Source organism: Agromyces sp. CCNWLW203 (assembly GCF_036576125.1).
Classification (GTDB): Bacteria; Actinomycetota; Actinomycetes; order Actinomycetales; family Microbacteriaceae; genus Agromyces.
This window is the reverse complement of the sequence record NZ_JAZHYX010000002.1, coordinates 53,694-166,710: the sequence shown is the minus strand read 5'-3', so window position 1 is coordinate 166,710 and position 113,017 is coordinate 53,694. Positions and strand designations below refer to the sequence as shown.

At 69.3% G+C, this 113,017-nt stretch carries 116 protein-coding genes (2 of these 116 only partly in view); 22 read left to right on the top strand and 94 right to left on the bottom strand.

The genetic code is table 11. The annotated features are described in order from the left end of the window. Positions 1–292, top strand: the 3' portion of a protein-coding gene (locus VPH61_RS06490) for a prealbumin-like fold domain-containing protein (RefSeq protein WP_332062690.1). 1,679 nt of this gene lie to the left of the window's left edge; the window shows 292 of its 1,971 coding nt (coding positions 1,680–1,971); its start codon lies beyond the left edge, outside the window; the stop codon is at positions 290–292. Between the two features lie 93 nt (positions 293–385). Here the strand turns inward: VPH61_RS06490 and sucD are convergent, their stop codons facing one another. Further along, the gene (gene sucD / locus VPH61_RS06485) at positions 386–1,288 is read right to left on the bottom strand and encodes a succinate--CoA ligase subunit alpha (protein ID WP_332062689.1); all 903 of its coding nucleotides are present in this window, start codon (positions 1,286–1,288) and stop codon (positions 386–388) included. A 15-nt stretch (positions 1,289–1,303) separates the two neighbouring features. Next, on the bottom strand, positions 1,304–2,470 hold the full coding sequence (sucC, locus tag VPH61_RS06480; protein WP_332062688.1) for an ADP-forming succinate--CoA ligase subunit beta: 1,167 nt from the start codon (positions 2,468–2,470) through the stop codon (positions 1,304–1,306). A 218-nt stretch (positions 2,471–2,688) separates the two neighbouring features. Between sucC and VPH61_RS06475 the strand changes: the two genes are divergently transcribed. Further along, positions 2,689–3,519 carry a DUF72 domain-containing protein gene (locus VPH61_RS06475; RefSeq protein WP_332062687.1) on the top strand — a complete coding sequence of 277 codons (831 nt, stop codon included), beginning with the start codon at positions 2,689–2,691 and terminating at the stop codon, positions 3,517–3,519. Positions 3,520–3,567: 48 nt separating this feature from the next. On the opposite strand, the gene VPH61_RS06470 is transcribed toward VPH61_RS06475, so the two are convergent. Genes VPH61_RS06470 through VPH61_RS06455 form a run of 4 tightly spaced genes read right to left on the bottom strand, consistent with a single transcriptional unit; the run spans position 3,568 to position 8,792 of the window. Further along, positions 3,568–4,110, bottom strand: coding sequence for an NUDIX hydrolase (locus VPH61_RS06470; protein WP_332062686.1), 543 nt, complete (start codon positions 4,108–4,110; stop codon positions 3,568–3,570). Beyond that, a complete protein-coding gene (locus VPH61_RS06465) occupies positions 4,107–5,222 on the bottom strand; it encodes an FUSC family protein (RefSeq protein WP_332062685.1) in 1,116 nt (371 codons plus the stop codon). Before VPH61_RS06465 ends, VPH61_RS06470 begins: the two co-directional genes overlap by 4 nt. After that, positions 5,222–7,705: an ATP-dependent helicase gene (locus tag VPH61_RS06460; RefSeq protein WP_332062684.1), complete on the bottom strand. Its 2,484-nt coding sequence runs from the start codon at positions 7,703–7,705 to the stop codon at positions 5,222–5,224. Before VPH61_RS06460 ends, VPH61_RS06465 begins: the two co-directional genes overlap by 1 nt. Before the next feature lie 40 nt (positions 7,706–7,745). Further along, entirely contained in the window at positions 7,746–8,792 is a 1,047-nt protein-coding gene (locus VPH61_RS06455) for a glycerophosphodiester phosphodiesterase family protein (RefSeq protein ID WP_332062683.1), read from the bottom strand. A 155-nt stretch (positions 8,793–8,947) separates the two neighbouring features. Here VPH61_RS06455 and VPH61_RS06450 point away from each other — a divergent pair, with 155 nt between their 5' ends. Further along, positions 8,948–9,757, top strand: coding sequence for a Bax inhibitor-1/YccA family protein (locus VPH61_RS06450; RefSeq protein WP_332062682.1), 810 nt, complete (start codon positions 8,948–8,950; stop codon positions 9,755–9,757). A gap of 73 nt (positions 9,758–9,830) precedes the next feature. Here VPH61_RS06450 and VPH61_RS06445 read toward each other — a convergent pair whose 3' ends face one another. The 10 genes from VPH61_RS06445 to VPH61_RS06400 form a co-directional block, all read right to left on the bottom strand. Further along, positions 9,831–10,775 carry an L-lactate dehydrogenase gene (locus tag VPH61_RS06445; protein WP_332062681.1) on the bottom strand — a complete coding sequence of 315 codons (945 nt, stop codon included), beginning with the start codon at positions 10,773–10,775 and terminating at the stop codon, positions 9,831–9,833. 141 nt (positions 10,776–10,916) lie between these two features. Further along, on the bottom strand, positions 10,917–12,500 hold the full coding sequence (gene guaA, locus VPH61_RS06440; protein ID WP_332062680.1) for a glutamine-hydrolyzing GMP synthase: 1,584 nt from the start codon (positions 12,498–12,500) through the stop codon (positions 10,917–10,919). Beyond that, the gene (locus tag VPH61_RS06435; protein ID WP_332062679.1) at positions 12,497–12,988 is read right to left on the bottom strand and encodes a DUF3817 domain-containing protein; all 492 of its coding nucleotides are present in this window, start codon (positions 12,986–12,988) and stop codon (positions 12,497–12,499) included. The genes guaA and VPH61_RS06435 overlap by 4 nt, the downstream gene beginning before the upstream one ends. A gap of 34 nt (positions 12,989–13,022) precedes the next feature. Continuing rightward, positions 13,023–13,823, bottom strand: a complete 801-nt coding sequence (locus VPH61_RS06430; protein WP_332062678.1) for an SURF1 family cytochrome oxidase biogenesis protein — start codon at positions 13,821–13,823, stop codon at positions 13,023–13,025. A gap of 161 nt (positions 13,824–13,984) precedes the next feature. Next, positions 13,985–15,328 carry a hypothetical protein gene (locus tag VPH61_RS06425; protein WP_332062677.1) on the bottom strand — a complete coding sequence of 448 codons (1,344 nt, stop codon included), beginning with the start codon at positions 15,326–15,328 and terminating at the stop codon, positions 13,985–13,987. 133 nt (positions 15,329–15,461) lie between these two features. After that, entirely contained in the window at positions 15,462–17,207 is a 1,746-nt protein-coding gene (locus VPH61_RS06420) for a glycerol-3-phosphate dehydrogenase/oxidase (RefSeq protein WP_332062676.1), read from the bottom strand. A gap of 166 nt (positions 17,208–17,373) precedes the next feature. Next, the gene (locus tag VPH61_RS06415) at positions 17,374–18,498 is read right to left on the bottom strand and encodes a GuaB3 family IMP dehydrogenase-related protein (RefSeq protein ID WP_332062675.1); all 1,125 of its coding nucleotides are present in this window, start codon (positions 18,496–18,498) and stop codon (positions 17,374–17,376) included. Between the two features lie 91 nt (positions 18,499–18,589). Continuing rightward, complete coding sequence (locus VPH61_RS06410; protein ID WP_332062674.1) at positions 18,590–19,183, bottom strand: hypothetical protein; 594 nt, start codon at positions 19,181–19,183, stop codon at positions 18,590–18,592. After that, positions 19,180–19,635 carry a DUF6463 family protein gene (locus VPH61_RS06405; RefSeq protein WP_332062673.1) on the bottom strand — a complete coding sequence of 152 codons (456 nt, stop codon included), beginning with the start codon at positions 19,633–19,635 and terminating at the stop codon, positions 19,180–19,182. Before VPH61_RS06405 ends, VPH61_RS06410 begins: the two co-directional genes overlap by 4 nt. A gap of 86 nt (positions 19,636–19,721) precedes the next feature. Next, complete coding sequence (locus tag VPH61_RS06400) at positions 19,722–21,422, bottom strand: ABC-F family ATP-binding cassette domain-containing protein (RefSeq protein WP_332062672.1); 1,701 nt, start codon at positions 21,420–21,422, stop codon at positions 19,722–19,724. 127 nt (positions 21,423–21,549) lie between these two features. Between VPH61_RS06400 and VPH61_RS06395 the strand changes: the two genes are divergently transcribed. Both VPH61_RS06395 and VPH61_RS06390 read left to right on the top strand, forming a co-directional pair. Beyond that, a complete protein-coding gene (locus tag VPH61_RS06395; protein WP_332062671.1) occupies positions 21,550–22,701 on the top strand; it encodes a MalY/PatB family protein in 1,152 nt (383 codons plus the stop codon). 43 nt (positions 22,702–22,744) lie between these two features. After that, a complete protein-coding gene (locus VPH61_RS06390; protein WP_332062670.1) occupies positions 22,745–23,227 on the top strand; it encodes a GNAT family N-acetyltransferase in 483 nt (160 codons plus the stop codon). Here VPH61_RS06390 and guaB read toward each other — a convergent pair. After that, positions 23,224–24,726 (bottom strand): IMP dehydrogenase, encoded by a 1,503-nt coding sequence (gene guaB, locus VPH61_RS06385; protein ID WP_332062669.1) that lies wholly within the window; start codon positions 24,724–24,726, stop codon positions 23,224–23,226. The genes VPH61_RS06390 and guaB overlap by 4 nt on opposite strands. Positions 24,727–25,065: 339 nt before the next feature. Here guaB and VPH61_RS06380 point away from each other — a divergent pair, with 339 nt between their 5' ends. The 4 genes from VPH61_RS06380 to VPH61_RS06365 are packed head-to-tail and all read left to right on the top strand — an operon-like array spanning position 25,066 to position 28,934. After that, the gene (locus VPH61_RS06380) at positions 25,066–26,280 is read left to right on the top strand and encodes an ABC transporter permease subunit (RefSeq protein WP_332062668.1); all 1,215 of its coding nucleotides are present in this window, start codon (positions 25,066–25,068) and stop codon (positions 26,278–26,280) included. Positions 26,281–26,295: 15 nt separating this feature from the next. After that, a complete protein-coding gene (locus VPH61_RS06375; RefSeq protein WP_332062998.1) occupies positions 26,296–27,276 on the top strand; it encodes a branched-chain amino acid ABC transporter permease in 981 nt (326 codons plus the stop codon). Continuing rightward, the gene (locus VPH61_RS06370; protein WP_332062667.1) at positions 27,266–28,180 is read left to right on the top strand and encodes an ABC transporter ATP-binding protein; all 915 of its coding nucleotides are present in this window, start codon (positions 27,266–27,268) and stop codon (positions 28,178–28,180) included. The genes VPH61_RS06375 and VPH61_RS06370 overlap by 11 nt, the downstream gene beginning before the upstream one ends. Then, on the top strand, positions 28,167–28,934 hold the full coding sequence (locus VPH61_RS06365; RefSeq protein ID WP_332062666.1) for an ABC transporter ATP-binding protein: 768 nt from the start codon (positions 28,167–28,169) through the stop codon (positions 28,932–28,934). Before VPH61_RS06370 ends, VPH61_RS06365 begins: the two co-directional genes overlap by 14 nt. 504 nt (positions 28,935–29,438) lie before the next feature. Here the strand turns inward: VPH61_RS06365 and VPH61_RS06360 are convergent. From VPH61_RS06360 to groES, 3 genes are all read right to left on the bottom strand, one after another. Beyond that, positions 29,439–30,734, bottom strand: coding sequence for an ABC transporter substrate-binding protein (locus VPH61_RS06360; protein WP_332062665.1), 1,296 nt, complete (start codon positions 30,732–30,734; stop codon positions 29,439–29,441). A gap of 267 nt (positions 30,735–31,001) precedes the next feature. Next, positions 31,002–31,958: an EamA family transporter RarD gene (gene rarD, locus VPH61_RS06355; RefSeq protein ID WP_332062664.1), complete on the bottom strand. Its 957-nt coding sequence runs from the start codon at positions 31,956–31,958 to the stop codon at positions 31,002–31,004. Between the two features lie 131 nt (positions 31,959–32,089). After that, a complete protein-coding gene (gene groES, locus VPH61_RS06350) occupies positions 32,090–32,386 on the bottom strand; it encodes a co-chaperone GroES (RefSeq protein ID WP_056010764.1) in 297 nt (98 codons plus the stop codon). 182 nt (positions 32,387–32,568) lie between these two features. Here groES and VPH61_RS06345 point away from each other — a divergent pair, with 182 nt between their 5' ends. Further along, complete coding sequence (locus VPH61_RS06345) at positions 32,569–33,756, top strand: class I SAM-dependent methyltransferase (protein ID WP_332062663.1); 1,188 nt, start codon at positions 32,569–32,571, stop codon at positions 33,754–33,756. Between the two features lie 10 nt (positions 33,757–33,766). Here VPH61_RS06345 and VPH61_RS06340 read toward each other — a convergent pair whose 3' ends face one another. From VPH61_RS06340 to glmS, 10 genes are all read right to left on the bottom strand, one after another. Further along, the gene (locus VPH61_RS06340) at positions 33,767–34,345 is read right to left on the bottom strand and encodes a DUF4190 domain-containing protein (protein ID WP_332062662.1); all 579 of its coding nucleotides are present in this window, start codon (positions 34,343–34,345) and stop codon (positions 33,767–33,769) included. Positions 34,346–34,355: 10 nt separating this feature from the next. Continuing rightward, a complete protein-coding gene (locus VPH61_RS06335) occupies positions 34,356–35,051 on the bottom strand; it encodes a DUF4190 domain-containing protein (protein ID WP_332062661.1) in 696 nt (231 codons plus the stop codon). A gap of 48 nt (positions 35,052–35,099) precedes the next feature. After that, positions 35,100–35,600 (bottom strand): DUF4190 domain-containing protein, encoded by a 501-nt coding sequence (locus VPH61_RS06330; RefSeq protein ID WP_332062660.1) that lies wholly within the window; start codon positions 35,598–35,600, stop codon positions 35,100–35,102. Positions 35,601–35,744: 144 nt separating this feature from the next. Continuing rightward, entirely contained in the window at positions 35,745–36,806 is a 1,062-nt protein-coding gene (tsaD, locus tag VPH61_RS06325; RefSeq protein WP_332062659.1) for a tRNA (adenosine(37)-N6)-threonylcarbamoyltransferase complex transferase subunit TsaD, read from the bottom strand. Next, on the bottom strand, positions 36,803–37,330 hold the full coding sequence (gene rimI / locus VPH61_RS06320) for a ribosomal protein S18-alanine N-acetyltransferase (RefSeq protein WP_332062658.1): 528 nt from the start codon (positions 37,328–37,330) through the stop codon (positions 36,803–36,805). The genes tsaD and rimI overlap by 4 nt, the downstream gene beginning before the upstream one ends. Continuing rightward, a complete protein-coding gene (gene tsaB, locus VPH61_RS06315) occupies positions 37,327–37,962 on the bottom strand; it encodes a tRNA (adenosine(37)-N6)-threonylcarbamoyltransferase complex dimerization subunit type 1 TsaB (RefSeq protein ID WP_332062657.1) in 636 nt (211 codons plus the stop codon). Before tsaB ends, rimI begins: the two co-directional genes overlap by 4 nt. A gap of 10 nt (positions 37,963–37,972) precedes the next feature. Then, a complete protein-coding gene (tsaE, locus tag VPH61_RS06310; protein ID WP_332062656.1) occupies positions 37,973–38,524 on the bottom strand; it encodes a tRNA (adenosine(37)-N6)-threonylcarbamoyltransferase complex ATPase subunit type 1 TsaE in 552 nt (183 codons plus the stop codon). Continuing rightward, entirely contained in the window at positions 38,521–39,693 is a 1,173-nt protein-coding gene (gene alr / locus VPH61_RS06305; RefSeq protein WP_332062655.1) for an alanine racemase, read from the bottom strand. Before alr ends, tsaE begins: the two co-directional genes overlap by 4 nt. Further along, positions 39,690–40,058, bottom strand: a complete 369-nt coding sequence (locus VPH61_RS06300; protein ID WP_332062654.1) for a holo-ACP synthase — start codon at positions 40,056–40,058, stop codon at positions 39,690–39,692. Before VPH61_RS06300 ends, alr begins: the two co-directional genes overlap by 4 nt. Before the next feature lie 25 nt (positions 40,059–40,083). Continuing rightward, the gene (gene glmS, locus VPH61_RS06295; RefSeq protein ID WP_332062653.1) at positions 40,084–41,934 is read right to left on the bottom strand and encodes a glutamine--fructose-6-phosphate transaminase (isomerizing); all 1,851 of its coding nucleotides are present in this window, start codon (positions 41,932–41,934) and stop codon (positions 40,084–40,086) included. A gap of 89 nt (positions 41,935–42,023) precedes the next feature. On the opposite strand from glmS, the gene coaA reads away from it, so the two are divergent. Further along, complete coding sequence (coaA, locus tag VPH61_RS06290) at positions 42,024–42,980, top strand: type I pantothenate kinase (RefSeq protein ID WP_332062652.1); 957 nt, start codon at positions 42,024–42,026, stop codon at positions 42,978–42,980. 70 nt (positions 42,981–43,050) lie between these two features. On the opposite strand, the gene glmM is transcribed toward coaA, so the two are convergent. The 36 genes from glmM to rpsJ all read right to left on the bottom strand — a co-directional run bounded on the left by glmM (position 43,051) and on the right by rpsJ (position 66,735). Further along, on the bottom strand, positions 43,051–44,415 hold the full coding sequence (gene glmM, locus VPH61_RS06285) for a phosphoglucosamine mutase (protein WP_332062651.1): 1,365 nt from the start codon (positions 44,413–44,415) through the stop codon (positions 43,051–43,053). 23 nt (positions 44,416–44,438) lie between these two features. Then, positions 44,439–44,924 carry a 30S ribosomal protein S9 gene (gene rpsI, locus VPH61_RS06280; protein WP_332062650.1) on the bottom strand — a complete coding sequence of 162 codons (486 nt, stop codon included), beginning with the start codon at positions 44,922–44,924 and terminating at the stop codon, positions 44,439–44,441. A 43-nt stretch (positions 44,925–44,967) separates the two neighbouring features. Then, positions 44,968–45,414, bottom strand: coding sequence for a 50S ribosomal protein L13 (gene rplM / locus VPH61_RS06275; RefSeq protein ID WP_056010815.1), 447 nt, complete (start codon positions 45,412–45,414; stop codon positions 44,968–44,970). 174 nt (positions 45,415–45,588) lie between these two features. Continuing rightward, a complete protein-coding gene (locus tag VPH61_RS06270) occupies positions 45,589–46,599 on the bottom strand; it encodes a tRNA pseudouridine synthase A (protein ID WP_332062649.1) in 1,011 nt (336 codons plus the stop codon). A gap of 10 nt (positions 46,600–46,609) precedes the next feature. After that, positions 46,610–47,914 (bottom strand): acyltransferase family protein, encoded by a 1,305-nt coding sequence (locus VPH61_RS06265; RefSeq protein ID WP_332062648.1) that lies wholly within the window; start codon positions 47,912–47,914, stop codon positions 46,610–46,612. Positions 47,915–48,049: 135 nt separating this feature from the next. Further along, positions 48,050–49,087, bottom strand: coding sequence for a GNAT family N-acetyltransferase (locus tag VPH61_RS06260; protein WP_332062647.1), 1,038 nt, complete (start codon positions 49,085–49,087; stop codon positions 48,050–48,052). Between the two features lie 88 nt (positions 49,088–49,175). Continuing rightward, positions 49,176–49,703 carry a 50S ribosomal protein L17 gene (gene rplQ / locus VPH61_RS06255; RefSeq protein ID WP_056010823.1) on the bottom strand — a complete coding sequence of 176 codons (528 nt, stop codon included), beginning with the start codon at positions 49,701–49,703 and terminating at the stop codon, positions 49,176–49,178. Between the two features lie 50 nt (positions 49,704–49,753). Continuing rightward, positions 49,754–50,740, bottom strand: a complete 987-nt coding sequence (locus tag VPH61_RS06250) for a DNA-directed RNA polymerase subunit alpha (protein WP_022893850.1) — start codon at positions 50,738–50,740, stop codon at positions 49,754–49,756. Between the two features lie 138 nt (positions 50,741–50,878). Beyond that, positions 50,879–51,277, bottom strand: coding sequence for a 30S ribosomal protein S11 (rpsK, locus tag VPH61_RS06245; RefSeq protein ID WP_022889749.1), 399 nt, complete (start codon positions 51,275–51,277; stop codon positions 50,879–50,881). A gap of 32 nt (positions 51,278–51,309) precedes the next feature. Beyond that, a complete protein-coding gene (gene rpsM / locus VPH61_RS06240; protein ID WP_074260121.1) occupies positions 51,310–51,690 on the bottom strand; it encodes a 30S ribosomal protein S13 in 381 nt (126 codons plus the stop codon). Positions 51,691–51,850: 160 nt separating this feature from the next. Further along, positions 51,851–51,967 (bottom strand): 50S ribosomal protein L36, encoded by a 117-nt coding sequence (gene rpmJ, locus VPH61_RS06235; RefSeq protein WP_005050492.1) that lies wholly within the window; start codon positions 51,965–51,967, stop codon positions 51,851–51,853. A 70-nt stretch (positions 51,968–52,037) separates the two neighbouring features. Next, positions 52,038–52,259 carry a translation initiation factor IF-1 gene (gene infA / locus VPH61_RS06230; RefSeq protein WP_021759551.1) on the bottom strand — a complete coding sequence of 74 codons (222 nt, stop codon included), beginning with the start codon at positions 52,257–52,259 and terminating at the stop codon, positions 52,038–52,040. Between the two features lie 187 nt (positions 52,260–52,446). Then, positions 52,447–54,129 carry a phosphoenolpyruvate--protein phosphotransferase gene (ptsP, locus tag VPH61_RS06225; protein ID WP_332062646.1) on the bottom strand — a complete coding sequence of 561 codons (1,683 nt, stop codon included), beginning with the start codon at positions 54,127–54,129 and terminating at the stop codon, positions 52,447–52,449. 64 nt (positions 54,130–54,193) lie between these two features. Beyond that, positions 54,194–55,021 (bottom strand): type I methionyl aminopeptidase, encoded by an 828-nt coding sequence (gene map, locus VPH61_RS06220; protein WP_332062645.1) that lies wholly within the window; start codon positions 55,019–55,021, stop codon positions 54,194–54,196. 7 nt (positions 55,022–55,028) lie between these two features. Beyond that, positions 55,029–55,646: an adenylate kinase gene (locus VPH61_RS06215; RefSeq protein ID WP_332062644.1), complete on the bottom strand. Its 618-nt coding sequence runs from the start codon at positions 55,644–55,646 to the stop codon at positions 55,029–55,031. Next, positions 55,643–56,965, bottom strand: a complete 1,323-nt coding sequence (gene secY / locus VPH61_RS06210) for a preprotein translocase subunit SecY (protein WP_332062643.1) — start codon at positions 56,963–56,965, stop codon at positions 55,643–55,645. The genes VPH61_RS06215 and secY overlap by 4 nt, the downstream gene beginning before the upstream one ends. Before the next feature lie 115 nt (positions 56,966–57,080). Further along, the gene (rplO, locus tag VPH61_RS06205) at positions 57,081–57,764 is read right to left on the bottom strand and encodes a 50S ribosomal protein L15 (protein WP_332062642.1); all 684 of its coding nucleotides are present in this window, start codon (positions 57,762–57,764) and stop codon (positions 57,081–57,083) included. Next, complete coding sequence (gene rpmD / locus VPH61_RS06200; RefSeq protein ID WP_022893865.1) at positions 57,764–57,949, bottom strand: 50S ribosomal protein L30; 186 nt, start codon at positions 57,947–57,949, stop codon at positions 57,764–57,766. Before rpmD ends, rplO begins: the two co-directional genes overlap by 1 nt. Further along, complete coding sequence (rpsE, locus tag VPH61_RS06195) at positions 57,949–58,650, bottom strand: 30S ribosomal protein S5 (protein WP_056010842.1); 702 nt, start codon at positions 58,648–58,650, stop codon at positions 57,949–57,951. Before rpsE ends, rpmD begins: the two co-directional genes overlap by 1 nt. Continuing rightward, complete coding sequence (gene rplR / locus VPH61_RS06190) at positions 58,647–59,006, bottom strand: 50S ribosomal protein L18 (protein WP_056010846.1); 360 nt, start codon at positions 59,004–59,006, stop codon at positions 58,647–58,649. Before rplR ends, rpsE begins: the two co-directional genes overlap by 4 nt. A 2-nt stretch (positions 59,007–59,008) precedes the next feature. Beyond that, on the bottom strand, positions 59,009–59,545 hold the full coding sequence (gene rplF, locus VPH61_RS06185; protein WP_332062641.1) for a 50S ribosomal protein L6: 537 nt from the start codon (positions 59,543–59,545) through the stop codon (positions 59,009–59,011). Between the two features lie 4 nt (positions 59,546–59,549). Continuing rightward, on the bottom strand, positions 59,550–59,948 hold the full coding sequence (gene rpsH / locus VPH61_RS06180; RefSeq protein WP_056010852.1) for a 30S ribosomal protein S8: 399 nt from the start codon (positions 59,946–59,948) through the stop codon (positions 59,550–59,552). 129 nt (positions 59,949–60,077) lie between these two features. Continuing rightward, the gene (rplE, locus tag VPH61_RS06175; RefSeq protein ID WP_056010855.1) at positions 60,078–60,665 is read right to left on the bottom strand and encodes a 50S ribosomal protein L5; all 588 of its coding nucleotides are present in this window, start codon (positions 60,663–60,665) and stop codon (positions 60,078–60,080) included. Further along, positions 60,665–61,024 (bottom strand): 50S ribosomal protein L24, encoded by a 360-nt coding sequence (rplX, locus tag VPH61_RS06170; RefSeq protein WP_056010858.1) that lies wholly within the window; start codon positions 61,022–61,024, stop codon positions 60,665–60,667. The genes rplE and rplX overlap by 1 nt, the downstream gene beginning before the upstream one ends. A 2-nt stretch (positions 61,025–61,026) precedes the next feature. After that, positions 61,027–61,395: a 50S ribosomal protein L14 gene (rplN, locus tag VPH61_RS06165; protein WP_056010861.1), complete on the bottom strand. Its 369-nt coding sequence runs from the start codon at positions 61,393–61,395 to the stop codon at positions 61,027–61,029. A gap of 33 nt (positions 61,396–61,428) precedes the next feature. Further along, on the bottom strand, positions 61,429–61,749 hold the full coding sequence (rpsQ, locus tag VPH61_RS06160) for a 30S ribosomal protein S17 (RefSeq protein ID WP_332062640.1): 321 nt from the start codon (positions 61,747–61,749) through the stop codon (positions 61,429–61,431). A 2-nt stretch (positions 61,750–61,751) separates the two neighbouring features. Next, positions 61,752–62,081, bottom strand: coding sequence for a 50S ribosomal protein L29 (rpmC, locus tag VPH61_RS06155; RefSeq protein WP_332062639.1), 330 nt, complete (start codon positions 62,079–62,081; stop codon positions 61,752–61,754). Then, entirely contained in the window at positions 62,081–62,500 is a 420-nt protein-coding gene (gene rplP / locus VPH61_RS06150; protein WP_056010870.1) for a 50S ribosomal protein L16, read from the bottom strand. The genes rpmC and rplP overlap by 1 nt, the downstream gene beginning before the upstream one ends. Before the next feature lie 2 nt (positions 62,501–62,502). Beyond that, positions 62,503–63,255 carry a 30S ribosomal protein S3 gene (gene rpsC, locus VPH61_RS06145; RefSeq protein ID WP_056010873.1) on the bottom strand — a complete coding sequence of 251 codons (753 nt, stop codon included), beginning with the start codon at positions 63,253–63,255 and terminating at the stop codon, positions 62,503–62,505. Beyond that, positions 63,255–63,620 (bottom strand): 50S ribosomal protein L22, encoded by a 366-nt coding sequence (gene rplV / locus VPH61_RS06140; RefSeq protein WP_056010876.1) that lies wholly within the window; start codon positions 63,618–63,620, stop codon positions 63,255–63,257. Before rplV ends, rpsC begins: the two co-directional genes overlap by 1 nt. 25 nt (positions 63,621–63,645) lie before the next feature. Beyond that, positions 63,646–63,927 (bottom strand): 30S ribosomal protein S19, encoded by a 282-nt coding sequence (gene rpsS, locus VPH61_RS06135; RefSeq protein ID WP_056010880.1) that lies wholly within the window; start codon positions 63,925–63,927, stop codon positions 63,646–63,648. A 12-nt stretch (positions 63,928–63,939) separates the two neighbouring features. Further along, positions 63,940–64,779, bottom strand: a complete 840-nt coding sequence (gene rplB / locus VPH61_RS06130; protein WP_056010883.1) for a 50S ribosomal protein L2 — start codon at positions 64,777–64,779, stop codon at positions 63,940–63,942. Positions 64,780–64,796: 17 nt separating this feature from the next. Then, positions 64,797–65,102 carry a 50S ribosomal protein L23 gene (gene rplW, locus VPH61_RS06125; RefSeq protein WP_332062638.1) on the bottom strand — a complete coding sequence of 102 codons (306 nt, stop codon included), beginning with the start codon at positions 65,100–65,102 and terminating at the stop codon, positions 64,797–64,799. After that, positions 65,099–65,758, bottom strand: a complete 660-nt coding sequence (rplD, locus tag VPH61_RS06120; RefSeq protein ID WP_332062637.1) for a 50S ribosomal protein L4 — start codon at positions 65,756–65,758, stop codon at positions 65,099–65,101. The genes rplW and rplD overlap by 4 nt, the downstream gene beginning before the upstream one ends. Before the next feature lie 3 nt (positions 65,759–65,761). Continuing rightward, complete coding sequence (gene rplC, locus VPH61_RS06115; RefSeq protein WP_332062636.1) at positions 65,762–66,418, bottom strand: 50S ribosomal protein L3; 657 nt, start codon at positions 66,416–66,418, stop codon at positions 65,762–65,764. Positions 66,419–66,426: 8 nt separating this feature from the next. After that, entirely contained in the window at positions 66,427–66,735 is a 309-nt protein-coding gene (gene rpsJ, locus VPH61_RS06110; protein ID WP_017201594.1) for a 30S ribosomal protein S10, read from the bottom strand. 502 nt (positions 66,736–67,237) lie between these two features. On the opposite strand from rpsJ, the gene VPH61_RS06105 reads away from it, so the two are divergent. Next, positions 67,238–67,687, top strand: coding sequence for an OsmC family protein (locus tag VPH61_RS06105; protein WP_332062635.1), 450 nt, complete (start codon positions 67,238–67,240; stop codon positions 67,685–67,687). 15 nt (positions 67,688–67,702) lie between these two features. On the opposite strand, the gene VPH61_RS06100 is transcribed toward VPH61_RS06105, so the two are convergent. The 15 genes from VPH61_RS06100 to VPH61_RS06030 form a co-directional block, all read right to left on the bottom strand. Then, positions 67,703–68,917 (bottom strand): acyltransferase family protein, encoded by a 1,215-nt coding sequence (locus tag VPH61_RS06100; RefSeq protein WP_332062634.1) that lies wholly within the window; start codon positions 68,915–68,917, stop codon positions 67,703–67,705. Positions 68,918–69,082: 165 nt separating this feature from the next. Then, on the bottom strand, positions 69,083–70,273 hold the full coding sequence (gene tuf / locus VPH61_RS06095; protein WP_332062633.1) for an elongation factor Tu: 1,191 nt from the start codon (positions 70,271–70,273) through the stop codon (positions 69,083–69,085). Positions 70,274–70,385: 112 nt separating this feature from the next. After that, entirely contained in the window at positions 70,386–72,500 is a 2,115-nt protein-coding gene (fusA, locus tag VPH61_RS06090; RefSeq protein WP_332062632.1) for an elongation factor G, read from the bottom strand. Positions 72,501–72,584: 84 nt separating this feature from the next. After that, a complete protein-coding gene (rpsG, locus tag VPH61_RS06085; RefSeq protein ID WP_056010907.1) occupies positions 72,585–73,055 on the bottom strand; it encodes a 30S ribosomal protein S7 in 471 nt (156 codons plus the stop codon). Then, positions 73,055–73,429, bottom strand: coding sequence for a 30S ribosomal protein S12 (gene rpsL, locus VPH61_RS06080; protein WP_022893888.1), 375 nt, complete (start codon positions 73,427–73,429; stop codon positions 73,055–73,057). Before rpsL ends, rpsG begins: the two co-directional genes overlap by 1 nt. Before the next feature lie 273 nt (positions 73,430–73,702). Then, positions 73,703–74,350, bottom strand: a complete 648-nt coding sequence (locus tag VPH61_RS06075) for a hypothetical protein (RefSeq protein ID WP_056013135.1) — start codon at positions 74,348–74,350, stop codon at positions 73,703–73,705. Positions 74,351–74,441: 91 nt separating this feature from the next. Beyond that, positions 74,442–74,927, bottom strand: coding sequence for a DUF6121 family protein (locus VPH61_RS06070; RefSeq protein ID WP_332062631.1), 486 nt, complete (start codon positions 74,925–74,927; stop codon positions 74,442–74,444). A gap of 29 nt (positions 74,928–74,956) precedes the next feature. Further along, the gene (locus tag VPH61_RS06065) at positions 74,957–75,313 is read right to left on the bottom strand and encodes a hypothetical protein (protein ID WP_332062630.1); all 357 of its coding nucleotides are present in this window, start codon (positions 75,311–75,313) and stop codon (positions 74,957–74,959) included. Then, positions 75,313–76,182, bottom strand: a complete 870-nt coding sequence (locus VPH61_RS06060) for a T6SS immunity protein Tdi1 domain-containing protein (protein ID WP_332062629.1) — start codon at positions 76,180–76,182, stop codon at positions 75,313–75,315. Before VPH61_RS06060 ends, VPH61_RS06065 begins: the two co-directional genes overlap by 1 nt. Positions 76,183–76,314: 132 nt before the next feature. After that, complete coding sequence (locus tag VPH61_RS06055; RefSeq protein ID WP_332062628.1) at positions 76,315–76,677, bottom strand: hypothetical protein; 363 nt, start codon at positions 76,675–76,677, stop codon at positions 76,315–76,317. A 72-nt stretch (positions 76,678–76,749) separates the two neighbouring features. After that, positions 76,750–77,034: a hypothetical protein gene (locus VPH61_RS06050; RefSeq protein WP_332062627.1), complete on the bottom strand. Its 285-nt coding sequence runs from the start codon at positions 77,032–77,034 to the stop codon at positions 76,750–76,752. A gap of 4 nt (positions 77,035–77,038) precedes the next feature. Continuing rightward, positions 77,039–82,798, bottom strand: coding sequence for a toxin glutamine deamidase domain-containing protein (locus VPH61_RS06045; RefSeq protein ID WP_332062626.1), 5,760 nt, complete (start codon positions 82,796–82,798; stop codon positions 77,039–77,041). A 64-nt stretch (positions 82,799–82,862) separates the two neighbouring features. Continuing rightward, entirely contained in the window at positions 82,863–83,174 is a 312-nt protein-coding gene (locus VPH61_RS06040; protein WP_332062625.1) for a hypothetical protein, read from the bottom strand. Then, positions 83,167–83,826 carry a WXG100 family type VII secretion target gene (locus tag VPH61_RS06035; protein ID WP_332062624.1) on the bottom strand — a complete coding sequence of 220 codons (660 nt, stop codon included), beginning with the start codon at positions 83,824–83,826 and terminating at the stop codon, positions 83,167–83,169. The genes VPH61_RS06040 and VPH61_RS06035 overlap by 8 nt, the downstream gene beginning before the upstream one ends. A gap of 67 nt (positions 83,827–83,893) precedes the next feature. After that, complete coding sequence (locus tag VPH61_RS06030) at positions 83,894–84,187, bottom strand: WXG100 family type VII secretion target (protein WP_332062623.1); 294 nt, start codon at positions 84,185–84,187, stop codon at positions 83,894–83,896. 304 nt (positions 84,188–84,491) lie between these two features. Here VPH61_RS06030 and VPH61_RS06025 point away from each other — a divergent pair, with 304 nt between their 5' ends. Beyond that, entirely contained in the window at positions 84,492–85,148 is a 657-nt protein-coding gene (locus VPH61_RS06025; RefSeq protein ID WP_332062622.1) for a hypothetical protein, read from the top strand. Continuing rightward, positions 85,145–85,783 (top strand): hypothetical protein, encoded by a 639-nt coding sequence (locus tag VPH61_RS06020; RefSeq protein WP_332062621.1) that lies wholly within the window; start codon positions 85,145–85,147, stop codon positions 85,781–85,783. Before VPH61_RS06025 ends, VPH61_RS06020 begins: the two co-directional genes overlap by 4 nt. A gap of 54 nt (positions 85,784–85,837) precedes the next feature. Here VPH61_RS06020 and VPH61_RS06015 read toward each other — a convergent pair whose 3' ends face one another. The 3 genes from VPH61_RS06015 to VPH61_RS06005 all read right to left on the bottom strand — a co-directional run bounded on the left by VPH61_RS06015 (position 85,838) and on the right by VPH61_RS06005 (position 92,005). Then, complete coding sequence (locus VPH61_RS06015) at positions 85,838–86,407, bottom strand: FHA domain-containing protein (RefSeq protein WP_332062620.1); 570 nt, start codon at positions 86,405–86,407, stop codon at positions 85,838–85,840. Positions 86,408–86,525: 118 nt separating this feature from the next. Then, entirely contained in the window at positions 86,526–90,857 is a 4,332-nt protein-coding gene (locus VPH61_RS06010) for an FtsK/SpoIIIE domain-containing protein (protein WP_332062619.1), read from the bottom strand. A 47-nt stretch (positions 90,858–90,904) separates the two neighbouring features. Beyond that, positions 90,905–92,005 (bottom strand): hypothetical protein, encoded by a 1,101-nt coding sequence (locus VPH61_RS06005; protein WP_332062618.1) that lies wholly within the window; start codon positions 92,003–92,005, stop codon positions 90,905–90,907. A 168-nt stretch (positions 92,006–92,173) separates the two neighbouring features. Here VPH61_RS06005 and VPH61_RS06000 point away from each other — a divergent pair, with 168 nt between their 5' ends. After that, positions 92,174–92,728: a hypothetical protein gene (locus VPH61_RS06000; protein ID WP_332062617.1), complete on the top strand. Its 555-nt coding sequence runs from the start codon at positions 92,174–92,176 to the stop codon at positions 92,726–92,728. Between the two features lie 2 nt (positions 92,729–92,730). Further along, a complete protein-coding gene (locus tag VPH61_RS05995) occupies positions 92,731–93,522 on the top strand; it encodes a hypothetical protein (protein WP_332062616.1) in 792 nt (263 codons plus the stop codon). 7 nt (positions 93,523–93,529) lie between these two features. On the opposite strand, the gene VPH61_RS05990 is transcribed toward VPH61_RS05995, so the two are convergent. From VPH61_RS05990 to rpoB, 4 genes are all read right to left on the bottom strand, one after another. Beyond that, positions 93,530–94,570, bottom strand: coding sequence for a hypothetical protein (locus tag VPH61_RS05990; RefSeq protein WP_332062615.1), 1,041 nt, complete (start codon positions 94,568–94,570; stop codon positions 93,530–93,532). A gap of 93 nt (positions 94,571–94,663) precedes the next feature. Further along, positions 94,664–95,386, bottom strand: a complete 723-nt coding sequence (locus VPH61_RS05985; RefSeq protein ID WP_332062614.1) for a hypothetical protein — start codon at positions 95,384–95,386, stop codon at positions 94,664–94,666. 152 nt (positions 95,387–95,538) lie between these two features. Continuing rightward, positions 95,539–99,435 carry a DNA-directed RNA polymerase subunit beta' gene (rpoC, locus tag VPH61_RS05980; protein WP_332062613.1) on the bottom strand — a complete coding sequence of 1,299 codons (3,897 nt, stop codon included), beginning with the start codon at positions 99,433–99,435 and terminating at the stop codon, positions 95,539–95,541. A 43-nt stretch (positions 99,436–99,478) separates the two neighbouring features. After that, positions 99,479–102,970, bottom strand: coding sequence for a DNA-directed RNA polymerase subunit beta (gene rpoB / locus VPH61_RS05975; RefSeq protein WP_332062612.1), 3,492 nt, complete (start codon positions 102,968–102,970; stop codon positions 99,479–99,481). 303 nt (positions 102,971–103,273) lie between these two features. Here rpoB and VPH61_RS05970 point away from each other — a divergent pair, with 303 nt between their 5' ends. Both VPH61_RS05970 and VPH61_RS05965 read left to right on the top strand, forming a co-directional pair. Continuing rightward, positions 103,274–104,038, top strand: coding sequence for a spermidine synthase (locus VPH61_RS05970; protein ID WP_332062611.1), 765 nt, complete (start codon positions 103,274–103,276; stop codon positions 104,036–104,038). Positions 104,039–104,098: 60 nt separating this feature from the next. Next, on the top strand, positions 104,099–104,953 hold the full coding sequence (locus tag VPH61_RS05965) for a spermidine synthase (RefSeq protein ID WP_332062610.1): 855 nt from the start codon (positions 104,099–104,101) through the stop codon (positions 104,951–104,953). A 27-nt stretch (positions 104,954–104,980) separates the two neighbouring features. Here VPH61_RS05965 and VPH61_RS05960 read toward each other — a convergent pair whose 3' ends face one another. The 4 genes from VPH61_RS05960 to VPH61_RS05945 form a co-directional block, all read right to left on the bottom strand. Further along, positions 104,981–106,033 carry an NAD(P)-dependent alcohol dehydrogenase gene (locus VPH61_RS05960; RefSeq protein WP_332062609.1) on the bottom strand — a complete coding sequence of 351 codons (1,053 nt, stop codon included), beginning with the start codon at positions 106,031–106,033 and terminating at the stop codon, positions 104,981–104,983. Between the two features lie 73 nt (positions 106,034–106,106). After that, positions 106,107–106,967, bottom strand: coding sequence for a biotin-dependent carboxyltransferase family protein (locus VPH61_RS05955; protein ID WP_332062608.1), 861 nt, complete (start codon positions 106,965–106,967; stop codon positions 106,107–106,109). Next, positions 106,964–107,596, bottom strand: a complete 633-nt coding sequence (locus VPH61_RS05950; RefSeq protein WP_332062607.1) for a 5-oxoprolinase subunit B family protein — start codon at positions 107,594–107,596, stop codon at positions 106,964–106,966. The genes VPH61_RS05955 and VPH61_RS05950 overlap by 4 nt, the downstream gene beginning before the upstream one ends. Continuing rightward, entirely contained in the window at positions 107,593–108,369 is a 777-nt protein-coding gene (locus VPH61_RS05945) for a LamB/YcsF family protein (protein ID WP_332062606.1), read from the bottom strand. Before VPH61_RS05945 ends, VPH61_RS05950 begins: the two co-directional genes overlap by 4 nt. A gap of 49 nt (positions 108,370–108,418) precedes the next feature. Between VPH61_RS05945 and VPH61_RS05940 the strand changes: the two genes are divergently transcribed. The 3 genes from VPH61_RS05940 (at position 108,419) to VPH61_RS05930 (ending at position 110,887) form a co-directional block, all read left to right on the top strand. Beyond that, positions 108,419–109,624, top strand: coding sequence for a PQQ-dependent sugar dehydrogenase (locus VPH61_RS05940; RefSeq protein WP_332062605.1), 1,206 nt, complete (start codon positions 108,419–108,421; stop codon positions 109,622–109,624). Between the two features lie 74 nt (positions 109,625–109,698). Further along, complete coding sequence (locus VPH61_RS05935; protein WP_332062604.1) at positions 109,699–110,193, top strand: SprT-like domain-containing protein; 495 nt, start codon at positions 109,699–109,701, stop codon at positions 110,191–110,193. A gap of 82 nt (positions 110,194–110,275) precedes the next feature. Beyond that, complete coding sequence (locus VPH61_RS05930) at positions 110,276–110,887, top strand: CGNR zinc finger domain-containing protein (RefSeq protein WP_332062603.1); 612 nt, start codon at positions 110,276–110,278, stop codon at positions 110,885–110,887. A gap of 22 nt (positions 110,888–110,909) precedes the next feature. Here VPH61_RS05930 and VPH61_RS05925 read toward each other — a convergent pair whose 3' ends face one another. Together VPH61_RS05925 and VPH61_RS05920 are read right to left on the bottom strand one after the other, a co-directional pair. Further along, on the bottom strand, positions 110,910–111,485 hold the full coding sequence (locus VPH61_RS05925) for a hypothetical protein (protein ID WP_332062602.1): 576 nt from the start codon (positions 111,483–111,485) through the stop codon (positions 110,910–110,912). Between the two features lie 50 nt (positions 111,486–111,535). Then, positions 111,536–112,789 carry a hypothetical protein gene (locus tag VPH61_RS05920; RefSeq protein WP_332062601.1) on the bottom strand — a complete coding sequence of 418 codons (1,254 nt, stop codon included), beginning with the start codon at positions 112,787–112,789 and terminating at the stop codon, positions 111,536–111,538. Between the two features lie 100 nt (positions 112,790–112,889). Between VPH61_RS05920 and VPH61_RS05915 the strand changes: the two genes are divergently transcribed. Then, positions 112,890–113,017: the 5' end (the start) of a hypothetical protein gene (locus VPH61_RS05915; RefSeq protein WP_332062600.1), read on the top strand. The gene runs 412 nt beyond the window's last position; only the first 128 of its 540 coding nucleotides appear in the window; it begins with the start codon at positions 112,890–112,892; the stop codon falls past the right edge of the window.

Below are 113,017 nucleotides of genomic sequence, written 5' to 3'. Positions count from 1 at the left end.
GGCGGGCTACCATCTGATCGGCGCGAACGGCAAGACGGCGACGGTCGTCGAGAGCGAGGGCGATTGCGATCCGATCACTCCCGCCGCGACCGTGTCGTTCCAGAACATGCCGTTGACGAACCTGACGGTCTCGGTCGACTCGCAGATCGACGGCGGCACGGCGTCGACGATCGACTGCGTCCCCGGCCTCCCGGATCCGGACGAGTCGACCGATCCGAACGGAGACGGTTCCCTCACGCTCGAGAACCTCGAACCGCAGATCGTGACGTGCACGATCGTGATCGACCCCTGACCTGAAAGCGAGTGAACGACGAAACCGCCCCGCCGGTGTTCCCGGCGGGGCGGTTCCATGCGAGCAGCGGATGTCGCGGCATCCGCTCGATCGCTACAGCGCGGCGTAGACCTCGCGAAGCAGCTGCGCGGTCTCGGACGGCGTCTTGCCGACCTTGACGCCGGCGGCCTCGAGGGCCTCCTTCTTCGCCTGCGCGGTGCCCGCGGAGCCCGAGACGATGGCGCCGGCGTGGCCCATGGTCTTGCCCTCGGGAGCCGTGAAGCCGGCGACGTAGCCGACGACCGGCTTCGTGACGTTGGCCTTGATGAAGTCGGCCGCGCGCTCTTCGGCGTCGCCGCCGATCTCGCCGATCATCACGATCGCCTTGGTCTCGGGGTCGGCCTCGAACGCGGCGAGCGCGTCGATGTGCGTCGTGCCGATGATGGGGTCGCCGCCGATGCCGATCGCGGTCGAGAAGCCGAGGTCGCGCAGCTCGTACATCATCTGGTACGTGAGCGTGCCCGACTTCGAGACGAGGCCGATGGGGCCCTTGCCGGTGATGTTCGCCGGCGTGATGCCGACGAGCGCCTCACCGGGGCTGATGATGCCGGGGCAGTTCGGGCCGATGATGCGCGTCGCGTCGCCCTTCTCCTGGGCGTAGGCCCAGAACTCGGCGGAGTCCTGCACGGGCACGCCCTCGGTGATGATGACGAGGAGCGGGATCGAGGCGTCGATGGCCTCGATCACGGCGTCCTTCGTGAAGGCCGGCGGCACGAAGGCGATGGAGACATCCGCCCCCGTCTTCTCCATCGCCTCGGCGACCGACGCGAACACCGGCAGCTCGACGGGGTTGCCGGCAGCGTCGTTGTGCAGCACGGTGGTGCCGGCCTTGCGCGCGTTCACGCCGCCGACCACCTGGGTGCCCGCCGCGAGCATGCGCGACGTGTGCTTGGAGCCCTCGCCGCCGGTGATGCCCTGGACGATGACCTTGGAGTCCTTGTTGAGGAAGATCGTCATGTCTGAATCCCTTACTTACGCGGCGTTCGCCAGCTCGGCGGCCTTGTCGGCGCCCTGGTCCATGTTCTCGGCGAGGGTCACGAGCGGGTGCGCGGCCTCCGCGAGGATGCGACGGCCCTCTTCGACGTTGTTGCCGTCGAGGCGCACGACGAGGGGCTTGTTCGCGGCCGAGCCGAGCTCGGCGAGCGCGCCCACGATGCCCTTGGCGACCTGGTCGCACGCCGTGATGCCGCCGAAGACGTTCACGAACACGCTCTTGACCTGCGGGTCGCCGAGGATGATGCCGAGGCCGTTGGCCATGACCTCTGCCGAGGCTCCGCCGCCGATGTCGAGGAAGTTGGCGGGCTTGACGCCGCCGTGGTTCTCGCCGGCGTAGGCGACCACGTCGAGCGTCGACATGACGAGGCCCGCGCCGTTGCCGATGATGCCGACCTGGCCGTCGAGCTTGACGTAGTTGAGGTCGAGCTCCTTGGCTGCGGCCTCGAGCGGGTCTGCCGCGGCCTTGTCTTCGAGGAGGGCGTGGTTCGCGTGACGGAACTCGGCGTTCTCGTCGAGGGTGACCTTGCCGTCGAGCGCGACGACGTTGCCGTCTTCGTCGAGGATCAGGGGGTTGACCTCGACGAGCGTCGCGTCTTCGCCCTTGTAGACCTCGTAGAGCTTCACGAACACGTCGGCGACCTTGTCGACCAGCTCGGCCGGGAAGTTCGCGGCGACCGCGATCTCACGGGCCTTGGCGGCGTCGATGCCGGCGATCGGGTCGACCTCGATGCGCGCGAGCGCCTCGGGCTTCTCGACGGCGAGCACCTCGATCTCCATGCCGCCCTCGACGCTCGTGAGCGAGAGGTAGGAGCGGTTGGCCCGGTCGAGCAGCACCGAGAAGTAGAACTCCTGCGCGATGCGTGCGCCGCCGGCCACCATGACGCGCTTGACGACGTGGCCCTTGATGTCGAGCCCGAGGATCGCCTTCGCGGCCTCGTACGCCTCGTCGGGGTTCTTCGCGACCTTGACGCCGCCGGCCTTGCCGCGGCCGCCCGTCTTCACCTGGGCCTTGACGACCACGACGCCGCCGAGCTTCTCGGCGGCCGCGCGCACCTCATCGGCGGTGTCGGCGACGATGCCCGGAAGCACGGGAACGCCGTACTGCTCGAACAGGTCTCTGGCCTGGTACTCGTAAAGATCCACGCTCTACTTCCAATCGATCCGCACGCGCGAGAGCGCACAGGGGCTGGTGGGTGTCGGCCCGGTCCCGCCGAAGAATCTCGACGTCAAGATAAGTTGGGCCGTCTTCCATGCTACTCCTCCCGTTCCGCGCGACCGAACCGGGATCCGGGCGACGGCGTTCGGGCGACGGCGATGGGTCGCGGGTCGCGGTCCCGGCGCATCCGTTGCAGACTGGCCGCATGACGCGCTCGGCGAGCGCCCGCATCGGAATGTCGGGCTGGGTGTACCGGCCGTGGCGCGGGAAGTTCTATCCGAAGGGCCTGCGCCAGGCCGACGAGCTCGCCTACGCGGCCGAACGCGTGAGCTCGCTCGAGGTGAACGGCTCGTTCTATTCTCTGCAGCGGCCGGCCTCCTGGGTGCGCTGGCGGGACGCCACGCCGCCGGGCTTCGTCTTCGCCGTGAAGGGACCGCGCTTCATCACCCACGTCAAGCGGCTCGGCGATGTGCAGGCTCCGCTCGCGAACTTCTTCGCCTCCGGGGTGCTCTCGCTCGGCGAGAAGCTCGGACCGGTGCTGTGGCAACTGCCGCCCACCCTGGCATTCGACGCGTCGCGACTCGACGACTTCCTCTCCGCCCTCCCCCGCACGCACGGCGAGGCCGCTGCACTCGCGCGCCATCGGGATCGGCGGATGTCGGGGCGCACGGCCTACGCGCTCGCGGCCTCGCCCGAGCGCGCCCTCAGGCATGCGGTCGAGGTGCGCCATCCGAGCTTCGAGTGCGCGGAGTGGCGCGCGCTGCTCGAGCGTCACCACGTGGCATCCGTCACCGCGGACACCGCCGGAAAATGGCCGCGCCTCGATTGGGTGACCGTGGACTTCGTCTACGCGAGGCTCCACGGCGAGACCGAGCTCTACACCTCCGGCTACGACGACGCGGCGCTCGATCGCTGGGAAGCGTGGGTGCGCCGGCACCGCTCGGCCGGCCGCGACGCGTACGTCTACTTCGACAATGACGTGAAGGTGCGCGCCCCGTTCGACGCCATCAGCCTCATCGATCGCCTCGAGGACTGAACAGGTCGCAGCGCATGGCGCACGGCCCCGCACTGCCCTGGCCGTACGTCAGCCGACGCGGCCGAGCGCCGCCGCCGCGTAGAGGATCGCGGCGATCGTCTCACCGTCGGTGATCTCCCCGGCGGCGATCATGCGCACGACGTCGGCGAAGGGCACCGCCCGCACGACGCTGATGCCCTCCTCGGCCTGCGACTCGGCGACGGATGCCGCGTGGCGCAGGCCGGTGGCGAGGTACACGACCTCCGCGGCGCGGCAGATGCCGTTGAGCGCCGTCATGCGCCCGATCTCGCGCCACTCGGCCGCCTCGTACCCGGTCTCCTCGAGCAGCTCGCGCTGGGCGGCGACGAGTGGAAGCTCGCCATCGGTGCCGCCCGCCGGCACCTCGATCGATGAGCCCACCGTGTGCCGATCGATCGTGACGAGCAGCACTTCGTCGTCGTCGGTCATCGCGACGACGAAGACGGCGTCGTTGCGAACCTCGACGACGCCGTAGATGCCCTCGGTGCCGTCGGGTCGCACGACGTCGTCTTCGGTGACGGTGATCCAGCGGTTCTCGTACACGGTGCGCCGTGCGCGCGTGGGCCAGGTCATGGGTGCTCCTCGGGACTGATGCTCGGAGTCGACACGGTCGGCGGCGGCATCGGCACGTGCTCGACGAACCGGCGGGCGGCGAGCACCGCCGCGACGGCGAGCGCCGCGCCGACCACGGTCTCGACGAGGCGGTCGCCGAGCAGCACGGGCAGCGGCGTCGGGGACGCGAGGTGGGCGACGGCGAGCGCGAGCGGCGTGACGAAGACGAGCGCGGCGCCGTAGTGACGGCCGACGAGGATCTCGGCCGCGAACTGGCAGATGCCGATGACGACGACGAGCACCCAGACGGGCGGCTCGGGCCAGAGCACGAGCCCGGCGATGCCGACGCCGACCGCCGTGCCGACGACCCGGTGCCACGCCCGCTGCAGCGTGTGCGCTGCGCGAGCGGGCGGAATCACGGCGACGGCGCTCACGACGGCCCAGTACGGGTGGCCGATGCCGAGAAGCAGCGCCGCTCCCCCGGCGGCGAGCGCCGCGACCACGTTCTGCACGACGTTCAGCCAGACGCGCGGGTCGGCGTAGGCCCGCGCCCGCACGGGCGCCTGCCGGGGCAGCGACTTGAAGATCGCCTGCTCGCGGGTGCGCGCGGCTCTGCGCAGCAGCCAGCCCGACATCGCGAGCAGCCACGCGAATGCCGCGGCAGCGGCGGCCACGCCGAAGCGGAGCCATCCGCTGCCGTCATCGACGGGCTGGGCGGCGCAGACCAGCACCGCGAAGACGGCGAACAACGGGCCCGACGGCGTGACGCCGAGCGTGTTGAAGCCGACGATCACGAGCGTGATCACCGCGGCGAGCACGGCGGCCTCGACCGCGATCGGAGCCTGCAGCACCGAGAGCAGGATACCGGCGCCGATGGCGACGAGCTGCGCAGCGCCGGCGGCGGTGACCGTGCGAAGTCGCGTGCGGTACGGCTCGCTGCGGCCGAAGATCGCCGTCATACCGCCGAACGCCGCGTACGCCGCGAGGTCGACTCGATCGAGCACGACGAGCACCGCGAGCGGCACGACCGCGGCGAGCGCGGCCCGCAGCCCCACTTCGAGATCGAGCGCGCGCAGGGAGCGGAGCCGCGCGATGAGCCCCGCCGGCCGCGGGGCGCCCTGCGGGTCGGCCATCAGAGCTTCTCGATGGGCGCGATCTTGATGAGGAGCTTCTTCTGGCCCGCGGTGTCGAAGCTGACATGGGCGATGCGCTTGGTGCCCTCGCCCGTGACCTGGGTGACCTTGCCCTCGCCGAAGTCGGTGTGCCGGATTCGGTCGCCCGCCGCGAGCGTGAGGTCGCCGTTGTCGCGCACCGTGCCGGTGACCCGATTGGCCCACTCGGTCTTGGGCTTGTCTGAACGGGTGACGCTGAACCGCTCGAGGTCGCGGTCGCGCGTGCCCCAGGCGCCGCCCGGCGCACCGCGACGGGCGTTGAGGGCGCGCGGCTGCGTGCCGCCGCGAGAGGTCGCCATGCCCGGCGACTGGCGCCAGTCGATGAGCCCCTCTGGAATCTCCTGCAGGTACCGCGACGGCATCGCGACGGCCACTTCGCCGAACTGCGCCCGGCTCATCGCGAGCGAGAGGTAGAGGCGCTTGCGGGCGCGCGTGATGCCGACATAGAAGAGTCGTCGCTCCTCGGCCGGGCCACCGGGCTCCGACGCCGACATCTGGTGCGGCAGCAGCCCCTCTTCGATGCCCGTCAGGAACACCGCGTGGTACTCGAGGCCCTTCGCCGTGTGCAGCGTCATGAGCGAGACGGTGCCGGATGCGTCGTCGAGCTCGTCGGCCGCAGCCACGAGCGAGACCTGGGTGAGGAAGTCGACGAGCGTCGCGCCGGGGTTCTCGCGATCGAAGTCGCGGGTCTGCGCCACGAGCTCTTCGACGTTCTCGGCGCGGGTCTCGTCTTGCGGGTCGCGGCTGTTGCGGAGCGCGTCGAGCAGGCCCGACTTCTCGACGAGGAACACGAGCACGTCGGAGACCTTCGCAGCGCCGACGTTGGTGCCCGCCGCGAGCCCCTCGGCCGAGGGCACGAGCATCGCCGCTGCCTCGTCGAGCACGTTCGCGAGTGACGAGATCGCCCCCGTCGCCTTGGGCCCGAGGCCGAGGCCGTCGGCCGCGCGCATCGCCTGCCGGAAGGTGAGGTCGTTCTGCTCGGCGAAGGAGGCGAGCGCCGTCTCGGTCGCCGGGCCGATGCCGCGCTTCGGGGTGTTCAGGATGCGGCGGAGCGCGAGCTCGTCGACGGGGTTCGCGACCGCGATGAGGTAGGCCATCGCGTCTTTGATCTCGGCACGCTCGTAGAACTTCGTGCCGCCGACGACCCGGTAGGGCAGCGCCGAGCGCACGAAGATCTCCTCCAGCGCGCGGGTCTGCGCGTTGGTGCGGTAGAACACGGCGATGTCGCGATAGGCGACGCCCTCGCGGTGCAGCGACTCGATCTCGTCGGCGATGAACTGCGCCTCGTCGTGCGCGGTGTACCCCGTGTAGCCCGTGATCTTGTCGCCATCTCCGTCGGCCGTCCAGAGTTTCTTCTCTTTACGGTCGAAGTTGTTCGAGATGACGGCGTTCGCTGCCGAGAGGATGTTCTGCGTCGAGCGGTAGTTCTGCTCGAGGAGCACGACCTTGGCGCCCGGGAAGTCGCGCTCGAACTCGGAGATGTTGCGGATGTCGGCGCCGCGGAACGCGTAGATCGACTGGTCGGAGTCGCCGACGACCGTGAGGCTCGCGCCCGGGATCGCCCCCGAGGCATCCGTCAGCCCGCGCACGAGGATGCCGTGCTCGTCGAGCTCGGCGACGACGTCGCGCGGCACGGCCCTGGTCAGCTCGTGGATGAGCGAGTACTGGGCGTGGTTCGTGTCTTGGTACTCGTCGACGAGGATGTGCCGGAAGCGTCGCTGGTAGAGCGCCGCGACCTTCGGGAAGGCCCGGAACAGGTAGACCGTCTCGGCGATGAGGTCGTCGAAGTCGAGCGCGCTCGCCGCACGCAGCCGCCGCGTGTACTGACGGAAGATCTCGACGAACATGGCCTCTTGCGGGTCGTTCATGTTCGCGTTGCGCGCGTGCGTGTCGGCGTCGGCGAGCTCGTTCTTGAGCTTGGAGATCTTGGCCTGGGCGCTCGCGGGCGTGAAGCCCATGGTGTCGGCCGAGAGTTCTTTGATGATGCGCTTCAGGATCGTTCGCTGGTCGGCGGAGTCGTAGATCGTGAACGTCGACGACATGCCGATCGACTCGGCCTCGCGACGGAGGATGCGAACGCACGCCGAGTGGAAGGTCGAGATCCACATGCCGGAGGCGCTCTCGCCGAGCAGTGCCTGGACGCGCTCGCGCATCTCGGCGGCGGCCTTGTTCGTGAACGTGATCGCGAGGATCTGGCTCGGCCACGCCTCACGGCTCTCGATGAGGCTCGCGATGCGGTGCGTGAGCACGCGCGTCTTGCCCGAGCCCGCGCCCGCGACGATCAGCAGCGCTGGGCCGCGGTACTCGACCGCCTCCCGCTGCTCGGGGTTCAGGCCATCGGTCAGCCGAGAGCCGCCGGTGCCGGCATCGGTGTTGCCCGCAGCAACGGCGGGGGGCGCCTCGCGCCAGCCGGCCGGGTCGTCGGGGTCGAGGATCAGCGTCATGTCACTTCAAGTGTAGGCGCGGCCGCCGACAGTCCCCCCGTCAGCCGGCACTGCCGCGGCGCGCCTCCACCCCGAGGTCGGGATGGTCGAGGAAGACCCCGTCGACGCCCATGTCGATGATCTCGGCGAACTCTCCCGCCCAGTCGCCGAAGGCCGCTCGCACGGTGCCGCGCCGGAACGGGTCGGCGAGGAACCTGTTCTCCGGACGGAGGGTCCACGTGTAGACCTCGAGGTCGGCCGCATGGGCCGCGTCGACGAGCTCGGCGCCCGAGAGCGGCGCGCCCGCGGCATCCGCTCGCCTCGCCTTGGTGCCGCCGACGAGCCGCGCCTTGCCGACGCTCACGCCGTCGAAACGGCCGGCGAGCCGGAGCAGCCCCTGCTCGGTGACGAAGGAGTCGTACGTCGGCGCGCTCCTGCCCTGGTCGAGCACGAGATCCCACGGAGCGCCCGAGCCTTCGATGAGGAATACCCGCGTGCCCCGGATGCCGCGCGCCCCGAGCCGATCGAGCAGGGTCGGCTCGAACGCCTCCATGATGAGCCGATCATCGCCCCGACCCCACCCGGCGGCGTCGAGTTCGGCCTGGAACAGCTCGTCGAGCGGCAGCCCGAGCGCGTCGAAGTGCGCCGCGTGCTTGAACTCGGCCACCATGCGGAGCATCCGGCGCTGCTCGTCGGCCGCGACGTCGATGATCTCGAAGAGATCGCGGAGCCTGATGATCGGGAACCGCCCGTCGAAGCTCGCGCTCGACTGGCGGAGCGCGCCGAGCCGCTCACGAGCCCGCAGCGTCGCGAGCTCGGCCCACGTGAAGTCCTCGGTGAACCAGCCGGTGAGGGGCGCGCCATCGATCTCCCGCGTCGTACGGCGACCGGCGAATTCCGGGCGGTCGGCGACATCCGTCGTGCCCGAGATCTCGTTCTCGTGACGCAGCACGAGCACGCCGTCGCGCGTCGCGACGATGTCGGGCTCGACCGCGTCGGCCCCGAGCGCGAACGCGAGCTCGTAGGCCGAGCGCGTGTGCTCGGGCCGATAGCCGGGTGCACCACGGTGCCCGATCACGAGGGGGCGCGGGGCATCGTGGTGCTGCATGCGCCCAGCGTAGTCAGCGCCCGGCATGCCGAGCGGGGAATGCCGCGAGAATTCACGGCGTTGTCACTGGCAACTCGGGTAAGTTGGTACTGAAGCGGATGCCGCATGCGGCCGCCGCCCGACCCCCCGAACACAGCCGAAAGCAGAGGAAACCCATGGCTCTCGACAACCCCGCATTCTCGCGGAACTCCGCGTTCTCCGCGCAGGGGGGCGTGGCCGCAGCACAAGACATCTCGGCCCAGCAGCTGCAGGAGATGTACAACCAGCCCGCGACGCCGCCCGCCGGCGAGACCATGGCGATCGAGACGACCATCCAGAAGTCGGCCGCCGCCTTCGGCCTGCTCGTCGTCGGCGCCGCGCTCGGGTGGGTCACGACCGAGTCGATGCCGTTCCTCTGGATCGGCGCCGGCATCGTCGGCTTCGTGCTGGCGCTCGTCAACATCTTCAAGAAGCAGCCGTCGCCCGCGCTCGTGCTCGCGTACGCAGGTGTGCAGGGCATCTTCGTCGGCGGCATCTCCGCCTGGTACGAGGCGATCAACCCCGGCATCGTGGCGCAGGCCGTCATCGCGACGCTCGTCGTCGTCGGCGTGACCCTCGCGCTCTTCGCCTCGGGCAAGATCCGCGCCTCGAAGAAGGCGACGAAGATCTTCCTCATCGCGATGATCGGCTACGCCGTGTTCTCGCTCGTGAACTTCGGGCTCATGATCTTCGGTGTCACCGACAACGCCTTCGGCCTGCGGTCGACGGAGATCTTCGGCATCCCGCTCGGCCTGATCCTCGGCGTGCTCGTCGTCATCATGGCGGCGTACTCGCTCGTGCTCGACTTCGACTTCATCCAGCAGGGCGTGCGCAACCGCGCCCCGAAGAAGTACGAGTGGTCGGGCGTCTTCGGCATCATGGTCACCGTCATCTGGCTGTACCTCGAGATCCTGCGCATGCTCGCGATCGTGCAGTCGAGCGACTGACCTCGAATCGCGTGAGACGCCGAACGGCCGCCCTCGGGCGGCCGTTCGTGTTTCCGCTGCGGCGTCGCGGTCGTCAGATGCCGAGCGTCGCGACGGAGGCGGCGATCGCATCGGCCGAGGCCCGGAGCAGCAGCTCTTCCTCGGTCGAGAACGGCGTCTCAGCGACCGGCACTGCGCCGTCGCCGCCGACGACGCTCGGCAGCGACAGCGCGACGCCGTCGAGGCCCCGGATGCCGCTGAGCACCGTCGAGACCGGCAGCACCGCCCGCTCGTCCTGCAGCACGGCTTCGACGATGCGCGCCCCGGCGAGGCCGATGGCGTAGTTCGTGGCGCCCTTGCCGCGGATGACCGTGTATGCCGAGTCGCGCACCTCGCGCGCGATGTCGTCGAGCTCCGCAGCCGAGAACGGTTCGGCGCCGCGCCACTCGAGGATCGGCACGGGGCCGATGCGGGCGTTCGACCAGAGCGGGAACTCGGTGTCGCCGTGCTCACCCACGATGTCGGCGTGCACGCTCGACGTGGTGACCCCGGCCCGGCGGGCGAGCAGCCAGCGCAGGCGCGAGGTGTCGAGCACGGTGCCCGAGCCGAAGATGCGGTGCGGCGGCAGCCCGGTGATGCGCTGTGCAGCCACCGTCAGCACGTCGACCGGATTCGTGACGAGCACGATGACCGCGTCTGGGGCGCGTGCGAGCAGCGCCGGCAGTAGGTTCTCGAGAATCTGCACGTTGGTGCCCGCGAGCTCGAGCCGCGACTGGCCTGGCTGCTGCTTCGCCCCGGCGGTCACGACGATGACGTGCGATCCCTCGACGACCGCGAGATCGGCCCCGCCGGTCACCGACGATCCCGTGAACTGCGTACCGTGCGCGAGGTCGAGCACCTCGGCCTCGACCTTCTCGCGCGCGATGTCGTACAGCGCGACCTCGCTCGCACTCCCACGGATCAGCGCCGAGTACGCGAGGCTCGTGCCCACGCTCCCCGCTCCGACGACGGTCAGCTTCGAGTTCTCGACGACGCCCATGCTGTCAGTCTGGCAGGCGCGCTGAGTCGCAGGAAGATCTCACCGACACGCCGTACTACGCCGGCGCGTCGCACCGATCGTCCTGCGACTCAGCGAACACCAGTCGAGGAGCACCCCTCGCGGACGCGCCTCAGCGAGCGATCACTCCCACTCGATGGTGCCCGGCGGCTTCGACGTGACGTCGAGCACCACTCGGTTGACCTCGGGCACCTCGTTCGTGATGCGGTTCGAGATCTTCGCCAGCACGTCGTAGGGCAGCCGCGTCCAGTCGGCCGTCATCGCGTCTTCCGACGAGACGGGGCGCAGCACGATCGGGTGGCCGTAGGTGCGGCCGTCGCCCTGCACGCCCACCGAGCGCACGTCGGCGAGCAGCACGACGGGGCACTGCCAGATCTCCTGGTCGAGGCCCGCGGCGCTCAGTTCTTCACGGGCGATCGCGTCGGCCTCGCGGAGCAGATCGAGACGATCACGGGTGACCTCGCCCACGATACGGATGCCGAGGCCAGGCCCCGGAAACGGCTGGCGGCCGACGATCGCCTCGGGCAGCCCGAGCTCGCGGCCGATCGCGCGCACCTCGTCTTTGAAGAGCGTGCGCAGCGGCTCGACGAGCTCGAACTGCAGGTCTTCGGGAAGCCCGCCCACGTTGTGGTGGCTCTTGATGTTCGCCGTGCCCGTGCCGCCGCCCGACTCGACGACGTCGGGGTAGAGCGTGCCCTGCACGAGGAACTTGATCGGCTCGCCCGCGGCCGCGGCCTCGGCGATGAGGTCGCGCTCGGCCTGCTCGAACGCGCGGATGAACTCGCGACCGATGATCTTGCGCTTCTGCTCGGGGTCGCTGACGCCCGCGAGCGCGTCGAGGAACGTGTCTTCGGCGTCGATCGTGATGAGGCGCACGCCCGTCGCGGCGACGTAGTCCTGCTGCACCTGCTCTCGCTCGCCCTTGCGGAGCAGACCGTGATCGACGAACACGGCGGTGAGCTGGTCGCCGACGGCCTCCTGCACGAGCGCGGTGGACACCGCCGAGTCGACGCCCCCAGACAGCGCCGAGATCACGCGAGCGGAGCCGACCTGCTCGCGGATGCGGGCGACCTGCTCGGCGATGACGTTGCCCGAGTTCCAGTCGGCGGGGATGCCGGCGGCGCGGTGCAGGAAGTTCTCGATGATGCGCTGGCCGAACTCCGAGTGCTTGACCTCGGGGTGCCACTGCACGCCGTAGAACTTCTTCTCGTCGTTCGCGAAGGCGGCGACGGGCGTCGACGCCGTCGAGGCGAGCACCTCGAAGCCCTCGGGTGCACGCGACACCGAGTCGCCGTGGCTCATCCACACGGTCTGATCGGCGGGCTGGCCCTCGAGCAGCGCGTTGCCCGAGGCATCCGTCACCGTCGCTGCGGTCGCGCCGTACTCGCGGAGGCCGGTGTGCGCGACCTCGCCGCCGAGCTGGGTGGCCATCACCTGGAAGCCGTAGCAGATGCCGAGCGTCGGCACGCCCAGCTGCAGGATGCCCTCGTCGAGCGCCGGAGCTCCCTCCTCGTAGACCGAGGACGGCCCGCCCGAGAGCACGATGCCGATCGGGTTCTTCGCCGCGACCTCGGCCGCGGTGATCGTGTGCGGCACGATCTCGGAGTAGACGGATGCCTCGCGCACGCGCCGGGCGATGAGCTGCGCGTACTGGGCGCCGAAGTCGACGACGAGTACCGGGCGCTGCTCGGTGGGCTGATCGGTCACTGCTGGGCCTCCACGGTGTCGGAAGAGTCGGTGGTTACGGATGACACGGCTTCCGCGCCCTCGCGCCGGTCGAGGTACTCCCGCACCTCGCGGCCGATGCGCGCCTCGAGGAAGAACGAGAGGAACGGCACGATGCCGCCGAGCGCGATGACGATGAACCGGGTGAACGGCCAGCGCATCAGGCTCCAGAGCCGGAAGTCGCTGAAGAGGTAGACGACGTAGAACCAGCCATGGGCGATGAGGATGCCGGTCGAGAGGTTCATGCCGGTGCCGGTCGACTCGAGGCCGGTCGCGGTCTCGAGCACCGGAGTGAAGGCGAGCACGCCCTGGTCGCCGAACGCGTAGAGCTCGAGGTGGAACGCGTACTTCAGGATCATCTCGGCGCAGAGCAGCAGCAGCATGACGCCCGTGATCACCGAAGCGACCTGGTAGAACTTCAGCGCCCCGCGAATGCGCGGCAGATCGGCGGATTTCGGCTCGAGGGGCATGGCACCAGTCTACGCGGCGTCGAGCGCGCGGTCGTCAGTGGTCGTCGGGCGTCCCGGCAGCGGCGGCCAGGGCAGCGGATGCCTCGGCCTCCTCCTGCTCTTCGCGCTCGCGCTCGACGGCGTCGCGCACCAGCCGGTACCAGAGGTAGATCGCGAAGCCGGCGAAGACCGCCCACTCGATCGCGTAGAAGATGTTCAGCCAGTCGAGCTGCTGCTCCTGCTCTGGCGGCGGGGAGAGGATCGCGTCGAGCCCTGCGGGCGCTTCGGCCGCGGTGACGTAGCCGAAGTAGACCGGCCGGTCGTCGTAGTCGGCCCAGACGTTGATGAGCTGCGCGACGGCCACGGTCTGCATCGCGAACGGGTCGCCGTCTTCGTCGGGGGCGATCGGAGCCTCGCTCGGCAGGAAGCGGCCGACGATCGTGATCGGTTCGCCGGCGTCGATCGATCGCTCGAACGCATCGGCCGCGCCGCGTGCCGTCTCCTCGTCGGCCGCCCAGCCGAGCGCGACGGGCAGGCCAGCCGGGGTGCCATCCGTGACCTCGAGGTGCACGACGGGCCAATAGCCTGCGACGCCGTCGTTCAGACGGCCCTCGACGATGACCGTGTCGCCGGTCACCACGGTGCCCGTGACCTCGACGAGCTGGGCCGTCGCCGCCTGTGTCGTCGGCCGGTCGGGTTCGGCGACGCCCGCGAACGGCCGCACCTCTTCGGTCGGGCGTTCGACGACGACCGCGGATTCGACGGCGCGTTCCAGCTGCCACTGGCCGAGCAGCGCGAATGCTGCGGCGATGCCGAGGGCGAGGAGCAGCGCGGCCACCCACCGGGGGCGGAGCATCATCTTGAGCATCAGTCGCCGGTTCTCGCGTGGGGCGTGATTCCGGGGCTGACGAGCATGCCCTCCAGTTTAGGCGCTGGGCCCGGCCCCACGATCCATGCCCGGCGCGCCGAAGGGCTCCGCGCTGTCGCGCGGAGCCCTTGGCTGTTCTGATTCGCGGGTCAGCGATCGCCGAGCACTGCGCGTCGGCGCACGAGGCGGAAGGCGACGAGGCCGAACCCGAGCGCCAGCAGCGCACCGGCGGCGCCGATCGCGACCGAGGTCTCGGCGCCGGTCGCGGCGAGCGCGGGCTTGGCCGGAGTGACCGGCGTGACCGCAGCGGCGGGCACGAAGTTGTAGCGCACGCCGTTGAACGCCACCGTGGCGACGACGGTCGGGGTCACCTCTTGGGCGAGCACGCCGAACGCGAGCACGTTCACGGTGCCGTTCGCCTCGATCGCCTCGATGAGGTCGCCGAGCAGCACCGGGGTGTTCGCGGCGATCGCCGCGGTCGTGGCGGTTGCCGGGATCTCCCGGCTCGAGACCCACTGGTCGCCGAGGGCGAACGTCGTCGTTCCGGGCCCTGCACCGAACGCCGGACGCAGCGTCGTGAACGTCGCAGCCTCGCCGAACGTGATCGGCACCTGGTAGAACGCCTCGCCGCTGACGACCTCGACATCGGCCGAGGTGATGAGCTGGGCGAGGTCGGCGTCGGCGAGCGGTGCCGCGAGGCCGTTGATGATCTGCGAGTTGGCGCCGTTGCCGAAGCTCAGCCCCTCGGGAGCGATGCCGAAGGCGGGCGTCGCGTTCGCGTAGCCCTCGTGCCAGCCCGTGTAGGTCGACTCGTCGGGCCGGATCTCGGCGGCCGTGACATCGACCGTCGAGGTGACCGGAATCGCCGTCACGTCGCGCGTGAAGAGGTAGGTGTCGTCGCCCCAGGTGATCGACTCGACGCCGCCGGGATTCGCGGCCTCGGCGAGGACGCCGAACCCGGAGTACCGCAGGTCGCCATCTTCCTCGAGGCTCGTCAGCAGTGCCGAGAGTTCGACGGGCGCGTTGGCCGTGACATCGCCGATCGTGCGGCTCGAGGTCCAGAGGTCGGTGAGTGCCGCGCTGTGCGGGCCAGTCTCGAAGCCGGCGACCGGTCGGAGCGTACCCCATCCGGCGGCGGTCGAGACGGCGACCTGGGAGAAGACGATGCCCTGGGTCACGCCGATCTCAGAACCGTCGATGAGGGCGCCGAGCTCAGCGGAGGTGGTCGGCAGGCCCGGCGCACCAGAGTCGACGAGCCCGTTCAGGATCTGCGAGTTCGCACCGTTTCCGAAGAAGAGGCCGTTCCAGTGCAGGGAGAAGGCGGGGGTCGCGTTCGCGTACCCCTCGTGCCAGCCGAGGTAGGTCGACTCGTCGGGCGCGATGCTCGTCACATGCGTCGTCGCCGCTGATGCGGGTGCTGCGACGGCGAGAGCCGCCCCGGTGAACACGAGAGCGAGAGCTGTAGCTCCCGCGACGCTGCTGGCTGGACGCATTTCTGGCACTCCTCGAGGCGCTCCGGACCGCACCCAGCCCTGGGCGCATACCGTGGAGTATAGACATAACCGGACGGGTGCGTCCGATTCGTTACCGAAACGAGTCCCGCGATGTCGGGACGGGCGCGCCGGCTCAGTCCACCTTCACGATGTCGGGAGCCTCGAGCCGCACGCGGTCGGCCGATTCGTCGTCGGGCTGCTCCTGCGAAGCACGCTCGGCGGCGACCCGCTCGAGGTAGCGCTCGATCTCGAGGGTCTGGCGAGCAGCATCCCAGCCGAGTGCCCCGGCCATGAGCTTCGCTGCGACGGGCGCTGCGGAGACACCGCGGTCCCATGCCTCGATCGAGATGCGCGTGCGTCGGGCGAGCACATCGTCGAGGTGCAGTGCCCCTTCGTGCGTGGCGGCGTAGACGACCTCCGCGCCGAGGTAGTCGTCGGCGCCCGGCAGCGGCTCGCCGAGCGAGGGATCGTCGCGGATCAGGTCGAGCAGTTCGTCGGTCATCGTGCCGTAGCGGTTCAGCAGGTGCTCGATGCGCACCTCGTGCACGCCGAAGGCCCGGGCGATCTTGCCCCGCTTGTTCCACGCCGCCTGGTAGCCCTCGGCCCCGAGCAGTGGGATGTCCTGCGTCGTCGACTTCGGCACCTTGCCGTCGAGGGCGTCGGCCGCCGCGTCGATGGCGTCCTTCGCCATGACCCGGTACGTCGTCCACTTGCCACCGGCGATCACGACGAGACCCGGCACGGTGTGGGCCACGAGGTGCTCTCGCGAGAGCTTCGAGGTCTGGTCGCTCTCGCCGGCGAGCAGGGGGCGGAGCCCGGCGAAGACGCCCTCGACGTCTTCGCGGCTGAGCGGGATGCCGAGCACGGCGTTGACGTGCTCGAGCAGGTAGTCGATGTCGGCCGCGGTCGCCGCCGGATGCGCCTTGTCGAGGTTCCAGTCCGTGTCGGTCGTGCCGATCAGCCAGTGCCGCCCCCACGGGATGACGAACAGCACGCTCTTCTCGGTGCGGAAGATCATGCCCATCGCCGACTGGATGCGGTCGCGGGGCACGACGAGGTGCACGCCCTTCGAGGCGCGCACCTTGAACGTGCCGCGTTCGCCGACCATGCGCTGCGTGTCATCCGTCCACACACCGGTGGCGTTCACGACCTGCTTCGCGCGGATCTCGAAGCGCTCGTCGGTCTCGAGGTCGTGCGCCTTCACGCCGACGACGCGCTCGCCGACCTTGACGAAGCCCTCGACCTTGACCCGGCTCGCGACATGGGCCCCGTAGAACGAGGCCGTTCGGGCGAGCGAGGCCACGTACCGGGCGTCGTCGACCTGCGCGTCGTAGTAGGTGAGGCCGCCGACGAGGGCGTCCTTCGACAGCGACGGGATGGCGCGCATCACCTGTCGCTTCGAGAGGTGACGGTGGTGGGGAACTCCCGGCGGCCGCCCGCCCGTGTAGCTGAAGATGTCGTAGAGCATCATGCCCGCGCCCACGTAGAAGCGCTCGAAGAGACGGGTCTTCAGGGGGTAGAGGAACCGCACGGGCTTCACGAGGTGCGGCGCGATGCGCTGCAGCAGCAGGCCCCGCTCGATGAGCGCCTCGCGCACGAGGCGGAAGTCGAGCTGTTCGAGATAGCGGATGCCGCCGTGCACGAGCTTCGACGAACGGCTCGAGGTGCCCGACGCCCAGTCACGGGCCTCGAGGAGTCCGGTCGAGAGACCTCGCGTCACCGCGTCGAGCGCGGCTCCGGTGCCGACGATGCCACCGCCGACGACGAGGATGTCGAGCTCTTTCTCCTTCAGCCGCGCGATCGCGGCCTTCCGTTCTTCAGGTCCGAGCTTGGTCGAACGCGTCACCGACTTGAGCCTCGCCGATTTCTGAGTCGCCATCGTGCCACCCCATCCCCGCGGCCTCACGGCGAGGCCGCGCGATCCGTTTCCACGCTACCCGAAGCGGCGCTGGTTGAGGAGGGCGCGCAGCGACCGTCTCGAAACCGCAAGACGAATGTCGAGCGGGTTGAGGAGGGAGCGCAGCGACCGTCTCGAAACCCGACCCCTACGACGACTGGTACGGCGCAACGACCACGTCGACGCGCTGGAACTCCTTGAGGTCGGAGTAACCGGTGGTCGCCATCGAGCGCTTCAAGGCTCCGATGAGGTTCGTGACGCCGTCGGCCGACGGCGCGGGCCCGTAGAGCACCTCTTCGAGCGGGGCGACCTGGCCGACGTGCACGCGCTGACCGCGCGGCAGCTTCGGGTGGTGCGCCTCGGCGCCCCAGTGGTAGCCGCCGCCCGGAGCATCCGTCGCCCGAGCGAGTGCCGCGCCCAGCATGACCGCGTCGGCGCCGCACGCGATCGCCTTGACGATGTCGCCCGACTTGCCGACGCCGCCGTCGGCGATGACGTGCACGTAGCGGCCGCCGGACTCGTCGAGGTAGTCGCGGCGCGCGCCCGCGACATCCGCCACCGCCGTGGCCATGGGAGCGTGGATGCCGAGGGTCGCCCGCGTCGTCGACGCCGCTCCCCCGCCGAAGCCGACGAGCACGCCCGCGGCGCCCGTGCGCATGAGGTGGAGCGCCGCCGTGTAGGTCGCCGCGCCGCCGACGATCACCGGCACGTCGAGCTCGTAGATGAACTTCTTGAGGTTCAGGGGTTCCTGGTTCTTCGAGACGTGCTCGGCCGACACCGTGGTGCCGCGGATCACGAACAGGTCGACGCCCGCCGCGACGACGGTCTCGTAGAGCTCCTGCGTGCGCTGCGGGGAGAGCGCGCCGGCGACGGTGACGCCCGCCGCTCGGATCTCGGCGAGACGAGCCGTGACGAGCTCGGGCTTGATCGGCTCGGAGTAGAGCTGCTGCATGCGGGCCGTGGCGTTCGCGGGAGCGAGCCCGCGGATCTCGGCGAGCACGGGCTCGGGGTCTTCATACCGGGTCCAGAGGCCCTCGAGGTCGAGCACGCCGAGGCCGCCGAGCTGGCCCATCATGATCGCCGTCTGCGGCGAGACGACGGAGTCCATGGGCGCCGCGAGGAACGGGATGTCGAACTGGTAGGCGTCGATGGTCCAGCCCACCGAGACGTCTTCGGGGTCGCGCGTGCGCCGGCTGGGCACGATCGCGATGTCATCGAATGCGTAGACGCGCTGGCCCCGCTTGGAGCGGCCGATCTCGATCTCCTGGGTCACCACTCAACCCTACCCGGCCGATACTCCGCCGGTTGAGACGAGCGGCCGGCGTCCACCCGGACTCACTCCATCTGCCGCTGCAGCGCGACGCCTAGAGCGGCGGCATGACGCCGAGGGCGACCAGCAGCGCCGGCACGAGCACCAGGATGCCGGCGAGGAGCATCGGTGCACCGAGGACTCCGGCCACGATCGGAAGCGGCCGCCAGCGGGTGCGCCGAGAGTACGAGATCGCCACGACGCCGAAGCAGCTCGCGAAGAACGTCATGCCCAGCAGGTAGCCGACGCCGGCCGCATCGATGTCGCTGGGGTTTCCGGCGATCCCGGTCGCCATGACGATGGCCTCGCCGATAGTGCCGAGCGCGTAGATGGCGAAGGTGCCGAAGGCCCCCCACAGGAGCAGCGTCATCGTGTTCGGTGCGAACGCCGTCGCCCGCTCGCTCACCGAGACCATCACGACGACGGCCCCGACCAGCTTGAGGCCCACCACCAGCCAGTTCAGGATGCTCAGGCCGGCGGCGTAGTCCGCGTGGGGCCCGTCGGCGAAGTGGTTCGTTCCCTCGAACGCCAGGTTCACCGCCGCGAACGCGACGAGCCCCAGTGCACCGAGCACTGCCGCCACCCGCGCGCTCATCGATGCGGCGGTCGAGCCGGCGCCCACGGCACCGGCGGACTGCACCGCACTCATACCCTGCTGCTCCCCGATCGCGACGAGTGCTCGAGAACCGTGCCCGCCGGAGCTTCACCCTCACCCGGGTCAGCTGTTGCACGCTGATGGCCCTGACGCACCGACTGCACCACCGCGATCACCGCCGCCACGAGCACGAACAGGAAGCCGGACACCGGCGCTGCGGCCACCCCGATCAGCGCGATCACGAGCAGCGCGATGCTGACCGGCCACGAGAGTCGCCCGGCGTGCTCGAGTGCGGTCATGCCGAGGCCGGCGACCACGCCGAAGAATCCGGTCATCAAGAACCAGAGCGCCACTTCGAGGTCGATCGTCATCGCTCCGTACCAGCCTCCGGCCAAGGCCTCACCCAGCGCCGGTGCGGATGCGAGTACTCCGACCGCGGTGTGCAAGGTGCACACGATGATGAGCACCGGCCCTGCGATCGCCCGTTGCGTTCTCTGTCTCGTCATGCCGATCAGTCTGGGCGCCGGCACCCCCGCTGCGCCTCACCCCATCGGGTGACCCGCTCCATGCCACCGCTCGCGCGGTCGGTACCTCAGCGGGCGCGCACCACCCGGGACTCGTCCCACACCGGGGCATCCGACTCGTAGACATCGCCGTCGCTGCCGAAGACCAGGAAGCGGTCGAAGCCGCGGGTGAACCAGCGGTCGTGGGTCACCGCGAGCACGGTGCCGTCGAACCGCGACAGCCCCTCTTCGAGCGCCTCGGCCGACACGAGGTCGAGGTTGTCGGTCGGCTCGTCGAGCAGCAGCAGCGTCGCGCCCGAGAGTTCGAGCAGCAGGATCTGGAGTCGCGCCTGCTGGCCGCCCGAGAGCTGCTCGAAGTGCTGCAGCGCCGCGCCCGCGAGCCCGTAGCGGTCGAGGGCCGAGCTCGCGGCCTCGCGCGCCATGCCGTCGCGGTTCGCGTCACCGCGGTGCAGGATGTCGAGGAGCGTGCGGCCGCGGTACTCGGGGTGCTCGTGGTTCTGCGCGAACCATCCGGGCACGACGCGCGCGCCGAGCACCGCTCGCCCGGTGTGCGGCACCCGTGCGAGCGACTCCCCCACCGTCGTGATGTGCCCGAGCGTGCGATCCGGCTCGGTGCCGCCGCCCGCGAGCAGCCGCAGGAAGTGCGACTTGCCCGAACCGTTCGATCCGAGCACGGCGACGCGATCGCCGTACCAGACCTCGAGGTCGAAGGGCTTCATCAGCCCCGAGAGCTCGAGCCGCTCGCCGACGACGGCGCGCTTGCCCGTGCGGGAGCCGCGGAGCCGCATCGACACGGCCTGCGCCGGCGGCCGCTCCTCGGGCGGCCCCGCCTCCTCGAACTTGCGCAACCGCGTCATGGCCGCCTGGTAGCGCGAGGCCATGCCGTCGTTGTACGTCGCCTTGACCTTGAGCGTGGCGACGAGGGTCCTCAGTGCGGCATGCTGCTCGTCCCAGCGACGGCGCAGCTCGTCGAGGCGCTCGAAGCGCTCGTCCCGCGCCCGGTGGTACCCCTCGAAGCTGCCGCCGTGCACCCACGCCGTGTTGCCCGCCGCCCCGACCTCGAGCGTGACGATGCGGTCCGCGGCGCGGGCGAGCAGCTCGCGGTCGTGCGAGACGAGCAGCACCGTCTTCGGAGTCGCCCGCAGCTGCGACTCGAGCCAGCGCTTGCCGGGCACGTCGAGCGAGTTGTCGGGCTCGTCGAGCAGCAGCACCTGCTCGGGGCCGCGGAACAGCGCCTCGAGCGCGAGCCGCTTCTGCTCACCGCCCGAGAGCGTCGAGAGCTCCCGCCACTTCGCCCGTTCGAACGGGATCCCGAGCGCCGCAATCGTGCAGTGGTCCCACACGACCTCCTGGTCGTAGCCGCCCGCCTCCGCGTACTCGGCGAGCGCGGTGGCGTACCGCATCTGCGCCGCGGTGTCGTCGCGTTCGATGAGCGCGGTCTCGGATGCCTCGAGCTCGATGGCCGCCGCACGGATACGGGTCGGCGCGACCGAGACGAGCAGGCCGTGCACCGTGGCATCCGTGCCCTCGATCGTCGCGCCGGTGCCGACGAACTGGTCCATGACGCCGAGGCCGCCGTCGACCTGCACGCTGCCCTCGTCGGGGCGGAGCTCGCCGCGGATGATGCGCAGCAGCGTCGACTTGCCCGCGCCGTTCGCGCCGATGAGGGCGGTGGTCGCGCCATCCGTCACCCGGAAGGCGAGGTCGGCGAGGAGCGGGCGCCCGTCGGCGAGCGAGAAGGAGACGCCGTTGACGTCGATGAAACCCATGAGAGATCCGTTCGGTCCGCGGCCGGGCCACCTCGCCCGGTTCCGCACCGCCCGATGGGCAGCCGACCAGACTAGCGTGCCGCGATTGCCACTGCCACCCGCAGCCGTTCTGGGGCAAGCTGGAATCATGCAACGCACCGCAGCAGAGCCTCTCGACGTCCTCCGCACGCGAACGAGCGCGAAGTGGCGCCTGTACGACGCCGACGTGCTGCCGCTGCCCGTCGCCGAGATGGACTACCCGCTCGCCGACCCGATCAAGGCGGCACTGCACGCGGCCGTCGACCGCTCGGACACGGGCTACACGGCGGGGAGCCTGCCGGTCGCCGAAGCGTTCCAGGGCTTCGCCGCCACTCGCCTCGGGTGGCAGGTCGACCCGACGCGCGTGACCTGCACCGCCGATGTCAGCATGGGCATCGTCGAGGTGCTGCGCCGGGTCACCGAACCAGGCGACGGGGTCGTCATCACCCCGCCGATCTACCCGCCGTTCTTCGACCTCGTGGCCGAGGCCTCCGGCCGGGTCGTCGAAGTGCCGATGCTCGGCGGCATCGACGAGGGCTGGGCGCTCGACCTCGACGGCATCGACGCGGCGTTCGCGGCGGGCGCGCGGGCGATGGTGCTCTGCAACCCGCACAACCCGATCGGCCTCGTGCCGTCGGCGTCGCAGCTCACCGCGCTCGCCGACATCGCGGCCCGCCACGGCGTCACGATCGTCTCCGACGAGGTGCACGGGCCGCTCGTGCAGCCCGGCGTCGACTACACGCCGTTCCTGACGGCGTCAGACGCTGCCCGCGAGCACGGCGTCACCGTCACCGCCGCCACGAAGGCGTTCAACATCGCCGGGCTGAAGGCGGCGCTCATCGTGACCGCGAGCGAGCGCGGCGACCAGGTGCGCAAGGCCCTCCCCTACGAGGTCGAGTGGCGCATGAGCCAGTTCGGTTCGATCGCCTCCATCGCGGCATTCCGGCACGGCGGGCCTTGGCTCGACGGCGTCCTCGCGAGCCTCGACGACAATCGTCGCCTCCTCGCCGAGCTCCTCGCCGACGAACTCCCGGGCGTGCGCTACCGCATGCCCGATGCGACGTACCTCGCCTGGCTCGACCTGTCGGCCCTCGGCTGGGGCGATGACCCCGCCGCGTACGCCCTCGAGCACGCCAGGGTCGCCCTCGGCATCGGGCCGACGTTCGGCGCGAGCGTCGGCCGAGGGCACGCACGGCTGAACTTCGCGTGCACGCCCGAGGTGCTGAGCGAAGCGATCACGCGGCTCGCCGACGCTCGCTGAACGAAACCGGCGCCCGCTCCCACTGAACGAAGGGATGGAAGCCATGACGCCCGAACAGGACCCTGTGCTCGGGATCAGATTCGCGGTGCCCGACGACGCCCCCACTGCCGCCCGACTGCAGGTCGAGTTCGCGGTCGAGTTCGACTCGCCCACGCCGAGCCGCGAAGTGCTGACGCCGCGCTTCCGCGAGCTCATCGCCGACGATTCGGCGTTCGTGCTGTTCGCGGGCGCACCGCCCGAGCCGCAGGGTTACGCCGTCGTCACGCTGCGCCCCACCGTGTATTGCGACGGACCCCTCGCCGTGCTCGACGAGCTCTACGTCGTGCCCGAGCTGCGCGGTGCCGGCATCGGCACCGCCCTGCTCCAGCACGCGATCGCCGAGGTGCTCCGCCGCGGCGGCGGCGAGATGCACATCAACGTCGACGAGATCGATGTCGATGCCCGGCGGTTCTACGAACGCCATGGGTTCGTGAACATCGAGCCGGGCACCGACTACCGCATGCTCTGCTACATCCGCGAGCTCTAGCGCGTGTAGTTCGGCGCCTCCACGACGATCTGCACGTCGTGCGGGTGCGACTCCTTGAGCCCAGCGGGCGTGATGCGCACGAACCGGCCCTTGCTCTTCAGCTCGGCGATCGTGCGCGCCCCGACGTAGAACATCGACTGGCGGAGGCCGCCGATGAGCTGGTACGCGACGGCCGACAGCGGGCCGCGGTAGGGCACCTGGCCCTCGATGCCCTCGGGGATCAGCTTGTCGTCCGACGGGACATCCGCCTGGAAGTAGCGGTCCTTCGAGTACGAGGTCTTCTGGCCACGGGTCTGCAGCGCGCCGAGCGAGCCCATGCCGCGGTAGGCCTTGAACTGCTTGCCGTTCTGGAAGACGAGTTCGCCGGGGCTCTCGGCGGTGCCCGCGAGCAGCGAGCCGAGCATGACCGTGTCGGCGCCCGCGACGAGAGCCTTCGCAATGTCGCCGGAGTACTGCAGGCCGCCGTCGGCGATGAGCGGCACGCCCGCCGGCTTCGTGGCCTTGGACGCCTCGTACACCGCGGTGATCTGGGGAACACCGACACCCGCGACGACGCGCGTGGTGCAGATCGAGCCGGGGCCCACGCCGACCTTCACGGCGTCGGCGCCCGCGTCGACGAGCGCCTGCGCGCCCTCACGGGTCGCGACGTTGCCGCCGATGACGTCGATGTGGGCGAACGTGGGGTCGGTCTTCAGCCGGCGGATGATGTCGAGCACGCCGGCCGATTCGCCGTTCGCCGTGTCGACGACGAGCACGTCGACGCCCGCGTCGCGGAGCGCCTCTGCGCGCTCCCACGCGTCGCCGAAGAAGCCCATCGCCGCCCCGACCCGGAGGCGGCCCTCGCTGTCCTTCGTGGCGTTCGGGTACTGCTCGGACTTGTCGAAGTCCTTGACGGTGATGAGGCCCGTGAGGTGGCCCTCATCGTCGATGAGCGGCAGCTTCTCGACCTTGTGCTTGGCGAAGATCGCGAGCGCCTCATCGGGGTTCATGCCCACGCGGCCGGTGATGAGCGGCATCTTCGTCATGACCTCGGCCACCGTCGTGGTCGGCTTCTCGAAGTCGGCGACGAAGCGCATGTCGCGGTTCGAGATGATGCCGACGAGCTTGCCGTCGGTGTCGATGACCGGCAGGCCGCTGACCCGGTACGTCGCGCAGAGGGCGTCGACATCGGCGACGGATGCCTCGGGGCTCGTCGTCACCGGGTTCGAGACCATGCCCGACTCGCTGCGCTTGACCCGGTCGACCATGTCGGCCTGGTCGGCGATCGAGAGGTTGCGGTGCAAGATGCCGATGCCGCCCTGCCGGGCCATGGCGACCGCCATGCGGGCCTCGGTCACCGTGTCCATCGCGGCCGACAGGAGCGGCGTCGCGACGTTGATGCGGCGGGTCAGGCGCGAGGTCGTGTCGGCCTCGCTCGGGATCACATCGGTGTGACCAGGCAGCAGGAGGACGTCGTCGTAAGTGAGTCCTGTGAGTCCGAACGGGTCGGCCTGGTCCATGTCGCTCCTTGTGTCGAGTTCTGCCCGAATTGCCGCGCGCCGGTGGTCTGGCCCGCAGTATCAATGTTAAGCGAGTTTGCATCCCGGGCATTCCCGGATAACAATCGAACGCCGTTTGCCTCGTGAGCGAAACACATGAGACATAATCGGCACGTACTGTCGACGACGTTGTCGACAGGTAAGGACCGAACCCGGAAGGCCACCAGCCCGAAGGGTGCCCTTGGAGGTGCAGTGAAACCCACACGAACGCTCGCCCATCGGTCTCCAGGGAGGTGGCTCGTTCTCCTCGGAATCCTCGTGTCCGCACTCACTCTGTCCGGCATCGCAGCGTCCCCTGCGATGGCGGAGGATGGGAGTACGGCCCAGGAATCCGAAGAATTCGAGTACTTCTTCACGGGGAACGTGCAACATGATCGCGAGCCGCTCGAAGGCGTCAAGATCACGGTCGAAGGCGGCGGCTTCGATGCCGACACAGAGACCGACGCCGAAGGAAAATGGCGCATCGGCGTGCCCGAGAAAGGCGAATACGAGATCACCCTCGATGAGGACACCCTCCCCGAGGGTGTCGTCGTCGCCGAAGGCAGTGCCACGATCACCGCGGAGTTCGGCCTCACGAAGCTGAAGGCCGTGAACTTCTTCCTCGGCGAGGGTGAACGCACGACCACGTCCTTCGGGGCGCAATTGCTCGAGCGCACGATCAACGGCCTGAACTTCGGCCTGCTCCTCGCGCTCGCCGCCATCGGGCTCTCGCTCATCTTCGGCACGACGGGGCTCTCGAACTTCGCCCACGCCGAGATGGTGACCTTCGGCGCCCTGATGGTGCTGAGCTTCGGCGTCGACCTCGCCTGGCCGATCTGGCTGGCGATCGCGATCGCGATCGTGCTCAGCGCCGGGCTCGGATGGACGCTCGACGCCGTGATCTGGAAACCGCTCCGCAAACGCGGCGTGGGGCTCATCCCGCTCATGATCGTGAGCATCGGCCTCTCGCTCGCGATCCGCTATACGTACCAGTTCTTCTACGGCGGCGCGACCCGGCAGCTGCCGGGCGCCACCGCCCCGAAGGAGCTCTCGTTCGGCGGTGTCCAGCTCTCCTGGGTCGACGTGGGCAGCATGATCGTCTCGGTCGTCGTCCTCGTCGCCGTCGCGTACTTCCTCGTGCGCACCCGCATCGGCAAGGCCACTCGCGCCGTCGCCGACAACGCGAGCCTGGCCTCGGCGAGCGGCATCGACGTCGACCGCGTCATCCGCATCGTCTGGGTGCTCGGCGCGGCGCTCGCCGGCCTCAGCGGCATCCTCTGGGCTTACTTCCGCCCCGGCGTCAGCTGGGACATGGGCTTCCAGATCCTGCTGCTGATCTTCGCCGCGGTCACCCTCGGCGGGCTCGGCACGGCCTTCGGCGCCCTCGTCGGCTCCCTCATCGTCGGTCTCTTCATCGAGATCTCGACGCTGTGGCTGCCGAGCGACCTGAAGTACGTGGGCGCGCTCGTCGTGCTGATCCTCGTGCTGTTGTTCCGACCGCAGGGCATCCTCGGTCGCCGCGAGAGAATCGGCTAAGGAGGACCGACCATGATCGACTGGACTCAGATCTTCTCCAACGCGGCGCAGGAGCTCATCAGCCCTGTCACCGCGGCGTACGCACTGGCGGCCCTCGGCCTCGCGGTGCACTTCGGGTACACGGGCCTGCTGAACTTCGGCCAGGCCGGGTTCATGGCGCTCGGCGCCTACGGCTACGCCATCTCGGTGCTCTCCTTCAACCTGCCCGTCTGGGCCGCGGTGCTCGTCGGAATCGGCGCGTCCATCGTGTTCGCCCTGATCCTCGGCATCCCGACCCTGCGGCTCAGGGCCGACTACCTCGCGATCGTGACGATCGCGGCGGCGGAGATCCTACGGCTCGTCTTCACGACGAACACGTTCGACGCCCTCACGGGATCCGCGAGCGGCCTGCAGGGCTACAAGGGCGGCTTCGCCGATCTCAATCCGATCCCCGAAGGCACCTACGGCTTCGGACCCTTCGTCTACAACGAGTACGACTGGTGGATCCGCATCGTCGGGTGGTCGCTCGTCGTCATCATCGCCCTCCTCACCTGGCTCATCATGCGCAGCCCATGGGGCCGGGTCATCAAGGGCATCCGTGAGGATGAAGACGCCGTTCGCGCCCTGGGCAAGAACGTCTACTCGTACAAGATGCAGAGCCTCATCCTCGGTGGTGTCTACGGCACCCTCGCCGGCATGATCTTCGTCCTGCCGCGAGCCGTCGTTCCGGCGAACTACCAGACGTCGCTCACCTTCTTCGTCTACGCGATCCTGCTCCTCGGCGGGGCCGCCACGATCCTCGGGCCCATCATCGGCTCGATGATCTTCTGGGTGCTGCTCTCCTTCTTCTCGGGCTTCATCTCCCGAGCGGTCGAGGCGGGCTGGCTCCCGTTCATGACGCAGGTGCAGGCCGGACAGCTCCGGTTCATCCTCGTCGGCATCGCGATCATGTTGATCGTGATCTTCAGGCCCCAGGGCATCTTCGGAAACAAGAAGGAGCTGGCCTTTGTCAAGTGATGTCACTCCCACGTCCAAGCCGGTGAAGACCACCGGCCTCCACGTCGGCGACGCAGAACCGGGATGCCGCAAGGTCGACCCGATCCTCATCGCCGACGGGGTCACCCGCACGTTCGGTGGCCTCAAAGCGGTCGACGTCGACCACGTCGAGATCCCCCGTGGCGCGATCACCGCCCTCATCGGCCCGAACGGCGCCGGCAAGACCACGTTCTTCAACCTGCTGACGGGCTTCGACAAGCCCGACACCGGCAAGTGGGAGTTCGAGGGGCGCTCGCTCGCGCACGTACCGGCCTACCGGGTGGCGCGCATGGGGCTCATCCGCACCTTCCAGTTGACGAAGGCGCTGGGCCTGCTCACCGTGCTCGACAACATGAAACTCGGAGCGAAGGGTCAGAGCGGTGAGAACCTCTTCCGCTCGGTGCTGCCGTTCCTCTGGCGCAAGCAGGAGGAGGAGATCGAGGCGAAGGCGGTCGAGCTGCTCACCCGCTTCAAGCTCGACGCCAAGCAGACCGACTACGCCGCGAGCCTCTCGGGCGGGCAGCGCAAGCTGCTCGAGATGGCCCGGGCGCTCATGAGCGACCCCACGCTCGTGATGCTCGACGAGCCGATGGCCGGGGTGAACCCGGCACTGACGCAGTCGCTGCTCGACCACATCCTCGACCTGAAGTCGCAGGGCATGACGGTGCTGTTCGTCGAGCACGACATGCACATGGTGCGCCACATCGCCGACTGGGTCGTCGTCATGGCCGAGGGTCGCATCGTCGCCGAAGGCGACCCGCACACCGTCATGGAGAACCCCGCCGTGATCGACGCGTACCTCGGCGCGCACCACGACACCGACCTGGGTGTCACCGACACCGAGAACGTCGAGGCCATCAAGGAGCTCATCGATGACGAACAGTGAATCCACCGCGAGCGCAGTGCTCGAGCCGGTCGGCGACGAGGTCGTCGCCGTCGACAACGTCACCGCGGGCTACCTGCCCGGGGTGAACATCCTGAACTCGTGCTCGCTGGTCGCGCGACAGGGTGAGCTCATCGGCATCATCGGTCCGAACGGCGCCGGCAAGTCGACCCTGCTCAAGTCCATCTTCGGACTCGTGAAGGTGCGCGAGGGCCAGATCCGCCTGAACGGCGAGGAGATCACGAACCTGAAGGCGAACAAGCTCGTCGCCAAGGGCGTGGGCTTCGTGCCGCAGACGAACAACGTGTTCCCATCGCTCACCATTCAGGAGAACCTCGAGATGGGCCTCTTCCAGAAGCCCAAGGGGCTGAAGGAGCGACTCGAGTTCGTCACCGAGATCTTCCCCGAGCTCGGCAAGCGACTCGGCCAGCGCGCCGGATCCCTGTCGGGTGGTGAACGGCAGATGGTCGCCATGTCGCGCGCACTCATGATGGGCCCGCACGTGCTCCTCCTCGACGAGCCGAGCGCAGGCCTCTCGCCTGTGCGTCAAGACGAGGCGTTCCTGCGGGTGAAGGAGATCAACCGCGCCGGCGTCACGACCATCATGGTCGAGCAGAACGCCCGACGCTGCCTGCAGATCTGCGACCGCGGCTACGTGCTCGACCAGGGCCGTGACGCCTACACGGGCACCGGTCGCGACCTGCTGAACGATCCGAAGGTCATCGGCCTCTACTTGGGCACGCTCGGCCAGGACTGACCGACGCGCCTTCAGCGCGAACGAAGAGGGGCGGATGCTGCGGCATCCGCCCCTCTTCGTTGCCTGCCGGTTGTGGGGCCGCCGCACCGGTCCGTGTGCCGACGCGGGACGCGGACGTCTGCGCCGCCCCTGCCTGCGGCTGACTGCGGCCGGCTGCGGCGTCTGCGGCCGTCATCGGCTTGCTGCGGATCTCCCGGGCCTGATCCGCTGCCCGGGCCCTAAGCGGCGCTGCAGCCACCCTGAGGCGCTGAGGCGCCGCGGCACTGCGCCCTTCCCCCTGCTCCCCCTGAGCCCTGCAACCCACGGCTGCGCGGCTGAACACTGAGTCGCAGGATCATCCGAGCGGCACGCCGCCAGTGCATCGGTGTGTCGCCCGCATGATCCTGCGACTCAGCGTCGGCAGCGACGCGGGCGAACGAATCCGCGCCCGAGCGATGACGCGACACCCGGGCGCACGAAAGCGGGCCCCGGCCGAAGCCGGGACCCGCTCATCGACGACCCGTACTAGTTGATGCGGGTGTAGGTGTTGTCGTCGCCGTACTCGTAGACGCCGATGGTCGCCTCGGTCGGGTCACCGTGCTCGTCGAGCGTGATGGGACCGGAAGCACCGTCGAAGTCGATCTGCTTGCCCTCGGCGAGCAGCGCAGCGCCGTCGGCGAAGGTCGTGACCTTCTCGCCGTCGCCGGAGCCGCCCGACACCTGACGCAGGTACTTGGCGATGTCGGCACCTTCGGTGCTGTTCGCCGCGTACGCCGCGAGGGCGATGAGGATCGTCGAGTCGTACGACTCGGGGCCGTAGCTGAAGTCGGCGAGCTCGGGGTCGATTGCGAGCAGTCGATCGCGGAAGTCGTCTTCGAGCTTCGGGCCGGGCAGCGTGCCCTTGGAGCCGGCGATGAGGCCGGGCGCGAAGTCCGCGCTGTAGTCGGACAGGTTGCCGTCGACGAAGTAGAGCTGGTCGCCGGGGTAACCCGAGCCGACGAGCGCAGGCACGACGACCTTCGCCTCGTCGAACGTGATAACTGCGACGGCGTCGGGGTTCGAGGCCGAGATGGCCGAGAGCTGCGCGTCGAAGTTCGAGTCACCCGTGTTGAAGAGCTCTTCTGCGACGACTTCGCCGCCTGCTGCTTCGAACGACTCCGTCAGCGCGGCCGCGAGGCCGGTGCCGTAGGGGTCGTTCAGCACGAGCAGGCCGAGCGTCGAGTTGCCGTCGTCGGCGATCTGCGTGCCGAGCACCTCGCCCTGCAGGAGGTCGGAGGGTGCCGTGCGGAAGTACAGACCGGCGTCTTCGTACTCGGTGAAGTCGGGCGAGGTGTTCGCCGGGGAGAACTGCACGACTCCCGCCGAGGTGATCTGGTCGATCACGGTGAAGGAGACGCCCGACGATGCGGCACCGACGATCGCCGAGACGTCCTGCGAGAGCAGGTCGGTCACGGAGACGGTGGCGATGTCGGTCGTGGTGTCACCCGAGTCGCGGTAGACGACCTCGAGGTTCAGGCCTGCTGCGGCCTCGTTGACCTCTTCGGCGCCGAGTGCGACGCCGGCCTCCTCGGGCGGGCCGAGGAACGCGAGCGTGCCGCTCTGGGGAAGGATCGTGCCGATCTTGAGATCCAGCGCACGTTCACCGGCCTCGATGGGCAGGGCGTCGCCGGCGGTGTCTTCGCCCGGCTCTTCCGTCTCGGTCGACGGCGTGCCGCCCGACGCGCACGCAGTGAGGAGGAGGGTGCTGACGCCGGCAATGGCGAGACCCGTCCAGGCTGCGCGAGCCGAACGCTTGGCCGTGGCCTTCGCGAATACGCTCATGTTGCTCCTTGGGACTGAAGGAAATTGGTACACAATGCAGCGCCATGGTGACGCCGTTGTCTGACAGTATTCCGCGCTCATGGCGGAAACAAGACGGCTGCGGTCACAACCGTGTAACACCGCGCCAATCGTTACCCTGCCGACACCTCGGCCGGGTCCGACGCACGGAATCGGCGCGAAGGCGGGCTTTCGCGCCGAGATCGCGCATCCGGCCTCAGTCGGCCCCCCGCAGGTCCTGGGGGCGCCGGAGGGCGCCCCCGACGGGCCTCACGCCGGCTCGGCGATGACCCTGCGCGAGGCGTGCACGCCGCGGATCAGGTCGACCGTCAGCACCACGAGAGCGAGCCAGACGAGCGCGAAGCCGACCCAGCGCTCGGGCGGCATGGGCTCCTGCAGGATGAACACGCCGACGAGGAACTGGATGAACGGCGCGAAGTACTGGATGAAGCCCATGAAGATGAGCGGCAGTCGGCGGGACGCCGCGGCGAAGAGCAGGAGCGGCACCGCGGTGACCGCGCCGAGCCCGACCATCAGCACCGTGTGCCACACGCTCACCGTGCCGATCGTGAGCCCCGTCGTCATGGCGACGAAGACCAGCTGCACGACGGCGAGCGGCGCGAGCCAGACCGTCTCGAGCGTCAGGCCCGAGACGGCGTCGACCTTCGGACCGACGCGCTTCTTGATGAGGCCGTAGAAGCCGAAGGAGAACGCCAGCACGAGCGCGATCCAGGGCAGCTGGCCGTAGCCGAGGGCGAGCACGATCACGGCGACGATCGAGATGCCGACCGCGGTCCACTGCGTCGGGTTCAGCCGCTCGCGCTGCACGAACACGCCGAGGAAGACCGTGACGATGGGATTGATGAAGTAGCCGAGGGCCGCCTCGACGACCTGGTTCGTCGTCGCCGCGAAGACGTACGTCTGCCAGTTGATGAAGATCAGCACGCCCGCGAGGCCCATCGTGAGCACGATGCGGCGATCTCGGAAGAGCGCGGCGAGCGCACGCCAGGCCCGCGTCACGAGGATGAGCAGCGCGCAGAAGACGAGCGAGAAGAGCACCCGCCATGCGACGATCTCGACCGGACCGGACGGTGCGAGCGCGATGAAGTAGATCGGCAGGAAGCCCCAGAGCCCGTACGCGGCGATCGCGTAGGCGAGCCCCGAGCGGCTCACACCCGCCGAGGGACTCGCGGGATCGGGAACCTGGGTCTCGGAGCGGGATGACACCTGCACAGACTACGCCCGCGCACCGGCGTCGACCGCTCCAGGGCGGCGGATGCCGCGGCATCCGCTGCCCTGGACGCGACGAGGCCCGGACACCCATCGGGTGTCCGGGCCTCGGATCGTTCGTGCCGCGCTTAGCGGACGACGACTGCGAGCACGTCGCGAGCCGACAGGACGAGGAGGTCCTCGCCGCCGAACTTGACCTCGGTGCCGCCGTACTTCGAGTAGATCACCTTGTCGCCGACTGCGACGTCGAGCGGGACGCGGTTGCCGTTGTCATCGATGCGGCCGGGGCCCACTGCCACGACCTCGCCCTCCTGGGGCTTCTCCTTGGCGGTGTCGGGGATGACCAGACCGGATGCGGTGGTCTGCTCGGCCTCGACCTGCTTGATCACGATGCGATCCTCGAGCGGCTTGATGGAAACCGACACGGTTTTCCCTTCTCTCTGTGAAGAAAACTGTCTTGCGAAGACTTCGTTAGCAGCCTCAGAGCGAGAGTGCTAAGGCGAGTCTAGGCGCGATTTGGCACTCGTGCAACGTGAGTGCCAGCGGGCATCGACGGGGCGGCATCCGCCGCGGCCGACCGCCCGGCCTGCGGTGCTAGCGTTGCCGAGTGGAACGCGCCGAACTCGTCGAACTGCTCTCGCCCGAGGGCCTCACGCTGCTCGACGGGCTGCCCGATTGGGACTCGAAGGCCGACATCGTCAAGACCGTCGCAGACCTCCGCAAGCAGGGGCACCCGCCGACCCTCGTCGCCGCCGTGCTCAGCCAGGCGAAGCTCCGCGCGAAGGCCGAGGCCAAGTTCGGCCCGTTCGCCTCGCGCATGCTGTTCACCGAGGCCGGGCTCGAGCAGGCCACTCGCCTGAAGGTCGCGGCTCTGCATGCCGGGCGGTTCTCACGGGCCGGCGTGCGCCACGTCGCCGACCTCGGCTGCGGCATCGGCGGCGACGCCCTCGCGATGGCCGCGATCGACCTCGAGGTCACCGCCGCAGACGCCGACGAGGTCACCGCCGCGATCGCCGCCTACAACCTCACGCCGTTCTCCCACGTGCGGGTGCTGCACGAACAGGCTGAGAACGTCGCGCTCGGCGGCATCGACGGCGCCTGGCTCGACCCGGCCAGGCGCACCACCGCGGGTGGCACGACGACGAGAATCGCGGATGCCTCGGCGTACTCCCCCTCGCTCGACTTCGCCTTCGGGCTCGGCGAGCGCATGCCCGTCGGCGTGAAGCTCGGCCCGGGTACCGACCGCGACGTGATCCCGCCGGACGCGGAGGCGCAGTGGGTCTCCGTCGACGGCGACCTCGTGGAGCTCGGCGTGTGGTTCGGCTCGGTCGCCCGACCGGGCATCCGCCGGGCGGCGCTCGTGATCCGCGGCGACGCCGCACAGGAGCTCACGGCCGACGGCGACAGCGAAGACGCCCCGGTCGGCCCGCTCGGCGAGTACCTCTACGAGCCCGACGGCGCGGTGATCCGCGCTCGGCTGATCGGCGATCTGGCGCGCGCGAACGGCGCCTGGATGCTGAGCTCCGGCATCGCGTACCTCACGTCCGACACGGCGTTCGACTCGCCGTTCGCACGAGGCTTCCGGGTGATCGAGCGCCTGCCCGCCGACGAACGGCAGTTGCGCCAGGCCCTCGCCGCTCGCGGCATCGGCACGCTCGAGATCAAGAAGCGCGGCATCGACGTCGACCCGGCGCAGCTGCGCACGAGGCTGAAGCTGAAGGGCGCGGCATCCGCGACCATCGTGCTGACCCGGGAAGCCGGCCGGCACGTCGCCCTGCTCGTCGAGCGGCTCTGACGCCGGCGGGTCAGGTCGGAAGCGCGCCGAAGACGATCGCGTAGTACCCGATCCACACCGCAGAGAAGACGAGGCCGGCGAGGCCCGTGCCGATGCCGACGAAGGCCAGGGTGCGACCGTGCTCCTCACGGCGCAGCCCGAGCACGCCGAAGACGATGGCCGCGATCGACAGCGGCAGCATCCAGCCGACGAAGAGGGATGCCGCTGCGCCGATGATGCCGACCACGGCGGCCACCCAGCTGTACACCCGCCGCTGCGTCTCCTCCTCGGCCTCCTCGACCGTGTCGAGCCCAGGCCGGTGCACGATGAGGAGTTGCCCCGTCGAGATCGACTGCAGCTGCCCCGTGTCGAACGGCACGTCGAACTCGCGCACCGCCGGGTCGGCGCGGAAGGTCGGCTCGGCGGGCTGGAAGGGCGCGAGCGGGTCGGCCGGCGCCGCGGCCGTCGACGGCGCGGCGGGCTGCGCGAACGGATCGGCCGGCGCCGCGGGCCGTGGGACCGGCGTCTGCGACGAGGCCGCAGCTTCGCCGCGCTCCGGCGTGCGGTCGGGGGCATCACCGTCGGGCGACGCCCCCTCACGCGCGGTCATCGGATGCTCCTCAGTAGTAGTAGTCGCCGTAGCTGGCGAAGAACACGCCCCACAGCACGAGCGACAGCAATGCGATGCCGATGCCGACGAAGCCGAGGATGATGCCCGTCAGCCACATGCCCTTGGCGGCGGGCTCCTTCTTCTTGCCCAGGAAGCCGAGCACGACGGCCGCAGCCGGAATGAAGAGCTGCAGGATGCCGCCGACGAACGGCATGAAGACGACGAAGAAGCCGAGCAGACCCACGATGCCGGCGATGAGCGAGATCAGGCTGAGCACCGGAGTGGGCTTCGACGGAGCGGCCGGAGCATACGCGCCGCCGTAGGCGGGCTGTGCCGGAGAGCCGTACCCTGCAGCCGGAGCGCCGTACGGAGCCGCCGGAGCCCCGGAATCGGACTGCGCCGGACCACCGTAGACGGGCGGAGCGGGCGGAGCCGGGGGCGTGGACGCGCCGTAGCTCGGTGCGGCCGGCGGCGCCGGCGGGGCGGGCGGAGTCGGCGGCTCGGGCGCCGACGGAGGTTCGGGCGCCGACGGAACCTCTGGCACGTCGGGCGTTGATGCCGCGGCAGCCGCATCGACGGGAACGACCGGCTCGGGTGCGCTCGGCACCTCGGGCTCGGGAACGCTCGGCACCTCGGGTTCGGGCACGCTCGGCGTCACGGGCTCGTCGGGGAGCTCGGGGACGTCGGGGTTCTTCGGATCACTCATGGCATTCCGCCCTTCTTCGTGGTCGTTCGGAGGTTGGGGTTCGGGTGCTCAGTACGTGCCGGAGTACGAGGCGCTGGCGGCAGCACCGGCGACGAGGATCGCGATGACGGCGATGATCCAGATGAGGCCGGCGACGAGGCCGACGTACCCGATGATGAGGCCCGCGATCGCGAGGCCGCGGCCCTGCTCGCCGGTCTTCTTGATCTGGTTGAGCGCGATGTGGCCGGTGATGACCGCAGCGAGGGAGACGAAGAACGCCGACACGAGCGAGATAATCGCGAGCACGTTGGTCTTCGCCGGGGCCTGGCCGTAGGCCGGCTGGCCGTACGCGGGCTGGCCGTACGCCGGCGCGGGCTGACCGTACGCGGGTGCCGCCTGGCCGTATGCGGGTGCCGCGGGCTGGCCGTAGGCCGGAGCTGCGGGCGGCTGCACCGCACCGTACGTCGGCGCTGCCGGAGCAGCCGGAGCAGCCGGAACCTCGGTCGCAGCCGGCGGGGCCGGGGGAACCGGCGGCACGGCGGGCTGTTCGGAAAGGTTCGGGTCGGTCACGTGCGGGTTCCCCTCGATGCGGTCGATCGCGTTCCCGCCACGGCGGCAGGCGCTTCCGGGCACCGTCAGCGACGGCGACATCCGGTCTCCCGCTCACACTATCGCGCCGCGCCCGCCGGTGCACGGACTCCGGCCGGCACGGGCTTATGCGACCGCCATCTGGATCTCCGTCGCCGGCAGGGTCGAATCCGCGCCGAAGTCGAGCGTCGACGGCGGATGCCCCGCCATCACGAGCTGCGCACCGAGTGCCGCGATCATCGCGCCGTTGTCGGTGCAGAGCGACAGCGGCGGAATGCGCAGCGCGATACCCGCGGCATCCGCTCGCTCGATCGCCACTTCGCGGAGTCGCGCGTTGGCGACGACACCTCCGCCGAGCAGGAGGCGCGGAACGCCGAGGTCGGTGCACGCAGCGATCGCCTTCGAGACGAGCACGTCGACGACGGCCTCGCGAAAACTCGCGGCGACGTCGGCGAGCGGCACCGGCTCACCGGCCGCCTCGCGCTGCTCGACCCAGCGGGCCACGGCCGTCTTCAGCCCGGAGAAGCTGAAGTCGTAGCGGTGCGCGGCGAGGTCTTTCGGCTGCGTGAGCCCGCGCGGGAAGCGGATGGCACGCGGATCGCCGCCGATCGCCGCCCGGTCGATCTCGGGACCTCCCGGGTAGCGCAGGCCGAGGAGGCGGGCGACCTTGTCGAACGCCTCGCCGGCCGCGTCGTCGATCGTCTCACCGAGCAGTTCGACGTCGGACACGAGATCGCGCACGAGCAGCAGCGAGGTGTGACCGCCCGAGACGAGCAGCGCGACCGTCGGCGTCTCGAGCGGCGCCGCGGTGTCGAGCAGGTCGGCACCGACGTGGCCGACGAGGTGGTTCACCGCGTAGATCGGCACGTCGAGCGCGATCGCGAGCGCCTTGGCGGCGCCGACGCCGACCATGAGCGCGCCCGCGAGGCCCGGGCCGCTCGTGACCGCGACGGCGTCGAGATCGTCGAGCGTGACGGATGCCTCGGCGAGCGCCGCGCGAATCGTCGGCCCGAGCGCCTCGAGGTGGGCGCGCGCCGCGACCTCGGGCACGATGCCGCCGTAGCGTGCGTGCTCGTCCATCGAGGACGCGATCGTATTGGCGAGCAGGGTCGTGCCGCGGACGATGCCGACACCGGTCTCGTCGCACGAGGTCTCGATGCCGAGGATGAGGGGGGCCTCGCGGTTCATCGCTTCGCCTCCGTCGCGTCGGCCTCTGCCGGCCGGGTCACGGCGGGCGGCACCGTCAGCCGCATGTGCACGGCGTCGACGCCGCCGCGGTAGTAGCGGCGGCGGAGGCCGATCTCCTCGAAGCCGAGAGACTCGTAGAGCGCGCGGGCGATGGGGTTGTCGGCGCGCACCTCGAGGAAGATCTCGGCGACGTGCCGGCGGCGCGCCTCGGTGATGAGCGCGTGCATGAGGCCGCGCCCGAGGCCGATGCCGCGGATCGCCGGGGCGACCGCGATCGTCTGGATGTCGCCCTGCCCGCCGCCCTTGGGCGCGAGGAGTCCGGCGTAGCCGAGCAGGCCGGCCGCCTCGCCGTCCGACTCGTCGTCGGCCTCGTCGTCGATCGCGATGAGGTAGAAGGCGTGCGGGCTCTCGAGCTCGCGGCGCATCGCGTCTTCGGGCCAGGCGTCGGCCTCGAAGGTCTCGCGCTCGAGCACCATGATGCGGTCGAGGTCGGCGACCTTCGCGCGCCGCATGAACACGCTCATCGCAGCACCTTCTTGCCCGCCGAGGGCGTCACGTCGGGCGCGCGCAGGTAGACCGGTGCATCGGCCGCGAGGGGCAGTCGCCCCACGGCGAAGGCGAGTTCGGCGAGCATGCCGATCGCGGCCGCCGAGACGGACGCCCCGTCGAAGCGGATGCCGCGCGCCGCCGGCACGTCGTCTCGCGGAACGAGCCCAGGGCCACCGACCCGCACGGGCAGCCCGTCGCCATCGAGGCCGTCGTAGTCGGAGACGGCGAACTCTCGGCGCCTCGCATCGGTGACCACCTGCAGCGGCCCCGCGTCGCCGGCGGTGTAGCGGCTCCAGGCGATCGCGTCGTGGCTGACGACCGGCACGAACGTCCGGTCGAGGCCGAGGGCGAAGGCGTGCGCGGCCGCGATGCCGACGCGGAGCCCGGTGAACGGCCCCGGCCCCATGCCCGCCGCGACGCCCGACAGTTCGCGGCGATCGATGCCCGACTCCGCGAGGGCGTCCCTGATGAAGCCGCCGATCACCTCGGCGTGCCGCATGGTGTCGTCGGTGCCGGTTTCTGCGAGGCAGCGCAGCTCGCCCGTCGCCCGGTCGCGATCGACGACGGCGACACTCGTGCCCGTCGAGGTGTCGATCGCGAGAAGCATGTTCTCAAGCCTACGCGCGCGCGGCGTACGGGGTGCGCGCCCACCGCGGGCCGTGCCCGGTCACCGTGACGACGCGCGGCTCGTCGGCGTCGAGTGCCTCATCGGCGCCGGGCACCGCGTCAGCGCCGATCGGCTCGCCGCCCGCGGCATCCGCCGACGGATCGACGACGGCGCTCGCACCGGTCGGCCGCTCGATGACGATCTCGAGCCACGAGTCCGTGACGTCCTCGACGAGTCCCGCGCCCCACTCCACCACGACGACCGAGCGATCGAAGTCGAGGTCGAGGTCGTCGAGCAGCGCCGCACTGCCGAGCCGGTACGCGTCCACGTGCACGAGCGGTGCTCCGCCGACGAGGTTCGGGTGCGTGCGGGCGAGCACGAAGGTCGGGCTCTGCACCGGCCCGCGAATGCCGAGGCCCGCACCGATGCCCCGCGTGAGGGTCGTCTTGCCCGCGCCGAGCGGACCCGTGAGCACGACGACGTCACCCGCGCGCAGCTGCGCGCCGAGCTCGCGTCCGAACGCCTCCATGGCCTCGGTGTCGGGCGCCTCGAAGCGCATCATGCGCCGCCGAGGTAGCGCCGCGGCACGCGCAGGCCGATGCGGGTGACGATCTCGTAGCCGATCGTGTCGGCGGCGACGCCCCAGTCATCAGCCGAGGGCGCGCCGGTGAGCGGGTCGCCGAACAGCACGACCTCGTCACCCGCCTCGACGTGGTCGTCGCCGACGTCCACGACGAACTGGTCCATGGCGATGCGGCCGACGACCGGGCGCCTGGCCCCCGCGATCCACACCTCGCCGCGACCCGAGGCTTGCCGCGGGATGCCGTCGGCGTACCCGAGCGGCACGAGGGCGAGGTTCGTCGGGCGGTCGGCGCGCCACGTGTGGCCGTAGGAGACGCCCGTGCCGGGTTCGATGCGCCGCACGGCGGCGACCCGGCCGCGCAGCGTCATCGCGGGGCGGAGGCCGAGGTCTGCCGCGGTCGTGCCGTCGCCGAAGGGCGGGATGCCGTAGGCGCCGATGCCGATGCGCACGAGATCGAATCGCGTGGCCGGCAGGCGCAGGGCGCCCGCCGTGGAGGCGAGATGGCGCACCTCGGGTCGGAGTCCGGCCGCCGCGGCCTGCTCGACGCCGCGTTCGAATGCCGCGAGCTGCGCGGCATCGTCGTCGGGCGAGGTATTCGCGAGATGGCTGAAGAGCCCGCGGACGCGGACACGGCCCGCCGTCTCGAGCTCGGCCGCACGAGCGACCGCATCGGCCCAGGCCTCGGGGGCGACCCCACTGCGACTGAGCCCCGTGTCGAGCTTCAGGTGCACGAGGGCGGTTCGGCCCACGGATGCCGCGGCATCCGCGATGGCCTCGAGCTGGCCGCGCGAGGAGACGCCGAGATCGATGTCGCGAGCGATCGCGGGCCCGAAGTCGGCACCCGGGTCGTGCAGCCAGGCGAGGAGCGGCGCGTCGATGCCGGCGTCGCGAAGCGCGTGGGCCTCGACGATGTCGGCGACACCGAGCCATTCGGCTCCGCCCGCGAGCGCCGCCCGAGCGACCGGCACGGCGCCGTGCCCGTAGGCGTTCGCCTTGACCACGGCCATCGTGCGCGCCGGGGCGACCGCCGCCGCGAGCGTTCGGATGTTCTCGCGCACGGCATCGAGGTCGACGACGGCCTCGCGGAACGGCGGCTCCGCGGCATCCGGTGCCTGGTTCGACGCGGGCGCATTCGACGCCGTGGTCACGAGGCGCTCCCGATGCCGGTCTCGAGCACGACGAAGGCGCTCGCGATGCCCGCGTCGTGGCTCATCGTCAGGTGCACGCGATCCACGCCGAGGCCCCTCGTGAGCTCGGCGATCGCGCCCGACAGTTCGAAGTCGGGGTTGCCGTGCTCGTCTTGCACGACGCGCATGTCGTGCCACCTGATCACGGGGCTGCCGCCGAGCGCCTTGATGAGCGCCTCCTTCGCCGCGAATCGGGCGGCGAGCGACCGCGCCGGGCGGTCGCGTTCGCTCTCGGCGAACAGTCGCTCGCGGAGTGCGGGAGTCCGGGCCAGCGACCGCTCGAACCGGGCGACGTCGACGACATCGATGCCGATTCCCGCGATCACGGCGCCATCTCCCGCACCCGAACGCTCACTCGACCGTGACCGACTTCGCGAGGTTGCGCGGCTGGTCGACGTCGAGGCCCTTCGCCTGCGAGAGCTCCATCGCGAAGATCTGCAGCGGCACGACCGCGAGCAGCGGCTCGAAGAGCGGCGCCGCGAGCGGGATGCGCAGCACCTCGTCGGCGAACGGCAGCACCGCGGCGTCGCCGGCCTCGGCGATCGCGATGACGCGCGCGCCGCGAGCGCGGATCTCCTGGATGTTCGAGACGACCTTCGGGTGCAGGGTCGCCGAACCGCGCGGGCTCGGCACGACCACGAAGACGGGCTGACCGGGCTCGATGAGCGCGATCGGGCCGTGCTTGAGCTCGCCAGCGGCGAAGCCCTCGGCGTGGATGTAGGCGAGCTCCTTGAGCTTCAACGCCCCCTCGAGCGCGATCGGGTAGCCCACGTGGCGACCGAGGAAGAGCACCGAGCGGGTGTCGGCCATCCAGTGCGCGAGCTGCGCGACCTTCTCGGACTCGGCGAGCACGAGTTCGAGCTTCTCGGGCACCGCCTGCAGCTCGTGGAGCTGCAACGCGATCTCCTCGGCCGACAGCGTGCCGCGCACGCGCGCGAGGTGCAGGCCGAAGAGGTAGAGCGCCGCGATCTGCGCGACGAACGCCTTCGTCGAGGCGACCGCGACCTCGGGGCCCGCGTGGGTGTAGACGACCGCGTCGGACTCGCGCGGAATCGTCGCGCCCTGCGTGTTGCAGATCGAGATCGTGCGCGCACCCTGCTCACGGGCGTACTTGACGGCCATGAGCGTGTCCATGGTCTCGCCCGACTGGCTGATCGAGACGACGAGCGTGTGGTCGTCGAGCACGGGCTCGCGGTAGCGGAACTCGTGGCTGAGCTCGATCTCGACCGGCACACGCGCCCACTGCTCGATCGCGTACTTCGCGACCATTCCCGCGTACGAGGCGGTGCCGCACGCGATGACCGTGATGCGACGGATGCCGCGGAGCTCCTCGTCGCCGAACGACTCGAGTTCGGGGATCACGACCTGGTCGTCGACGACCCGGCCGAGCAGCGTCTTCGCGACGGCCTCGGGCTGCTCAGAGACCTCCTTGCGCATGAACGACGACCAGCCGCCCTTCTCGGCGGCTGAGGCGTCCCACGCCACGTCGAACGGCTCGACCTCGACGGGCTCCCCGTCGAAGTCGGTCACGACGACGTCGCCCGCGGTGATGGCCACGATCTGGTCCTGGCCGATCGCCAGGGCGCGCTTCGTGTACTCGACGAAGGCCGCGACATCCGACCCCAGGAAGTTCTCGCCGTCGCCGAGACCGATGACGAGCGGGGAGTTGCGACGGGCGCCGACGACGACGCCGGGCTCCGAACGGTGCACGGCCAGCAGCGTGAACGCGCCATCGAGGCGCGACACGGTGTTGCGGAATGCCGCGCGGAGGTCGCCGGTCGACCGGTACTCCTTGCCGAGGAGCACCGCGGCGACCTCGGTGTCGGTCTCGCTCTCGAACGCGTAGCCCTCGGCGAGGAGTTCGGCCTTCAGCTCGGAGAAGTTCTCGATGATGCCGTTGTGGATGAGAGCGAGTCGGCCCTCGTCGCCGAGGTGCGGGTGCGCGTTGCCGTCGGTCGGGCCGCCGTGCGTCGCCCAGCGCGTGTGGCCGATGCCGGTGCCGCCGCGGTGCAACGGGTTCGCCTCGAGTTCGTCGGCGAGCACCTTCAGCTTGCCGGCGCGCTTGGCGGTCTCCATGAGTCCGTCGTCATCGACGATCGCCACTCCTGCCGAGTCGTAGCCACGGTACTCGAGGCGGCGAAGGCCTCCCATAAGGACGTCGAGGCTGTTGCGCTCTCCGACGTATCCGACGATTCCACACATGGGTGCGATTCTACTGGCGCTCCGCTGGGTGTCGGCCCCGCTCGGTGCCCGCTCGCCGAGGCTCCGCTCGGTCTGGCTACACTTGCACGGTGCCCGATCCGCAGAGCCCGTCGTCGCACGCGGCGCAGATCTCCCCCTTCATCGAGCTCGATCGCGCCGACTGGGCCGCGCTCGCGCCGTCGATGCCCTCTCCCTTGCGGGAGACCGAGATCGTGCAGCTGCGAGGGCTCGGCGAGCCGCTCGATCCGCGCGAGGTCGCCGAGGTCTACCTGCCGCTCAGCCGGCTGCTGAATCTGTACGTCGGCGGCACGAAGTCCCTGCACAAGGTCACGAGCGAGTTCCTGCGCGAACGCTTCGAGTCGACGCCCTTCGTCATCGGCGTCGCCGGCTCGGTGGCCGTCGGCAAGTCGACGATCGCCCGGCTGCTGCGCGAGCTGCTCGCACGCTGGGAGCACACGCCCCGCGTCGAGCTCATCACGACCGACGGATTCCTCTTCCCCAATGCCGAGCTCGAGCGACGCGGGCTCATGGCGCGGAAGGGCTTCCCCGAGTCCTACGACCGCCGGGCGCTGCTCCGCTTCGTCAGCGAAGTCAAGGCGGGCGCCGCAGAGGTGCGCGCACCGTTCTACTCGCACCTCGCGTACGACATCGTGAAGGACGCCCAGATCACCGTGCGCCGACCCGACGTGCTCATCGTCGAGGGCCTGAACGTGCTGCAGCCGCCCGGTCCGGGCCATCGCCTGGCGGTCAGCGACCTGTTCGACTTCACGATCTACGTCGACGCCCGCACGAGCGACATCGCCCGGTGGTACGAGGAGCGCTTCCTGAAGCTGCAGCGCGGCGCGTTCGCGAACCCGCGATCGTACTTCCACCGCTTCGCGAGCCTCACCGAGGCCGAGGCCCGGGCGCGCTCCCGCGAGATCTGGCACTCGATCAACGAGCCGAACCTGCTCCAGAACATCCGGCCGACGCGCTCACGTGCCTCGCTCGTGCTGCGCAAGGGCTCGGACCACACGGTCTCGAGCGTCCTGCTCCGGAAGCTCTGAACGTGGAACATCCCCTGCCGGGCGCCTCATGGCTCCGGCAGGGGATGCGTCGTCTCAGGGATGCGTCGGGTCAGGCGAGGGAGAGTCGCTCGCGCACCACGGCGGCGAGGGACTCGGCGTGCCGCTCGGCGGCCTCCTGCTCGGCGGCCTCGACCATGACGCGCACCATCGGCTCGGTGCCCGACGGGCGGAGCAGCACGCGTCCGCTGTCGCCGAGCTCGGCCTCGACCGCGGCGACTGCTTCGGCGATGCCCGCATCGTCGGCGAGGGCGTGGTGGTCGACGCCGCGCACGTTCACGAGCACCTGCGGGTAGACCGTCATGACCGAGGCGAGCTCGGCGATGGTCTTGCCGGTGCGCGCCATCTCGGCCGCCAGGTGCAGGCCCGTGAGCACGCCGTCGCCGGTCGTGGCGAACTCGCTCATGATGACGTGGCCCGACTGCTCGCCGCCGAGGGCGAGGCCCTCGGCTGCCAGTGCCTCGAGCACGTAGCGGTCGCCGACCTTCGTCTCGACGACGCGGATGCCGTGTTCGGCCATCGCGCGGCGCAGGCCGAGGTTCGACATGACCGTCACGACGAGCGTGTCGTCGGTGAGCGTGCCGCGCTCCTTCATCGAGACGGCGAGGATCGCCATGATGCGGTCGCCGTCGATGACGTTGCCGTCGGCGTCGACGGCGAGGCAGCGGTCGGCGTCGCCGTCGTGGGCGATGCCGAGGTCGGCGCCGTGCTCGATGACGGCGGCCTGGAGCTGCTCGAGGTGCGTCGAACCGACGCCGTCGTTGATGTTCATGCCGTCGGGGTCGGCCCCGATGACGATGACCTCGGCGCCCGCGTCCTTGAAGGTCTCGGGCGAGACACCGGCTGCCGCGCCGTGAGCGCAGTCGAGCACGACCTTCAGGCCGTCGAGGCGGTGCGGCAGCGTGCCGAGCAGGTGCACGACATAGCGGTCTTCGGCATCGGCGAACCGGCGGATCCGACCGACGCCATCGCCGACGGGAGCCAGCTTCTGCTTGCCCAGGAACGACTCGATGCGGTCCTCGACCTCGTCGGGCAGCTTGGTGCCGCCGAACGAGAAGAACTTGATGCCGTTGTCGGGCGCCGGGTTGTGCGACGCCGAGATCATCACGCCGAAGTCGGCGCGGATGGAGTCGATGAGGAACGCGGTCGCCGGCGTCGGGATGACCCCGGCGTCGAGCACGTCGACACCGGAACTCGCGAGTCCCGCCGACACGGCGGCGGTGAGGAACTCGCCGGAGACGCGCGGGTCGCGCGCCACGACGGCGACGGGGCGCCGGCCGGCGGCGCGGAGCTCATCGGCGTGGCGCCCTTGGGTGAGGACGGCGGCAGCCGCCTGGGCGAGGCCCAGGGCCAGGTCAGCCGTGAGTTCACGGTTGGCCAGGCCCCGGACCCCGTCGGTTCCGAAAAGCCGAGGCATGTACGGAGAACCGGACGCTGGGATCAGCGCTTCGAGAACTGAGGCGCCTTGCGGGCCTTCTTGAGACCGGCCTTCTTGCGCTCGATGACGCGAGCGTCACGCGTGAGGAAGCCCGACTTCTTGAGCGTCGCGCGGTTGTTCTCGCGGTCGATCTCGTTCAGCGCACGGGCGATGGCGAGACGCAGCGCGCCTGCCTGGCCCGAGGGGCCGCCGCCCGTGATCTTCGCGACCACGTCGTACGAGCCGACGAGCTCGAGCACCGTGAACGGGTCGGTGATGAGCTGCTGGTGCAGCTTGTTGGGGAAGTAGGCCGCGAACTCGCGGCCGTTGACGGTGATGTTACCGGCGCCGGGAACGAGGCGCGCGCGCGCGATCGCCTGCTTGCGACGGCCGACGGCCGCGCCCGACACGTTGAGCACGGCACGGGGGGTGGTGGGAGCTGCCTCGGGGGCACTCTCGGTGGTGTAGCTCTCGGGAGCCGCTTCGATCTGGTCTGCGATCTTCGCCATGGTGGTGTGAATCCTTATTTCGAGAACGTCGAGGGTGCCGGAATTACTGGGCGACCTGGGTGAGGGTGTACGGCTTCGGCTGCTGAGCCGCGTGCGGGTGCTCCGGACCGGTGTAGACCTTCAGCTTCTTCAGCTGGGCCCGACCGAGCGAGTTCTTGGGGAGCATGCCGCGGATCGCCTTCTCGACGGCGCGGACGGGGTTCTTCTCGAGGAGCTCGGCGTAGCTGACGGCCGTGAGACCGCCCGGGTACCCCGAGTGGCGGTAGGCCTTCTTCTGCTCGAGCTTCTGGCCGGTGAGGGCCACCTTGTCGGCGTTGACGATGATGACGAAGTCACCGGTGTCGACGTGGTTCGCGAAGATCGCCTTGTGCTTGCCGCGCAGCAGGGCTGCGGTGTGGCTCGCGAGGCGACCGAGAACGATATCGGTTGCGTCGATGACGACCCAGTCGTGCTGGATGTCGGACGGCTTGGGAGTGAACGTGCGCGTCACGGAACTACTGCTTTCTGATCGAGTGAGGGGTTCGTGAATCCCACTCCGGTGGGTGTTCGCCCGCGATGCGTTCGAACGCCCTGGTGGAGGGCTCAACTTCGGATGCCGCCGCAGAGGACGGCACCAAGGGGCAAGCTTAGCGGCTCGAGGAGCAGGCGTCCAATCGGCGCAGGTTCACTCCCCTGCATCCGCCTCGTCGTCGAACTGCACGTGCAGGATGCGCCGGGCCCGGGTCTGCGCCGCGCGGAGCTCGAGCTCGTGATCGTCGGGGTAGCCGACCTCGGTGAGCACGAGCCCCTTCGCCGGCATGGTCATGAAGGCGTTGGTGCGCTCACCGGCGCGGAGGAGCTCGGCCGGGGCGTTGACGTCGAGGCGCCCCTCGCCGACGGCGACAGCGGCCCCGATCAGCGCGCGCACCATCGAATGGCAGAAGGCGTCGGCCTGCAGCGACGCGACGAGCACGCCGTCGGCGTCGCGCCGCCAGCGGAACGACTCCAGCGTGCGGATCGTCGTCGCCCCGTCACGGGGCTTGCAGAAGGCGGCGAAGTCGTGCAGGCCGAGGAGGGAATGCGCCGCGGCATCCATGCGGCCGGCGTCGAGTGGGCGCGGCCGCCAGACGGTCCGGCGGCGATCGAGCGGATTCCGCGCGGCGGCCGAATCCGCGATGCGGTACTCGTAGCGCCGCCAGATCGCCGAGAAGCGCGCGTCGAACCCGTCGGGTGCGAGCGCGGCGGCCGTCACCACGACGTCGGAGTCGGATGCCCCGATCACCCCCGCCAAGCGGCGGAGCAGCACGGCCGCGGGCTCGGTGCCGCCTGGGCCGGGCGCGTGACCGCGGCGCGCCCGGGTCACCGCGGCAAGAGCCTGCGGCGAGACGTCGAAGTGCGCCACCTGTCCCAGTGCGTGGACGCCGGCGTCGGTGCGCCCGGCGACCGTCAGCCGCGGGGCCGTTCCCGTGCGCCGGAAGAGGATGCCGAGCGCGTCTTCGATGACGCCCTGCACCGTGCGCAGCCCCGGCTGCCGGCTCCATCCGTTGAAATCGGTGCCGTCGTACGCGACCCCGAGCCGCACACGAACCGCGCCGTCGTCGTCGCCTGCCGGCGCGACGGAACCCGCGCCGGAGAGCGAGGGCGCGACGCTCGACGATACGAGGCTCGACGACGCGGCGGATTCGGGGACGACCATGCCCTCAAGCCTACGATCGCGCGGCCGACGATGATTCCGCGCTGCGTGCCTCTGCCCGCACCGAGTCGTCCGACACCCGGCGCCCCGGCCCCCCGGTGATGAGCGCGACCACGGCCACCGTGACGAGCGCCCAGCCCAGCAGGCCGTTCCGCCACGGGAGGTAGCCGAGGGTGAGCAGCACGCCGACTCCCGCCACCGCGCACACGCTCCAGACGATCACCACGGCCAGCGGGGTCCGGCGCTCGATCGGCTTCGGCCACCGCGCCTCGATGCGTGGAACGACCAGGCAGCATCCGGCGACCACGACGGCGATGGCGAGGATCCAGACCGGGCGCGTCGCCCACCAGGCGGGTGACAGCACCGGCGGGAAAGGCAGGCCGATCGCGAGCTGCAGCGCGGTCACCACCGCCATCGCGAACGTGTGCCAGAGATAGATGACCATGCCGTAGACACCGAAGACGAACACGGCACCGAGCATCGGCCGCCACTGCATCATTCGCCGGATGAGCGGCTGGGCGAGCGCGAACAGGCACGCCTGCCCGAGGGCGAGCGCGAGAATGGCCAGCGTCGGCGGATTGAGGTTGTCGAGCATGTCGTGCGAGTACCCGAACCAGCCCACGAGCACGCCGATGACACCGTACGAGCCGGCCGCGACGGCGACCAGCACGAGTCGCGAGCGACGAGCGAACCAGCCGTCGCGGAGCCCGAACCCGAGCTGCTGGGCGAACAGCCACACCAGGATCCAGTTGAGCGCACCCACCGGTACCCCGAGACCTCGGACGAGCACGTCGACGACGACCACCGCAGCGGCGAGGCCGACATACGCGGTCCACGGCGCATGGCGGTGCAACCACGACATCGTCGGCACGAGTGCCGTGCAGATCAGGTAGACGGGGATGAACCAGAGCGGTTCGGCGAGCCGCACCGCGAAGGTGCGCACGAACTCGGCGTCGACGCCCGCCAGCAGCATGCCGGCGAGCACGGCGCCGACCGCCGCGACCAGCGCGACCACCGGCTGCGCCAGACGGATGGCGCGGATGCGGACGTAGTGGGCCACGGTCTCGCCGTGGCCGCGAAGCCGTCGCCACTGCGTGATCGACGCGAACCCGCCGCAGATGAAGAAGACGGGCATGATCATGAGCGGCCACGTCGCCCAGGCGAGCGGCTCGAAGCCGTCGAGTGCGTTGAACGCGCGCAACGGGTCCCCGCCGATGCCCATCTGCAGTGCATGCAGCAGCACCACGATCGGCAGGCAGAACGCCCGGGCGAAGTCGATCGACAGATCCCGGTCGACCGGGACGCGGACGGCAGCCACACTGCTCCTCTTCGAGCACCGTTGACGGCGGTACCGAGAACAGATTCTGGCACAACGCGAACGTCGACGACATGCCGGGATCGGCGATGTCCGAGCGCACGGCGCCGCGGCATCCGCAGCTCTCGCCGTACCGCGTCAGACCACGATGGTGTAACTGGTCTCGGTGGTCGCCGCGCGGAAGCCCATGGCTTCGTAGAGGGCGAACGCGCCGGTGGGATTCGCGGCATCGACCTCGAGCATCGAGTACTCGATGCCGGCGGCTCGAGCCCGCACGAGATGGGCGGCGAGCAGTGCCTTCGCGATGCCGCGGCCGCGGAATCCTCGCACCACGCCGACCAGCGGGACATGCGCGCTCGAGAACCCCTGCCCCTCCCAGTCGTCTTCATTCACATCCGCCAGTACGAAGCCCACGACACGATCGCTCGCCTCGTCGATGGCGACGACCGACAGGTCGATGCGGAACGTGCTGCTCGAGACGAAGACGCGCCACTCCTCCTCCGACCTCGGCTGGCTCCCCCAGTGGTCGCGGAATGCGTCGTTCCTGGCCACTCGCACCTCGGCGGCTCGCGCAGGCGCCAGCACTTCGACGCGAATGCCATCGCCCGCACGCACCTCGGCGATCGGCTCCCCGAGATCGCGGCGGAGGCCCGCGAAGTACCGCGCGGCGGTGAACCCCTCCGACTCGAGCAGTGGGCCGGCCCAGTGCGCACGGTCATCGGAGAACCCCATGATCCAGCCGGGCAGCGGGAGATCGGATGCCGCGAGCTGCTGAGCTCCTCGCGCGCGCTGCCACGCGAGCAGCATGCGGCCGATGCCCCGGCGTCGCAGCTCGGGATGCACGCCGCCGACGAGGATCGAGCGCACGAGGGTGTCTCGCCCGGGCGGGTGGTAGGCAGCGCCCCATGCCACTGCACGACCATCGGCGTCGAGCGCCACGATCGAATCGCGTTCTCGGTCGACGAACGACATCCCGAGATCGTCGGCGAGCTCGTCGCGTGGTACCGAGTACTCGGGGTGGTCGGCGAGCGCCATGGCCGCCTCGAGCTCCGCGATCCGGTCGATGTCGGCGTCGCGAACCGGACGCCAGACGTGCACGTCGGGATGGGCGAGGGGCGGGAGCACCTCAGGCGCCGAGATGCGCTCGAAGAGCGGAGGGAGTTCGTGCTCGGTCACCGTTCCAGCCTAGACGGCGGCCTTGCGGCAGCAACGGCGAAGGGCCCCGGTGCAATGCACCGGGGCCCTTCGTGTCGAGCTTCGAAAGCTACTTGGCCTCTGCGGCCTCGGCCTCGTCGGCGACGACCTCGGTCGTCTCCTCAGCGGCTGCGTCGGTCGCCTCGACCTCGGTCGTCTCCTCGACGACCTCGGCCGGAGCCTCCTCGGCGACGGGCGCCTCGGCAGCGGCCGGCTTCGCGGCGCGCTTCTTCGGGGTCACCGGCTCGAGCACGAGCTCGATGACCGCCATGGGCGCGTTGTCGCCCTTGCGGTTGCCGATCTTCGTGATGCGGGTGTAGCCGCCCTCACGGTCGGCGACCTGGGGGGCGATGACCGTGAACAGCTCGTGCACGACGGTCTTGTCGCCGATGACGGCGAGCACGCGACGGCGCGCGTGCAGGTCGCCGCGCTTGCCGAACGTCACGAGACGCTCGGCCAGCGGACGGAGGCGCTTGGCCTTCGTCTCGGTGGTGGTGATGCGCTTGTGCGTGAACAGCGCTGCAGCGAGGTTCGCGAGCATCAACCGCTCGTGGGCGGGGCCGCCTCCGAGGCGGGGGCCCTTCGTGGGCTTCGGCATGGTTCGTTCTCTCCAGTAGGTGGGGGTTGGTGGGCGACCGCGAGGTCTGCCTAGTTCTCGTCGTCGAAGCCCGTGTAGAAGTGGGCCCCGTCGAATCCGGGGACGGAGTCCTTCAGCGACAGGCCCATTTCGGTGAGCTTGTCCTTGACCTCATCCACCGACTTCTGGCCGAAGTTGCGGATGTTCATGAGCTGCGACTCCGACAGGGCGACGAGCTCGGACACCGTGTTGATGCCCTCGCGCTTCAGGCAGTTGTAGCTGCGCACCGAGAGGTCGAGGTCTTCGATCGGGATCGAGAGCTCGCTGGAGAGCACGGCGTCGACCGGCGCGGGGCCGATCTCGATGCCCTCGGCAGCGGTGTTCAGCTCACGGGCGAGACCGAACAGCTCGGTGAGCGTGCGGCCCGCCGAGGCGATCGCGTCGCGCGGCGTGATGGCCGGCTTCGACTCGACGTCGACCACGAGGCGGTCGAAGTCGGTGCGCTCGCCGGCACGGGTGGCCTCGACGCGGTAGGTGACCTTCAGGACCGGCGAGTAGATCGAGTCGACCGGGATCTGGCCGGCCTCCGAGTACTCGTTGCGGTTCTGGCTCGCCGAGACGTAGCCGCGGCCGCGCTCGATCGTGAGCTCGAGCTCGAACTTCGCCGAGTCGTTGAGCGTCGCGATGACGAGCTCGGGGTTGTGCACCTCGACGCCCGCCGGAGCGGAGATGTCGGCTGCAGTGACCTCACCGGCACCCTGCTTGCGCAGGTACGCGGTGATGGGCTCGTCGTGCTCGCTGGAGACGACCAGGTTCTTGATGTTGAGGATGATCTCGGTGACATCCTCCTTCACGCCGGGGACCGTCGAGAACTCGTGGAGCACGCCGTCGATGCGGATGCTCGTCACGGCTGCGCCGGGGATCGAGGAGAGGAGGGTGCGACGGAGCGAGTTGCCCAGGGTGTAACCGAAGCCCGGCTCGAGGGGCTCGATCACGAAACGCGAACGGAACTCCGAGATGTTCTCTTCGGTGAGCGTCGGGCGCTGTGCGATCAGCACTGTTGATTCCTTTCGGCAGGGTGTCCGCTATATGACACCTGCGAGTACGAGGATCTTGAGTTGTGTGAGAGAACGGATGTCCCGGCGATCGAGGAGGGCTCGGCTGAACCGGGCCGCTCCTCGATCACCGGGAGGGAATCAGACGCGGCGACGCTTGGGCGGGCGGCATCCGTTGTGCGCCTGGGGCGTCACGTCGTTGATGCTGCCGACCTCGAGGCCTGCGGCCTGGAGCGAGCGGATCGCGGTCTCGCGGCCGGAGCCGGGACCCTTGACGAACACGTCGACCTTCTTCATGCCGTGCTCCTGCGCCTGGCGCGCGGCCGACTCGGCGGCGAGCTGTGCGGCGAACGGGGTCGACTTGCGCGAGCCCTTGAAGCCGACGCCACCGGAGGAGGCCCAGCTGATCACCGCACCGTTGGTGTCGGTGATCGAGACGATCGTGTTGTTGAACGTCGACTTGATGTGGGCCTGGCCCACGGCGATGTTCTTCTTTTCCTTCTTGCGCGGCTTGCGAGTAGCCGCCTTGGGTGCTGCCATGTGTGAAATCTCCTAGATCTGGCGACGAGCGGTTACTTGCGGCCGGGCTTCTTCTTGCCGGCGACGGTGCGCTTCGGGCCCTTGCGGGTACGAGCGTTGGTCTTGGTGCGCTGGCCGCGGACCGGGAGGCCGCGACGGTGGCGGATGCCCTCGTACGAGCCGATCTCGACCTTGCGGCGGATGTCGGCGGCGACCTCGCGGCGGAGGTCGCCCTCGACCTTGAAGTTTCCCTCGATGTAGTCGCGCAGCGCGATGAGCTGGTCGTCGCTGAGGTCCTTCACGCGGATGTTTCCGTCGATGCCGGTCTCGGCGAGCGTGGTGAGCGCTCGCGTGCGGCCGACGCCGTAGATGTAAGTCAGTGCGATCTCCACGCGCTTCTCGCGCGGGATGTCGACTCCTGCCAGACGTGCCATGTGTGGCTTCTCCTGTTTCGAAGTGGAGGTGTGGAGCAACGCCGGTGCCCGAGCCTCCGACTCGAGGTGTCCCCGCGGCATCCGTGGATGCCGGCGGTTCTGGCGTTGCCGATGTATTCAGTTGTGGGATGCGGGGCGCGTGCGCCCCGCCGTCTGGCGACTAGCCCTGGCGCTGCTTGTGGCGCGGGTTCGACTTGCAGATGACCATGACGCGGCCGTGGCGGCGAATCACCTTGCAGTGATCGCAGATGGGCTTGACGCTGGGGTTGACCTTCACGATTGTTCCTTGATGTGTCGCTGTCCTCGTACCCGCGAGATGTCGCGGGCCGTTACTTTCCGAGCAGCCGTTACTTGTAGCGGTAGACGATGCGGCCGCGCGTCAGGTCGTATGGGCTCAGCTCGACGATCACGCGGTCCTCGGGGAGGATGCGGATGTAGTGCTGGCGCATCTTTCCTGAGATGTGCGCGAGGACCTTGTGCCCGTTCGTGAGTTCCACCCGGAACATCGCGTTCGGGAGGGCCTCGACAACCGAGCCTTCGATCTCGATGACGCCGTCTTTCTTGGCCATAGCCTCACTATCGCTTGGAGTTGGGATGCTGGTCGTGCGATGATTTCCGCTCGCCGGGCCGAATTCCCCTGAGTTCAGGGGCCGTCAGGCATGCCGAAGCAGGCGTGCAGAACACCAAGGATCAACTCTAGGTGATTCCGAGCGTTTTCGCCAGTCGAGCACGCCGGTCGTCGCGCTCGAGCATCCCCTACCCACCGGCGCCGCGCCGCGCGACGATCTCCGCGGCTGCGGACTCCGCCGCCGTTCTCGCTGCCGCCGCCCCCTCGGCGTCGAGCGCAGCCTGCGCGAGTGCTCGCGCGTCGGCGGTGCTGAAGCGCTTGAGCGAGGCCCGAACATCGGCGAGTGCCGACGCCGACATCGACAGGCTCGTGGCGCCGAGGCCCACGAGCACGACGGCCAGCAGCGGGTCGGCCGCGGCCTCTCCGCAGATGCCCACGGGCTTCCCCTGTGCAGCGCCTGCAGCGCCGACCTCGGCGATCAGGCGCAGTACCGCGGGGTGCCACGGGTCCTGCAGCTCCGCCACGGTGCCGAGCAGTCGGTCGGCCGCCATCGTGTACTGCGTGAGGTCGTTCGTGCCGATCGAGGCGAAGTCGGCGACGGCCAGCACACGGTCGGCGATGAGCGCGGCAGACGGCGTCTCGACCATCACTCCGGCAACGGCGATGCCGAGCTCCCTCGCGAGCGTCGTGAAGTATCGCGTCTCCTCGACCGTCGCGATCATGGGGGCCATGACCTGCAGTTCGGCGTCCGTCGCCGCATCGGCGGCGGCGAGCGCCGTGAGCTGGTCGCGCAGTACCGCCTCGGCGCTTCTCAGGGCACGGATGCCGCGGAGCCCGAGTGCGGGGTTCGCCTCGGGCGCGTCGTTGACGAAGGCGAGCGGCTTGTCGGCGCCGGCGTCGAGCACGCGCACGACGACCTTCCGCCCCGGGAACGCCGTAAGCAGCCGCGTATACTCGGCCTCCTGCTCGCGCACGCTCGGCGCGACCTCCGCGTCGAGGAACAGGAACTCGGTTCGGAAGAGCCCGACACCTTCGGCGCCGAGCTGCACGGCCTCGGCGGCGCCGTCTGCGGAGCCGAGGTTCGCGAGCAGCGGCACCGGCGTTCCGTCGGCGAGAGCACCCGGCGTCAGCGGCGCAGCGGCCTGCGCCGCCCGCTCGGCGATCCGGGCTCGTGCGGCCGACACCGTCTCCTCGGAGGGCGACGCGATGACGAGTCCGTGAGCGGCATCGACGACGACCGTGTCGCCGTCCGCGAGTCGTGCGGCGTCGGCCGCACCGACGACGGCGACGAGCGACTTCTCGCGCGCGAGGATGGCCGTGTGCGAGGTCGGCCCCCCTTCGGCGGTCACGAGCGCCAGCACCCGAGCGAGATCGAGCGTGGCCGTGTCGGCCGGGGCGAGGTCGTGCGCGACGAGCACGTACGGATGCCCCGGGTCGGGAACTCCCGGCGCGGGCACGTGCATCAACTCGGCGATCACGCGCTGCGAGACGTCGTCGAGATCCGCCGCGCGCTCCCCCAGGTATCCGCCCATGCCGGCGAGCACCTCGCGATAGGAATCGAACGCCTCGAAGACGGCTCGTTCCGCCGTGGCCCCGGTAGCGAGCCTCGCGACGACGAGCTCGAACAGGCTCGGGTCCTCGGCCATCATGGCCTGGGCCTCGAGCACGCCCTCGGCCGCGCCCCCGGCAGCGCCTCCGCGACGTTGGAGCTCGGCCGCGACCGCGGACAGCGCGCTCCTGGCTCGCTCCCCCTCGTGCGCCGCGGCGAGGGCGCTCGGCGCATCGGCCGGTTCGGGCAGCCGTTCCGCCATCCGCACGACCGGACCGATGGCCACCCCCTGGCCGATCCCGGTCCCCGTGATCTCCGTCATTCGCCCGGCCTCCGTTGCGAGTATCCGTTCTCCGTTCACCCTAGCCGCCCGCCGGGCGGACGGCTCAGGCGAGGGGCGCGGGTCGCACACCGAACGGCGCGAGGCCGGCGGCGCCGCCGTCGGGGGCGGTGAGCACCCAGATGCCGTCGGAGTGCACCGCGACGGAGTGCTCCCAGTGGGCGGAGTCGGAGCCGTCGGAGGTCGTCACCGTCCAATCGTCGTCGCGCGTGAAGGTGTCGATGGAACCGGCCACGATCATGGGCTCGATCGCGACGACGAGACCCGGCTTGACCGCCGGCCCGCGACGATCGACGCGGTAGTTGAAGACGGGCGGCTCCTCGTGCATCGAGCGGCCGATGCCATGGCCGACGTAGTCGGTGAGGATGCCGTACTCGCCCTCGCGCTGCACGAATTCCTCCATCGCCGCTCCGACCTCGTTGAGGTGCGACGCCCGCGCGAGCGTGGCGATGCCGAGCCACAGCGCCTGCTCGGTGACCCGGCTGAGCTCTTCGCGCGCAGCGACGACATCGGGGCGCTCTGCATCGGGCAGCACGACGGTGAACGCCGAGTCGCCGTTCCAGCCGTCGACCTCGGCCCCGCCGTCGACCGAGACGATGTCGCCGGCTCGGAACGGCCGATCTCCCGGGATGCCGTGCACGACGTCGTCGTCGACCGACACGCAGAGCGTGTGCCGGTACCCGGGCACGAGCTGGAAGTTCGGGCGACCGCCACCGGTGCGGATCACGCGCTCGGCCGCCGCGTCGAGTTCGAGCGGTGTCGCACCCGGCACGAGCAGCCGGCGCGCCTCCGCGAGCGCGGCAGCGGTCAGCTCACCGGCGACCCGCATCGAGCGGAGCTCGGCCGGCGACTTGTAGATCGAGCGTCGGAACACCGACGGCTCAGGCGGAGAGGGCGTTGGGCGCGAGTCCGCGCGCGGCCAGCGCCTCGAAGATGCGCTGCGTCACCTCGCCGAGCGTGCCCACGCCGTCGATGCGCACGACGACGCCGCGTGCGCGGTAAACGTCGAGGATCGGAGCGGTCTCGCGCTCGTAGATGGCCAGCCGGTTCGCGATGACCTCTTCGGTGTCGTCAGTGCGGCCCTGCTCGGCCGCTCGCTGCTGCAAGCGGGCGATGCTCTCCTCGCGGGGCACCACGAGCTCGATGACCGCATCGAGCGCCTCGCCGCGAGCCGTGAGGAACGCATCGAGGTCTTCGACCTGGCCGCGGTTGCGGGGGTAGCCGTCGAGGAGGAAGCCGCGCGCGGCATCCGACTGCTCGAGCCGATCGCGCACGAGCTCGCTCGTGAGCGCATCGGGAACGAGATCGCCCGCCTCGATGATCGCCTGGACCCGCTTGCCGAGCTCGGTGCCGCCGGCGACGTTCGCCCGGAAGATGTCTCCGGTGGCGACCTGGGGCACCCCGAACGCCTCCGCGACGAGCACGCCCTGCGTCCCCTTGCCGGAGCCCTGGGGGCCGACGATCAGGAAGCGAGCCGAACCGGTTGCGGCAGCCGTCATCGGAGGAGTCCTTCGTAGTGCCGCTGCTGGAGCTGGGCGTCGATCTGCTTCACCGTCTCGAGGCCGACGCCGACGATGATCAGGATGGAAGCGCCGCCGAACGGGAAGTTCTGGTCGGCGCCGACCATCGCGAAGGCGATGAGCGGGATCAGGGCGATGAGGCCGAGGTAGAGCGAGCCCGGCAGCGTGATGCGGGTGAGCACATAGTCGAGGTACTCGGCGGTCGGGCGCCCGGCACGGATGCCCGGGATGAAGCCGCCGTACTTCTTCATGTTCTCGGAGACCTCGTCGGGGTTGAACGTGATCGCGACGTAGAAGTACGTGAATCCGACGATGAGCAGGAAGTACATCAGCATGTAGAGCGGCTGGCCGCCCTGCGTCAGGTTGTTCGTGATCCACACGACCCACGCCTGCGGCGTCTCGCCGGCCGCCGGGGTGTTGAACTGCGCGATGAGCGCCGGCAGGTAGAGGAGCGACGAGGCGAAGATGACCGGCACGACGCCCGCCATGTTGACCTTGATCGGGATGTAGGTGTTGTTGCCGCCGTAGGTTCGCCGGCCGACCATGCGCTTCGCGTACTGCACTGGGACGCGCCGCTGCGACTGCTCGACGAAGACCACGGCGACCACGACCAGCAGGCCGATGGCGAGCACGATCGCGAAGACGTCCCAGCCGCGGGCGATGCCGATCGCCCAGAGCGAGCCGGGGAAGGTCGCGGCGATCGAGGTGAAGATGAGGAGCGACATGCCGTTGCCGATGCCGCGCTCGGTGATGAGCTCGCCCATCCACATGATGAGGCCGGTACCGGCGGTCATGGTGATGACCATGAGCAGGATCGCGTACCAGGCGTCGTTCGTGATGAGCTGCGAGCACTCGGGGGCGCCGGACGGGAAGAGCGCACCGGAGCGCGCGACCGTGATGAGCGTGGTCGACTGGAGCACGCCGAGGGCGATCGTCAGGTAGCGGGTGTACTGCGTGAGGCGGCCCTGACCGGCCTGGCCCTCCTTGTACAACGTCTCGAAGTGAGGGATCACGACGCGCAGCAGCTGCACGATGATCGACGCGGTGATGTACGGCATGATGCCGAGCGCGAAGATCGACAGCTGGAGCAGCGCGCCGCCGGAGAAGAGGTTCACGAGGTCGTAGAGACCGGTGGCACCCGTCTGGTTGGCGGCGAGACACGCCTGCACGTTGCCGAAGTCCACGAACGGCGCGGGAATGAACGAACCCAGCCGGAACAGGGCGACGATGCCCAGCGTGAACCCGAGCTTGCGGCGAAGATCCGGCGTGCGGAAGATCCGCCCGATGGCGTTGAACACTCGTCCTCCTGTTGCTCCGTGTGGAGTCAGTCCATATGCGGCTCGAGCCAGTCGAGACCCCCGTGAATCATACGCGAGGTCCCGACTGGCTCGTGCAATCGGTGCTGTTTCCGGTCTACTTGACCGAACCGCCGGCGGCGATGATCTTCTGCTCGGCCGAGCCGGAGACCTTGTCGACCGCGACGGTGAGCTTCACCTGGATGTCACCGTTGCCGAGAACCTTGACGCGCTCGTTCTTGCGAACGGCGCCCTTCTCGACGAGGTCGGCGATCGTGACGTCGCCGCCCTTCGGGTACAGCTCGGCGAGCTTCTCCAGGTTCACGACCTGGTACTCGACCCGGAACGGGTTCTTGAAGCCGCGCAGCTTCGGCGCACGCATGTGGTACGGAAGCTGGCCACCCTCGAACCCGGGGCGGATGTTGTTGCGAGCCTTCGAGCCCTTGGTACCGCGACCTGCCGTCTTGCCCTTCGAACCCTCACCGCGTCCGACGCGGGTCTTGTCCTTCTTGGCACCGGGAGCGGGGCGGAGGTGGTGGACCTTCAGCACCTGCTCGCGCTTCTCCGCGACGTCCGCCTTGGCGGCGGCAGTCTTGGAGGAGGCGGCCTTCGCGGGGGCCTTCTTCGCGGGGGCCTTGGCGGCGTCGGCCGAGTCGGCCTTCGCTGCTGCAGCCTTGGCGGGGGCCTTCTTCTCGGCAGCAGCCTTGGGGGCTGCCTTCGCGGCGGCGGGCTTGTCGGCCGTCTTCTTCGCCGGAGCCTTCTTGGGGGCTTCGGCGGCGACGTCCTTCTTCTCGTCAGCCATTAGTCAATCTCCTCAACCTTCACGAGGTGCGCGACGGTGTTCACGTAGCCGCGGTTCTGCGGGGTGTCCTCGCGAATGACCGAGGCACCGATGCGCTTGAGTCCGAGGCTGCGCAGCGTGTCGCGCTGGTACTGCTTCTCGCTCACCTTGGACTTGATCTGGGTCACCTTCAGCTGCTTGGCCATCAGGCACCTGCCTTCGCTGCTGCGGCGGACTCTGCCGCCTGGGCCTCGGCACGCAGCAGACGGGCCGGAGCGACCTCGTCGTAGGCGAGGCCACGACGGGCTGCGACTGCACGCGGCTCTTCGAGCTGCTGCAGGGCCGCGACGGTGGCGTGCACGATGTTGATGGTGTTCGACGAACCGAGCGACTTGCTCAGGACGTCGTGGATGCCGGCGCACTCGAGCACCGCACGCACGGGACCACCGGCGATGACACCGGTACCGGCCGAAGCGGGGCGGAGCAGGACGACGCCTGCCGCAGCCTCACCCTGGACGGGGTGCGGGATGGTCGCTCCGATGCGGGGGACGCGGAAGAAGTTCTTCTTCGCCTCCTCGACGCCCTTCGAGATCGCGGTCGGGACCTCGCGCGCCTTGCCGTAGCCGACGCCGACGAGTCCGTTGCCGTCACCCACGACGACGAGCGCCGTGAAGCTGAAGCGACGGCCGCCCTTGACGACCTTCGACACGCGATTGATGGTCACGACGCGCTCGAGGAACTGGCTCTTCTCGGCGTCACGGCCACCGCGGTCGCGGCCACCCTGGTTGCGGTCTCGACCGCCGCCGCGACGGTTGTCGCGCTCGTTCCGAGCCGGCTCCGAAGCTGCTGCCGTCTCGACGGGTGCCTCTGCGGTCACCTCGGTCTCCTTCGTAGTGTTCTCGCTCACAGGTTGAGCCCTGCCTCTCGCGCTCCATCGGCGATCGCTGCGACACGACCGGCGTACTTGTTGCCGCCGCGGTCGAAGACGACGGACTCGATGCCGGCCTTCTTCGCACGCTCTGCGACGAGCTCGCCGACCTTCTTGGCCTTGGCGGTCTTGTCACCGTCGAACACACGGAGGTCTGCCTCCATGGTCGAGGCGCTGGCGACGGTCAGGCCCTTGCTGTCGTCGACGACCTGGACGAACACGTGACGTGCCGAACGGGTGACGACGAGGCGCGGGCGCAGCTCGGTGCCGACGACCTTCTTGCGAAGGCGGGTGTGGCGGCGCGAACGCGCAGCCGTCTTGGTCTTCACAGCCATGATTACTTACCTGACTTTCCGGCCTTGCGACGCACGACCTCGCCGGCGTAGCGGATGCCCTTGCCCTTGTACGGCTCGGGCTTCTTGATCTTGCGGATGTTCGCGGCGACCTCGCCGACCGCCTGCTTGTCGATGCCCGCGACCGTGATCTTGTTGTTGCCCTCGACGGTCAACGTGATGCCGGCGGGTGCGTCGACGACGACGGGGTGCGAGAAACCGAGCGCGAGCTCGAGGGACGAGCCCTTCTGCGCGACGCGGTAACCGGTGCCGACGATCTCGAGTGCCTTGGAGTAGCCCTGCGTCACACCGATGATCTGGTTGGCGATGAGGGTACGGGTGAGGCCGTGCAGCGAGCGCGAGGTGCGCTCGTCGTCGGGGCGGGTGACGAGAACCTGGTTCTCCTCGAGCTTGACCTCGATGGGGGCGGCGACGGTGAGCGCGAGCTCGCCCTTCGGGCCCTTCACCGAAACGGCCTGGCCGTCGATCTTGACGTCGACGCCCGCGGGGATGTCGATGGGAAGTCGTCCGATTCGTGACATGGAACTACCACACGTAGGCGAGGACTTCTCCGCCTACGCCCTTCTTCTCGGCCTGGCGGTCGGTGAGCAGACCGCTGGAGGTGGACAGGATGGCAACGCCGAGGCCGCCGAGCACCTTGGGGAGCTCCGTCGACTTCGCGTAGACGCGGAGGCCGGGCTTGGAGACGCGCTTGATGCCAGCGATCGAACGCTCGCGGTTGGGGCCGAACTTGAGCTGCAGCGTGAGCGTCTTGCCCACGCGAGCGTCGGTCAGTTCGAAGTCCGCGATGTAGCCCTCCTTCTTCAAGATCTCGGCGATGTTCGCCTTGAGCTTGGAGTTGGGCATCGACACGGAGTCGTGGTGTGCGGAGTTCGCGTTCCGCAGACGGGTCAGCATGTCAGCGACCGGGTCGGTCATCGTCATGACGAGTGTTTCCTAACGTTCACCAGGTTTCAGCGCCCGTTACACGAGCGATGACCTGTGGTGTCGGTCTCCCGCGGATGCGGAGGACCGGAGCGGATGCTGCGGGCGTGCGCCCGCAGCATCCGTGGTTCAGTTGGCGGCGTCGGCCGACTTGAAGGGGAAGCCGAGCTGCTTGAGCAGCGCGCGGCCCTCTTCGTCCGTCTTGGCGGTGGTCACCACAGTGATGTCCATGCCGCGGACGCGGTCGATCTTGTCCTGATCGATCTCGTGGAACATCGACTGCTCCGTGAGGCCGAACGTGTAGTTGCCGGTGCCGTCGAACTGCTTGTCCGAGAGACCGCGGAAGTCGCGGATACGGGGCAGAGCGAGCGAGAGCAGGCGGTCGAGGAACTCCCACATGCGGTCGCCACGGAGGGTGACGTGCGCGCCGATGGGCTGGCCCTCGCGCAGCTTGAACTGCGCGATGGACTTGCGAGCCTTCGTGACCTGCGGCTTCTGGCCGGTGATCTTGGTGAGATCGGCGATCGCGCCGTCGATGACCTTGCCATCGCGCGCGGCTTCGCCGACACCCATGTTCACGACGATCTTCACGAGACCCGGAACCTGGTGCACGTTGGTGTAGCCGTGCTCCTCGGTGAGGGCCTTCGAGATCTCGTCCCGGTACTTGGTCTTCAGGCGCGGCTGGATTTTGCCAGCCTGCGTAGCCGTGTCGGTCATTACAGGTCCTTACCTGACTTCTTTGCGTAGCGGACGCGGACGGTCTTGTCGACGCCGTCCTTCGTCACGGTCTCGATGCGGAAACCGACGCGGGTCGGCTTCTTCGACTCGGGGTCGACGAGCGCGACGTTCGAAACGTGGATCGGGGCCTCGACGGTCTCGATGCCGCCGGTCTTCGAGCCGCGCTGCGTCTGGCCGACGCGAACGTGCTTCGTCACGAAGTTGATGCCTTCGACGACGACGCGGTTCTCGGCGACGAGCACCTCGAGGACCTTGCCCTGCTTGCCGCGATCTCCGCCGCGAGCCTGGCTGCGGCCCGAGATGACCTGAACGAGGTCACCCTTCTTGATGTTGGCCATGACTAGATAACCTCCGGTGCCAGCGAGATGATCTTCATGAACTTCTTGTCGCGAAGCTCGCGACCGACCGGTCCGAAGATACGGGTGCCGCGAGGGTCACCATCGTTCTTCAGGATCACTGCGGCGTTCTCGTCGAACTTGATGTAGGAGCCGTCGGGACGACGGGTCTCCTTGACGGTGCGGACGATGACGGCCTTGACCACATCGCCCTTCTTCACGTTGCCGCCGGGGATCGCGTCCTTGACGGTCGCGACGATGGTGTCACCGAGGCCGGCGTACCGGCGCTTCGAGCCACCGAGCACGCGGATCGTGAGCAGCACCTTGGCGCCGGTGTTGTCGGCGACCTTGACTCGTGATTCCTGCTGAAGCACTTTGAATCTCCTTCTTTCAAGTAAGCCCGAGGCTTACTTGGCCTTCTCGACGATCTCGACGAGGCGCCAGCGCTTCGTGGCGGAAAGGGGACGGGTCTCGCTGATCACGACGAGGTCGCCGATGCCGGCGGTGTTCAGCTCGTCGTGAGCCTTGACCTTCGAGGTACGGCGCAGAACCTTGCCGTACAGCGCGTGCTTCACGCGGTCCTCGACCTCGACGGTGATGGTCTTGTCCATCTTGTCGCTGACGACGTAACCACGACGAACCTTGCGGTAGCCGCGGACGAGCTCGGCCGCGGTGTCGACCTCGGCCGCTGTGCCGACTGCGGCAACTGGCTTCTTGGTCTCAGCCATGATCAGGCCTCCTTCGTCTCTTCGGCGTCGGCTGCAGCATCAGCGGATGCCTCGGCCTTGGCCTTCTTCGTCTTCTTCTCGGCCTTGACCGGAACCTCGACCGGCGCGGGCGTTGCCCGGATGCCGAGCTCGCGCTCGCGGATGACCGTGTAGATGCGCGCGATGTCGCGCTTGACCGCCCGGAGGCGGCCGTGGCTTTCGAGCTGACCGGTGGCCGACTGGAAGCGCAGGTTGAACAGCTCTTCCTTGGCCTTCTTCAGCTCATCGACGAGTCGCTCGTCTTCAAAGGTGTCGAGCTCGACGGGGCTGAGCTCCTTGGTGCCGACGGCCATTATGCGTCGCCCTCCTCGCGCTTGATGATGCGTGCCTTGAGGGGCAGCTTGTGGATGGCACGGGTCATGGCCTCACGAGCGAGTTCCTCGGAGACGCCGGAGACCTCGAAGAGGACTCGACCCGGCTTGACGTTCGCGACCCACCACTCGGGCGAACCCTTACCGGAACCCATGCGGGTTTCGGCCGGCTTCTTCGTGAGCGGACGGTCGGGGTAGATGTTGATCCACACCTTGCCGCCGCGCTTGATGTGACGGGTCATCGCGATACGAGCGGACTCGATCTGACGGTTCGTCACGTACGCGGGGGTCAACGCCTGGATGCCGAACTCACCGAAGGTGACCTTCGTGCCGCCGGTGGCGTGGCCCGAACGGCCGGGGTGGTGCTGCTTGCGGTACTTGACTCGACGGGGAATCAACATGGTTATGCCTCAACTCCTGCTGCCACCGGCTCCTGCGCCTTGGGCGCTCGGCGGGGACGGTCACTGCGCTCGGGGCGCGACGACTTCTGGTTGGCCTGCTCGCGGGCGAGCTCCTTGTTGGTGATGTCGCCCTTGTAGATCCAGACCTTCACACCGATGCGGCCGAAGGTGGTCTTCGCCTCGTAGAAGCCGTAGTCGATGTTCGCGCGGAGCGTGTGCAGGGGCACACGGCCTTCGCGGTAGAACTCCGAACGGCTCATCTCGGCGCCGCCGAGGCGGCCGGAGACCTGGATGCGGACGCCCTTGGCGCCGGCGCGCTGAGCACCCTGCAGGCCCTTGCGCATCGCGCGGCGGAACGCCACGCGAGCGGAGAGCTGCTCGGCGATGCCCTGAGCGACGAGCTGAGCGTCGGCCTCGGGGTTCTTCACCTCGAGGATGTTCAGCTGGATCTGCTTGCCGCTGAGCTTCTCGAGGTCGGCGCGGATGCGCTCGGCCTCGGCGCCGCGGCGGCCGATCACGATGCCGGGACGAGCCGTGTGGATGTCCACGCGGACACGGTCACGGGTGCGCTCGATCTCGATGCGCGAGACACCGGCACGGTCGAGCGACGTCTGCAGCAGTCGACGGATCTTGATGTCTTCTGCCAGGTAGTCGGCGTAACGCTGACCGGGCTTCGTCGAGTCGGAGAACCACCGCGACACATGGTCGGTGGTGATGCCGAGACGGAAGCCGTACGGGTTTACTTTCTGACCCATTACTTCGTACCCTCCTCGGGCGTGGCGAGCACGACGGTGATGTGGCTCGTTCGCTTGTTGATGCGGAAGGCACGACCCTGAGCACGCGGCTGGAATCGCTTGAGGGTGGTGCCCTCATCGACGTAGGCGCTGCTGATGTAGAGGTCCTGCTCGTCCAGGTAGGTGTTCGTTGCATCGGCCTTGACGCGAGCGTTCGCGATGGCCGAGGCGACGAGCTTGTACACCGGCTCGCTCGCACCCTGGGGGGCGAACTTCAGGATGGCGAGTGCCTCCTGTGCCTGACGGCCGCGGATCATGTTGACGACGCGACGGGCCTTCATGGGGGTGACGCGGATGTGTCGCACGCGTGCGATCGACTCCACCATTTCTTCTCCTCCTTCACGTCACCGCTTAGCGGCGACGGCCCTTCTTGTCGTCCTTCACGTGTCCACGGAAGGTGCGGGTGGGGGCGAACTCGCCGAGCTTGTGACCCACCATGGTCTCGGTGACGAACACCGGGATGTGCTTGCGACCGTCGTGCACCGCGATGGTGTGTCCCAGCATGGCCGGGATGATCATCGAGCGGCGCGACCAGGTCTTGATGACGTTCTTGCTGCCGGCCTCGTTCGCCGTGATCACCTTGCGAAGCAGGTGGTCATCGACGAAGGGGCCCTTCTTCAGACTGCGTGGCATCTTCTACAACTCCTACTTGCGCTTCTTGCCGACGTTACGGCGGCGAACGATGAGCTTGTCGCTGGGAAGATCGCGCTTGCGCGTACGGCCTTCCTTCTGGCCCCAGGGGCTGACGGGGTGACGTCCACCGGACGTCTTGCCCTCGCCACCACCGTGCGGGTGGTCGACCGGGTTCATGGCGACACCGCGCACGGTCGGGCGGACGCCCTTCCAGCGCATGCGGCCGGCCTTGCCCCAGTTGATGTTCGACTGCTCGGCGTTGCCGACCTCGCCGACGGTCGCGCGGCAGCGCGCGTCGACGTTGCGGATCTCGCCCGAGGGCAGACGCAGCTGGGCGTAGGGGCCGTCCTTCGCCACGAGGCGAACGGATGCTCCGGCCGAGCGTGCCATCTTGGCACCGCCGCCGGGGCGCAGCTCGATGGCGTGCACCACGGTACCGGTGGGGATGTTCTTCAGCGGCAGGTTGTTGCCGGGCTTGATGTCGGCGCCGGGGCCCGACTCGACGACGTCGCCCTGCGAGAGCTTGTTCGGAGCCAGGATGTAGCGCTTGGTGCCATCGACGAAGTGCAGCAGCGCGATGCGCGCGGTGCGGTTGGGGTCGTACTCGATGTGAGCGACCTTGGCGTTGATGCCGTCTTTGTCGTTGCGCTTGAAGTCGATCACGCGGTACTGGCGCTTGTGGCCACCACCGATGTGACGCGTCGTGATGCGGCCCTGGTTGTTGCGACCACCGGTCTTCGGCAGCGGGCGGAGCAGCGACTTCTCAGGCGTGGAGCGAGTGATCTCCGCGAAGTCGGCAACCGACGAACCGCGACGACCGGGAGTCGTGGGCTTGTACTTACGAATAGCCATTCTTATTCCTCTGCTCCCTAGCCGACAGCCGTGAAGATGTCGATCGAGCCGGACTTGAGGGTGACGATCGCGCGCTTGGTGTCCTTGCGCTTGCCCATGCCGAACCGAGTGCGGCGGGTCTTGCCCTGACGGTTCAGGGTGTTGATCGACGCCACCTGGACGTTGAAGATCTTCTCGATCGCGAGCTTGATCTCGGTCTTGTTCGAACGGGGGTCCACGATGAACGTGTACTTGCCCTCGTCGATCAGGCCGTAGCTCTTCTCCGAGACGACGGGCGCGATGATGATGTCGCGCGGGTCCTTGTTGTTCGCGGCGGTGCTCATGCCGAGACCTCTTCCTTCTTCGCCGTCTTCGAGGCCACGAAGGACTCGAGTGCAGCGGTGCTGAAGACGATGTCGTCCGAGACGAGCACGTCGTAGGCGTTCAGCTGGTCGACGCGCAGCACGTGCACCGTCGGGATGTTCCGCACCGCGCGCTGCGAGAGCTCTTCGCCCGGGGCGAGCACGATGAGGAAGCGCTTGGCCGGAGCGATCGCCGCGAGGAGCGCGACAGCGTCCTTGGTCTTCGGCGTCTCGCTGGCCGTGAAGGCGGTGACCGCGTGGACGCGGCCGCCGCGAGCGCGGTCGGAGAGCGAGCCGAGGAGGGCTGCTGCGATCATCTTCTTGGGGGTGCGCTGCGAGTAGTCGCGCGGCTGGGGGCCGTGCACGACGCCACCGCCGGTCATCTGAGGAGCGCGGATCGAACCCTGACGGGCGCGGCCGGTGCCCTTCTGCTTGAACGGCTTGCGACCGGCGCCGGAAACCTCGCCGCGGGTCTTGGTCTTGTGCGTGCCCTGGCGCGCTGCTGCGAGCTGGGCCACGACGACCTGGTGGATGAGCGGGACGTTGGTCTGCACGTCGAAGAGTTCGGCGGGCAGCTCGACCGAGCCGGACTTCTTGCCGGTCGCGTCGAGCACGTCAATGGTGTTGGCGGTAGCCATGGACTACGCCCCCTTCACTGCGTTGCGGACGAAAACGAGACGGCCGCGAGCACCGGGAACCGCGCCCTTGACGAGCAGCAGGCCCTTCTCGGCGTCGACGGCGTGCACGCGGAGGTTGAGCACGGTCACGCGCTCGCCACCCATGCGGCCGGCCATGCGCATGCCCTTGAAGACGCGGCTGGGCGTCGACGAGGCACCGATGGAACCGGGCTTGCGGTGGTTGCGGTGCGAACCGTGCGAAGCGGAGACACCCTTGAAGTTGTGGCGCTTCATGACACCGGCGAAGCCCTTGCCCTTGCTCGTGCCGACGACGTCGACGAGCTGGCCGGCCTCGAAGGCACCCTCGACGGGGAGCTCCTGGCCGAGGGAGTACGACGCGGCGTCCGCGGTGCGGACCTCGGTCAGGTGGCGACGGGGGGTCACGCCTGCGGCGGCGAAGTGGCCGGTCGCGGGCTGGTTGACCTTGCGCGGGTCGATGGCGCCTGCGGCGATCTGCACAGCCTCGTAGCCGTCGTTCTCGACGGTGCGCAGCTGGGTGACCACGTTGGGGGCGATCTCGATGACGGTCACGGGCACGAGCTTGTTGTTCTCGTCCCACACCTGGGTCATGCCGAGCTTGGTGCCGAGCAGACCCTTCACGTTCTTGGTAGCGGAAGACATCTGTTACCTCAGAGCTTGATCTCGATGTTGACGTCGGCCGGCAGGTCGAGTCGCATGAGCGAGTCGACGGCCTTGGGCGTCGGGTCCACGATGTCGATGAGGCGCTTGTGGGTGCGCATCTCGAAGTGCTCGCGGCTGTCCTTGTACTTGTGGGGCGAGCGGATGACGCACACCACGTTCTTCTCCGTCGGAAGCGGCACGGGGCCGACGACCGTGGCGCCCGCGCGGGTCACCGTGTCGACGATCTTGCGCGCCGAGGTGTCGATGACCTCGTGGTCATACGACTTCAGTCGAATGCGGATCTTCTGTCCCGCCATTGCTGACTCTCTCTCTGTCAAGGCGTCTTACCCCTTCCGAGGGCATTGGACGCCGCGTAGCTACTCCGTGTGAAGCACCACTGTTCTTCTGTCAAAGGCCGGTGATCGAGCCTGTCGAAACCACCCGTCCGGATGTACCGGGGTGGTGCTCTCGACACGCTCGACCTTCGAGCCCACCGGCGCGCACGCAGACATGGTCGCCCATGGCGTTGTGTGCTTCGGATTGTCTGTTCTCCTGCCTGCGGCCTAACCTGACCCCTGTGTGAGCCCCGTTGGAACGGGGTGAACCGGGTGGTTATGCACTGCCTGACAGTGATCCGATCAGCGCGCACGAGTGCACGCGTTCGAAATGTTGAACTCATCGAGTTTGCCACACTGAGTGCCTTCATGCAACCCGGGCGTGTCGCGCTCGACGGGTTCACAGCGTTGTCGCAGACGAAGGGGCCGCGGGCCCGACGCATCCGTGGTGGAATCGAGGTGACGACCACGTCTGGAGGCGTACATGACCGAGCACGCGCATCAGGTGAGCGACCGCATCGGACCGGGCAGCGTCTCGGTCACCCGCACCGGTGAACGCACGTTCGAGGGCATGAACGAGCGCGGTTCGACGGTGCTCATCGGGCCGGCGGAGGCCGAGGGTCACTTCACGCCCGGCGAGCTGCTGAAGCTCGCCCTCGCCGGTTGCGCGGGCATGAGCGCCGACCGGGTCACCGCGCGGCGCCTCGGCGATGACTTCGCGATGACGGTGTGGGCGCACGGCACGTCCGACGGCGACAATCGCTACTCGCGCGTCGATGAGGAGCTGCTGCTCGACCTCTCCTCGCTCGATGAGGCCGAACGGGCGAAGCTCATCGAGCTCATGGTCAAGTCGATCGAGCGAGCGTGCACCGTGGCACGCAGCGTGCACGGCAGCATCGATCTCGAGACGACCATCGACGGCACGCCCGTCTGACGCGGCACCCGCCGTTCAGTCTCGACCGTCGCGCGAGCACGCGACGTTGCGCTCGGCCGCGACGCCGGGAGCGACCACTCCAGCCCCGACGACGAGTGCGATGACCACGGCCAGTGAGCCGAGCACGACCGACGGACGTGCTCGCAGGCCCTTCGACGGCGTGCGGAACGGGTCTTCGATGTACCGCTTCGAGAGTCCGGCGACGAGGAGCGACAGTGCGACGAGCAGCACCATGAGCCACGGCGGGCTCGGCATGCCGGTGAGGTACGGGGTGAACATGAAGATCGGCCAGTGCCAGAGGTAGAGCGAGTACGACACGTCCCCCATCCACTGCACCGGCGGCAATGCTGCGAGTCGGGCCGGCGACCAGGCGACTTGCGGCATGCCCGCCCAGATCACGGCGAGCGTTCCGACGACGGGCACCAGCACGATCGCACCGGGGAACACCTCATGGGCGCGGAACGTGACGATCGGCACGACGATGAGCACGAGGCCGACGGATGACACGGCTGCGCGCAGCCCGGCGAAGCCGCGAATCGGCGTCGCGGCGAGGAGCGCGAGCAGCCCGCCGACGCCGAACTCCCACGTGCGCGTGAACGTCGAGAAGTAGGCGAGGTCCGGGTCCTGCGCCGTCAGCACGATGCAGTGCACGAACGACGCTGAAGTCACCGCGCCGAGCAGCAGGAGCAGCACTCGCCGCGATCCCACTCCCCTGCGCGCTGCAACCCAGAGCGCGACGATCAGCAGCAGCGGCCAGAACAGGTAGAACTGCTCCTCGACCGAGAGCGACCAGTAGTGCTGCACAGGGGTCGACTCGAGGCCCGCGCGTCGCGGGATCTGGGAATCGACGGCGAGCTGCCAGTTCTCGTAGTACAACGCGCTGGCGACGATCTCCCTGAACCACGATCGCCACTCCCGCTGCGGCACGAGCGCGATCGTGAGCAGCGAGACCACGGCGAGCACCGTCACCGCGGCAGGCAGGATACGGCGAGCTCGCCGCAGGTAGAAGGTTCGGAGCGAGATGCGCCCCCGCTGCTCGGCGTCGCGGAGCAGGAGCCCGGTGATCAGGAATCCGGAGACGACGAAGAACACGTCCACGCCCATGTAGCCGGCCGGGGCGACGGCGGGCCAACCGTGGTGGAGCACGACCGCTCCGACGGCGAGCGCCCGAAGAGCTTGAATCTCAGGGCGAACCGTCGACCGAACGAATGGCTGGGGGGAAGCTGCCATCCATCCGAGCCTAGAACCGTCCGCCCGCCTGCGGAAGGGGTTGACTCGTGGGTACACGAAAGGGGCCGGGCCCTCGTGGGTACACGAAAGGGGCCGGGCCCCCGTGGGTACACGAAAGGGGCCGGGCCCGAAGGCCCGACCCCTGTCGGCGATCAGTAGGTGAACCTACTTGTTGATCTTGGTGACCGTTCCGGCACCCACGGTGCGTCCACCCTCACGGATGGCGAAGCCGAGGCCCTCTTCCATGGCGATGGGCTGGATCAGCTCAACGGTCATGTCGGTGGTGTCGCCGGGCATGACCATCTCGGTGCCCTCGGGCAGCGTGATGACGCCGGTGACGTCGGTGGTGCGGAAGTAGAACTGCGGGCGGTAGTTCGCGTAGAACGGGTTGTGACGCCCGCCTTCCTCCTTGGAGAGGATGTACGCGGTGCCCTCGAAGTTCGTGTGCGGGGTGACCGAGCCGGGTGCGACGACGACCTGGCCGCGCTCCACGTCTTCGCGCTTGGTGCCGCGAAGGAGCAGACCGCAGTTCTCGCCGGCCCATGCCTCGTCGAGCTGCTTGTGGAACATCTCGATGCCGGTGACCGTGGTCTTCTGCGTCGGGCGGATGCCGACGATCTCGACCTCGGAGTTGATCTTCAGCGTGCCACGCTCGGCGCGGCCCGTGACGACGGTTCCACGACCGGTGATCGTGAAGACGTCCTCGACGGGCATGAGGAACGGCTTGTCCTTGTCGCGCACGGGGTCGGGGATGTTGTTGTCCACGGCCTCCATGAGGTCGAGGATCGACTGGACCCACTTCTCGTCGCCCTCGAGAGCCTTGAGGCCCGAGACGCGAACGACGGGAGCGTCCTCGGCGAAGCCCTGGCTCGCGAGCAGCTCCGAGACCTCGAGCTCGACGAGCTCCAGGATCTCCTCGTCGTCGACCATGTCGGACTTGTTGAGCGCGACGAGCAGGTAGGGCACGCCGACCTGCTTGGCGAGCAGCACGTGCTCACGCGTCTGGGCCATCGGGCCGTCGGTCGCCGCGACCACGAGGATCGCGCCGTCCATCTGAGCCGCACCGGTGATCATGTTCTTGATGTAGTCGGCGTGACCCGGGGCGTCGACGTGCGCGTAGTGGCGCTTCGGCGTCTCGTACTCGACGTGCGAGATGTTGATCGTGATGCCGCGCTGGCGCTCTTCGGGAGCGGAGTCGATCGACGCGAAGTCGCGCTGCACGTTGGTGGCCGACGGGAACTTGTCGGCGAGCACCTTCGAGATCGCTGCGGTGAGCGTGGTCTTGCCGTGGTCGACGTGACCGATCGTTCCGATGTTGACGTGCGGCTTGGTCCGCTCGAACTTGGCCTTAGCCACTGTGGGTCCTCCTCAGGACTCGTGTAGATCCGCCGGGCGCTGGATTGCGACCGGAGGCCTACGGGGGTTGTGTTGATATGTTACGCGAACCGGAAGGTTCGTGCGTATCGGACTATTCGCCCTTGTTCTTCTGGACGATCTCGTCGGCCACAGCCTTCGGGACCTCCGCGTAGCTCTGGAACTCCATCGAGTACACCGCGCGACCAGAGGTCTTCGACCGAAGGTCGCCGATGTAACCGAACATCTCCGAGAGCGGGACGTGCGCACGCACGACCTTCACGCCTGCGGCATCCTCCATGGACTGGATCTGACCGCGACGCGAGTTCAGGTCGCCGATGACGTCGCCCATGTACTCCTCGGGAGTACGGACTTCGACGGACATCAGCGGTTCGAGCAGAACGGGGTTCGCCTTGCGAGCGGCTTCCTTGAAGCCCATCGAGCCGGCGATCTTGAACGCCATCTCCGAGGAGTCGACGTCGTGGGCCGCACCGTCGAGGATCGACGCCTTGACGCCGACCATCGGGTACCCGGCGAGGATGCCGTACTGCATGGCATCGCGGAAGCCGGCATCGATCGAGGGGATGTACTCGCGCGGGATGCGGCCACCGGTGACCTTGTTCTCGAACTCGTAGATCTTGTCGCCTTCGATCTCGAGCGGCTCGATCGCGAACTGGATCTTCGCGAACTGGCCGGATCCACCGGTCTGCTTCTTGTGGGTGTAGTCGTGCTTCTCGACCGCGCGCTTGATCGTCTCGCGGTACGCGACCTGGGGCTTGCCCACGTTGGCCTCGACGTTGAACTCGCGCTTCATGCGGTCGACCAGGATGTCGAGGTGGAGCTCGCCCATGCCCTTGATGACCGTCTGACCGGTCTCCTGGTTCTGCTCGGTGCGGAAGGTCGGGTCCTCTTCGGCGAGCTTCTGGATCGCCGTGCCGAGCTTCTCCTGGTCGGCCTTGGTCTTCGGCTCGATGGCGACCTCGATGACGGGCTCGGGGAAGGTCATCGACTCGAGGACGACCTGGTTGTTCGGGTCGCAGAGGGTGTCACCGGTGGTGGTGTCCTTCAGGCCGATCACCGCGTAGATGTTGCCGGCGGTCACCGAGTCGATCGGGATCTCCTTGTTGGCGTGCATCTGGAAGATCTTGCCGATGCGCTCCTTCTTGCCCTTGGTCGAGTTGACGACCTGGGCACCCGAGTCGAGGCGACCCGAGTAGACGCGCACGTAGGTGAGGCGACCGAAGAACGGGTGCACCGCGACCTTGAACGCGAGGGCCGTGAACGGCTCCGTCGCGTCGGCGTGACGCATGACGATCTTCTCCTCGTCGCGAGCGTCGTGCGCCTCGATGGCGGGCACGTCGAGCGGCGACGGGAGGTAGTCGATGACGGCGTCGAGCATCGGCTGCACGCCGCGGTTCTTGAACGCGGAACCGCAGAGCACGGGGTAGATCTCGGAGTTGACGGTGAGCTTGCGGATCGCGGCCTTGATCTCGGCCACGGTCAGCTCTTCGCCGCCGAAGTACTTCTCCATGAGCGCGTCGTCGGTCTCGGCGACGACCTCGAGCAGCGCGGTGCGGTACTCGGCGGCCTTGTCGACGAGGTCGGCGGGGATCTCCTCGATGGCGTACTCGGCGCCCATCTTGACGTCACCCTTTGCGTCACCGCGCCACGTGAGGGCACGCATCTCGACCAGGTCGACGACGCCCTCGAACGAGGACTCCGAACCGATCGGGAGCTGCAGCACGAGGGGCTTGGCGCCCAGGCGGCTGATGATGGTGTCGACCGTGAAGTAGAAGTCGGCGCCCAGCTTGTCCATCTTGTTGACGAAGCAGATGCGGGGCACGTCGTACTTGTCGGCCTGGCGCCAGACGGTCTCGGACTGGGGCTCGACGCCCTCCTTGCCGTCGAAGACGGCGACCGCACCATCGAGCACGCGGAGCGAACGCTCGACCTCGACCGTGAAGTCCACGTGGCCGGGGGTGTCGATGATGTTGATCTGGTTCTTGTTCCAGTAGCAGGTCACGGCGGCAGACGTGATCGTGATGCCGCGTTCCTTCTCCTGCTCCATCCAGTCGGTCGTCGAGGCACCGTCGTGGGTCTCGCCGATCTTGTGGTTGACGCCCGTGTAGAACAGGATGCGCTCGGTCGTGGTGGTCTTGCCGGCATCGATGTGCGCCATGATGCCGATGTTGCGGACCTTGTTCAGGTCGGTGAGCACGTCTTGTGCCACGAGGGTTCCTCCGGGATGTTCAGGAACGAAAAGTGTGAGGTGAGCGGATGCGGCGGCGTGCTGCCGCGGCATCCGCTCGGCCTGCTACCAGCGGTAGTGGGCGAAGGCGCGGTTCGACTCGGCCATCTTGTGGGTGTCTTCGCGGCGCTTGACCGCGGCACCCAGGCCGTTCGATGCGTCGAGGATCTCGTTGGTGAGACGCTCGGTCATCGTCTTCTCGCGACGAGCCTTGGCGTAGCTGGTGAGCCAGCGGAGGGCCAGGGTGTTGGCGCGGTGGGGCTTGACCTCGACGGGGACCTGGTAGGTCGATCCGCCGACGCGACGCGAACGCACCTCGAGCGTGGGGCGCACGTTGTCGAGCGCCTTCTTCAGGGTGGCGACGGCGTCCTGGCCGTTCTTCTCGGCGACGTTCGAGAGCGCTTCGTACACGATGCGCTGCGCGAGGTCCTTCTTGCCGTCGACGAGGATCTTGTTGACGAGCTGGCTGACGACGGGCGACCCGTAGACGGGGTCGGCGACGACGGGGCGCTTCGGAGCGGGTCCCTTACGAGGCATTACTTCTTCTCCATCTTCGCGCCGTACTTGCTGCGGCCCTGCTTGCGGTTCTTCACGGCCTGCGTGTCGAGCGCGCCGCGGACGATCTTGTAGCGCACACCGGGGAGGTCCTTGACACGACCGCCGCGGATGAGCACCATCGAGTGCTCCTGGAGGTTGTGGCCCTCACCGGGGATGTAGGCGGTGACCTCGGTGCCGTTGGAGAGCTTCACACGAGCGACCTTGCGGAGCGCGGAGTTCGGCTTCTTCGGGGTGGTGGTGTACACACGCGTGCACACGCCGCGCTGCTGGGGGTTCGCCTTCAGGGCGGGAGCCTTGGTCTTGGTGACCTTCGGCGAGCGGCCCTTGCGGACCAACTGCTGAATGGTTGGCACTGCTTCTCCTTGTTGGTGCTGCACGGTGACAGCGTTTGATGGAATTCACATCACGACCCACCGGCACCGCAGAATTGCAGCGCCTGGGTTGGTGGGTATGCCGTGGGGGCGAATCGCCCGACATGTGCGACTTGTCTCGGCCCGTTTCGCGCCGGTCTTGCAGGCACGATTCGAGCGCGCGTCAACGCGCACACCCGATCAATGGTAATGCGCCGTAACCTCGCGGTCAAATGGCGGCGGATTCAGCGGGGTCGGCCGGCACCCGACGGCCCGTCAGCTCGGCCACCCGGGCGAGTCCAGCTCGCGGTCGAGGTCGGCGAGCAGGTCCTCGATCTGGGGTTCGACGAGGCGCTCGACGGCGTTGCCGATGCGGTAGCGGTGCTGGGCGAGCTCGACGCAGATGCGACGACCGAGCTGCTTCGCGAAGTCGTCCGCGAGGCGCACCTCCTCGCGGAGCGCCTCCTTCTCTTCGGGTGTGAAGGGGCGTGGTGCGGGCTCGGCCGCCTCGGCCGCGGTATCCGCCTCGAGGCCCGACAGGGTGAAGAGGAAGGGCTGGTCGGGCACGGGCTCGGGGTCGACGTCGAGCCCCAGGAACTCGGGCTCGAGGCCTTCTCCGGCCCGGTACGGTCGGCGGGCCTTGCGCTCTTCGGCGAGCCGGATCTCACGGTGCAGCATCGGGAGGTTCCGCGCGGTGTAGTCGTCGACCGCGAGGTCGATGACCCCCTTCATGCGCATCGAGAAGGCGTGCTGCACGGGGTGCGGCACGTCGACGTCGAGGCCGGCGGCGGCGAGGATCGGCGAGCCGAAGCATCGCGTGCAGAGGCGCACGCGGGCACGATGCGTACCGGGTCGCCACCGGGGCAGCCATGCCAGCCACCGGTCGACCTCGTGGCTCACCCTGGCCTCGATCGAACCCTGCATCAGGTTCACGATACTGCGAGCGCACGCTCGGCGTCACCGAACGGCGAGCGGATGGCGCGGCGCGGTCTCGTCGACGGGTGCGCGGGTGCCGTCACTCGTTGTCGTCGTCGCGCTCCCACGGCCATCGTGGCCGCTCCATGCCGGCGCCGCGCCCGCGCGCCACGAGCACGGCGAGCGATGCCGTCAGCACGGCCAACGCCGGGATGAGCAACCCGAACCATCCGATGCCGAAGCCGAGGCCGAACAGGAGCGCCGCGAGCATCGTGCTCGACGTGCTCGCGAGCGCGTAGCCGACGACCGCGACCACGACCGCGGCGAGCCAGCTCCACACCGCCGAGAACGCGAGGCTCGGCAGCATCCGGTCGGGCCGACGAAGGGTGCGGGCGAGGGTCAGCAGCACTGCGACGACGGATGCTCCGACCGCTGCAGGGGCGACGAAGAGCCCCGCCTCGGGGTCGGTGATCACCTCGATCCCGCCGAGGAGACTTACGAACCCGTACGCGCAGACGACGAGGGCGAGATCGAGCGCCGCGGCGAACGCGGCGATCACCCAGGCATCGCGCGAGCGTTGATCCATGCTTCGAGGCTACGCCCCGAGCGCGCCGATCACTCCGCAGCCGAAGTTCCGGCCGGATCCCAGCCGGGGTAGCCGGCGCAGCCGACCGTGAGACGGATGAACCCGTCGCTCTTGTCGGTGAGGATCGCGTAGGACTTCGCCGCATCGCCCGCTTCGACGGCCTCCCTCATGTTGTCGAGGTTGCGCAGCGCCGTCGGCAGCCAGGCGAGGAACGGTCCGTCAGGCAGCCCCGACGGATCCTCCGCGATGATGCCCCGCACGCTCGCGATCGCCTGCAGCAGCTCGGGGAGGTCTTGAGTGCGATACGCCGCCGACATGCTGGTCGCGACGAGCTCGGTGACGGGCTGACGCAGTCGTTCGCACCGCTGCTCGAGAGTGTCGGCCATCAGGCGCCCCCGTCGTTCCTGTCGAGCTCGAACTTCTCGAGCGGGGTGCGCACCCCGTCACGGAAGGCACCGAGCCCGGCCTCGAAATCGACCGACGAACCGACGAACAGCACCGTCTCATCGGGCGCGACGTAGATCTTGCCGCCGCCGCGAACCGCGTGCACGAGGCAGACGCCGAGCCCGTCGGGCAGATCGATGATGTTCAGGTTCGGGTTGTCGACGAGCTTCGCGAACAGTGCACGCCCGACCGCGACGAGCGGGTTCTCGGCCGAGTCATCCGTCGCCGTCGTCGCAGGCGACCCAGCGCTCGTCTGGAGGTGCTGACGCACCGAAGGCTGGCCGACGAGCTGTGCGATCGTCGCCAGGTGCTCGTAGAGACCGCCGAGCTGGAGGTTGCCCGGGTCGGGCGAACCGCCGAGGCCGAGCAGCGGCACGTAGCCGTAGCACTGCTCGAATTCCGGCACGCCGTCACGGTTGCGCGCCTCGGGGTAGGGCTGCCATTCCCAGGCTCCGTCGCGCTCCGCCGGGTCTTCGATCAGCGCGACGAGCGCGTCGACGTCGGCGTCCTCGATGAGGTCGATCGCGCCCCAGCGCGCCTTGTAGACGAGGTAGAGCCCCTTGACGTGCACGACGAGGTCGCCGAGGGCCGTGGCGAACAGCACCGTCGATCCCTCGGGCAACTCGAACACGCCGGCGAGCATCTTCGCGGCTCGCGCCGGGTCGACGAGTCGGAAGTATCCGTCACCGACCAGACCCGCTCCATACGTGCGCCAGAGGTCGACGACCTCGGTCGGGACCGCGCCGGCGAATGCGGCGATCGTCTCGTCGGAGATGGGGGCGACCGGGTCGAAACTCCGGAACCTCGTCATGCGTGAACCTTCCTCGCGGCGGAGTGCTGAAACGGCTCGGCTCGATGCTGCGGATGGCGCGGAGCCGCCTCGGAGAGTCTACCGAGGCGTGAAGCGACGGATATGGGGAGGAGTCCCCATGCGTGCGTACGCTCAGTCCGCGTGAGCAGGGATGTCGAAGCCGAGTTCGACGAACGGGGTGACCAGCACCGTGAACTGCTCGGCGGTCAGGCGCCGGCGCGTCAGGATCGCTCGCGCCGCCGTGGAGACCACCGTGAGGGCATCAGTGTGGAGCCCGAAGAGGTGTTTGTCGAGTTCGTCGGCACGGGGAAGGAGCGCCGCTCGAATCCGATGATCGAGCTCGGAGTTCGCGCTCGCGGATGGACCCGCCGCATCGCTCGCTTCCTTGCCGCCCTCGGTCCAGAGATCGACCTGACGATCGAACGCCGCTTCGAGATCCGCCGCCGACAGAGCTGTCGCCGCGTCGACGAACTGCGTTGTCTCGGTGTCCAGCATCAGTTCGTTGCACCCGGAGTCATACGTGCGATCTTATCGAGGTCCGGACGGATGTCTCGAGCCCGGTCGTCCTCACTCGGCCGCTGCGACCGGCGTCATTCGACTGATCTTCGCGAAGTTCGGAGTGTGGAACTCCTGGCGAACCACGCCCGTTCGCTTGTCGATGAAGATCGCGAGATTGTCCCAACGGGCGAATGCCTCGACGCCGTCGACATAGAACTGCCGTGAGCCCCATACCGGTAGGTAGTCCTGTTCGTCCTCGAACCACTCGTCGGCGATGTAGAGGTCGCCCGAGATCGCGGGCGGGTGCTCGACGAAGTACTGTTCGAGCGCCTGGCGTGCTTCGTGGATCGTCATGGTCCTAGTCTCGTTCCTTCGGCTGGAACGCGCCGACCCGATTCGCATCATCCCGCTCTTCGTCGTAGTCGTCGCCCGGACCATTGGTCACAATGGTCGATCGGGAGGACGCTCCACCAGATCCGCTGGTCGGCTCGCCCGAAGGAGTGGCCGGTGCAGCAGGTGCTGCCGGAGCATTACTCGTCGGCGTGGCCAACTCGAGCTTGAACTGCACCGCTCCAGCTTCGAGCCTCAGATTCTGGTCTCGGAGCACCTGGATCTCGCCCTGCAGACGATGCGCCTCGGCGATGCTGGTCGCCGGGTCGTGCAGGATCGTCAGCCGTTCGGCGATGAGTTCGGTGTTCCGGTCGCGCCAGCGCTCGTTTGCCGCGATCTCGCGATCGATCATCTGCTGCGGCAGGGCCGAGGGATCCGCGGCGTCGCGCCAGTCGACCAGGAGCTGGTACTCCGGCTGAGTCCACGGCTTCGAGGTCTTCAGCACCTCGCTCGTGGGCACGAGGTCGTCGACCCGCATGACCAGGATGTCCTTCCACGGTGCCGACGACGTCTCGTTGAAGTGCATCGCGTCGAGATAGCCCGAGACATCGGTCTGGTTCACCTGCCCGTCGTACAGCTTCACGCCGTCGGCTTCCTTCACGACGGTGAAGATGTGTCCGCCACCGGTCTTCCAGTACCCGGCGATGAACCCGCGGCCGCCCTCGGGCCATGAGGCGGTGAGCGCATCGAGCGCCTCCCTGGCCGTCTGGCCCTGGAAGTCCCCCAGCTGCTCGAAGTCGCGACTGCTGCCATCGGTCTGCACCCAGTCGGCAGCGATGCTGTGCGGGAAGCGGCCCTCGAACGTGGGGCTGATCGCGCCCGTCGATCCGTCGACGACCGCACCCTGGACCGTCGGGCTGGCGATGACGTCGTAGCCGCGGAGGCGCAGCTCGAGTGCGTTGACAACGTAGTGACAGTTGTTCAGGAACCGCCCCTGATCGACCGTGACGCCCATTCCGTTGACGATGTGGATCGCCTGGGCGATCGGCTCGGGCGTCGTGAGATGCGGGAACGCGTCGTCGAGCACCTGGTGGTGGATCGTCTCGGGCACCCGCGGCTCCACAGAATCAGCGGAGGCGCCGTCGGCCGGAGCGGGCTCGGCGTCCGTCTCAGGCGTCGCGTCGACATCGGAACCGGGGTCGGCGTCGCCGGCATCGCCGGCGGTATCGGAACCGTTCGCGTTGTCGGTGGACGTCTCTCCCTCGGTTCCCGCATCGTTCGCGGATTCGGCGGGGTTGGTGCCCGACTCGGCAGGGTTCGTACCCGACTCGGCAGGGTTCGTACCCGACTCGGCAGGGTTCGTACCCGACTCGGCAGGGTTCGTGCCCGACTCGGCAGGGTTCGTACCCGACCCGGAGTGCTGTCCCGACATCGAGGTCGGGGCTGCACCGGTGCGCGCGGGCGCCCCTTGTCCCGTCACACCGTTCCCACTCGTCGGGGTCGTACCGGACGTCGTCGAACCGGACGGGGTCGTACCGGACGTCGTCGAACCGGACGGGTTCGAACCCGAGGCGGGCGTCGCACCGGGGGCAGATGCACCCGGTGTCGAACCCGAGCCCGCACCCGCACTCGCCGGCGAAGGAGACCCTGTCACCGGCCTCGCCGCGGTGAGCGTGCCTTGAGTGGCATTCGGATTTCCCCCGACCGAGTCGGTGGCGCCGAGATGAACGGTCAACTTGATGTGAGCGTGCAGCTTCGGGTCGATCTTGCGTACTGCGCTGGCGACATCCGTGCGGAGACCAGTGATGCGCTTTCCCCGCCAGGCCGGGCCGTGCGAGCTGTTGATCGGCGAGTGTCCAGCGCCGTCGAATCGATCCGCGCGCCCTCCAGCGATCTGGTCGGGGCCGTGAAGCACGGCGGGCGTCGTGAAGATCCTCCGGATGCCCTTGGCCGTCATTGCGTCCAGGGCGGACTGCTGCAGGGTCTTCGCCACCCGGTTCCACTTGTTGTAGAACGCGACGTTGTGCCGCCACTCGGCGATCGTCAGGGCGTTCAGGCCTTGCTGCTGGAGGCCGACTTGGCGCTGGAACTCATCCCAGTCGTGGTTGGAGTTCGACCGTTCGAAGGCGGTGACCGTGATCGGCTTCTTGAGCGAGAACGAACCATCCGTGTTCCGGACGATCGGCGAGTCGGGCAGATCCGCGAGCGCGTTGAGCTGCTGACGGATCTCGGGCGTCAGCTCGGGGATGTTGTAGCCGTTGAACGTCACTCCGGCTCCGTCGGAACCGTCGGAGGCGTGCGAGGGGTCGACCCGATTCGCAGGCGGAGTCCACTTCGGCCTCGAGGCGCTGCGGTCGCTGACGTCAGAGGAGTCATTTCCGTCGGTCGAGTCTGTCGTGGATGAACCGTCGGTTCCATCCGCCGTGGACCCATCGACCGTGGAGATCGACCCATCCACAGGCGTCGGAGTCGACCCGTCGACCGCGGCGGGCGTCGAAGACGTGCTCTGGGTCGGGGCCGTGCTCGGTGACGTCGGAGACGACGAAGTCGAAGCCGTTGACGGCGAGTTGGGCGCGCTGTGCGTCGGCGAGGTCGTCGTCGATGCGGACGACGACGAGAGCGTCGGCGATGGCGCCGTGCCGTCGGGGTTCGTCGCGTCGACGTTCGTCCCGTCGGCCGCCGGCGCCTCCGGCTTCACGGCGTTCGGCTTCGTGCCGTCGGGGTTCGTGACGCGCTCGGGCTGGATCGAGGCATCCCAGTTCGTCGCGTCCGGCTCGGCCGGCGGCCAGGGCGAGCGGCTGCCGTTCTGCGCATCGATCGACCACACGGTGTCGCCGTCGAAGTAGGCGTTGAACCAGTGACCGTCACCGGTCGACCGGTCGATGCCGACCACGCAGTGCGATCCCTCACCCATGTCGCGCAGTGTGGCGTCGATCTGCTCGGGGGTCATCGGGGTCTGCGGGTTGCCCGTGCGCGCCTCCATCTGCGACACGTCGAGCGTTCCGGTGGACGCCTCGGAACTCGAGTCGCCGTTCAGGAAGTCGTTGAGGTTCGCCGACGTGTTGCCGCAGTTCGTCGCGTACCCGTTGGCCGGGTCTGACGGGTCGTAGTTCGGGTTGATCTCGCTCAGCGCCGCATCGATCTCATCGAGCGTGCGGTCGCTGTGATTCGATCCGCCCTCGTCGGCGTCGGGCTGCTGTGCGCCGTCGTTCTCAGACGTTGCCCCGTTGTCGGAGTCCGCCCCGGAATCGGGCGTGCTCGCTTCGTTCGAACCGGCATCGTTGGCACCCGACCCGTCCGCACCCGCGTTCGAGGGGTTGCTCGAGCCATCGGCGTTCGGGCCGGCCGGCTTCGGCGCAGCCGGGGTCGATCCTCCGGGCGTGTGCGTCGGCAGGAAGCCGGGCTTGCCGAGCATGAGGGCCGCGGCTCCGGCGACGGCAGCGCCACCGGCGCCGGCAGCGGCATCAGGGGCCAAGAGGCCATCGACATCGGATGACTCGGGCGAGCTGCCCTCGTCGCCGTCACCGGGCGCGTCGGTCGAATCGGTGTCGTTCGAGTCGGTGTCAGCGGCGTTCGAATCGGTCGAGCTACCGTCGGCGTCGCCATTCGAGCCATCGCCCTTCGGGCCCGTCGACGAAGCCCCACCTGCCGCACCCGCGGTCGGCGCCTCTGAGCCGTTCGAGCCGGCGCCGTCCACTGCCGGTGCCTCGATGTCGACCGACCCACCGTTGTCAGCGGGCGTGCCACCGTTGTCGACAGGAGTGCCGCCGTTGTCAGCAGGCGTCGTCCCGGTGTCAGCCGGGGTGCCGCTGTTGTCAGCAGGCGTCGTCCCGTTGTCGACCGGCGTACCACCGTTGTCGGCAGGCGTGCCACCGTTGTCAGCAGGCGTCGTCCCATTGTCGGCAGGCGTCCCACCGTTGTCAGCCGGCGTGCCGCCGTTGTCGGCAGGCGTGCCACCGTTGTCAGCAGGCGTCGTCCCATTGTCGGCAGGCGTCCCACCGTTGTCAGCCGGCGTGCCGCCGTTGTCGACGGGCGTGGCACCGTTGTCAGCCGAGGTGCCGCCATTGTCGACGGGCGTGCCACCGTTGTCAGCCGAGGTGCCGCCATTGTCGGCAGGCGTCCCACCGTTGTCAGCAGGCGTGCCACCGTTATCCGCGGGCGTGCCGCCGTTGTCAGCAGGCGTGCCACCGTCACCGGCGCTGGTGCCCGGCATGTCGACCGATCCCGCACCGTCGCCGGAACCGGCACCGCCATCACCGCCGCCGCCCGTCGGGGCGTCCGTCGGAATATCGACCGAACCGCCACCGTCTCCGGCGCTGGTGCCCGCATCCCCTGCGCCGGGCTGCGGCGCGTCGTTCGAAATGTCGACCGAGCCCCCACTGCCCTGGTTCGACGAGCCGTCGCCGGAGCCTCCGGGCGTCGGAATACCGTCTGGAGTGGTCACACCCGAGCCCGTACCTGCGTTCGACCCTGGCTTGAGCGCGCTGAGTCCTCGGCCGGCGGCGGTCATTCCGCCGCCGAGCAGGGCGCCCAGCACCATGCCCGAGATCGGATTGAACTCGGTGTTGTTCATGCCGGCTTCGACACCGGAACTCACGAGACCGTCGGCCGCACCTGCGACTGTTTCTGCGCCGACCTCGCGCGCACCGGCCTTGACGCCGGGCCCACCCGAGCCGCCGAGGACCCGCGAAACCGGTGAGGCGATCGCACCACCCGCGAACGCGGACACGAACGCCGTGCCGACGTTCTGTTGCTGGTAACCCTCTTCGCCGGCACGCGCCGAGTTGACGTAGGTGACCGAGATCGTCGAGGCGAGCCCCGCCGTCAGGCCCTCCTTCGCGGCGCGGAGACCGCCGCGCACCACCATGCCCTTGACACCGCGGATGCCCTTGAGGAAGGTCTTGAGCCTTTGGATGAGCTGGGCGATCTTGATGCACCAGCGGACGACGGTGTGGCCGACCTTCGCGGCCGTCGCGAGTGCACCGAGGCCGGCCGTGACGACGGTGAGCAGTCCGCCGATGGCCAGTTCCGCGGCGATCTCGATCGCCATCTGCTTCAGGAACCAGCCGAGCTCCTCGCGCATCTGGCGCAGCTGGGTGCGGAAGTCCCGAATCCACTGCTCCATCGCGTCGGCGCTCTGACGGAGCTCACCGAGGCCGGTCGACATGCTCGTGCGGCAGGCCAGCATCGAAGCCTTCTGCGGACCGGGCAACGTCGCCGAGTTCACGTTCGTGAAGCTCGAGGCAACGCTGGTGCGGGCCGAGGTGATGCTGGAGGAGAAGTTGCCCCAGGCGTCGGCCGCGGTCTGCAGCTTGTCTTCATCGCCAGTGGGGATGACGACGCCGACCTGGGCGAGACCCCACTCGAGAATCTCCTGGAACTCTCCGAGCGGACCGGGCCACCCCGGACCGAGTGCGTTGGACGGGTTCGCCTTCGAGTTGTCGATGCGTGCGGTCGCCTCGGCCGGCCGGGCGGTCTCCGGGTCGAGCCCGGCACCCGGCTTCTGCGCCGCGTCGTAGGCGCGGGCCGTGTTCGAGAGCGCAGCGTCGAGGATGCGCAAGGCATTGCCGTGCGACGTGACGGCGTCGATCGTCGGACCGGCGAGCTGGTCGTATCCCTCGGAACCCTCGCAGAACTCCTCTGCGGCGTTGTCGTCGCCCGCCATGCCGCTGCAGCCATTGAGCTGCGAGAGCAGCGTGGTCACCGCACTGTCGAGCATCGTGGCGATGCTGTAGAGGTCATCACCGTCTTGCACGAGACGTGCAGGATCCAGCTTCACCTGGGTCATCAGGAGTCCTATCCGAGTGTCGGTTCTGATACGAGAAGGCTCGCGGAGGCGGTGGGCCTCGGCGCTACGCCTCGAAGTTCGATTGGATCGACGCCCACGAGGAGTCGAGGTTCTCGATGGTGGAGGAGTATGCCTTGGACGAGGCCTCCGCCTGGTTCTTGAGCGCCAGCGCGTTCGCCTCGAGGGCGGAAGCGCCGACCGTCCATGCGCTGAACGAGCCGAGGAATGCCTGCATCGAGGGGCCTTGCCACTCGGTGGGCAGCATGTAGGCGAATCCGCTCGCACCCTGCTTGAGTGCCGAGGCGTAGCCGATGAGTTCGTTCATCGTCTGCACGAGCTCACTGAGCTCGGTGGTGTCGGCCTGCTGCTCAGCCATTCGCGCTGCCTCCCTGCATCTGTTCGAACGCTTCGACCACGGGGCCGAAGTCGGGCAGGTCGACGTCGACCTCGACATACCCGTTCACATCGGGCTCACCGTCGGCATCGAGACGGAAGACGCCGGTGCCGATCGAATCGTCATCGCCGTCGCCGTCGGAGTCGCCCGAACCGCCGCCGGTCGCCTGCCCGCTCGTCTTGCGCGGGCCGAGGGCTCCACCGCCGAACTGCTCGACCTCATCGTCGCCGGCGTAGTCGCGGCCGAAGAACTCGGCCATGTCCTCTGCTTTGTCCTCGCCCTTCGCGACGCGCTTGCTGAGGTTGCCCGAGGCGCTGCGCACACTGACGAGGCCCTGCTGGCGCTGACGGAAGCCGGTGCCGATGCCCGTCTCAGTGCGGGTGTAACTGCCATCGGCGGCGATCAAGCCCTGTTGCAGACCCGTCAGAGCGAGCCGGACCTGCGATGCCAGGGTCACGAACGAAGCCCAGTCTTCACTGAACTTCTCGGCGTCATCACCGACCCACGTCGTACCGGCCATTCGGCTGACGACGCTGTCGGCGGACGCGAGGTTCGCGTCGAACGTCACGATGACGTTGCCGATGAGCGCCGCGACCTCGCTCAGCGATTCGGCGCGTACTTTGAAGAAGACCATGCATGACCCCTAGCCGTGAACCGATGCCGACGTGCGTCGCCGCACGCCGGCACCTGTTGTCCTTACGTCAGCCGCTGAACGTTCCGGCGATCGCGTTCTCGCTGTCTTCGTACGACAGCGCAGCCTGGTTGAGCAGGTCGCTGATGCCCTGCAGAGACTCCTTCAGCTGGAGACCGGCCTGGTCCCACTGCGAGTAGAGCTCGTTGAAGCTCTGCGACGCGGTACCGCCCCAGTCGCCCGAGATGAGCCCCTCGACCAGCGACTTCAGGTTCGACAGCTGCGACTCGATCGACTGCGAGCCGCTCGAGAGCTGGCCGGCGACACCGGCGAGAGAGTCGGATGTGACGCGGATCTCCGCCATGATTTCCTCCGTTGAATTGGATGCCTCGGTAGGCACCGAACAGGAGCTTTCGCTCCGAATTGTCTGTGCTTCGAATACGTTACCCGCAAGCACCGGAATTGCCGATGGGGAGGACTCCCCTAGTGCTCCCACCGGCTCCATGCGGCCACTCGCCCCTGAATTCGCGACGCATCGGCGGCCGAGTAGGCTGACGGCGCGCGGTACACCTCGTCCGCGGCATGAAACAGAGGATGCTGTGCAGGCGGATTACCGGGCCCACGTCGACCGGACGAAGGTCGATACGGCAGAGCGTCTGAATCGTCGCATGCTCATCGCAGGCCTCGTCACTGCGGCCGTCTTCGCCGCCCTCGTCATCGTCGCGATCATGAAGGGTTTCGGCTGGTTCACGATCGTCATCGCCGCGATCGCGATGCTCGCCGGCCTCTCGTCCGCAATCCTCGCGCATCGACGCCGACGCGCCCTCGGGCTGCTCACCTCCGACGACGACATCGCAATCGCCGTCGGGGCCGCCGGAGTGCAACTCGCGTCGGCCCCGCTCATCCCATGGTCCGAGATCGTCTTCGTCGGGGTGCTCGACGACCGGCGGCGGACCGGGAAGATGCAACGCCTGCCGGTCATCGGCTTCTTCGCGAACATCGCGGTGCGCGCCGGCAGCGGCACCTTGTTGTGCGAGCTCGGGGTGCGCGACGCGGCGGCGTTGCGCGACGCATTCGCGGGTGCGCCCGGAGGTGAGCGAGTCACCGTGTTCGACGAATTCGACGGTCGGCGTCGCGGCCTCGTGCCGCTCCTGCTCGATGCGGTGCTCGACGACGCCAGCGCGCACCAGGCGGCACAGCTCGTCATCCGCGAGGCGGAGCGTCGAGGCATCCCGGCCCGCGCCTTCGACCGCGTCTTCGACTACTTCGAATGGAAGGGGCCGATGATCGATCACAAGTGGCCCGTTCAGAAGGGAACCCCGTGACCGCCGAACCTCAGGAACAGGCCCTGCACGCGAGCCCGACCGAGGTGCGTCGCGTGCGTTCGCATGGACAGATGATCGCCGCGGCTGTGATCCTCGGGCTCGGGCTCGTGCTCGTGGTGCTCAGCATCGTCATGTACGACACCCTCGTCGAACTCTCGAGCACCTATCGAGGCCGTCGCGGCGGCCTGCGCGACGCGGTCGCCCCTGGCGCAGTACTGCTCAGCGCCGGGGCCGCGGTGGGCGGGCTCGTCTGGCTGCTCGTCTGGTCGTACCGCTGGGAACGCGTCGCCACCGGTACGGTGCTGAAGCAGCAGGCGAGCTCATATCTGGCGCTCCCCTCACATGAGGCCTCCGCGGTGCGCGACCGTCTGGCCGGCGGGGATCCGCGAGTCTACCTGCCGTTGCCTCTCACGAACAAAGGAGACGTCGTCTTCAGTGTCTGGCTCGCCAGAGCCGACCGAGTCGCCTACGTCGGAGTCGCCGGCCGTAACGGGCGCGAGTGGGCGGCCCTGCCGCTCGCGCGACTCGAGGGGCCCTCGTACGAGGCGATCAGCCGCCTCGCGGTCGACCACTACGGCGCCCGGGCCAGCCAGACGATCGTGAACGGCTTCGTCTCGGGCCTCTTCAGCGACTGACGAGCGCGCTTCGGCGACTGACCTGTGGGCGAACGCGGTCGACGCGCAGCCGCGTCAGACCGCCTTCAGCACGAAGCTCAGGTCGCCGAGCCAGATCGTATCGGCGATCTCGACCGCGACTCGGGTGCCTGCGCTCTCGAGCGGCATCACCTGACCGGCGCGCTCGATGCGCGAGCCGTTCGCCGATCCGGCGTCGCCCACGGTGATCTGTCCGCCCTGCACTTCGAGGAAGAGGTGCACGCGTGAGACCGAGCGCGTGTCGTCGACGACTTCGACGGCGCGAGCGCCCATTGCGAGGGCGGTGTCGGCGGGCTTGCGACCGATGACCGCCGACCCCTCGACGATGATTCGCTGACCGGTCGAGAACAGCAACTCGACCCGCTCGATCGGCGCGACGGCGACGGGCTCTGGAGCAGGCATCTCGACGCGCGCACCCGGCTGCTGCCACGGCAGCGAGCGGGGCAGCGGAACGGGCTCGAGCGGAGCGGCCGTGGCCGGAGCAGGTGTGTCGTTTCGCGGCGCCGGCTTCGGCTTCGCGACCTGGTATTGCGCGGGCACGGGCGGCGTGCTCGACTGCGGGATCAGCTGACCGCACGAGATGCAGTACATGCTGTTCGGCTGCAACGTGGCGTCACAATACACGCAACGGGCAGAAGCCACTCGGATCATCCCCTTCTCGACGGGCGCACCACCCGGTCACTCCCGGTGCCGCCCGGCTCAGTCTACGTGCGCGAGGCATCCGTCATTGCCGGATATCGGGCACCCGCACCGGCAGCCAGCCGCTCGGCGTCGTGAGTACGGCGGAACCGGGCGTGGCACGACCGAGCATGAACTTCGGAATCGGCGAACCGACCGCCTGCGTGCCCATGATGGTCGACTCCGGGCGCAGGACGAGGGCGCGCCTGGCGCGCTTCGCCTCCACGACCGGACCACCGAACAGGGTCGACAGCGACTCGGAATCGGCGGCCACGATGAACGCCGCACGATGCTTCGCCCCTGTGAGCGCGTGCTCGATGGGCGTGTTCTTGAGCTGCTCGGCGTCGTCGACCACGACGGTGACGAACTCACCGGCGGCGTCGAGGATCGGGTCGAGCTCTGCCGGACCGATATCGCCTCCGCCGAGGACCTGGATTCCGTGGGCGGCCGCCACTTCGGTGAGGATCGACTCGCGACCCGCGACCACGACGACCGGTGCCTTGCGCCAGGCGAGCTGGTGCACGATCGCCGCGAGTGCCGAGGAGCGACCCGACTTGCGGGGCCCCGTGACGACGAACCCGCCTTCGGCCGGCCAATCGAGCGTGAATCGCGACAGCAGGTCGCCACCGACCGCGACGACCGGACCGTCGTCGGGCCCCGACTCCCCGAGCGGGAGCTCGTAGGAGGCGGTCAGCGCGAAGTGGCCGGGCAGCGGATCGACGCGGAATGGCGAGGGAAGCGCCGCGAGCTGCGGGAACTGGTCGAAGTGGTCGCGCACCTGCTCGACGATTCGGCGCAGCGCAGTCGTCTGCGCCTCGCCGCTGGTGTCGTGCACGAGCACCGCGAGCTGGGCCTCGGCGGCGTTCGCGCCGAAGAGCACACGTCCCGGACCGAGGTTCAGCGGAACCTCGCGGGCCAGGATGCCCGCGGTGCGGTAGTCGGCGATGTCACGCAGCGGCAGCACGTACTGCTCGTCGATGAACGAGATGATCTTGTCGCCCGTGATGCCGCGGTCACCGGTGATGATCACACGTACTCCCACCGCGGGTCCCTCGCGCAGGATCCGCATGAACTGGTCGCGGAAGGTGACGAGCTGGTCGGGGTTCATCGTCGAGAGCATGCGCTCCCAGCCGTCGACCGCGACGATCGCGAACGGTAACCGCGTCTCTGGGGTCGACTGGGCCCGCTGCTCGGAGATGTGCCCGACACCTGCGGCCGAGAGCACCGACTGGCGGCGTCCGAGCTCTTCGAGCAGCCGCTGCACGAGGCGCGGCAGCCGATCCGAGTCGAGCTGGGTGACGACCGCGCCGGTGTGCGGGGCGTCGACGAGCGGCAGCAGCGCACCGTTGCCGAAGTCGATGATGTACATGTGCAGATCGGCCGGCGAGAACTCCTGCACGAGCTGCGCCAGCATCGTGCGCAGCGCCGTCGTGCGTCCCGAGAGGGCGCCGCCGAGGAAGAGCACGTGCGAACCCTCTGCGACGCCCCAGGTGAGGGTGCGCTGCGACTGCTCCCCCGGCACGTCTTCGAGGCCCAGCGCGATGTGGTGCTCGGGCACCCGCTGGTCCTGGAACTTCTCGAGCGGCAGCACGGTCGGGAGCGGCATGAGCCACGGTGAGGGGTTCTTCGGCACGCCGAGCTGCTGGGTGGCGGCCGTGATGAGGTTCACGAGCGCCCGCAGATCGGTGTCGTCGTGGTCGGCGTTCTGCTGCTGGGTCGAGACCGCCTTCGGGTAGCGCACGGGGTAGCCGAGGTCCGGCCACTCGAGCGGCGCCTTGCGCGGCAGCACCTTCACCTGGCGCTGTGCACCGGGACGGATGCCGGCGACTCGAGCGGTCTGGAAAGGTGCGGGCGCCGAGGCCGGCCCCGTACGCACGAAGCCGCGGCCCGGTGTCGAAGGGCTGATCATCGCCGCCTCGCCAGAGCCGAGGATGTCGGAGGAGTCGGTGCGATCGGTGACACGCAGCGCGACGCGCAGGTTGATGTTCGACTGCATCTCGGGAGTGACGACACCGGCGGGCCGCTGCGTCGCGAGCACGAGGTTCACACCGAGCGATCGACCGACGCGGGCGATGCGCACGAGCCCGTCGATGAACTCGGGCAGCTCGGTCTTGAGCTCGGCGAACTCGTCGATGACGATCATGAGGCGCGCGAGCCCGCGACGCGCAGCCGTGTCGGCGTCCTTCGCCCACGCGGAGTCGACGTCCTTCGCGTTCATGTCGCGCAGCACCTTCTCTCGGCGCTTCAGTTCGGCGTCGAGAGAGGCGAGGGCACGCTCGGTCTCGCGGGCGTCGAGGTTCGTCACCATGCCGACCGTGTGCGGCAGCCGCTCGCAGTCGGCGAAGGCGGAGCCGCCCTTGTAGTCGACGAGCACGAAGTTCAGTGCGTCGGGACGGTTGGCCATCGCGAGGCTGACGACGAGCGCCTGGAGGAATTCCGACTTGCCCGAACCGGTGGTGCCCGCCACGAGGGCGTGCGGGCCGTCGCGCGAGATGTCGATCGCGAACTCGCCTTCACCGGTCGCGCCGACCACCACGAAGGTGTTGCGCGGGTGGGTCGACCAGCGGCGCACGATCGGCTCGGGGTCGTCGAGGTCGATCTTCAGCAGTTCGGCGTAGCGCACGCTCATCGGCAGCATGGCGTCGTCGCCGACTCCGCTGACGTGCCGCAGCGAGCAGAGGCTGCGCGCGATCTGTTCGCAGCGCGTCACCGACAGGCCGTCGAGGAGCACGATCGGGTAGTACTCGGAGCCGGTCTCGACGCGTGCCATGGCAGGGTCGTGATCGTCGACGACGACGACGCTCTTCGCCTCCTCGGGCAGTCGCGCACGCTCGCTGTCGAGGGCGATGACGTGAATGCCGTGGGCCGCACCGTGCTCGAGCAGCGGCACCATGCCCGGAAGCATGCGGTACTCCCGCGCTCCGTCGACGACGACGAGGATGTCGTTCGAGGGTGGAGCGCCCCGCTGGCCGGAGGCGCGCACACGCTGCTCGAGCACGACGCCGAGCTCGCGCACGCGCTCGCGACGACTGTCGCCGGTGTTGCCGATTGCGGCCGCGGCGGAGCCGCTCTCGGTGTGGGGCAGCCATTGGGTCCACGCCCAGGCCTCGGCGGCGTCGTCGGGGCAGACGACGACGATCTCGGAGTCCCGGGGTGAGCGCAGCGTCGCGAAGCTCGCGACGATCGAGCGCGAGACGCTGCGGACGGCTTCAGCGGGTCCGGCGATGCCGAGGGGTCCGTTGCGCAGCTCGGCCGCGACCGGTGCCGGCGCCACGCCGACGCGACGCGTCTCACCGCGGTCGCGTCCGCCGCCCTCGAAACGCACGTCGAGGGCGACCTCGGCCACGCCGACGCGCATCGACAGGGCATCGGCATCGGTACGACGGCGCTCCCAGAGGCGCGACAACGGCCTCGTCGCGATGTCGCCGATGACGACCGGGTCGGGCAGTCGATACCAGTTCTCGAGCCGCTGCACCTTGGCGAGGTCCTCGATGCGCCGCTCGGCGATGCGCACCTCCTCGATCCACTGCTGTTCGGTCTTCAAGCCCTTCTTCTTCGCCAGCTTGCGGTTGGTGAGGAAGGAGCCGATGACCATGATGGGACTGGCGGCTGCCATCAGCAGCATGATCGCGCGGCCGAACACGATCGCCATGGTCACTCCGAGCACGACCGGGATGATCGCCGAGAGCCACGGCAACGGCGACTGGTCGGGGTCGTCGGGACGGTCGCCCGGCAGCGGGATGGCCGGCTGCTCGGTCGCCGGGCGGATGCGCGACGGACGGTTGAACCCGCGATCGCCGAGTGCATCACGGGTGAGGTCGGCATCTGCGGCCGGCGCGACGCCGAGCCGCAGCACGCTGCTGCCGAGCTGCAGCAGGTCGGCGGGCACGATCTGGCGCGCCTCCTCGAGCCGTTCGCCGTTGACCCAGACCTCCGCGTCCGGTGCGGGAGTCAGGGTCGCGACGAGGCGCGGCGGACGACCCTCGGCCGTGGTCTCCTCGCTCAGCACGAGGCTCGCGTGCACTGGCAGCAGGGCGCCGTCGGCGACGACGATCGAGGCGCTCGAATCGCTGCCGATGGTCACCGCGGCGCTGCGGGAGAGGGCGACGGTGTCGCCCGCGAACGGGCCTCCGACGAACTCGAGCCGCAGCATCCCCGGCGGCAGCGACTGCTCGCCTCGGGCGGGCACGGATGCCCCGGACAACAGCGTGCTCTCGGCGAGCGCAGCGGCGTCGCCGGCGAGCGGATCGAGCACATCACCGGGCAGGCCGAGCGCCTCGGCGACCTCCCCGACCGTCGTCGCCTCGTCGACATCGAGCGCCCACGAGCCCGCGGCGTCCCCACCGGCCGCCGGATCGATCGTCAGTCTCAAGCTCATCGGTCAGGCCCTCCGCCTTGGGTCATTCGTTCATCACTCATCGATCGTCACGCGCCCACCCGATCGAACACCGACAGGAGCGGCCCGAGCAGCCCGTCGCCGGTCGTCCCGTCGTCTTCGACCGGCATCGCGGGTGGCACGAGCACGGGCACGCCCTTCTTCGACTGCTTCGGCGGCGCGATCGGCGCCATGCCCAGTGCGGGCTCCGTCGCGCCGGCCGGCACGACCGTGACCGAGCCGAAACCGCGGCCGCCCTCTGCGGTGGCCACCTGGAACGAGAACTGATCGATTCCGCCGTCGCCGCGGTACTCGGCAGTGCCGTCGGCCGCGCAACTCACCTGCCCGCGAATCGGATCGCCGCAGCCGACCACGATCAGCTCGCCCCCGCCGAGGGGAAAGGCGAGCTCGTTCAGGTCGACGCTCGCCGCGCCCTCCGCCAGCTCGACGACGACGTCGGCGGTCACCAGCGGCCGGTCTGCGGGGGCGAGGACGGACACGGCGAGTTTGCCGTCGCCCGACCATGATCCGTAGTCGTCAGCGAAGCGGAACACGAGTTCGACCGGGCCCCGGGCATCGGCTGCGGGCCGGAACACGAGGTGCGTGGGCGTCGCCCAGAGCGAGCCCGCGCTCTCGGGCTGCACGGCGACGGCGCGCAGGCTGCCACCTGTGGCGTTGCACACCTGGCACTCGAGGCCGAGCTCGGAGATCGGGACCCGTAGGAGCGAACCGGCCTGCACCGGGCGCAGCTCGATGTTCGGCGTCGCCGCTGGCACCATTGGTGGCTCGAGCACCACCTGGTACACCGAGGTCGTGCCGATGCGCCCGTCGCTCAGCGCAACTCGCAGTGCCACGGTGCCGGCATCGGGGTCGTACTCGGGTGCGGCGAGCGTGATCGCGTTCGCGTCGCACGCGGTGACCAACGGGGTCGCGGCGAACGTCGCCGCGCAATCGGTGATGAACCAGGGGGCGGGGATGTCGATGGACACGGTGCCGAGGTACGGGATCGCCACGCGGGCGGGGTCGGCGTCAGGCGGTGCCTCTGCGGCGCCCGCGGCGATCGGAGCGGACGACAGGATCAACGCCGAGGAGAGGATGGTCACGACCGCGGCGAGCGCCGGGAGTCGTCGTCGCGCGATGCCCACTCTCACCTCTCTTCCACTCTTCCCTCGGCGCCCGGTCGAGCAGGCGCACCGATATAGCATGGTACGCGGTCGTGCGAGCAGCTCTGCGCGACCGCCCGAACACCCACGTACCGAACACCGTATGAACTGAACCGCGCACCGAGCACCGCGTGCGCGAAGGCAGGGAGCCGAGCGATGACCGACCGCCTGACCGGGATGCCGTCGACCGGACCAGCGACGGTCGGCGGGGCCGCGGGTCAACCGCAACTCGGGAGCCGCGGCGGTGTTCGCGCACTCGGAAGCGGCGGATCGGTGCTGCCAGAACTCTCCGATGCGCCGCCGCATGTTCGCCGCTGGTGGCTCCACCCTGCGTTCATCGTCTCGGTCAGCCTCACCTTCCTGACGCTCGCCGGTCTCGTCGCCTGGCTCATCGTCTCGGCCCTCACCGACTCGAGCGTGAAGGTCTCCGCCCTCTCCGTCAGCACCGAGTCCGGCAACCTGCGTCTGGACTGGTCGGGTCCCGACGCCGACTACGCGCTCTTCGCCGTCTCCGGCGACGGCACCGCGAGCGACCTCACCGGTTTCGTGACCGGCACGGAGGCGTGGCTGCCCGCCGCTGCGGGGCTCTACGACGACCGCACCTGCTTCGTGGTGCGCCCCGCAGGCGATCAGGGCGAGGTCTCGCTCGACGCCGCCTCCGTCGCCGATCAGAAGGGCGCGAGCATCTGCGCGGCGGACGCCGACTCGTGACCGTGCGCCACAGCACCACGGGCGGCGCAGCGGGCACACGCGCGAGTCGCCGAGGCATCCGGATCGCCGCCTTCGCCGTTGCCGTCCTCGCCGCCCCCGTCCTGCTCACCGCCTGCAGCGCAGCGGCCGAGCTTCCGGCCGCGCCGGAGGGCATCGACGCCGAGTCCTTCGACGGTGCATCCGGCAACGGCCTCTGGCTGGCTCCCTCGAGCGAGATCGCCTCCATCATCGTGGAGTCGGTGCATGCCGCCGGACCGGTGTCGATGCACGGCACGGTGAACGAGTTCATCCTCACCGAGGAGGGCACGACGCTGCCGGCCCGCATGATGACGATCGACTATGCGGGCCGACCGTCCGGTTATCGTGCGCGCTTCCTCGCGGGTGCGCTCGAAGCGCAACTGCTCGTCGACGGCGGAAGCACCCGGGTGCGAGGCAACGACGCCTACGCCGCCGCGAGCGGCCGCCCCGAGCTGACGTCCGTGCAGTGCACCGTCGGCACCGATCCGGCCGCCGCCCAGTGGGCACCGTTCACCGAGCCGGCCGCCGTGCTCGACGCGGTGCTGTCCGGCGCCCAGCTGTCGGTGGCTGCTCCTGACGACGACGACGAGACGCTCGCCGTGCAGATCGGCTCGTCAGAGACGATGGTGGGGGTGCTCACGGTCGAGCGCTACGGTTCGCCGCTGCCGCGTTCCCTCAGCATCGCCGAACTCGAGGGTGACACCGAACTCGCCTTCACAGCTTGGGGCGACGCCGTCGACCTCGACGCGGCCGCCGCCGAGCTGCCCTGCAGCTGAGCCGAGCTCAGCGGACCTGCGGCCCTGCCGCGAGCTCGCGGTCGTACGCCTCGATCGCGAGCCGGTTGCGCTCGGTGACCGCCCGACCCCGGGCTGCGATCCAGCCGCCCAGCCAGATCGGGATCTCACGGGCGATGACGGCGGCGATGATCGCGTACGGGTCGAGCCAGCGCTCGGCGATGAAGTCGTTCGCCTGCTCGAGCGTGAGCGTCCACGCCTGCACGCCCAGCAGCGAGCCGCCGATGTAGGCGAAGTAGACGAGCGCCCCGATGAGCAGGCCGAAGACCGCGTAGGCCCACCACGGGCCCCGGTTCACGATCGCCGCGAGCAGCGCGAACCCGATGAGGAAGGCGACGACGGGCACCCAGAACATCGGCTCGACGAGGAACTCGGCGATGCCGATCGCCTCACCCGCCGGTGCCCCGTAATTCAGGTAGAGCGCATAGCCGATGGCTCCGTAGAGCACGGCGAACGCGACCGTGCCGATGAGCGCGACGAGCACGCCGAATCCGCGGTTGCCCTTCGCCTTCGGCGGCGTCGGCGCCTGCACGTAGATCGTCTGCGGGCCGGGCTGCGGGGCGACGTAGACCGGCTCTGGCGTGTCGGCGAGGGTCGCGGCACCTGCGGCGGTGCCCGCTGCCACGGTCGCGGCCGGCACGTAGGTCTCGCGACGCACGGCGTCGGCGGCGACGGGTTCGGGGGTCGGCGAGGCATCCTGATCGTCGATGCCGTTGGTCTCCTCGGGAGCCGGGTGGGCGCTCGCCCGTTCGACGGCCTCGTCGAGGCGCGAGGTGGCCGCAAGATCGGCGTCGGCCGGCTCGGGCTCGACCGGCCCCGCGGCATCCGCTGCTGGAGCGGGTGCCTCGGCGCCCGCGTCGGGGGCTGGCTCATCGAAGGTGCGCTCATCAGGTGTGGGCTCGTCGACCGGGCCCGTCTCGTTCGCTCCGGGAGCGACGTCGGGCGCGCCGTCGTCGACGGTGCCACCGTCGACCGGCCAGGCCTCATCATCGTGACGTTCCGGGTCGTTGCCGGGAGTCGTGCTGCTCATGATCGCGCTCCTTCCGGGCACCCCGCGCACCCGTGGTTGGCCAACTGTAGCAACGCGGATGGCCGGATTCCCGGAGCGCACGCGGCGCTTCGTTCAGCCGAAGATCGCCGCCACGATGTCGTGCGTGTACCCGTCGGGGCCCGCGTTCACCCAGAGCGTGGCGATCCAGACGCCTTCGCGGACGAAATGCGACTCGCCCGCCTGCCCGTCGGCGCTCATCGGCGTCTCGCTGACGCACCGGGTGCCCTCGAACTCCTCGTAGCAGCTGTAGCCGCTCTCATTGAAGTTGGCGAGCATCGCCGCCGCCTGTTCGTCGTTCACATGGGCGACGTTCGTGGTGAGTCCTCGGCCGGAGCCCCCTTGGTCGCTGCCCCAATGGCAACTGATGTCGGAGTTCGACGTGAGCAGAGCCACTGCGACCTCGTCGCGCGAGCCGAACCGCACTCCATTCGCGGGGTCGAGCGTCCACTCGGGATTGAGCACGAGTGGCGCGAAGTCGGCCGACCAATCTCGCGTGTAGATGGCCTCGCAGTCAGATGGAATCTCGTGTGCCGCCGGCGGAGCTGACGGCAGTGCAGTCGATGCAGGCGGCGCGGTCGCCGCATCGATTGTCCCTGGCGCCGGCGTGGATCCGCCATTCGGGTCGGCACCCGAGTCGCCGATCGCCGCGCCCACGAGCAGCGCGCCTCCCACGGCCAGGATCGCCACCACGACGAGGATCCAGAACTGCGGGCGCTTCGCGAGCGGCCGCCGGCCGTCGGCAGCCGACGCAGCGGGAATCGACGGGGCAGGAATCGACGGGGCAGGATCGGTCATCGGGGGTCCTTCGGATCGGCGACATCGGCGTTCCGAGCGATCGTAGCGGCTGAGCCCGCTTCCGTTCGCGCCTCGTTCTGTCGTGCGCCGAAGCATCGGTGAACGAAGCAGGGCCCCGGATCGCTCCGGGGCCCTGCTGTCGTATCGGCTGACTAGCTGTAGTTGCCGGGGGTGAAGTCGTCGCTCGAGAACGCGTCGAAGTCGACGAAGCTCAGGTCGCCCTCGGTGAACGCGGCGTCGTCGGTGAAGATGCGGTTCGGGTACCGCTCCGCCTTCGCCTCCTCAGTCGCCTCGACCGCGACGTTCCGGTACTTCTGCAGTCCGGTGCCGGCGGGGATGAGCTTGCCGATGATGACATTCTCCTTGAGGCCGACGAGCGGGTCGGACTTGCCCTCCATGGCGGCCTGCGTGAGCACGCGGGTCGTCTCCTGGAAGGACGCGGCCGACAGCCACGACTCCGTCGCAAGCGACGCCTTCGTGATGCCCATGACCTCCTGGCGAGCCGAGGCAGTCTTCTTGCCCTCGGTCAGCGCCGTGCGGTTGATGCCGTTGTACTTCAGGCGGTCGACGAGCTCACCGGGCAGCAGGTCGGTGTCGCCGTGGTCGACGACGGTGACCTTGCGCAGCATCTGGCGCACGATGACCTCGATGTGCTTGTCGTGGATCGGCACACCCTGCGAGCGGTAGACGTCCTGCACGCCGTTGACGAGGTGCTTCTGCACTTCGCGCACACCCTTGACCCGGAGGACTTCCTTCGGGTCGACGGTGCCGACGATCAGCTGCTGACCGAGCTCGACGTGCTGTCCGTCTTCGACCAGGAGGGTCGAACGCTTGAGCACGTTGTACGCGATCGGCTCGTCGCCGTTGTCGGGCGTGAGGATGACCTTGCGCTGCTTGTCGGTCTCGTCGATCGTGATGCGACCCGGAGCCTCGACGATGGGCGATGCACCCTTGGGGGTACGCGCCTCGAAGAGCTCCTGCACGCGGGGAAGACCCTGCGTGATGTCGTCGGCCGAGGCCGAACCACCGGTGTGGAAGGTACGCATCGTCAGCTGCGTGCCGGGCTCACCGATCGACTGGGCCGCGATGATGCCGACCGCCTCGCCGATGTCGACGAGCTTGCCGGTCGCGAGCGAACGGCCGTAGCACTTCGCGCAGACACCGACGGCCGACTCGCAGGTGAGCACGGAGCGCACCTTGATCGTCTCGACGGCAGCGGCGATGAGCTTGTCGATGAGCACGTCACCGACGTCTTCACCGGCCTCTGCCACGACCTCGCCCTTGGCGTTGACCGCTTCGGCGGCGAGGCTGCGGGCGTAGACCGCGTTCTCGACGTTCGGGTCGCGAACGAGCTCGCCCGAGGCATCCGTCGTCGCGATCGGGAGCTCGAGGCCCTTGGTCGTGCCGCAGTCATCCTCACGGATGATGACATCCTGCGAGACGTCGACGAGACGACGCGTGAGGTAACCCGAGTCGGCCGTACGGAGGGCCGTGTCGGCCAGACCCTTGCGGGCACCGTGCGTCGCGATGAAGTACTCGGCGACCGAGAGGCCCTCGCGGTAGCTCGAGATGATCGGGCGAGGGATGATCTCACCCTTCGGGTTGTTCACGAGGCCTCGCATACCCGCGATGTTGCGGATCTGCAGCCAGTTACCACGGGCACCCGATGACACCATGCGGTTGATGGTGTTGTCTTCGGGGAACGCGTCGCGCATCGCGACGGCGACCTCGTCGGTGGCCTTCGTCCAGATCTGGATGAGCTCCTGGCGACGCTCGAGGTCGGTCGTGAGACCCTTCTCGAACTGCCCCTGGACCTTGGCAGCCTGCTTCTCGTACTTCGCGACGATCTCGCCCTTGTTGGCCGGCGTCAGGATGTCGGAGAGAGCCACGGTCACGCCCGAACGGGTCGCCCACTTGAAGCCGGCGTCCTTGATGCGGTCGAGGGTCGCGGCGACCTCGGTCTTCGGGTAGCGCTCGGCGAGGTCGTTGACGATCTCCGAGATCTGCGTCTTGCCCGCCTGCGCGTTCACGTAGGGGTAGTCGACCGGAAGCGCCTCGTTGAAGAGGGCGCGACCGAGGGTCGTCTCGAGCAGGTACGGCTTACCGGGAACGAAGTTCTCGGGGGTCTCGCCCTCGGCGAAGTGCAGGCCCTCGAGACGGATCTTCACCGTGGCACCGAGGTCGAGCGCGAAGTCGCCCGGACGGTTCTGGTCGAAGGCGAGGATGGCCTCGGCGATCGACGAGAACGCGCGACCCTCACCGGCTCCGCCGGGCTTGCCCGTCGTGAGGTGGTGCAGGCCGATGATCATGTCCTGCGTGGGCAGGGTGACCGGGCGGCCGTCGGACGGCTTCAGGATGTTGTTCGAGGCGAGCATCAGGATGCGGGCCTCGGCCTGCGCCTCCACCGAGAGGGGGAGGTGCACGGCCATCTGGTCGCCGTCGAAGTCGGCGTTGAACGCCGCGCAGACGAGCGGGTGGAGCTGGATGGCCTTGCCCTCGACGAGCTGCGGTTCGAAGGCCTGGATGCCGAGGCGGTGCAGCGTCGGTGCACGGTTCAGGAGCACCGGGCGCTCACGGATGATCTCTTCCAGCACGTCCCAGACCTGCGGGCGCGAACGCTCCACCATGCGCTTGGCTGCCTTGATGTTCTGAGCGTGGCTCAGGTCGATCAAGCGCTTGATGACGAACGGCTTGAAGAGCTCCAGCGCCATCTGCTTGGGCAGACCGCACTGGTGCAGCTTCAACTGCGGGCCGACGACGATGACCGAACGGCCCGAGTAGTCGACGCGCTTGCCGAGCAGGTTCTGGCGGAAGCGACCCTGCTTTCCCTTGAGCATGTCGCTCAGGGACTTCAGGGCGCGGTTGCCGGTACCGGTGACGGGGCGGCCGCGGCGGCCGTTGTCGAACAGCGCGTCGACGGCCTCCTGCAGCATCCGCTTCTCGTTGTTGACGATGATCTCGGGGGCACCGAGGTCGAGCAGACGACGAAGGCGGTTGTTGCGGTTGATCACACGACGGTAGAGGTCGTTCAGGTCGGAGGTCGCGAAGCGGCCACCGTCGAGCTGGACCATCGGGCGGAGCTCCGGCGGAATCACCGGCACGACGTCGAGCACCATCGCGGCCGGCGAGTTGCCGGTCTGCAGGAAGGAGCTGACGACACGAAGGCGCTTGATCGCACGGATCTTCTTCTGGCCCTTGCCCTCGGCGATCTGCACGCGCAGGTCGTCGGCCTCGGCGGCCAGGTCGAAGGCCTCGAGGCGCTTCTTGATGGCCTCGGCGCCCATGTAGGCGTCGAAGTACATGCCGAAGCGGTCCTGCAGCTCGTGGAACACCGAGTCTTCGGGCTTGAGGTCGCCGACCTTGAGGGTGCGGAAGTCCTCCCACACGCGCTCGAGGTGCGCGATCTGCTCGTCGCCCGACTTGCGGACCTGCGTCATCTCCTTGTCGGCGGCGGCTTCGGCGCGCTTCTTCTGGTCGGACTTGGCGCCCTCCGCCTCAAGTGCGGCGAGCTCCTCCTCCTTGCGCGCCATGAGCGTCGCGATGCGGGCATCGCGCTGGTCGCCGATGGTCTTGATCTCGAGCCGGAGCTCGTTCTCGAGACCGGGCATGTCGGCGTGACGACCCTCGTCGTCGACGTCGATGACCATGTACGCGGCGAAGTAGATGACCTTCTCGAGGTCCTTCGGCGCCATGTCGAGCAGGTAGCCGAGACGGCTGGGCACACCCTTGAAGTACCAGATGTGCGTGACCGGGGCTGCGAGCTCGATGTGGCCCATGCGCTCGCGGCGCACGGAGGACTTGGTGACCTCCACGCCGCAGCGCTCGCACACGATGCCCTTGAAGCGCACCCGCTTGTACTTGCCGCAGGCGCACTCCCAGTCGCGGCTCGGGCCGAAGATCTGTTCGCCGAACAGACCGTCCTTCTCGGGCTTCAGGGTGCGGTAGTTGATGGTTTCAGGCTTCTTGACCTCACCGTAGGACCACTTGCGGATGTCCTCTGCGGTGGCCAGGCCGATGCGAAGCTCGTCAAAAGTCGTTGCGTCGAGCAATTTCTCTCCTTGGAAAGTCTCTGGAATCGTCTACTGGCCTGGCTTAGATCTCGTCGATGTTCGACGACTCGAAGCGCGCGGAGATGTTGATGCCGAGCTCTTCCGCAGCGCGGAAGGCCTCGTCGTCGGTGTCGCGGAGCGAGACCGCGGTGCCGTCGGCCGAGAGCACCTCGACGTTCAGGCAGAGCGACTGCATCTCCTTCATGAGCACCTTGAAGGACTCGGGGATGCCGGGCTCCTGGATGTTCTCGCCCTTGACGATCGCCTCGTAGACCTTGACGCGGCCGAGGATGTCGTCGGACTTGATCGTGAGGAGCTCCTGCAGCGCGTACGCGGCGCCGTAGGCCTGGAGCGCCCAGACCTCCATCTCACCGAATCGCTGGCCACCGAACTGCGCCTTACCACCGAGCGGCTGCTGGGTGATCATCGAGTACGGGCCCGTCGAACGCGCGTGGATCTTGTCGTCGACGAGGTGGTGCAGCTTCAGGATGTACATGTAGCCGACCGAGACCGGGTACGGGAACGGCTCGCCGGAACGGCCGTCGAGGAGCTGCGTCTTGCCGGTCGAGTCGATGAGTCGCTCGCCGTCGCGGTTGGGGAGCGTCGAGTCGAGCAGACCGCCGATCTCCTCCTCGAGCGCACCGTCGAACACCGGGGTCGCGACCTTGGTGCCGGGCGCGGCCTCGTGAGCTTCCTTCGGGAGCTTCTTGGCCCACACCGGGCTGCCGTCGACCTTCCAGCCCTGCTTGGCGACCCATCCGAGGTGGGTCTCCAGCACCTGGCCGAAGTTCATGCGGCCCGGGATGCCGAGCGGGTTGAGGATGACGTCGACGGGGGTGCCGTCGGCGAGGAACGGCATGTCTTCGACCGGAAGGATCTTCGAGATGACGCCCTTGTTGCCGTGGCGGCCGGCGAGCTTGTCGCCCTCGGTGATCTTGCGCTTCTGGGCGATGTAGACGACCACGCGCTGGTTGACGCCCGAGCCGAGCTCGTCGTCGCCGTCTTGCGAGTCGAACACCTTGACGGCGATGATCGTGCCGCGCTCACCGTGGGGCACCTTCAGCGACGTGTCGCGGACTTCGCGGCTCTTCTCGTTGAAGATCGCGCGGAGCAGGCGCTCTTCGGCCGACAGCTCGGTCTCGCCCTTCGGCGTGACCTTGCCGACGAGGATGTCGCCGGGGCGGACCTCGGCGCCGATGCGGATGATGCCGCGCTCGTCGAGGTCGGCCAGCAGGTCGGGGCTGACGTTCGGGAGATCACGCGTGATCTCCTCCTTGCCGAGCTTCGTGTCGCGGGCGTCGACCTCGTACTCCTCGATGTGGATCGACGAGAGCACGTCGTCCTTCACGAGGTTCTGGCTGAGGATGATCGCGTCCTCGAAGTTGTGACCCTCCCACGGCATGAACGCCACGAGGAGGTTCTTGCCGAGGGCGAGCTCGCCGTTGTCGGTCGCAGGGCCGTCGGCGATGACCTCGCCGACCTCGATGCGGTCGCCCGCGTTCACGAGCACGCGGTTGTTGTACGACGTGCCCTGGTTGGAGCGGTCGAACTTGCGCAGGAAGTAGGTCTGCGTGCCGCCCGCGTCGAGCTGCACCGTGACCGAGTCGGCCGAGACCTCGGCGACGACACCGGCCTGGTCGGCCGTGATGACGTCACCGGCGTCGATGGCCGCGTAGCCCTCCATGCCGGTTCCGACGAGCGGCGAGTCGCTGCGGAGCAGCGGCACAGCCTGACGCTGCATGTTGGCACCCATGAGGGCGCGGTTCGCGTCGTCGTGCTCGAGGAAGGGGATGAGCGAGGTTCCGACCGACACCATCTGGCGCGGCGAGACGTCCATGTAGCCGATCAGGTCGGCGGGAACGAGGTCGACCTCGCCGCCCTTCTGACGGGCGAGGACGCGGTCTTCGGAGAAGTGACCGTCGGCCTTCAGCGGCGCGTTGGCCTGGGCGACGATGTAGTCGTCTTCTTCGGACGCCGTGAGGTAGTCGATCTGGTCGGTGACCTTGCCGGCGACGACCTTGCGGTACGGCGTCTCGATGAAGCCGAACGAGTTGATGCGCGCGAACGAGGCGAGCGATCCGATGAGGCCGATGTTCGGGCCTTCGGGGGTCTCGATCGGGCACATGCGGCCGTAGTGCGAGGGGTGGACGTCTCGGACCTCGACGCCGGCGCGGTCTCGCGAGAGACCGCCGGGGCCGAGCGCCGAGAGGCGACGCTTGTGGGTCAGGCCCGCGAGCGGGTTGTTCTGGTCCATGAACTGCGACAGCTGCGAGGTGCCGAAGAACTCCTTGATCGCGGCGACGACGGGTCGCACGTTGATCAGGGTCTGCGGGGTGATCGCCTCGATGTCCTGCGTCGTCATGCGCTCGCGGACGACGCGCTCCATGCGGGACAGGCCGGTGCGGACCTGGTTCTGGATGAGCTCGCCCACCGCACGGATGCGACGGTTGCCGAAGTTGTCGATGTCGTCGACGTCGAGACGCAGCTCGACCGCCTTGCCGGCGCGGCGGCCGGGCAGGGTGGTGCGCTCGTCGTGCAGCGCGACGAGGTACTTGATCGTGGCGACGATGTCTTGGACCGTCAGCACCGAGTCGGTGAGGGGGGCCTCGAGACCGAGCTTGTTGTTGATCTTGTACCGGCCGACCTTCGCGAGGTCGTAGCGCTTCGGGTTGAAGTAGAAGTTGTCGAGGAGCGCACGCGCGGCCTCGGCGGCGACCTGCTCGCCCGGACGGAGCTTGCGGTAGATGTCCTTGAGCGCCTCTTCCTTCGTGAGGATGTTGTCCTTCTCGAGGGTGAGGGCGATGGACTCGTAGCCGGCGAACTCCTCGAGGATCTCCTCGGAGGTGAGGCCGAGGGCCTTCAGGAAGACGGTGACGGACTGCTTGCGCTTGCGGTCGATGCGGACGCCGACCTGGTCGCGCTTGTCGATCTCGAACTCGAGCCATGCGCCACGGCTCGGGATGACGCGAGCCGAGTAGATGTCCTTGTCGGAGGTCTTCTCGGGGGTGCGCTCGAAGTAGACGCCCGGCGAACGCACGAGCTGCGAGACGACGACGCGCTCGGTGCCGTTGATGACGAACGTGCCCTTGGGGGTCATGAGCGGGAAGTCACCCATGAAGACGGTCTGCGTCTTGATCTCACCCGTGAGGTGGTTCATGAACTCCGCGTTCACGTACAGCGGTGCGGAGTAGGTCTTCGACTTCTCCTTGCACTCGTCGATCGTGTACTTCGGAGGCTCGAGCTCGGGGTTCGTGAACGAGAGCTGCATGGTCTCGCCGAGGTCTTCGATCGGGGAGATCTCCTCGAAGATCTCTTCAAGACCGGTGGTCTCCGGCAGGTCTTGACGACCGGCCGCCTTGCCCTCGGAGAGGCGTGTCTTCCACGCCTCGTTTCCGACGAGCCAGTCGAAGCTCTCCGTCTGGAGAGCGAGCAGGTCGGGTACCGTAAGGGTGTCGGTGACCTTGGCGAACGAGAGACGGCTTGCACCGCGTCCGTTCTTGGGGGTGGGCGTGGTCGCGTTGCGCGCAGCAGCCAAGTGAATAACCTCCATGGCCCCGTCGGGCCGGTTCACTGTCGGTAGCGGAGAGTGGAACCCCTCAGACGAATGCGGATGCCGGAGACCTCAGGATCTCGACACGCACGAAAGCCGACCGCAATATGAAGGCATGGTGGGTCTGGGAGCGCAAAGGTTAACTATATGTCGCCAGGCGCGCCGTGTCCAGTCGATTCTTGATTTGTCTGCGATTCTCCGGTATAACCACGATCCGGTGCCCCGAATGGCCGCCTCGACACCCGGTCGACCGGGCTCCGACGGCCCGCGACATGGGACGATGCAGGCATGGCGGTGCACATCGAGTTCGAGGCCGATGTCTTCTCGAACCACGGGCTGACGCTCCTCGTCGACGGCACCGCGCAGTCGCACGTCGACCTGCTCGACCCGACCCACCTCTTCTTCGAGTACACCCGTCGCCTCGGGCACGTCATCGATGCCTCTGGCGCAGCGGCGGGCACTTCTGGTGCTCCATTGCGGGTGCTGCACCTCGGCGGCGGTGCCCTCACGCTCGCGCGCTACGTCGCCGCGACCCGCCCCGGCGCACGCCAGGTCGTCGTCGAACTCGATCGTGACCTGCTGAAGACCGTGCTCGAGCGACTGCCGCTGCCCGAGGGCGAGCTCATCGAGCTCGTCGTCGGCGACGCGGCATCCGTCATCGAGACGCTCGACGGGCCGTTCGACCTCGTCGTCGTCGACCTCTACACCCGCCTGCAGGCTCCGCCCTTCGTCGAGACCTTCGACTTCATGAGCGGATGCCTCGAGCTGCTGGCTCCCGGAGGCGTGCTCGCCCTCAACGTGGCCGACGCCGCAGGGCTCGGCCGGCTCCGCGGCCAGGCCCGAGCGATCGCGCGCGCCGACCCCGCTGCGGCACTCCTCGTCGCGGGTGACCCGAGCGTGCTCTCGGGCGCCGAGGAGGGCAACGCCGTGCTCGTCGCGGCTCGCGGCGAACTGCCGCCCGGCCTGCGCGAGCGCCTGCTCGCACACGGCCCGCATCCGGCCGCGGTGCTCGACGGCGACCGGCTCGACTTCGTGCTCTGGGGCGCCTGCTGACGCGAGCCGCCCTCCTCGGCGAACACGGCGCGACCGAGACCACGCGGTAGCGTGGCATCCGTGTCAGAGCTCGAACGCCGCCTCGCCGTCAGCGGCCACCTCGCCCGGCTCGAGGAGTCGCGCCAGTCGCCGGGCTCGTGGACGCTCTACGTCGACGGCACCCCGCAGTCGCACGTCGAGATCGATCGCCCCGACTGGCTCGGCTTCGAGTACGTGCGGCGCATCGGGCACGCGGTCGACCTCGTGCGACCCGAGGGCCAGCCGATCACGGCCGTGCACCTCGGTGGCGGCGCGCTCACGCTCCCCCGTTACGTCGTCGCGACGCGTCCAGGTTCGCGCCAGCAGGTCGTGGAGCTCGAGTCCGACCTCGTGGAGTTCGTGCGCGAGCACCTGCCGCTGCCCCGCGGAGCGCAGGTGCGGGTGCGGCACGGCGACGCCCGCGAGGTGCTCGCGAAGCTGCCCGCCGGACTCGATGGCGCCGTCGACATCGCGATCGTCGACATCTTCTCGGGCGCTCGCACGCCCGCACATGTCACGAGCGCGGAGTTCTACGGGCTCGTCTCACCGCGGCTCGCGCCCGGCGGCATTCTCGCCGTCAACGTCGCCGACGGCGCCGGCCTCGCCTTCGCACGCTCGCAGGCCGCGACCCTCGCCCACGTCTTCGAGCACCTCGCCATCGCGGCGGACACCTCGATGCTGAAGGGGCGCCGCTTCGGCAACGTCGTGATGTACGCCTCGCACGACGAGCTGCCGTTCGCGGGCATGCCCCGCCGGCTCGCGAGCGACCCGGCGCCGGCGAAGCTCGTCGACGGCGAGGAACTGCGACGCTTCATCGCGGGCGCCCCGGTCGTCACGGATGCCACGGCGGTGCCGTCACCGCCGCCGGCGCGCTCGGTGTTCCTGTCGAAGCCGTGACAGGCGACCGCGACGCGAACGAGTGCCTCAGTCGCCGAACGTCGCAGCGTCGATGACGAATCGGTACCGCACGTCGGAGGCGAGCACGCGCTCGTAGGCCGCGTTGATGCCCGATGCGGGGATCACCTCGATCTCGGCGCCGATGCCGTGCTCCGCGCAGAAATCGAGCATCTCCTGCGTCTCGCGGATGCCGCCGATGTTCGAGCCGGCGAGCGTCTTGTTGCCGTTGATGAGCGACATGACGCCGACCCCGAGCGGCTCGCCGGGAGCGCCCACGCACACCATCGCAGCGCCGGCATCGAGGAGCGACAGGTACGCGTCGAGGTCGATCACGGCGCTGACCGTGTTGAGGATGACGTCGAACGAGCCGCGGAGCTCGGTGAACGTCGCCGGGTCGGAGGTCGCGCGGTAGTGGTCGGCGCCGAGGCGCAGCCCGTCCTCCTGCTTGCTGAGCGTCTGCGACAGCACCGTCACTTCAGCGCCGAGCGCGTGGGCGAATTGCACGCCCATGTGCCCGAGTCCGCCGAGGCCGACGACCGCGACGCGCATGCCGGGGCCGACCTTCCAATGCCGGAGGGGCGAGTAGGTGGTGATGCCGGCGCACAGCAGGGGCGCTGCGACATCGAGGGCGAGGGCGTCGGGAATGCGCACGACGAACGACTCGGTCACCACGACCTGCTGGGAGTACCCGCCCTGCGTGACGGTGCCGTCGCGGTCGGGGCTGCCGTAGGTGAAGACCGGGCCCTCGACGCAGAACTGCTCGAACCCGCGGAGGCAGTGTCGGCACTCGCCGCACGAGTTCACCATGCAGCCGACGCCGACCCGGTCGCCGACGGCGTGCCGCGTCACCGCCTCGCCGACCTCGGCGACGGTGCCGGTGATCTCGTGGCCGGGTGCGAGCGGGTAGTGCTGCGAGCCCCAGTCGCCGCGCACGGTGTGGATGTCGGAGTGGCAGATGCCGGCGAACGCGATGTCGATGCGCACATCGTGCGGTCCGAGCTCCCGGCGTTCGATGAGGGTGCGCTCGAGCGGAGCGGCCTCGCTCGGGGCGGCGTAGGCGTAGGCGGTGACGACGGACATCTCGATCTCCTCGGGGCTGGGTCGGCGCGTGGCACGTCTGAACGACGCTACACGTGCCGGTCGACGAGACGGCTCACGCGTGGCGGAACCGCACCTCCTGGCCCGGCCGGAGCTGCGCCACGGCATCGAGCGAGGAGGGCGAGATGATCGCGATGACGGGATAGCCGCCGGTCACCGGGCGGTCGGCGAGCAGGATCGTCGGCCGTCCGTCGCCCGCAACCTGGATGGAACCCGGCACGGTGGCCTCGCTCGCGAGCTCACCGGTCACCTGCCGCTCGAGCGACGGGCCGTCGAGGCGGGCGCCGACCCGGTCGGCCTGCCCTGAGAGGCGCCAGATGGCGTCGAAGAGCGTGGCGCGCGCGGCATCCGTGAACCAGTCGGCGCGCGGCCCCGGAAGCAGTGCCAGGATGGCCGCGCCGGCCGGCGGCGGGAAGGCGGCCTCACGATCGAGCAGGGGCACGGATGCCGCGGGCGCCGCGCCGATCTCGAGCACGCGCCCCTCGGCCACGGGTGCCGGGCCGATGGCCGAGAGCGTGTCGCGCGAGCGGGAGCCGAGCTCGGCCGGCTCGTCGATGCCGCCGCGCACCGCGAGCAGGTAACGCGCTCCGCGTTCGGCCGGGGCGAGCTCGAGCACGCTCCCCGCGTCGGCACGCGCGGCGGTGTAGGGGGCGATGCGGTGACCGTTGAGCGTCACGCCGCCCCATGCGCCGGTGACCGCGAACCAGGTCTCCATGTCGAAGCGGGCGCGGAACCCGCCCATCAGGATCTCGAGGCCAGCGGCGCCGTCGGGATTGCCGACGAGCCGATTGGCGAGGCCGAGGGCGCCGCGGTCGAGCGCGCCCGACCCGGGGACGCCGAGGTGCGCGAGCCCGTGTCGGCCCAGGTCTTCGACGAGTGCCAGCGGGCCCGGAACCTCGACCGTGAGGCGACTCATGGGCGGCCGACCTCCCTGAATCGAACCCGGCGCCCGGGAACGAAGAGCGCGGGAGACTCCGCCGCCGGATCCCAGAGCGGCGCGTCGGTGCGACCGATGAGGCGCCAGCCGCCGGGGCTCTGCCGCGGGTAGACGCCGGCGAACGCACCGGCGAGCGCGACGGCGCCCGACGGCACGCGGGGTCGGGGAGCGTCGAGCCGCGGCACCTCGAACGGCCAGTCGTCGCTCACGAGGTAGCCGAACCCCGGCGCGAAGCCGATGAACGCCACCCGCCACTCGGCGGCCTGATGGCGGGCGACCAGCGCCTCGGCCGAGACGCCGAGGAGCGCGGCGGTGGCCGGGAGGTCGTCGCCGTCGTACACGACGTCGACGGTCACGTCGCCTGCGATGTGCCCGTGCGCGTCGGCTGCGGCCTCGACCGGGACGCGTCGCACCCACGTCGCGGCCGACTCGAGCGGCAGCCGCTCGGGGTCGACGGCGACGAGGATCGTTCTCGCCGCCGGCACGAGCTCGACGAGTCCGGCGGGCGGCTCGGCGGCGAGCGCGTCATGCAGGGCGAGCACCTCGTCGAGGCTGTCGCACTCGACGAGCAGGGCCGCGTCACCGCTCGGCAGCAGGCGCCGGCTCACGCGAACGCCTCGATGCGGTATCCGGCACCCTCGAGCGCTGCCCGCACCGCTCGTGCGATCGCGACCGCGCCCGGAATGTCGCCGTGCAGGCACAGGGAGTCGGCGCCGAACTCGACCCGGCTGCCGTCATCGGCGGTGATGCCGCCGCTCTCGACGATCTCGAGCGCCCGATCGGATGCCGCGGCGGGATCGTCGACCACGGCGCCCGGCTCACCTCGGGGCACGAGGGAGCCGTCGGCCACGTAGCCCCGATCGACGAAGGCCTCGCGGGCGTAGCGGAGGCCCGCGGCATCCGCTGCCCTGGCGATCGCGCCGGTCGGCTGGCCGAGCACGGTCAGCGCCGGGTCGAAGGCCGCGACGGCCTCGACGAAGGCGCGGGCCGCCGACTCGTCGCGGGCGAGCCGATGGTAGAGCGCGCCGTGGGCCTTCACGTAGCGCACCCGGCTGCCGGCCGCACGCGCGACGCCGTCGAGGGCGCCGAGCTGGGCGAGGAGTTCGGCGGCGATCTCGGCCGGGCTCGTGTCGAGCGCACGACGCCCGAACCCCGCGAGATCGCGGTAGCCGGGGTGCGCGCCGAGGGCGACACCGTGCTGCGCCGCGAGTCGAGCGCTCGCGAGCATGGTCACGGGGTCGCCCGCGTGGAAGCCGCAGGCGACGTTTGCACTCGACACGAGCGCGAACATCGCGGCGTCGTCGCCGAGTCGCCACGCCCCGAAGGATTCTCCGAGGTCGCTGTTCAGGTCGATGCTGATCGCATCGTTCTCGGCGGGCATGCTCCCATTCTGGCGCGCACTCGGGGCACACTGGGAGGAGGAGGACGGGATGGCGCGCACTCGGGGTCCGCACGGCGTCGTCGGGCGCGCGGCATTCTCCGCCGGGCTGATGCGCTCCATCTCGGTCGCGCTCGCGGCGCTCACGGTGCTCACGGCCTGCACGGCCGCTCCCCCGCTGCCGACACCGACACCGCTGCCGAGCTCGGCGCCTCCGTCGACGGCGCCGCCCGCGACCCCTGCGCCCCCGCCACCCGTGCTGGCGCCGGCCGGCGCTCCCGAGCCGATCGCGGCCGGCCTCGATGTGCCGTGGTCGATCCTCGTGCTGCCGAACGGCGGAGTGCTCGTCAGCCAGCGCGATCGCGGCGACATCGTCGAGGTACTGCCCGACGGCTCGCTCCGCGTGGCGGGCACCGTTCCCGGCGTCGCCGCCGGCGGCGAGGGCGGACTCCTCGGTCTCGCGTACCTGGCCAGCGACGGCGAGCGCCCCGACCGCGTCTATGCGTACCACACGGCGGATTCCGACAACCGGGTCGTACGGATGCCGCTGACCGGCGCCCCCGGCTCGCTCGCGCTCGGCGGCCCCGAACCGGTGCTCACCGGCATCCCGCGCGGCGGAGCGAACCACAACGGCGGCCGCATCGCCTTCGGCCCCGACGGCCTGCTCTACGTCACGAGCGGCGACGCCGGCAACCGGGATGCCGCGCAGGACCCGGGTTCGCTGTCGGGGAAGATCCTGCGGGTGACGCCCGACGGCGCCGCTGCGCCCGGCAACCCGTACAGCAACGCGGTGTGGTCGCTCGGCCACCGCAATCCGCAGGGCATCGCGTGGGACGCGAAGGGCGAGCTCTGGGCCGCCGAGTTCGGGCAGAACACCTGGGACGAGCTGAACCGCATCACGCGCGGTGCGAACTACGGCTGGCCGGTCGTCGAGGGCGTCGCCGGGGACCCGCGATTCGTCGACCCCGTCACGCAGTGGTCGACCTCGGAGTCGAGCCCGAGCGGCCTCGCGGTGATCGGCGACACGCTCTTCCTCGCGGCGCTGCGCGGCGAACGGCTCTGGACGATCGCCCCCGCGACGTCGGGCGGTGCCCTCACGGCGACGCCGTGGTTCGTGGACGAGCTCGGCCGCATCCGCGACGTCGCCGCGGCCCCCGACGGGTCGCTCTGGCTCATCACGAACAACACCGACGGGCGCGGCGACCCGCGCGACGGCGACGACCGGCTCTACCGGGTGCCCCTCGCGCCTGCGGGCTGACGCCGAGCCCGCCTTCCGACGAGTCGCTCGCCGCCTCTACGCCGGTGACACCGGTCGGGTCTATTCTCGGTTCCATGGCGGATCTCGAGCGGGTTCGGCGATGGGCCGAGGCGCTCATCGTGCTGCACCTCGACGTGACGTGGAGCTTCGCCTTCGACAACGCGAAGAAGCGCGCCGGCCTCTGCAACTACACCGAGAAGCGCATCTCGGTGTCGCGCTACCTCGCCGCCCGCTACGACGACGACGAGATCCATCAGATCCTGCTGCACGAGGTCGCCCACGCGCTCGCGGGCCCGCGTGCCGGGCACGGACCCAAGTGGGCGTCGGTCGCCGCCGACCTCGGCTACGTCGGCCGGCGCACCCACGACGGAGAGGTCGCGCACGAGCTCGCGCCGTGGATCGGGCAGTGCCCCGCGGGCCATGAGCACTTCCGGTACCGCCAGCCGCAGCGGCAGCTGAGCTGCGGCCTGTGCCGACGCGGCTTCGACCGCGCCAACCTCATCGTGTGGCGGCGCCGCGAGATCACCGCCGCGGTGCGCCGCAGGGCTGCGAGCGCCGCGACCGGCTGACCGATATGCCGACGGGTGCATGCACGCCGAGCAGCCCGTCGCACCGTCGGAAGGAGCCGTCGCCACCGGCTAGATTGGTGGCGTGCCCGTCTCAACCGTCTCGATCCCCGTCGGGCAGTGGTTCATCACCGCCGAGGGTGTTCGCTGGTGGTTCGACTCGGGTTCGTTCGCGCTCGATTTCGCCTACACCGGCCAGATCGGCGGGCTCCGCACCGACGAGCAGCTGCATGCGCCCGACGACCTCACGCGCTGGCTGCACGAGCGCTTCCCCGTCGCGGTCGGCGCGGCCCGCTCGCGCGACCTCTTCGACGCGATCGCCCTGCGCGACGCGATCAGCCGCATGGCGGTCGCCGTGAGCGATGGCGAGCCGGTGCGTCCGGCGGACATCGACCTCGTGAACCTCTACGCGGCGACGCCCGACGTTCCCCCGTCGCTCGCGGGCGGCACCCGCCAAGCCGGCCGCTCGGTGCAGACCGTGGCGCAGGCGCTCTCGACCATCGCGCGCGACGCCGTCGACCTCTTCTCGCCCGGCAACACCGAGCGCGTGCGCTGCTGCTCGGGCGCCGACTGCACGGTCGTCTACCTCGACACCTCGCGGGCCGCGAGTCGCCGCTGGTGCTCGATGCAGCGCTGCGGCAACCGCGCCAAGGTGCGCGCGCACCGCGCCCGCAAGGCCGAGCGCGCGGCAGCCTGACCCGCGCGGACAGGCGCGGCGCTCAGTCGGCGGATGCCTCGGCGCCCGCCCTGATCACTCGCGGCTCGTCGCTCGCATCGAGCACCGCCGCAGCATGCAGCTCGTCTGCGCTCATGCCTGCAGCGAGCGCGGCGCGCCCGGATACCGACGCCGACGTCAGGTGACGCACTGCGCGGCGCAGCCCGCCGAAGGCCGAAGCGGCGACGGCCGCCTCTGGCGAGGTGTCGTCGATGCCGAGCGCAGCGAGTGCGTCGATCACGGCGCCGGCGCCCAGCAGATCATCGGCCGGGAATCCCGTCTCGGCATCGCCGGCCGCGACGATCGCGATGAACGCGCGCTCGCCCAGACGCTCCTGTTCGGCGAGGATCCATCGTGCCGTCGCCGTGGCGTCGACCAGTCCCGCCTCGATCACCGCGGCTCGGTTCGGCGCGGCGGCGATGATCTGGTCATTCCGCACGGACGACTCGGCATCGGCCAGCACGTCGACCAGCACGAGCACGTGAACGCCCTCGGCGATGCGCGCTGCACCGCGGCGCCCCCAGTCGAACCGCACCTGGTACTTGGACTGCGCTGCGGGATCGGGGCTCTGCACGTTCACCCGCACAGGTTATCCGGTGCACGCCTCGTGCTCCGCCGTGTGACGTCGCGTCAGTGCCCGCGGTACAGCGCGAGCGCCTCGGCGTCGCTCGCTCGCGAGGTCGCGCGGCGGGCGGCGTCGAGCGCGGCGACGGGGTCGGGCTCCTGGTGTGCGATCACGAGTTGGCGTTCGGCTTCGGCCAGCCGCGTCCGCGCATCGGCACCGACGGGGTGACCGCCCCGCTCGATCGCGGCCCGCGCCACGCGCAGTTGGCTCTCGGCGATCGCGATCGCGCCGCCGAGGGCTCCCCGGGCACCGTCGAGCCGGCCCTGGGCGTTGCGTGCAGCGGCGCGCGCCACCTCGAGCCGGTCGCGGCAGGCGCGCAACCGGTCGCGACCCGTGAACGGGTCCCCGGCGAGTGCAGCGCGATCGGCCATCGCTGCCGATCCGGCGCCGATCGCCGCGCCGAGGGCCTCGGCGGCGTCGGGACCCTCCTGCGCGTCGCGCTCGCGTCGCGCGGCCACGAGCTCGCCGTCGAGCGCGGCGGCCTCCTCCGCGGCATCCGCCTGGGCCTTCGCGAGCGCCAGCTCGAGCGCGTCGATCTCATCGAGGTCTCGGCCGGCCCGCGCCAGCCCGTCGCCCGCTGCGCCGAGCAGTTCGGCGGCCGGCTCCGTGCGCGCGAGTCTGGACTCCGCCTCGTCGAGCGAGGCCGTGACCGCAGCGAGCGCCGCATCGACGCGCACCTCGGCGCCACGCGCCGTCGCGAGCGCCGACTCCGCGAAACGGGTGGCGAGCCGGCCGAGCATCGCGTCGGCCTCTACGCGGCGGCGAGCGAGTCGGTCGGCTTGGGCACGCAGGGCCGGCAGCTCGGCATGGGCGCCGCGTTCGGTGCGGCGGCGGCCCGCGAGTGCCGACTCGGCGTCGTCGAGTGCGCCGATCGCCGAGGTGCAGAGTCCTTCGATGCGCGCGGTCCAGTTGCGGCGCTCGGCTGCGGTGTCGGCCTCGGCGTCGTCGAGGCGCTGCTGCAGGATGAACGCCTCGCGCATCCACGTTCGGGCCGAGTCGATCGCCCCGCGCAGTGAGCGCGAGGCGTCGGCGCCGAACTGCGCCTCCGCGAACGCGAGCTCGCGCTCAGCGTCGCGCACGGCGTTGTCGGCCCGCACGATGAGGCCCTTGGCGCGCACCTCGGCCTCGGCCCCTGCCGCGAGCGCCGCGCGTTCGCGCCGGGCACCGCCACGTCGCAGGGCCACGACTCCGACGATGAGCGCAGCCGCCGCCGCGGCGAAGACGAGGAGGGAGGGCAACCACCAGAGCGCGTCGGGCATGTGCCGGAGTCTAGGCGTTCGGGGTTCGCCGACGCCGAGTACCCGCTCCGAATCCGGCGCGGCGCTTGGCTGCGGCATCCGCGCGCACTACCGTCGGCTCATGCGGGTGCTTCTGAAACTCACGCTCGACTGCGCACCGGATGCCGCGTGGCGGGCCCTTCGGAGCCCGGCCGTGCTGCGCGAGGTGGTCGCCCCGTGGCTCGACTTCGAGTCGCTCGAGCCGGGCGG

Bases quoted from the DNA above. Each gene is read 5' to 3' on its own strand.
- VPH61_RS06060 (WP_332062629.1), bottom strand. From the start codon at position 76,182: ATGACGAGGTTCCGGAGTTTCGACCCGGTCGCCCCCATCTCCGACGAG.
- VPH61_RS05970 (WP_332062611.1), top strand. From the start codon at position 103,274: ATGGCGGTGCACATCGAGTTCGAGGCCGATGTCTTCTCGAACCACGGG.
- VPH61_RS06215 (WP_332062644.1), bottom strand. From the start codon at position 55,646: ATGACGGCTGCCGCAACCGGTTCGGCTCGCTTCCTGATCGTCGGCCCC.
- VPH61_RS06445 (WP_332062681.1), bottom strand. From the start codon at position 10,775: ATGGGCGTCGTCGAGAACTCGAAGCTGACCGTCGTCGGAGCGGGGAGC.
- rpmD (WP_022893865.1), bottom strand. From the start codon at position 57,949: ATGGCCAAGCAGCTGAAGGTGACCCAGATCAAGTCCAAGGTGAGCGAG.
- rpsG (WP_056010907.1), bottom strand. From the start codon at position 73,055: ATGCCTCGTAAGGGACCCGCTCCGAAGCGCCCCGTCGTCGCCGACCCC.
- VPH61_RS06470 (WP_332062686.1), bottom strand. From the start codon at position 4,110: ATGACCTGGCCCACGCGCGCACGGCGCACCGTGTACGAGAACCGCTGG.
- rplC (WP_332062636.1), bottom strand. From the start codon at position 66,418: ATGTCTTCCGCTACCAAGAACGTGAAGGGTCTGCTCGGCACCAAGCTC.
- VPH61_RS06100 (WP_332062634.1), bottom strand. From the start codon at position 68,917: ATGGCAGCTTCCCCCCAGCCATTCGTTCGGTCGACGGTTCGCCCTGAG.
- VPH61_RS06410 (WP_332062674.1), bottom strand. From the start codon at position 19,183: ATGAGTGCGGTGCAGTCCGCCGGTGCCGTGGGCGCCGGCTCGACCGCC.
- rpsJ (WP_017201594.1), bottom strand. From the start codon at position 66,735: ATGGCGGGACAGAAGATCCGCATTCGACTGAAGTCGTATGACCACGAG.
- rpsS (WP_056010880.1), bottom strand. From the start codon at position 63,927: ATGCCACGCAGTCTGAAGAAGGGCCCCTTCGTCGATGACCACCTGCTT.
- rplF (WP_332062641.1), bottom strand. From the start codon at position 59,545: ATGTCACGAATCGGACGACTTCCCATCGACATCCCCGCGGGCGTCGAC.
- rplD (WP_332062637.1), bottom strand. From the start codon at position 65,758: ATGGCTACCGCCAACACCATTGACGTGCTCGACGCGACCGGCAAGAAG.
- tsaE (WP_332062656.1), bottom strand. From the start codon at position 38,524: ATGATGCGCTTCGAGGCGCCCGACACCGAGGCCATGGAGGCGTTCGGA.
- VPH61_RS06395 (WP_332062671.1), top strand. From the start codon at position 21,550: ATGCAACGCACCGCAGCAGAGCCTCTCGACGTCCTCCGCACGCGAACG.
- VPH61_RS06450 (WP_332062682.1), top strand. From the start codon at position 8,948: ATGGCTCTCGACAACCCCGCATTCTCGCGGAACTCCGCGTTCTCCGCG.
- VPH61_RS05990 (WP_332062615.1), bottom strand. From the start codon at position 94,570: ATGAGCAGCACGACTCCCGGCAACGACCCGGAACGTCACGATGATGAG.
- VPH61_RS06455 (WP_332062683.1), bottom strand. From the start codon at position 8,792: ATGCAGCACCACGATGCCCCGCGCCCCCTCGTGATCGGGCACCGTGGT.
- VPH61_RS06035 (WP_332062624.1), bottom strand. From the start codon at position 83,826: ATGGTCTTCTTCAAAGTACGCGCCGAATCGCTGAGCGAGGTCGCGGCG.
- VPH61_RS06070 (WP_332062631.1), bottom strand. From the start codon at position 74,927: ATGGATCAACGCTCGCGCGATGCCTGGGTGATCGCCGCGTTCGCCGCG.
- rplX (WP_056010858.1), bottom strand. From the start codon at position 61,024: ATGGCCAACATCAAGAAGGGTGACCTCGTTCAGGTCATCTCGGGCCGC.
- VPH61_RS06435 (WP_332062679.1), bottom strand. From the start codon at position 12,988: ATGCCCCTCGAGCCGAAATCCGCCGATCTGCCGCGCATTCGCGGGGCG.
- VPH61_RS06380 (WP_332062668.1), top strand. From the start codon at position 25,066: ATGGCGGAGGATGGGAGTACGGCCCAGGAATCCGAAGAATTCGAGTAC.
- VPH61_RS06040 (WP_332062625.1), bottom strand. From the start codon at position 83,174: ATGGCTGAGCAGCAGGCCGACACCACCGAGCTCAGTGAGCTCGTGCAG.
- VPH61_RS06400 (WP_332062672.1), bottom strand. From the start codon at position 21,422: ATGGGTTTCATCGACGTCAACGGCGTCTCCTTCTCGCTCGCCGACGGG.
- VPH61_RS06430 (WP_332062678.1), bottom strand. From the start codon at position 13,823: ATGCTCCGCCCCCGGTGGGTGGCCGCGCTGCTCCTCGCCCTCGGCATC.
- rplB (WP_056010883.1), bottom strand. From the start codon at position 64,779: ATGGCTATTCGTAAGTACAAGCCCACGACTCCCGGTCGTCGCGGTTCG.
- guaB (WP_332062669.1), bottom strand. From the start codon at position 24,726: ATGGACCAGGCCGACCCGTTCGGACTCACAGGACTCACTTACGACGAC.
- VPH61_RS05935 (WP_332062604.1), top strand. From the start codon at position 109,699: ATGGCGGATCTCGAGCGGGTTCGGCGATGGGCCGAGGCGCTCATCGTG.
- VPH61_RS06000 (WP_332062617.1), top strand. From the start codon at position 92,174: ATGACCGACCGCCTGACCGGGATGCCGTCGACCGGACCAGCGACGGTC.
- VPH61_RS06065 (WP_332062630.1), bottom strand. From the start codon at position 75,313: ATGGCCGACACTCTCGAGCAGCGGTGCGAACGACTGCGTCAGCCCGTC.
- VPH61_RS06390 (WP_332062670.1), top strand. From the start codon at position 22,745: ATGACGCCCGAACAGGACCCTGTGCTCGGGATCAGATTCGCGGTGCCC.
- VPH61_RS06105 (WP_332062635.1), top strand. From the start codon at position 67,238: ATGACCGAGCACGCGCATCAGGTGAGCGACCGCATCGGACCGGGCAGC.
- rplW (WP_332062638.1), bottom strand. From the start codon at position 65,102: ATGAGCACCGCCGCGAACAACAAGGACCCGCGCGACATCATCATCGCG.
- tsaB (WP_332062657.1), bottom strand. From the start codon at position 37,962: ATGCTTCTCGCGATCGACACCTCGACGGGCACGAGTGTCGCCGTCGTC.
- VPH61_RS06045 (WP_332062626.1), bottom strand. From the start codon at position 82,798: ATGACCCAGGTGAAGCTGGATCCTGCACGTCTCGTGCAAGACGGTGAT.
- rpsC (WP_056010873.1), bottom strand. From the start codon at position 63,255: ATGGGTCAGAAAGTAAACCCGTACGGCTTCCGTCTCGGCATCACCACC.
- rpmC (WP_332062639.1), bottom strand. From the start codon at position 62,081: ATGGCCGTCGGCACCAAGGAGCTCAGCCCCGTCGAGCTCGACACCTTT.
- rpsH (WP_056010852.1), bottom strand. From the start codon at position 59,948: ATGACGATGACCGACCCGGTCGCTGACATGCTGACCCGTCTGCGGAAC.
- VPH61_RS05960 (WP_332062609.1), bottom strand. From the start codon at position 106,033: ATGTCCGTCGTCACCGCCTACGCCTACGCCGCCCCGAGCGAGGCCGCT.
- rpsK (WP_022889749.1), bottom strand. From the start codon at position 51,277: ATGGCAGCACCCAAGGCGGCTACTCGCAAGCCGCGCAAGAAGGAAAAG.
- VPH61_RS05985 (WP_332062614.1), bottom strand. From the start codon at position 95,386: ATGACCGATCCTGCCCCGTCGATTCCTGCCCCGTCGATTCCCGCTGCG.
- glmS (WP_332062653.1), bottom strand. From the start codon at position 41,934: ATGTGTGGAATCGTCGGATACGTCGGAGAGCGCAACAGCCTCGACGTC.
- rplQ (WP_056010823.1), bottom strand. From the start codon at position 49,703: ATGCCGAAGCCCACGAAGGGCCCCCGCCTCGGAGGCGGCCCCGCCCAC.
- VPH61_RS05955 (WP_332062608.1), bottom strand. From the start codon at position 106,967: ATGAGTCGCCTCACGGTCGAGGTTCCGGGCCCGCTGGCACTCGTCGAA.
- rimI (WP_332062658.1), bottom strand. From the start codon at position 37,330: ATGAGCGTGTTCATGCGGCGCGCGAAGGTCGCCGACCTCGACCGCATC.
- VPH61_RS06405 (WP_332062673.1), bottom strand. From the start codon at position 19,635: ATGACGAGACAGAGAACGCAACGGGCGATCGCAGGGCCGGTGCTCATC.
- tsaD (WP_332062659.1), bottom strand. From the start codon at position 36,806: ATGAACCGCGAGGCCCCCCTCATCCTCGGCATCGAGACCTCGTGCGAC.
- VPH61_RS06030 (WP_332062623.1), bottom strand. From the start codon at position 84,187: ATGGCGGAGATCCGCGTCACATCCGACTCTCTCGCCGGTGTCGCCGGC.
- rplP (WP_056010870.1), bottom strand. From the start codon at position 62,500: ATGTTGATTCCCCGTCGAGTCAAGTACCGCAAGCAGCACCACCCCGGC.
- VPH61_RS06465 (WP_332062685.1), bottom strand. From the start codon at position 5,222: ATGGCCGACCCGCAGGGCGCCCCGCGGCCGGCGGGGCTCATCGCGCGG.
- VPH61_RS06025 (WP_332062622.1), top strand. From the start codon at position 84,492: ATGCTCATCGCAGGCCTCGTCACTGCGGCCGTCTTCGCCGCCCTCGTC.
- ptsP (WP_332062646.1), bottom strand. From the start codon at position 54,129: ATGACGGAGATCACGGGGACCGGGATCGGCCAGGGGGTGGCCATCGGT.
- VPH61_RS06075 (WP_056013135.1), bottom strand. From the start codon at position 74,350: ATGCAGGGTTCGATCGAGGCCAGGGTGAGCCACGAGGTCGACCGGTGG.
- infA (WP_021759551.1), bottom strand. From the start codon at position 52,259: ATGGCCAAGAAAGACGGCGTCATCGAGATCGAAGGCTCGGTTGTCGAG.
- rplO (WP_332062642.1), bottom strand. From the start codon at position 57,764: ATGGCTGACGAGAAGAAGGACGTCGCCGCCGAAGCCCCCAAGAAGGCT.
- VPH61_RS06270 (WP_332062649.1), bottom strand. From the start codon at position 46,599: ATGGTCGTCCCCGAATCCGCCGCGTCGTCGAGCCTCGTATCGTCGAGC.
- VPH61_RS06460 (WP_332062684.1), bottom strand. From the start codon at position 7,705: ATGACGCTGATCCTCGACCCCGACGACCCGGCCGGCTGGCGCGAGGCG.
- VPH61_RS06055 (WP_332062628.1), bottom strand. From the start codon at position 76,677: ATGCTGGACACCGAGACAACGCAGTTCGTCGACGCGGCGACAGCTCTG.
- VPH61_RS05940 (WP_332062605.1), top strand. From the start codon at position 108,419: ATGGCGCGCACTCGGGGTCCGCACGGCGTCGTCGGGCGCGCGGCATTC.
- rplR (WP_056010846.1), bottom strand. From the start codon at position 59,006: ATGGCTGTGAAGACCAAGACGGCTGCGCGTTCGCGCCGCCACACCCGC.
- rplV (WP_056010876.1), bottom strand. From the start codon at position 63,620: ATGGTGGAGTCGATCGCACGCGTGCGACACATCCGCGTCACCCCCATG.
- VPH61_RS06340 (WP_332062662.1), bottom strand. From the start codon at position 34,345: ATGACCGCGCGTGAGGGGGCGTCGCCCGACGGTGATGCCCCCGACCGC.
- VPH61_RS06360 (WP_332062665.1), bottom strand. From the start codon at position 30,734: ATGAGCGTATTCGCGAAGGCCACGGCCAAGCGTTCGGCTCGCGCAGCC.
- rpsM (WP_074260121.1), bottom strand. From the start codon at position 51,690: ATGGCACGTCTGGCAGGAGTCGACATCCCGCGCGAGAAGCGCGTGGAG.
- VPH61_RS06365 (WP_332062666.1), top strand. From the start codon at position 28,167: ATGACGAACAGTGAATCCACCGCGAGCGCAGTGCTCGAGCCGGTCGGC.
- VPH61_RS05920 (WP_332062601.1), bottom strand. From the start codon at position 112,789: ATGCCCGACGCGCTCTGGTGGTTGCCCTCCCTCCTCGTCTTCGCCGCG.
- VPH61_RS06420 (WP_332062676.1), bottom strand. From the start codon at position 17,207: ATGGCGACTCAGAAATCGGCGAGGCTCAAGTCGGTGACGCGTTCGACC.
- rpsQ (WP_332062640.1), bottom strand. From the start codon at position 61,749: ATGGCTGAGACCAAGAAGCCAGTTGCCGCAGTCGGCACAGCGGCCGAG.
- VPH61_RS06475 (WP_332062687.1), top strand. From the start codon at position 2,689: ATGACGCGCTCGGCGAGCGCCCGCATCGGAATGTCGGGCTGGGTGTAC.
- glmM (WP_332062651.1), bottom strand. From the start codon at position 44,415: ATGCCTCGGCTTTTCGGAACCGACGGGGTCCGGGGCCTGGCCAACCGT.
- rplE (WP_056010855.1), bottom strand. From the start codon at position 60,665: ATGACCGACACGGCTACGCAGGCTGGCAAAATCCAGCCGCGCCTGAAG.
- VPH61_RS05945 (WP_332062606.1), bottom strand. From the start codon at position 108,369: ATGCCCGCCGAGAACGATGCGATCAGCATCGACCTGAACAGCGACCTC.
- VPH61_RS06010 (WP_332062619.1), bottom strand. From the start codon at position 90,857: ATGAGCTTGAGACTGACGATCGATCCGGCGGCCGGTGGGGACGCCGCG.
- VPH61_RS06050 (WP_332062627.1), bottom strand. From the start codon at position 77,034: ATGACGATCCACGAAGCACGCCAGGCGCTCGAACAGTACTTCGTCGAG.
- VPH61_RS06335 (WP_332062661.1), bottom strand. From the start codon at position 35,051: ATGAGTGATCCGAAGAACCCCGACGTCCCCGAGCTCCCCGACGAGCCC.
- rpsI (WP_332062650.1), bottom strand. From the start codon at position 44,924: ATGGCGAAGATCGCAGACCAGATCGAAGCGGCTCCCGAGAGCTACACC.
- VPH61_RS06425 (WP_332062677.1), bottom strand. From the start codon at position 15,328: ATGCGTCCAGCCAGCAGCGTCGCGGGAGCTACAGCTCTCGCTCTCGTG.
- sucD (WP_332062689.1), bottom strand. From the start codon at position 1,288: ATGACGATCTTCCTCAACAAGGACTCCAAGGTCATCGTCCAGGGCATC.